At 56.2% G+C, this 109,426-nt stretch carries 121 protein-coding genes, 2 tRNA genes and 2 pseudogenes (2 of these 125 only partly in view); 62 read left to right on the top strand and 63 right to left on the bottom strand.

Features of this window, described 5'->3' with window-relative positions:
- The 3 genes from ACR0KG_RS06030 to ACR0KG_RS06020 all read left to right on the top strand — a co-directional run.
- Positions 1-189: the final stretch of a glutamine synthetase family protein gene (locus tag ACR0KG_RS06030; RefSeq protein ID WP_480546665.1), read on the top strand. It extends 1,170 nt beyond the left edge of the window; only the last 189 of its 1,359 coding nucleotides appear in the window; its start codon lies beyond the left edge, outside the window; its stop codon occupies positions 187-189.
- Between the two features lie 19 nt (positions 190-208).
- On the top strand, positions 209-1,513 hold the full coding sequence (locus ACR0KG_RS06025) for an NAD(P)/FAD-dependent oxidoreductase (protein ID WP_480826762.1): 1,305 nt from the start codon (positions 209-211) through the stop codon (positions 1,511-1,513).
- A gap of 117 nt (positions 1,514-1,630) precedes the next feature.
- A complete protein-coding gene (locus tag ACR0KG_RS06020) occupies positions 1,631-2,845 on the top strand; it encodes a DegT/DnrJ/EryC1/StrS family aminotransferase (protein ID WP_480826761.1) in 1,215 nt (404 codons plus the stop codon).
- Between the two features lie 48 nt (positions 2,846-2,893).
- Here ACR0KG_RS06020 and phaR read toward each other — a convergent pair whose 3' ends face one another.
- From phaR to ACR0KG_RS06005, 3 genes are all read right to left on the bottom strand, one after another.
- Positions 2,894-3,445, bottom strand: coding sequence for a polyhydroxyalkanoate synthesis repressor PhaR (gene phaR, locus ACR0KG_RS06015; RefSeq protein WP_170530730.1), 552 nt, complete (start codon positions 3,443-3,445; stop codon positions 2,894-2,896).
- Between the two features lie 136 nt (positions 3,446-3,581).
- Positions 3,582-4,028 (bottom strand): phasin family protein, encoded by a 447-nt coding sequence (locus ACR0KG_RS06010; RefSeq protein WP_170530732.1) that lies wholly within the window; start codon positions 4,026-4,028, stop codon positions 3,582-3,584.
- Positions 4,029-4,158: 130 nt separating this feature from the next.
- Complete coding sequence (locus ACR0KG_RS06005) at positions 4,159-5,961, bottom strand: PHA/PHB synthase family protein (protein WP_480826760.1); 1,803 nt, start codon at positions 5,959-5,961, stop codon at positions 4,159-4,161.
- 112 nt (positions 5,962-6,073) lie between these two features.
- Here ACR0KG_RS06005 and phaZ point away from each other — a divergent pair, with 112 nt between their 5' ends.
- Entirely contained in the window at positions 6,074-7,345 is a 1,272-nt protein-coding gene (gene phaZ, locus ACR0KG_RS06000) for a polyhydroxyalkanoate depolymerase (RefSeq protein WP_480542275.1), read from the top strand.
- Positions 7,290-7,934: a DUF6151 family protein gene (locus ACR0KG_RS05995; RefSeq protein ID WP_480542273.1), complete on the top strand. Its 645-nt coding sequence runs from the start codon at positions 7,290-7,292 to the stop codon at positions 7,932-7,934. The genes phaZ and ACR0KG_RS05995 overlap by 56 nt, the downstream gene beginning before the upstream one ends.
- On the opposite strand, the gene ACR0KG_RS05990 is transcribed toward ACR0KG_RS05995, so the two are convergent.
- The 5 genes from ACR0KG_RS05990 to ACR0KG_RS05970 all read right to left on the bottom strand — a co-directional run bounded on the left by ACR0KG_RS05990 (position 7,925) and on the right by ACR0KG_RS05970 (position 11,522).
- Complete coding sequence (locus ACR0KG_RS05990) at positions 7,925-8,641, bottom strand: alpha/beta fold hydrolase (RefSeq protein ID WP_480546657.1); 717 nt, start codon at positions 8,639-8,641, stop codon at positions 7,925-7,927. The genes ACR0KG_RS05995 and ACR0KG_RS05990 overlap by 10 nt on opposite strands.
- Before the next feature lie 85 nt (positions 8,642-8,726).
- Positions 8,727-9,341 (bottom strand): hypothetical protein, encoded by a 615-nt coding sequence (locus tag ACR0KG_RS05985; RefSeq protein ID WP_480542984.1) that lies wholly within the window; start codon positions 9,339-9,341, stop codon positions 8,727-8,729.
- A gap of 20 nt (positions 9,342-9,361) precedes the next feature.
- On the bottom strand, positions 9,362-9,787 hold the full coding sequence (locus ACR0KG_RS05980; RefSeq protein WP_480542269.1) for a VOC family protein: 426 nt from the start codon (positions 9,785-9,787) through the stop codon (positions 9,362-9,364).
- Positions 9,787-10,779 (bottom strand): alpha/beta hydrolase, encoded by a 993-nt coding sequence (locus tag ACR0KG_RS05975; RefSeq protein ID WP_480542267.1) that lies wholly within the window; start codon positions 10,777-10,779, stop codon positions 9,787-9,789. Before ACR0KG_RS05975 ends, ACR0KG_RS05980 begins: the two co-directional genes overlap by 1 nt.
- Positions 10,779-11,522: an alpha/beta hydrolase gene (locus tag ACR0KG_RS05970; protein ID WP_480826759.1), complete on the bottom strand. Its 744-nt coding sequence runs from the start codon at positions 11,520-11,522 to the stop codon at positions 10,779-10,781. Before ACR0KG_RS05970 ends, ACR0KG_RS05975 begins: the two co-directional genes overlap by 1 nt.
- Before the next feature lie 125 nt (positions 11,523-11,647).
- On the opposite strand from ACR0KG_RS05970, the gene ACR0KG_RS05965 reads away from it, so the two are divergent.
- From ACR0KG_RS05965 to ACR0KG_RS05935, 7 genes are all read left to right on the top strand, one after another.
- Positions 11,648-12,391, top strand: a complete 744-nt coding sequence (locus tag ACR0KG_RS05965; RefSeq protein ID WP_480826758.1) for an ArsR/SmtB family transcription factor — start codon at positions 11,648-11,650, stop codon at positions 12,389-12,391.
- Entirely contained in the window at positions 12,391-12,801 is a 411-nt protein-coding gene (locus ACR0KG_RS05960) for an MAPEG family protein (RefSeq protein ID WP_480546651.1), read from the top strand. The genes ACR0KG_RS05965 and ACR0KG_RS05960 overlap by 1 nt, the downstream gene beginning before the upstream one ends.
- A gap of 160 nt (positions 12,802-12,961) precedes the next feature.
- Positions 12,962-14,905 (top strand): threonine--tRNA ligase, encoded by a 1,944-nt coding sequence (gene thrS / locus ACR0KG_RS05955; protein WP_480826757.1) that lies wholly within the window; start codon positions 12,962-12,964, stop codon positions 14,903-14,905.
- 221 nt (positions 14,906-15,126) lie between these two features.
- A complete protein-coding gene (locus ACR0KG_RS05950) occupies positions 15,127-15,429 on the top strand; it encodes a BufA1 family periplasmic bufferin-type metallophore (protein ID WP_170530749.1) in 303 nt (100 codons plus the stop codon).
- Positions 15,430-15,500: 71 nt separating this feature from the next.
- On the top strand, positions 15,501-16,358 hold the full coding sequence (bufB, locus tag ACR0KG_RS05945) for an MNIO family bufferin maturase (protein WP_480826756.1): 858 nt from the start codon (positions 15,501-15,503) through the stop codon (positions 16,356-16,358).
- Positions 16,355-17,116: an HvfC/BufC family peptide modification chaperone gene (locus ACR0KG_RS05940; RefSeq protein WP_480542254.1), complete on the top strand. Its 762-nt coding sequence runs from the start codon at positions 16,355-16,357 to the stop codon at positions 17,114-17,116. Before bufB ends, ACR0KG_RS05940 begins: the two co-directional genes overlap by 4 nt.
- Complete coding sequence (locus ACR0KG_RS05935) at positions 17,113-17,631, top strand: DoxX family protein (protein ID WP_480542252.1); 519 nt, start codon at positions 17,113-17,115, stop codon at positions 17,629-17,631. The genes ACR0KG_RS05940 and ACR0KG_RS05935 overlap by 4 nt, the downstream gene beginning before the upstream one ends.
- A 1-nt stretch (position 17,632) precedes the next feature.
- Here the strand turns inward: ACR0KG_RS05935 and ACR0KG_RS05930 are convergent, their stop codons facing one another.
- Together ACR0KG_RS05930 and ACR0KG_RS05925 are read right to left on the bottom strand one after the other, a co-directional pair.
- Positions 17,633-18,001, bottom strand: coding sequence for a hypothetical protein (locus ACR0KG_RS05930; protein WP_480826755.1), 369 nt, complete (start codon positions 17,999-18,001; stop codon positions 17,633-17,635).
- A gap of 41 nt (positions 18,002-18,042) precedes the next feature.
- Positions 18,043-18,360, bottom strand: a complete 318-nt coding sequence (locus ACR0KG_RS05925) for an ArsC/Spx/MgsR family protein (RefSeq protein WP_480826754.1) — start codon at positions 18,358-18,360, stop codon at positions 18,043-18,045.
- 214 nt (positions 18,361-18,574) lie between these two features.
- On the opposite strand from ACR0KG_RS05925, the gene ACR0KG_RS05920 reads away from it, so the two are divergent.
- Positions 18,575-18,781, top strand: coding sequence for a cold-shock protein (locus tag ACR0KG_RS05920; protein ID WP_008758035.1), 207 nt, complete (start codon positions 18,575-18,577; stop codon positions 18,779-18,781).
- An 85-nt stretch (positions 18,782-18,866) separates the two neighbouring features.
- Here the strand turns inward: ACR0KG_RS05920 and ACR0KG_RS05915 are convergent, their stop codons facing one another.
- Entirely contained in the window at positions 18,867-19,175 is a 309-nt protein-coding gene (locus ACR0KG_RS05915; RefSeq protein ID WP_480546639.1) for a hypothetical protein, read from the bottom strand.
- A 56-nt stretch (positions 19,176-19,231) separates the two neighbouring features.
- Positions 19,232-20,143: an FAD-dependent thymidylate synthase gene (gene thyX / locus ACR0KG_RS05910; RefSeq protein WP_480546638.1), complete on the bottom strand. Its 912-nt coding sequence runs from the start codon at positions 20,141-20,143 to the stop codon at positions 19,232-19,234.
- A gap of 176 nt (positions 20,144-20,319) precedes the next feature.
- Between thyX and ACR0KG_RS05905 the strand changes: the two genes are divergently transcribed.
- Both ACR0KG_RS05905 and ACR0KG_RS05900 read left to right on the top strand, forming a co-directional pair.
- A complete protein-coding gene (locus tag ACR0KG_RS05905) occupies positions 20,320-20,748 on the top strand; it encodes a VOC family protein (RefSeq protein WP_480546636.1) in 429 nt (142 codons plus the stop codon).
- Complete coding sequence (locus ACR0KG_RS05900) at positions 20,745-21,548, top strand: DUF1194 domain-containing protein (RefSeq protein ID WP_480826753.1); 804 nt, start codon at positions 20,745-20,747, stop codon at positions 21,546-21,548. The genes ACR0KG_RS05905 and ACR0KG_RS05900 overlap by 4 nt, the downstream gene beginning before the upstream one ends.
- Here the strand turns inward: ACR0KG_RS05900 and ACR0KG_RS05895 are convergent.
- The 3 genes from ACR0KG_RS05895 to ACR0KG_RS05885 all read right to left on the bottom strand — a co-directional run bounded on the left by ACR0KG_RS05895 (position 21,487) and on the right by ACR0KG_RS05885 (position 22,709).
- A complete protein-coding gene (locus tag ACR0KG_RS05895; protein WP_480826752.1) occupies positions 21,487-21,984 on the bottom strand; it encodes a MarR family winged helix-turn-helix transcriptional regulator in 498 nt (165 codons plus the stop codon). The genes ACR0KG_RS05900 and ACR0KG_RS05895 overlap by 62 nt on opposite strands.
- Positions 21,985-22,062: 78 nt before the next feature.
- Entirely contained in the window at positions 22,063-22,320 is a 258-nt protein-coding gene (locus tag ACR0KG_RS05890) for a succinate dehydrogenase assembly factor 2 (protein ID WP_480826751.1), read from the bottom strand.
- Positions 22,317-22,709, bottom strand: a complete 393-nt coding sequence (locus ACR0KG_RS05885; protein WP_480826750.1) for a helix-turn-helix domain-containing protein — start codon at positions 22,707-22,709, stop codon at positions 22,317-22,319. The genes ACR0KG_RS05890 and ACR0KG_RS05885 overlap by 4 nt, the downstream gene beginning before the upstream one ends.
- 90 nt (positions 22,710-22,799) lie before the next feature.
- Between ACR0KG_RS05885 and ACR0KG_RS05880 the strand changes: the two genes are divergently transcribed.
- Positions 22,800-24,002 (top strand): pyridoxal phosphate-dependent aminotransferase, encoded by a 1,203-nt coding sequence (locus ACR0KG_RS05880; protein WP_480827333.1) that lies wholly within the window; start codon positions 22,800-22,802, stop codon positions 24,000-24,002.
- A gap of 12 nt (positions 24,003-24,014) precedes the next feature.
- Positions 24,015-24,416 carry a hypothetical protein gene (locus tag ACR0KG_RS05875; protein WP_480826749.1) on the top strand — a complete coding sequence of 134 codons (402 nt, stop codon included), beginning with the start codon at positions 24,015-24,017 and terminating at the stop codon, positions 24,414-24,416.
- Positions 24,417-24,419: 3 nt separating this feature from the next.
- On the opposite strand, the gene ACR0KG_RS05870 is transcribed toward ACR0KG_RS05875, so the two are convergent.
- On the bottom strand, positions 24,420-25,772 hold the full coding sequence (locus tag ACR0KG_RS05870) for an MATE family efflux transporter (RefSeq protein ID WP_480826748.1): 1,353 nt from the start codon (positions 25,770-25,772) through the stop codon (positions 24,420-24,422).
- Positions 25,773-25,906: 134 nt separating this feature from the next.
- Positions 25,907-26,827: a polyphosphate kinase 2 gene (gene ppk2 / locus ACR0KG_RS05865; protein ID WP_480826747.1), complete on the bottom strand. Its 921-nt coding sequence runs from the start codon at positions 26,825-26,827 to the stop codon at positions 25,907-25,909.
- A 123-nt stretch (positions 26,828-26,950) separates the two neighbouring features.
- Between ppk2 and ACR0KG_RS05860 the strand changes: the two genes are divergently transcribed.
- Positions 26,951-27,826, top strand: coding sequence for an alpha/beta fold hydrolase (locus ACR0KG_RS05860; protein WP_480826746.1), 876 nt, complete (start codon positions 26,951-26,953; stop codon positions 27,824-27,826).
- 4 nt (positions 27,827-27,830) lie between these two features.
- Here the strand turns inward: ACR0KG_RS05860 and ACR0KG_RS05855 are convergent, their stop codons facing one another.
- A complete protein-coding gene (locus ACR0KG_RS05855; RefSeq protein ID WP_480546622.1) occupies positions 27,831-28,439 on the bottom strand; it encodes a carboxymuconolactone decarboxylase family protein in 609 nt (202 codons plus the stop codon).
- Between the two features lie 168 nt (positions 28,440-28,607).
- On the opposite strand from ACR0KG_RS05855, the gene ACR0KG_RS05850 reads away from it, so the two are divergent.
- The 3 genes from ACR0KG_RS05850 (at position 28,608) to ACR0KG_RS05840 (ending at position 32,385) form a co-directional block, all read left to right on the top strand.
- A complete protein-coding gene (locus ACR0KG_RS05850; RefSeq protein ID WP_480826745.1) occupies positions 28,608-29,600 on the top strand; it encodes a Hint domain-containing protein in 993 nt (330 codons plus the stop codon).
- A gap of 161 nt (positions 29,601-29,761) precedes the next feature.
- The gene (gene parE / locus ACR0KG_RS05845) at positions 29,762-31,720 is read left to right on the top strand and encodes a DNA topoisomerase IV subunit B (protein WP_480546619.1); all 1,959 of its coding nucleotides are present in this window, start codon (positions 29,762-29,764) and stop codon (positions 31,718-31,720) included.
- A complete protein-coding gene (locus tag ACR0KG_RS05840) occupies positions 31,717-32,385 on the top strand; it encodes a hypothetical protein (RefSeq protein WP_480826744.1) in 669 nt (222 codons plus the stop codon). The genes parE and ACR0KG_RS05840 overlap by 4 nt, the downstream gene beginning before the upstream one ends.
- Before the next feature lie 236 nt (positions 32,386-32,621).
- On the opposite strand, the gene ACR0KG_RS05835 is transcribed toward ACR0KG_RS05840, so the two are convergent.
- Together ACR0KG_RS05835 and ACR0KG_RS05830 are read right to left on the bottom strand one after the other, a co-directional pair.
- The gene (locus tag ACR0KG_RS05835) at positions 32,622-33,461 is read right to left on the bottom strand and encodes an EamA family transporter (protein ID WP_480826743.1); all 840 of its coding nucleotides are present in this window, start codon (positions 33,459-33,461) and stop codon (positions 32,622-32,624) included.
- Between the two features lie 91 nt (positions 33,462-33,552).
- A complete protein-coding gene (locus ACR0KG_RS05830; protein ID WP_480546614.1) occupies positions 33,553-34,323 on the bottom strand; it encodes an alpha/beta hydrolase in 771 nt (256 codons plus the stop codon).
- 104 nt (positions 34,324-34,427) lie between these two features.
- Between ACR0KG_RS05830 and ACR0KG_RS05825 the strand changes: the two are divergent.
- Positions 34,428-35,174, top strand: a pseudogene (locus tag ACR0KG_RS05825) (hypothetical protein); the annotation flags it as partial.
- Positions 35,175-35,181: 7 nt separating this feature from the next.
- Here the strand turns inward: ACR0KG_RS05825 and ACR0KG_RS05820 are convergent.
- Positions 35,182-35,856, bottom strand: a complete 675-nt coding sequence (locus ACR0KG_RS05820) for a TIGR04283 family arsenosugar biosynthesis glycosyltransferase (RefSeq protein ID WP_480826742.1) — start codon at positions 35,854-35,856, stop codon at positions 35,182-35,184.
- 73 nt (positions 35,857-35,929) lie between these two features.
- Between ACR0KG_RS05820 and ygfZ the strand changes: the two genes are divergently transcribed.
- Both ygfZ and ACR0KG_RS05810 read left to right on the top strand, forming a co-directional pair.
- Complete coding sequence (ygfZ, locus tag ACR0KG_RS05815) at positions 35,930-36,667, top strand: CAF17-like 4Fe-4S cluster assembly/insertion protein YgfZ (RefSeq protein ID WP_480542213.1); 738 nt, start codon at positions 35,930-35,932, stop codon at positions 36,665-36,667.
- 111 nt (positions 36,668-36,778) lie between these two features.
- Positions 36,779-37,720, top strand: coding sequence for an ABC transporter transmembrane domain-containing protein (locus ACR0KG_RS05810; RefSeq protein ID WP_480826741.1), 942 nt, complete (start codon positions 36,779-36,781; stop codon positions 37,718-37,720).
- Positions 37,721-37,782: 62 nt separating this feature from the next.
- Here the strand turns inward: ACR0KG_RS05810 and efp are convergent, their stop codons facing one another.
- Complete coding sequence (gene efp, locus ACR0KG_RS05805; protein WP_480542209.1) at positions 37,783-38,346, bottom strand: elongation factor P; 564 nt, start codon at positions 38,344-38,346, stop codon at positions 37,783-37,785.
- Between the two features lie 218 nt (positions 38,347-38,564).
- Between efp and ACR0KG_RS05800 the strand changes: the two genes are divergently transcribed.
- On the top strand, positions 38,565-38,885 hold the full coding sequence (locus ACR0KG_RS05800; RefSeq protein ID WP_008757056.1) for a DUF6280 family protein: 321 nt from the start codon (positions 38,565-38,567) through the stop codon (positions 38,883-38,885).
- A 78-nt stretch (positions 38,886-38,963) separates the two neighbouring features.
- Here the strand turns inward: ACR0KG_RS05800 and ACR0KG_RS05795 are convergent, their stop codons facing one another.
- A complete protein-coding gene (locus ACR0KG_RS05795) occupies positions 38,964-39,533 on the bottom strand; it encodes a cobalamin biosynthesis protein CobQ (protein ID WP_480826740.1) in 570 nt (189 codons plus the stop codon).
- 59 nt (positions 39,534-39,592) lie between these two features.
- On the opposite strand from ACR0KG_RS05795, the gene ACR0KG_RS05790 reads away from it, so the two are divergent.
- The gene (locus ACR0KG_RS05790; protein WP_480826739.1) at positions 39,593-41,050 is read left to right on the top strand and encodes a cobyric acid synthase; all 1,458 of its coding nucleotides are present in this window, start codon (positions 39,593-39,595) and stop codon (positions 41,048-41,050) included.
- Positions 41,051-41,054: 4 nt separating this feature from the next.
- On the opposite strand, the gene ACR0KG_RS05785 is transcribed toward ACR0KG_RS05790, so the two are convergent.
- The 3 genes from ACR0KG_RS05785 to ACR0KG_RS05775 form a co-directional block, all read right to left on the bottom strand.
- Complete coding sequence (locus ACR0KG_RS05785) at positions 41,055-41,891, bottom strand: hypothetical protein (protein WP_480546602.1); 837 nt, start codon at positions 41,889-41,891, stop codon at positions 41,055-41,057.
- Between the two features lie 74 nt (positions 41,892-41,965).
- On the bottom strand, positions 41,966-43,384 hold the full coding sequence (locus ACR0KG_RS05780) for a TolC family outer membrane protein (protein WP_480542201.1): 1,419 nt from the start codon (positions 43,382-43,384) through the stop codon (positions 41,966-41,968).
- Positions 43,385-43,479: 95 nt separating this feature from the next.
- Positions 43,480-44,133 carry a protein-L-isoaspartate O-methyltransferase family protein gene (locus ACR0KG_RS05775; protein WP_480542199.1) on the bottom strand — a complete coding sequence of 218 codons (654 nt, stop codon included), beginning with the start codon at positions 44,131-44,133 and terminating at the stop codon, positions 43,480-43,482.
- Between the two features lie 228 nt (positions 44,134-44,361).
- Between ACR0KG_RS05775 and ACR0KG_RS05770 the strand changes: the two genes are divergently transcribed.
- Positions 44,362-44,435 (top strand) — tRNA-Cys (locus tag ACR0KG_RS05770).
- An 84-nt stretch (positions 44,436-44,519) separates the two neighbouring features.
- Positions 44,520-45,860, top strand: a complete 1,341-nt coding sequence (locus ACR0KG_RS05765; RefSeq protein ID WP_480826738.1) for a DUF6538 domain-containing protein — start codon at positions 44,520-44,522, stop codon at positions 45,858-45,860.
- A gap of 26 nt (positions 45,861-45,886) precedes the next feature.
- Here ACR0KG_RS05765 and ACR0KG_RS05760 read toward each other — a convergent pair whose 3' ends face one another.
- The 4 genes from ACR0KG_RS05760 to ACR0KG_RS05745 all read right to left on the bottom strand — a co-directional run bounded on the left by ACR0KG_RS05760 (position 45,887) and on the right by ACR0KG_RS05745 (position 49,418).
- Complete coding sequence (locus tag ACR0KG_RS05760) at positions 45,887-46,834, bottom strand: ABC transporter C-terminal domain-containing protein (protein WP_480826737.1); 948 nt, start codon at positions 46,832-46,834, stop codon at positions 45,887-45,889.
- Positions 46,827-47,414, bottom strand: a complete 588-nt coding sequence (locus tag ACR0KG_RS05755) for a DUF6932 family protein (protein WP_480826736.1) — start codon at positions 47,412-47,414, stop codon at positions 46,827-46,829. The genes ACR0KG_RS05760 and ACR0KG_RS05755 overlap by 8 nt, the downstream gene beginning before the upstream one ends.
- A 136-nt stretch (positions 47,415-47,550) precedes the next feature.
- Positions 47,551-48,183 carry a recombinase family protein gene (locus tag ACR0KG_RS05750; protein WP_480826735.1) on the bottom strand — a complete coding sequence of 211 codons (633 nt, stop codon included), beginning with the start codon at positions 48,181-48,183 and terminating at the stop codon, positions 47,551-47,553.
- A gap of 182 nt (positions 48,184-48,365) precedes the next feature.
- A complete protein-coding gene (locus ACR0KG_RS05745) occupies positions 48,366-49,418 on the bottom strand; it encodes a recombinase family protein (protein WP_480826734.1) in 1,053 nt (350 codons plus the stop codon).
- Positions 49,419-49,758: 340 nt separating this feature from the next.
- Between ACR0KG_RS05745 and ACR0KG_RS05740 the strand changes: the two genes are divergently transcribed.
- Complete coding sequence (locus tag ACR0KG_RS05740; RefSeq protein WP_480826733.1) at positions 49,759-49,917, top strand: ribbon-helix-helix domain-containing protein; 159 nt, start codon at positions 49,759-49,761, stop codon at positions 49,915-49,917.
- Here ACR0KG_RS05740 and ACR0KG_RS05735 read toward each other — a convergent pair whose 3' ends face one another.
- From ACR0KG_RS05735 to ACR0KG_RS05720, 4 genes are all read right to left on the bottom strand, one after another.
- On the bottom strand, positions 49,918-50,142 hold the full coding sequence (locus tag ACR0KG_RS05735; protein ID WP_480826732.1) for a hypothetical protein: 225 nt from the start codon (positions 50,140-50,142) through the stop codon (positions 49,918-49,920).
- Positions 50,143-50,275: 133 nt separating this feature from the next.
- A complete protein-coding gene (locus ACR0KG_RS05730) occupies positions 50,276-51,133 on the bottom strand; it encodes a heparin lyase I family protein (RefSeq protein WP_480826731.1) in 858 nt (285 codons plus the stop codon).
- Positions 51,130-51,447 carry a hypothetical protein gene (locus ACR0KG_RS05725; RefSeq protein ID WP_480826730.1) on the bottom strand — a complete coding sequence of 106 codons (318 nt, stop codon included), beginning with the start codon at positions 51,445-51,447 and terminating at the stop codon, positions 51,130-51,132. Before ACR0KG_RS05725 ends, ACR0KG_RS05730 begins: the two co-directional genes overlap by 4 nt.
- Entirely contained in the window at positions 51,428-51,706 is a 279-nt protein-coding gene (locus tag ACR0KG_RS05720) for a helix-turn-helix domain-containing protein (RefSeq protein WP_480826729.1), read from the bottom strand. The genes ACR0KG_RS05725 and ACR0KG_RS05720 overlap by 20 nt, the downstream gene beginning before the upstream one ends.
- A 99-nt stretch (positions 51,707-51,805) precedes the next feature.
- On the opposite strand from ACR0KG_RS05720, the gene ACR0KG_RS05715 reads away from it, so the two are divergent.
- The 5 genes from ACR0KG_RS05715 (at position 51,806) to ACR0KG_RS05695 (ending at position 59,657) form a co-directional block, all read left to right on the top strand.
- Positions 51,806-52,249 carry a helix-turn-helix domain-containing protein gene (locus tag ACR0KG_RS05715; RefSeq protein ID WP_480494610.1) on the top strand — a complete coding sequence of 148 codons (444 nt, stop codon included), beginning with the start codon at positions 51,806-51,808 and terminating at the stop codon, positions 52,247-52,249.
- A complete protein-coding gene (locus tag ACR0KG_RS05710; protein WP_480826728.1) occupies positions 52,246-55,035 on the top strand; it encodes a class I SAM-dependent DNA methyltransferase in 2,790 nt (929 codons plus the stop codon). The genes ACR0KG_RS05715 and ACR0KG_RS05710 overlap by 4 nt, the downstream gene beginning before the upstream one ends.
- 588 nt (positions 55,036-55,623) lie before the next feature.
- Positions 55,624-57,672, top strand: coding sequence for a DEAD/DEAH box helicase (locus tag ACR0KG_RS05705; RefSeq protein ID WP_480826727.1), 2,049 nt, complete (start codon positions 55,624-55,626; stop codon positions 57,670-57,672).
- A complete protein-coding gene (locus ACR0KG_RS05700; protein ID WP_480826726.1) occupies positions 57,665-58,837 on the top strand; it encodes a GIY-YIG nuclease family protein in 1,173 nt (390 codons plus the stop codon). The genes ACR0KG_RS05705 and ACR0KG_RS05700 overlap by 8 nt, the downstream gene beginning before the upstream one ends.
- 610 nt (positions 58,838-59,447) lie before the next feature.
- Positions 59,448-59,657 carry a hypothetical protein gene (locus tag ACR0KG_RS05695; protein ID WP_480542197.1) on the top strand — a complete coding sequence of 70 codons (210 nt, stop codon included), beginning with the start codon at positions 59,448-59,450 and terminating at the stop codon, positions 59,655-59,657.
- 169 nt (positions 59,658-59,826) lie between these two features.
- On the opposite strand, the gene ACR0KG_RS05690 is transcribed toward ACR0KG_RS05695, so the two are convergent.
- Positions 59,827-59,902, bottom strand: a tRNA-Thr gene (locus ACR0KG_RS05690).
- Between the two features lie 175 nt (positions 59,903-60,077).
- Here ACR0KG_RS05690 and ACR0KG_RS05685 point away from each other — a divergent pair.
- Positions 60,078-60,956: a hypothetical protein gene (locus ACR0KG_RS05685; protein WP_480546579.1), complete on the top strand. Its 879-nt coding sequence runs from the start codon at positions 60,078-60,080 to the stop codon at positions 60,954-60,956.
- A gap of 14 nt (positions 60,957-60,970) precedes the next feature.
- Here the strand turns inward: ACR0KG_RS05685 and ACR0KG_RS05680 are convergent, their stop codons facing one another.
- Positions 60,971-61,237 (bottom strand): DUF2312 domain-containing protein, encoded by a 267-nt coding sequence (locus tag ACR0KG_RS05680; RefSeq protein WP_170530827.1) that lies wholly within the window; start codon positions 61,235-61,237, stop codon positions 60,971-60,973.
- Positions 61,238-61,410: 173 nt separating this feature from the next.
- Between ACR0KG_RS05680 and ACR0KG_RS05675 the strand changes: the two genes are divergently transcribed.
- Positions 61,411-61,629 carry a hypothetical protein gene (locus tag ACR0KG_RS05675; protein ID WP_480546577.1) on the top strand — a complete coding sequence of 73 codons (219 nt, stop codon included), beginning with the start codon at positions 61,411-61,413 and terminating at the stop codon, positions 61,627-61,629.
- 10 nt (positions 61,630-61,639) lie between these two features.
- Here ACR0KG_RS05675 and ACR0KG_RS05670 read toward each other — a convergent pair whose 3' ends face one another.
- Entirely contained in the window at positions 61,640-61,855 is a 216-nt protein-coding gene (locus ACR0KG_RS05670; protein WP_480826725.1) for a hypothetical protein, read from the bottom strand.
- Between the two features lie 244 nt (positions 61,856-62,099).
- On the opposite strand from ACR0KG_RS05670, the gene ACR0KG_RS05665 reads away from it, so the two are divergent.
- From ACR0KG_RS05665 to ACR0KG_RS05650, 4 genes are read left to right on the top strand one after another with little or no spacing between them, the layout of a single operon-like run.
- Positions 62,100-62,963 (top strand): MBL fold metallo-hydrolase, encoded by an 864-nt coding sequence (locus ACR0KG_RS05665; protein ID WP_480542193.1) that lies wholly within the window; start codon positions 62,100-62,102, stop codon positions 62,961-62,963.
- A gap of 33 nt (positions 62,964-62,996) precedes the next feature.
- Positions 62,997-63,425 carry a YeeE/YedE family protein gene (locus ACR0KG_RS05660; RefSeq protein ID WP_480542191.1) on the top strand — a complete coding sequence of 143 codons (429 nt, stop codon included), beginning with the start codon at positions 62,997-62,999 and terminating at the stop codon, positions 63,423-63,425.
- Positions 63,425-63,856: a DUF6691 family protein gene (locus ACR0KG_RS05655; RefSeq protein WP_480826724.1), complete on the top strand. Its 432-nt coding sequence runs from the start codon at positions 63,425-63,427 to the stop codon at positions 63,854-63,856. The genes ACR0KG_RS05660 and ACR0KG_RS05655 overlap by 1 nt, the downstream gene beginning before the upstream one ends.
- A 9-nt stretch (positions 63,857-63,865) precedes the next feature.
- Positions 63,866-64,297, top strand: a complete 432-nt coding sequence (locus ACR0KG_RS05650) for a protein tyrosine phosphatase family protein (protein WP_480826723.1) — start codon at positions 63,866-63,868, stop codon at positions 64,295-64,297.
- A 20-nt stretch (positions 64,298-64,317) separates the two neighbouring features.
- On the opposite strand, the gene ACR0KG_RS05645 is transcribed toward ACR0KG_RS05650, so the two are convergent.
- From ACR0KG_RS05645 to ACR0KG_RS05625, 5 genes are all read right to left on the bottom strand, one after another.
- The gene (locus ACR0KG_RS05645) at positions 64,318-65,415 is read right to left on the bottom strand and encodes a FliM/FliN family flagellar motor C-terminal domain-containing protein (RefSeq protein WP_480826722.1); all 1,098 of its coding nucleotides are present in this window, start codon (positions 65,413-65,415) and stop codon (positions 64,318-64,320) included.
- A 79-nt stretch (positions 65,416-65,494) separates the two neighbouring features.
- On the bottom strand, positions 65,495-68,173 hold the full coding sequence (locus ACR0KG_RS05640; RefSeq protein ID WP_480826721.1) for an ATP-binding protein: 2,679 nt from the start codon (positions 68,171-68,173) through the stop codon (positions 65,495-65,497).
- The gene (locus tag ACR0KG_RS05635) at positions 68,173-68,481 is read right to left on the bottom strand and encodes a hypothetical protein (protein ID WP_480542182.1); all 309 of its coding nucleotides are present in this window, start codon (positions 68,479-68,481) and stop codon (positions 68,173-68,175) included. Before ACR0KG_RS05635 ends, ACR0KG_RS05640 begins: the two co-directional genes overlap by 1 nt.
- A complete protein-coding gene (locus ACR0KG_RS05630) occupies positions 68,478-68,858 on the bottom strand; it encodes a response regulator transcription factor (RefSeq protein WP_480546564.1) in 381 nt (126 codons plus the stop codon). Before ACR0KG_RS05630 ends, ACR0KG_RS05635 begins: the two co-directional genes overlap by 4 nt.
- 78 nt (positions 68,859-68,936) lie before the next feature.
- A complete protein-coding gene (locus ACR0KG_RS05625) occupies positions 68,937-70,226 on the bottom strand; it encodes a helix-turn-helix domain-containing protein (protein WP_480826720.1) in 1,290 nt (429 codons plus the stop codon).
- 198 nt (positions 70,227-70,424) lie between these two features.
- Here ACR0KG_RS05625 and ACR0KG_RS05620 point away from each other — a divergent pair, with 198 nt between their 5' ends.
- The 4 genes from ACR0KG_RS05620 (at position 70,425) to aat (ending at position 73,650) form a co-directional block, all read left to right on the top strand.
- Complete coding sequence (locus ACR0KG_RS05620) at positions 70,425-70,961, top strand: LuxR C-terminal-related transcriptional regulator (RefSeq protein ID WP_353006179.1); 537 nt, start codon at positions 70,425-70,427, stop codon at positions 70,959-70,961.
- Between the two features lie 142 nt (positions 70,962-71,103).
- Positions 71,104-71,607: an acetyl-CoA carboxylase biotin carboxyl carrier protein gene (accB, locus tag ACR0KG_RS05615; RefSeq protein ID WP_170530851.1), complete on the top strand. Its 504-nt coding sequence runs from the start codon at positions 71,104-71,106 to the stop codon at positions 71,605-71,607.
- A gap of 9 nt (positions 71,608-71,616) precedes the next feature.
- Positions 71,617-72,966 carry an acetyl-CoA carboxylase biotin carboxylase subunit gene (gene accC, locus ACR0KG_RS05610; RefSeq protein WP_170530853.1) on the top strand — a complete coding sequence of 450 codons (1,350 nt, stop codon included), beginning with the start codon at positions 71,617-71,619 and terminating at the stop codon, positions 72,964-72,966.
- A 51-nt stretch (positions 72,967-73,017) separates the two neighbouring features.
- Positions 73,018-73,650, top strand: a complete 633-nt coding sequence (aat, locus tag ACR0KG_RS05605; protein ID WP_480826719.1) for a leucyl/phenylalanyl-tRNA--protein transferase — start codon at positions 73,018-73,020, stop codon at positions 73,648-73,650.
- Here aat and ACR0KG_RS05600 read toward each other — a convergent pair.
- The 6 genes from ACR0KG_RS05600 to ACR0KG_RS05575 all read right to left on the bottom strand — a co-directional run bounded on the left by ACR0KG_RS05600 (position 73,605) and on the right by ACR0KG_RS05575 (position 77,368).
- Positions 73,605-73,973 (bottom strand): DUF2155 domain-containing protein, encoded by a 369-nt coding sequence (locus ACR0KG_RS05600; protein WP_480542174.1) that lies wholly within the window; start codon positions 73,971-73,973, stop codon positions 73,605-73,607. The two genes, aat and ACR0KG_RS05600, sit on opposite strands and share 46 nt — an antisense overlap.
- A complete protein-coding gene (mlaD, locus tag ACR0KG_RS05595; RefSeq protein WP_480542172.1) occupies positions 73,970-74,422 on the bottom strand; it encodes an outer membrane lipid asymmetry maintenance protein MlaD in 453 nt (150 codons plus the stop codon). The genes ACR0KG_RS05600 and mlaD overlap by 4 nt, the downstream gene beginning before the upstream one ends.
- 12 nt (positions 74,423-74,434) lie before the next feature.
- A complete protein-coding gene (locus ACR0KG_RS05590; RefSeq protein ID WP_480826718.1) occupies positions 74,435-74,818 on the bottom strand; it encodes an NADH:ubiquinone oxidoreductase subunit NDUFA12 in 384 nt (127 codons plus the stop codon).
- Between the two features lie 70 nt (positions 74,819-74,888).
- Positions 74,889-75,269 carry a RidA family protein gene (locus ACR0KG_RS05585; protein WP_170530862.1) on the bottom strand — a complete coding sequence of 127 codons (381 nt, stop codon included), beginning with the start codon at positions 75,267-75,269 and terminating at the stop codon, positions 74,889-74,891.
- Positions 75,270-75,335: 66 nt separating this feature from the next.
- Positions 75,336-76,601, bottom strand: coding sequence for an ATP-dependent Clp protease ATP-binding subunit ClpX (gene clpX / locus ACR0KG_RS05580; RefSeq protein WP_170530864.1), 1,266 nt, complete (start codon positions 76,599-76,601; stop codon positions 75,336-75,338).
- A 134-nt stretch (positions 76,602-76,735) separates the two neighbouring features.
- Positions 76,736-77,368, bottom strand: coding sequence for an ATP-dependent Clp protease proteolytic subunit (locus ACR0KG_RS05575; protein ID WP_480497281.1), 633 nt, complete (start codon positions 77,366-77,368; stop codon positions 76,736-76,738).
- Positions 77,369-77,622: 254 nt separating this feature from the next.
- On the opposite strand from ACR0KG_RS05575, the gene ACR0KG_RS05570 reads away from it, so the two are divergent.
- The 3 genes from ACR0KG_RS05570 to ACR0KG_RS05560 all read left to right on the top strand — a co-directional run bounded on the left by ACR0KG_RS05570 (position 77,623) and on the right by ACR0KG_RS05560 (position 80,136).
- A complete protein-coding gene (locus tag ACR0KG_RS05570; RefSeq protein WP_353006163.1) occupies positions 77,623-77,760 on the top strand; it encodes an entericidin A/B family lipoprotein in 138 nt (45 codons plus the stop codon).
- A gap of 1,515 nt (positions 77,761-79,275) precedes the next feature.
- Positions 79,276-79,455 (top strand): hypothetical protein, encoded by a 180-nt coding sequence (locus tag ACR0KG_RS05565; RefSeq protein ID WP_480826717.1) that lies wholly within the window; start codon positions 79,276-79,278, stop codon positions 79,453-79,455.
- 12 nt (positions 79,456-79,467) lie between these two features.
- Complete coding sequence (locus ACR0KG_RS05560) at positions 79,468-80,136, top strand: Fic family protein (RefSeq protein ID WP_480826716.1); 669 nt, start codon at positions 79,468-79,470, stop codon at positions 80,134-80,136.
- Positions 80,137-80,168: 32 nt separating this feature from the next.
- Here the strand turns inward: ACR0KG_RS05560 and lepA are convergent, their stop codons facing one another.
- Together lepA and ACR0KG_RS05550 are read right to left on the bottom strand one after the other, a co-directional pair.
- Positions 80,169-81,968: a translation elongation factor 4 gene (gene lepA, locus ACR0KG_RS05555; protein WP_480826715.1), complete on the bottom strand. Its 1,800-nt coding sequence runs from the start codon at positions 81,966-81,968 to the stop codon at positions 80,169-80,171.
- 87 nt (positions 81,969-82,055) lie between these two features.
- Positions 82,056-82,610 (bottom strand): annotated as a pseudogene (locus ACR0KG_RS05550) (RNA ligase family protein).
- A gap of 245 nt (positions 82,611-82,855) precedes the next feature.
- Between ACR0KG_RS05550 and ACR0KG_RS05545 the strand changes: the two are divergent.
- Both ACR0KG_RS05545 and ACR0KG_RS05540 read left to right on the top strand, forming a co-directional pair.
- Positions 82,856-83,164: a hypothetical protein gene (locus tag ACR0KG_RS05545; RefSeq protein ID WP_480826714.1), complete on the top strand. Its 309-nt coding sequence runs from the start codon at positions 82,856-82,858 to the stop codon at positions 83,162-83,164.
- A gap of 65 nt (positions 83,165-83,229) precedes the next feature.
- Positions 83,230-84,192 (top strand): LysR family transcriptional regulator, encoded by a 963-nt coding sequence (locus ACR0KG_RS05540; RefSeq protein WP_480827332.1) that lies wholly within the window; start codon positions 83,230-83,232, stop codon positions 84,190-84,192.
- On the opposite strand, the gene ACR0KG_RS05535 is transcribed toward ACR0KG_RS05540, so the two are convergent.
- Positions 84,159-84,620: a low molecular weight protein-tyrosine-phosphatase gene (locus ACR0KG_RS05535; RefSeq protein ID WP_480826713.1), complete on the bottom strand. Its 462-nt coding sequence runs from the start codon at positions 84,618-84,620 to the stop codon at positions 84,159-84,161. The genes ACR0KG_RS05540 and ACR0KG_RS05535 overlap by 34 nt on opposite strands.
- A 28-nt stretch (positions 84,621-84,648) precedes the next feature.
- Between ACR0KG_RS05535 and ACR0KG_RS05530 the strand changes: the two genes are divergently transcribed.
- Together ACR0KG_RS05530 and ACR0KG_RS05525 are read left to right on the top strand one after the other, a co-directional pair.
- Positions 84,649-85,341: an NAD-dependent deacylase gene (locus tag ACR0KG_RS05530; protein WP_480826712.1), complete on the top strand. Its 693-nt coding sequence runs from the start codon at positions 84,649-84,651 to the stop codon at positions 85,339-85,341.
- A gap of 62 nt (positions 85,342-85,403) precedes the next feature.
- A complete protein-coding gene (locus ACR0KG_RS05525) occupies positions 85,404-86,012 on the top strand; it encodes an HdeD family acid-resistance protein (protein WP_480826711.1) in 609 nt (202 codons plus the stop codon).
- Positions 86,013-86,106: 94 nt separating this feature from the next.
- Here the strand turns inward: ACR0KG_RS05525 and ACR0KG_RS05520 are convergent, their stop codons facing one another.
- From ACR0KG_RS05520 to meaB, 5 genes are all read right to left on the bottom strand, one after another.
- Positions 86,107-86,586 carry a copper chaperone PCu(A)C gene (locus tag ACR0KG_RS05520; protein WP_480826710.1) on the bottom strand — a complete coding sequence of 160 codons (480 nt, stop codon included), beginning with the start codon at positions 86,584-86,586 and terminating at the stop codon, positions 86,107-86,109.
- 47 nt (positions 86,587-86,633) lie between these two features.
- A complete protein-coding gene (locus tag ACR0KG_RS05515) occupies positions 86,634-86,984 on the bottom strand; it encodes a hypothetical protein (protein WP_480826709.1) in 351 nt (116 codons plus the stop codon).
- Between the two features lie 398 nt (positions 86,985-87,382).
- A complete protein-coding gene (gene rpmB / locus ACR0KG_RS05510; RefSeq protein WP_039532366.1) occupies positions 87,383-87,670 on the bottom strand; it encodes a 50S ribosomal protein L28 in 288 nt (95 codons plus the stop codon).
- A 119-nt stretch (positions 87,671-87,789) separates the two neighbouring features.
- A complete protein-coding gene (locus tag ACR0KG_RS05505; protein ID WP_480546529.1) occupies positions 87,790-88,980 on the bottom strand; it encodes a Hint domain-containing protein in 1,191 nt (396 codons plus the stop codon).
- Positions 88,981-89,124: 144 nt separating this feature from the next.
- Positions 89,125-90,102: a methylmalonyl Co-A mutase-associated GTPase MeaB gene (gene meaB, locus ACR0KG_RS05500; protein ID WP_480826708.1), complete on the bottom strand. Its 978-nt coding sequence runs from the start codon at positions 90,100-90,102 to the stop codon at positions 89,125-89,127.
- A 122-nt stretch (positions 90,103-90,224) separates the two neighbouring features.
- On the opposite strand from meaB, the gene hrpB reads away from it, so the two are divergent.
- Both hrpB and ACR0KG_RS05490 read left to right on the top strand, forming a co-directional pair.
- Positions 90,225-92,675 carry an ATP-dependent helicase HrpB gene (gene hrpB / locus ACR0KG_RS05495; RefSeq protein ID WP_480826707.1) on the top strand — a complete coding sequence of 817 codons (2,451 nt, stop codon included), beginning with the start codon at positions 90,225-90,227 and terminating at the stop codon, positions 92,673-92,675.
- Positions 92,676-92,836: 161 nt separating this feature from the next.
- Positions 92,837-93,298, top strand: a complete 462-nt coding sequence (locus tag ACR0KG_RS05490; protein WP_480542140.1) for an NUDIX hydrolase — start codon at positions 92,837-92,839, stop codon at positions 93,296-93,298.
- A 281-nt stretch (positions 93,299-93,579) separates the two neighbouring features.
- Here ACR0KG_RS05490 and ACR0KG_RS05485 read toward each other — a convergent pair whose 3' ends face one another.
- Together ACR0KG_RS05485 and ACR0KG_RS05480 are read right to left on the bottom strand one after the other, a co-directional pair.
- Positions 93,580-94,578, bottom strand: a complete 999-nt coding sequence (locus ACR0KG_RS05485) for a 2-dehydropantoate 2-reductase (RefSeq protein WP_480826706.1) — start codon at positions 94,576-94,578, stop codon at positions 93,580-93,582.
- A gap of 74 nt (positions 94,579-94,652) precedes the next feature.
- A complete protein-coding gene (locus tag ACR0KG_RS05480; RefSeq protein WP_480826705.1) occupies positions 94,653-95,615 on the bottom strand; it encodes a pirin family protein in 963 nt (320 codons plus the stop codon).
- Between the two features lie 271 nt (positions 95,616-95,886).
- On the opposite strand from ACR0KG_RS05480, the gene ACR0KG_RS05475 reads away from it, so the two are divergent.
- The gene (locus ACR0KG_RS05475; protein WP_480542134.1) at positions 95,887-96,363 is read left to right on the top strand and encodes a twin-arginine translocation pathway signal; all 477 of its coding nucleotides are present in this window, start codon (positions 95,887-95,889) and stop codon (positions 96,361-96,363) included.
- A gap of 62 nt (positions 96,364-96,425) precedes the next feature.
- On the top strand, positions 96,426-96,968 hold the full coding sequence (locus tag ACR0KG_RS05470; protein WP_480827331.1) for a ferric reductase-like transmembrane domain-containing protein: 543 nt from the start codon (positions 96,426-96,428) through the stop codon (positions 96,966-96,968).
- Here the strand turns inward: ACR0KG_RS05470 and argF are convergent.
- Both argF and ACR0KG_RS05460 read right to left on the bottom strand, forming a co-directional pair.
- Positions 96,965-97,891 (bottom strand): ornithine carbamoyltransferase, encoded by a 927-nt coding sequence (gene argF, locus ACR0KG_RS05465; protein WP_480826704.1) that lies wholly within the window; start codon positions 97,889-97,891, stop codon positions 96,965-96,967. The genes ACR0KG_RS05470 and argF overlap by 4 nt on opposite strands.
- A gap of 76 nt (positions 97,892-97,967) precedes the next feature.
- Entirely contained in the window at positions 97,968-99,155 is a 1,188-nt protein-coding gene (locus tag ACR0KG_RS05460) for an acetylornithine transaminase (RefSeq protein WP_480826702.1), read from the bottom strand.
- Positions 99,156-99,456: 301 nt separating this feature from the next.
- Here ACR0KG_RS05460 and ACR0KG_RS05455 point away from each other — a divergent pair, with 301 nt between their 5' ends.
- A complete protein-coding gene (locus ACR0KG_RS05455; RefSeq protein WP_480826701.1) occupies positions 99,457-100,350 on the top strand; it encodes a DMT family transporter in 894 nt (297 codons plus the stop codon).
- On the opposite strand, the gene ACR0KG_RS05450 is transcribed toward ACR0KG_RS05455, so the two are convergent.
- A complete protein-coding gene (locus ACR0KG_RS05450) occupies positions 100,332-101,135 on the bottom strand; it encodes an ABC transporter permease (RefSeq protein ID WP_480826700.1) in 804 nt (267 codons plus the stop codon). The two genes, ACR0KG_RS05455 and ACR0KG_RS05450, sit on opposite strands and share 19 nt — an antisense overlap.
- Before the next feature lie 125 nt (positions 101,136-101,260).
- On the opposite strand from ACR0KG_RS05450, the gene ACR0KG_RS05445 reads away from it, so the two are divergent.
- Positions 101,261-101,836 (top strand): GcrA family cell cycle regulator, encoded by a 576-nt coding sequence (locus tag ACR0KG_RS05445; RefSeq protein WP_170531686.1) that lies wholly within the window; start codon positions 101,261-101,263, stop codon positions 101,834-101,836.
- Between the two features lie 139 nt (positions 101,837-101,975).
- Entirely contained in the window at positions 101,976-102,719 is a 744-nt protein-coding gene (locus ACR0KG_RS05440; RefSeq protein WP_480826699.1) for a hypothetical protein, read from the top strand.
- A gap of 4 nt (positions 102,720-102,723) precedes the next feature.
- On the opposite strand, the gene ACR0KG_RS05435 is transcribed toward ACR0KG_RS05440, so the two are convergent.
- Complete coding sequence (locus tag ACR0KG_RS05435; RefSeq protein WP_480826698.1) at positions 102,724-103,800, bottom strand: DUF2235 domain-containing protein; 1,077 nt, start codon at positions 103,798-103,800, stop codon at positions 102,724-102,726.
- Between the two features lie 156 nt (positions 103,801-103,956).
- Here ACR0KG_RS05435 and ACR0KG_RS05430 point away from each other — a divergent pair, with 156 nt between their 5' ends.
- The 4 genes from ACR0KG_RS05430 (at position 103,957) to ACR0KG_RS05415 (ending at position 109,234) form a co-directional block, all read left to right on the top strand.
- Positions 103,957-104,106: a hypothetical protein gene (locus tag ACR0KG_RS05430; protein WP_480542120.1), complete on the top strand. Its 150-nt coding sequence runs from the start codon at positions 103,957-103,959 to the stop codon at positions 104,104-104,106.
- A gap of 290 nt (positions 104,107-104,396) precedes the next feature.
- Positions 104,397-107,558: a valine--tRNA ligase gene (locus ACR0KG_RS05425; RefSeq protein WP_480826697.1), complete on the top strand. Its 3,162-nt coding sequence runs from the start codon at positions 104,397-104,399 to the stop codon at positions 107,556-107,558.
- 140 nt (positions 107,559-107,698) lie between these two features.
- The gene (locus tag ACR0KG_RS05420) at positions 107,699-108,862 is read left to right on the top strand and encodes a benzoate/H(+) symporter BenE family transporter (protein ID WP_480826696.1); all 1,164 of its coding nucleotides are present in this window, start codon (positions 107,699-107,701) and stop codon (positions 108,860-108,862) included.
- Positions 108,863-108,901: 39 nt separating this feature from the next.
- Positions 108,902-109,234, top strand: a complete 333-nt coding sequence (locus ACR0KG_RS05415; RefSeq protein WP_480542114.1) for a DnaJ family domain-containing protein — start codon at positions 108,902-108,904, stop codon at positions 109,232-109,234.
- Here ACR0KG_RS05415 and ACR0KG_RS05410 read toward each other — a convergent pair.
- A protein-coding gene (locus tag ACR0KG_RS05410) for a VOC family protein (RefSeq protein ID WP_480826695.1) crosses the window boundary here: on the bottom strand, positions 109,231-109,426 show its 3' portion. It continues 176 nt past the right edge of the window; only the last 196 of its 372 coding nucleotides appear in the window; its start codon lies off the right edge, out of view — the gene reads right to left on this strand; the stop codon is at positions 109,231-109,233. The genes ACR0KG_RS05415 and ACR0KG_RS05410 overlap by 4 nt on opposite strands.

Below are 109,426 nucleotides of genomic sequence, written 5' to 3'. Positions count from 1 at the left end.
GAAGGCGATGGCGATATCCCCCAGGTCATGGGCAATGCGCTGGATCTGTTTGATGAAGCCACGGAGCTACACGAGGTTCTCGGCCCGGATTTCGCCCGCGTCTATGGCATCGTGAAGCGGGCTGAATACGAGGAGTTCCTGCAGGTGATCTCTCCTTGGGAGCGTGAGCATCTGTTGCTGAACGTCTGAACCAGCGGAGCCGTTCGCTATGAACCTTCTGTATTCCAACGACCGCAAGGCTGAATATCCGGCAAGCTGGTATGCTGCGACGGCCAATACTCTGGCCCCGTTCCCTGCGTTCGAAGGCGAAACCCGCGCCGACGTCTGTATTGTCGGCGGCGGCTATACTGGGTTGTCAGCCGCGCTGCACCTGGCCGAGGCCGGGCTGGATGTTGTGCTGCTTGAAGCGCACCGCGTCGGGTTTGGGGCTTCGGGTCGCAATGGTGGGCAGTTGGGCAGCGCCCAGCGCATGGATCAGGAAAGTCTGGAGCGATTGGTCGGACAGGATGATGCCACAAAGCTGTGGGATTTGGCCGAGGATGCAAAGGGTTTGGTCAAATCCCTGATCGCCAAACACCAGATCAATTGCGATTTGAAACCCGGTGTGGCTGACCTGGGGTTGTCGATCTCGGACCAGAAAGAGCTGCACGCCCATGCCGAGCATCTGTCGAACACATATGGCTACGATCAAATAGAGCTTCTGGATGAGGCGGCGGGACATGCGCTGTGCCCTTCGCCCACCTACAAGGGTGGATATCTGGACAAGGGTGCCGGGCATTTGCATCCGTTAAACTATGCGCTGGGGCTGGCGCGGTCGGCGCAAAACGCAGGTGCGCGCATTCACGAAAGAACCGAGGTTCTGGGGATCGAAGAGGGCGATCCAGTGGTCGTGCGCACCGAAAACGGGACGGTACGCGCCCAACATCTTATTCTGGCCTGCAACGGCTATCTTGGCGCGCTGAACCGGCAGGTGGCATCGCGGGTCATGCCGATCAACAACTTCATTGCAGCGACAGAACCACTTGGCGATGACGCCACCCGCGTTTTAACCCAGGATGTCGCCGTTGCAGATACTAAATTCGTGGTAAACTACTTCCGCCTGAGCGCTGATCGGCGGCTTTTATTTGGCGGCGGTGAAAGCTATAGCTATCGCTTCCCATCCGACATCGCCGCCAAAGTGCGCAAGCCGATGGTTGAGATTTTCCCACATCTGAAAGACGTGAAGATCGACTATGCATGGGGCGGCACGCTTGCGATTACGATGCGCCGGATGCCCTATCTTGCGCGACTTGCACCCAATATTCTGTCAGCCTCCGGCTATTCCGGCCACGGGGTCGGGACTGCGACGCATGCGGGGCAACTTATGGCTTTGGCCGTTCAAGGACAGGCCGAGGGGTTTAATACCATGTCCCGCGTCCCGGCCCTGCCCTTTCCGGGCGGCCCGGCCTTGCGTAGCCCGCTACTGGTACTGGCGATGACCTGGTTTGCGATGCGGGATCGCCTGGGCTTCTGAAACCCGTTTTTGATTGCGACAGTTTGGTGAAATTTTGCCGATCCATCGATTGGGGGCTTGGCACGACCCGCCTGCTTGATTTAAATAAACGAAAGTTAGAATTCGGGAATTCCAAATATGACGCTGCCCCCCAACGTCCATGACGCCGAACCAATCCCCGCCGCCGCACGAGATGCCATCGACGCCCTGATGCAATCGGGTGATCTGTTTCGGTACACCGCACCACAAGACGCGCCGGTTGCCCTGCTGGAGGCTGAGTTTGCGGCTCTGCTGGGCAGCAAATATGCGCTTGCAGTCTCCTCCTGCTCGGCTGCGTTGTTCCTGTCGTTGAAGGCGCTGGACCTGCCTCGGGATGCGCGGGTGCTGATTCCGGGCTTTACCTTTGCCGCTGTTCCATCCTCGGTCGTGCATGCAGACTGTATTCCGGTCCTGTGCGAGGTAGGCGAGAACTACCGCATCAATATGGATGATTTCGCGGCCAAACTGGAGGATGTACAAGCCGTTATCATCAGCCATATGCGCGGCCACACCTCGGATATGGACGCGATCATGGAGCTTTGTGATGCGCGCGACATCCCGGTGATCGAAGACGCGGCGCATTCACTGGGGACCACCTGGCATGGCCGGAACATTGGCACCATTGGCAAGATCGGATGCTTTTCGTTCCAGTCTTACAAAATGATCAACGCCGGCGAAGGTGGCATACTGATCACAGATGACGCCGATCTGGTCGCACGCGCTGTGATCATGTCGGGTGCTTACGAGCACAACTGGAAAAAACACAAAACCCCACGCGGTGACAACTCACCTGAGCTTGAGCAGGCCTTTGCCCGCTGGCAGAACCAACTACCGCTTTATAACCTACGGATGAGCAACCTGAGCGCTGCCGTAATTCGGCCGCAGATCCCCGAGCTGGCGCGCCGGGTTCAAGACGGGCTGACGAACCATGACTATGTGGCGGAACGCCTGAACAACTCACCCTATGTCGACGTCCCTGCTCCACTGTCGCCGGAACGCCGTGCGCCGGATTCGATCCAGTTCAATCTGGTCGGCATGGATGAGGCTGAAATCCGGGCCTTCGCGGCTGCGTCTGAGGCACGTGGTGTCAAGGTTCAGGTCTTTGGCCTGAGCGAAGATAACGCCCGCGCGTTCTGGAACTGGCAATTCCTGCCCGAAAAGTTCGACCTGCCGCAGACACGCGACATGTTGATGAAAGCCTGTGATGTGCGGCTGCCCGTACGCCTGACGCGCGATGAATTGGACGTGATCGCCGATATCCTGCTGGCTTCAGTCGGTGAAGTGACAGGTCCGGTTCCAGCATATGGAACCTGACATGAAAAAGGCCCGCGCAAAGCGGGCCATCTTTTCCATGGTTCAAGATCAGTTCAGTTTGGAAAGCTTGTTCTGTAACTCGGCCAGCTGCTTTTTTATGTCGTCCAGATCTTCGTTTGCTTCGGGCTTTTTCTCTTCCTGATCCGGCCCGGACCAGCCGCCGGATAAGCCACCTGTCATGGCCTTCAAAAACGCCTGTTGCTGCGCCTGCAATGCGTCGAACCCCGGTATCTGCGACATCGGGTTCATCGCGTTCATGTTTTCCATCATTTTGCTTTGGCTTTCGCGCAGCATCTCGAACGAGCTTTGCAGGAACTGAGGCATCATGCCCCCGCCTGGCACCATATAACTGCGCACAAGGTCATTCAGCACATTCACCGGCAGAACATTCTCACCCCGGCTTTCGTGTTCAGCAATGATCTGCAGAAGATACTGCCGCGTCAGGTCGTCGCCGGTTTTCAGGTCGATGATCTGAACTTCGCGCCCGTCCCGGATAAAACCTGCTATGTCTTCTAGCGTCACGTAGTCGCTGGTCTCGGTGTTATACAGCCTGCGGCTGGCGTAGCGCTTAATCAGCAGCGGTTTTTCGTTGTCCGACACCTAGTACCCTCCCCAAGGATGATGCGTTGCAGCACAGGTTATGCGAGTGCAGCACAAAAAGAAAGGGCAGGTCAATGGACCTGCCCAACGCGAAAGCACCTTTTGGGAGGAATAAGGTGCGTGTATCGCGAAGCTCTTACTTGGCGGCTGCGGCTTTCTTGGCGGCAGTCGTCACGTCGTTGGTTGCTTTCTTGACAGCAGCAGTTGCTTCTTCAGCAGCGTCTTTGCCAGCAGCCATCAGCAGCTCAACAGTTTCGGTCTGAACTTTTTTCGCGATTTCAGCGAAAGCGGCCAGGTTTTCAGCTGCAACTTCAGCCGACGCGCTTGCGAAATCGGTTGCCGCTTTGGCGTAATCAGCAGGCTCTGCCTTGGCTTTAGACATCTCGGTCATCTTGGCCAGGGTGTCCTTGGTCCATTTGTTCGAGATCTCAGCCGATTTTTCAGCCGCTTCCAAAGCAACGCCCGACAGCTTTTCGTTCAGCGAAGCGGTCGATTTGAATGCGCCTTCCAGCGCGGTGGTGTCCACAGGGAACGCGCCCATCATGTCTTTCATGATCGCGGAAAAGTCTTGAGTCTTTGCCATCGTTCTAATCCTTTTGCTGAGCCGGGCCCACCCCGGCTTTCGTCAGCTTGAGGACAATATGGTTTCTGCAATGCAGCATTGCAAGCTTTTTCTTGCTGCAACGCAGAAAATCTGTAGTTTCAAAATGAAATCAGACGTTTGGATTGGCGACTACATAGGTCCCGGGGGCCGGTGCAAGGCTTGGATGGGTCGAATCGCCTGTCTTCCGCGCTGGTATCTGTTTGCCCGATCGCCTCTTCAGCCAGGCCTCCCACATGGGCCACCAGGATCCTTCGTGGAAATCCGCCTCTTTCAACCAGATGTCTGCATCTGATTTCAGATCGGGGTTTGTGTAATGGCCATACTTCTTCTTGCTGGGCGGGTTCACGATCCCTGCTATATGACCGGACTCCGAGACAACAAAGGTCTTTGAGCGCGACCCCATCTTTTGCACACCGCGATAGCAGTCTTTCCAGGCGGCGATATGATCAGTTTCGCAGGTGATCGCCATCAAAGGGACATCCACATCGGCCAGCGTCAGCTTGTGCCCCAAAAGTTCGATCCCGTCCGAGGCAAATTCGTTGCGTTGGCAGAGGCCCCGCAGATAATCGACCGCCATCTTCGCAGGCAAGTTCGCGCCATCACCATTCCAAAACAACAAATCGAAGGCCGGAGGCACCTCACCCATCATATAGCTGCGGATGGCCGGGCCGTAGACCAGATCACGTGAGCGTAGGAATGACATCGTGCGCCCCATGATCCACGAGCGCAGCACGCCCTCTTTTGTTACCTCTTCTTCGATCCCGTCGATGAAGTCATTTTGCAGAAACGGTGTGAACTCTCCCTGTTCCGAGAAATCCGTCAGTGCGGTGAAAAGCGTTGCCGATTTTATCGACTTATCGCCTCGTTGTTTCATCAAGGCTAATGTCAGGCTGAGCGTCGTACCCGCAATGCAGTAGCCAATCGCGTTGACCTGCTTGACCTTGCAGATCTTCTTTGCGACCTCGATGGCAGCCAGGAAACCGTCCTGAATGTAATCCTCCATCCCAGTTTCGGCGTAGCTTGGATCCGGGTTGACCCAGCTGACAACAAATAGCGTATAACCCTGTTCCGTGATCCATTTGATCAGGCTGTTCTGGGCCTTCAGGTCAAGAATATAAAACTTGTTGATCCAGGGTGGGAACAACACAATTGGTGTTTCATGCACCGTTTCGGTCGCTGGCTTGTACTGGATCAACTCCATCATGCGATTGCGAAAGATCACGTCACCCGGGGTAGTCGCCAGATTACCGCCAACCTCAAACGCATTTTCATCGGCCAACTTGACCACCAGCTCACCATCGTTTGCTTCAAGGTCTGACACCAGGTTTTCCAACCCGTCGATGAGCGACTGGCCCTCGGTTTCCACCGCCTTTTGCAAGGCATCCGGGTTTGTAGCCAGAAAATTGGTCGGCGCCATCATGTCAATGATCTGTTGCGAAAAATAGCTAAGGCGCCGCTTGTCCTTGGCGTCCAGATCATCAACCGAAGCCACGGCCTGAGTGATGGCCTGTGCGTTGGTCTGGTACTGCTGGCGGATGAGGCGGAAATAGGGGTTGGTGTCCCACATCGGGTTGGAAAAGCGTTTGTCGGCGGGCACGTCATGTTCGTCATCCACCTCACCGGTGGTCAACGCTTGCTGCGCTTCGGCAAAGTTCAGAACCGATTTGCCCCAATACTCAATCTGCTGCTCCAGCAGCTTGGCGGGGTTTTGCCAAGCCTCTGCGAAATAGACAGTTGCTGCTCGTGCGAAAAGCTCTTGATTCGGACCGTCCAGCGCAGAGGTATGAGGCTTTTTCGACGCCATAACTTCGACAAGCCGCTTGGATAGGGTTTCGACCTTTTCCATATTTTCTTTAATTCGTTCAATATGTTCTTCTGTCACTTCGGGCATTTGGTCTTCACTTGTTGTCATTTTAACAATTCCCCCTTAACCTCGCTGCTATGCAGAATAACGTCGTGGGTGTCGGGGGACAAAGCGGCGAATGGTCCGAACCGAACAGCCTTAGACTCTGGAGGCCGCTTCCATGCGCTACATGATGACCTACGACTTGATGGAGACCATGCGCAACACGAACCAATGGCTTGGTTCGACTGCCAGCGCGATGGCGTCCTACCCGTTGTTTTCGATGGTTCCAAACCCGGCCTTCAGTTGGATGGCCGCCTGGGGTGAGGTGACCGAGCGCACCTTCCAGCGCATGGTTGTTAAACCCGACTGGGGCATTCGTACGTTTACCTGCGAAGACGGCAAAGATCATCTGGTTGATATTACCACGGTTCTGGAACGTCCTTTTGGCGATCTCATCCATTTCAAGGTAAATGGACGAGAAAAGCAACCGCGCAAGGTTTTGCTGGTTGCGCCGATGTCGGGGCACTATGCGACATTGCTGCGCTCGACCGTCAAAAGCCTGCTTGTTAATTGCGAAGTTTATATCACTGACTGGCATAACGCGCGCGATATTCCTGTGTCTGCAGGCAAGTTCGATGTCGAGGATTACACGCTTTATCTTGTCGATTTCATGAAAGAGCTGGGGCCAGACACCCATGTTGTTGCTGTTTGTCAGCCCGCACCGCTGACTCTGGCCGCAACCGCTTATCTGGCTGAGCTCGAACCTAAGGCGCAGCCCAGCACCCTGACACTGATCGGTGGCCCGGTTGACCCAGATGCGACACCGACTGATGTCACGGATTTCGGTCGCCGCGTGACAATGGGCCAGCTGGAAGAAACCATGATCCAACGGGTTGGTTTCAAATACAAAGGTGTAGGCCGCATGGTCTATCCCGGCCTACTGCAACTGGCCTCTTTCATGTCGATGAATGCCGAGCGGCACTCCAAGGCGTTTTCAGACCAGATCCAGCGCGTGATCCGGGATGAGGCGTCCGATCATGATGCACATAATCGCTTCTACGATGAATACCTGGCCGTCATGGACATGACCGCCGAGTTCTACCTATCCACAGTGGAACGTATCTTCAAAGGGCGTGAGATTGCGCGCAACGAATTTGTTGTAGCAGGTCACAAAGTCGACATTAGCAAGATCACCGATGTCGCGGTCAAAACCGTCGAAGGCGCGAATGATGATATCTCGGCCCCGGGCCAATGCATTGCCGCGCTTGATCTGTGCACCGGCCTGTCGGACAGCAAAAAGGCCAGCCATGTTGAGCCGAATGCAGGCCATTACGGCATTTTCGCCGGCCGCAGCTGGCGCGACAATATTCGTCCGCTTGTGATTGATTTCATGAATGAAAACAGCCGCAAGCCGCTGCGCCGGGCAGCGAACCGAAACAAAGTGGCCTGAGACGATGGGCGAGAGCGATCAATCCGGTCTCGCGTTCTCTTGCACCTGCGGTCAGACTACAGGGCGCATCAAGCCACAGGGTCTCAAACATGGCTCGCATGCCGTGTGCTTTTGCGCCGATTGCCGCGCAGGACAATTGTATTTTAAACAACCCGACCCAGCGCCCGGCCCTGTTGAAGTGTTTCAGATTGCCCCGCACGAGCTCATTTTTGAAACAGGTAGTGAGAATCTGGCCGCGATAAAGTTGAGCCCAAATGGCATGCTGCGTTGGTATGCGACATGCTGCAACGCGCCGCTTGCGGCAACGCCAAACACGCCGAAATTCCCATTTGTCGGTTTCATTGCGGCCCGTTTCAGCGACACTACGGCCCTGGGCCCCATCACAACACGGGCCTACATCCCCACATCGGGTGGCAAACACAAGCACGCAGGCATTCGCGCGGCAATTGTCGCAATGCTCAAGCGTGTTGCCAAATCGCGCCTGTCCGGCAAGTGGAAGCAAACACCATTCTTTGACGTCGCAACCGGTGAGCCGGTGGTCAGCCCCAAGCTGATCGACAAATCCGAACGCGATGCTCTTTACCCGTAGCTGGGTCTTGGGTTGAAGTTCAACCAGCCCTGCAAGGCTGCATTCAGCACATCCGGGTTTTCCAACGTCGGAAGGTGACCTGCACGTTCAATCATCTGCAATCGGGCTTCGGGGATCATCTCGGCCATAAACTCATGCTTACGCGCCGGGATAAGTGTATCATGTGTTCCGCCAAGGATCAGACCCGGAACTTTGACCCGGCAAAGGATGCTTTGTTGATCCGGTCGTCGTTGCAAGGCCCGCATTTGACGCACAAATACATCGGGGCCCAGATCGATAGCCATGGCAAAGAGTTGATTCAAAATCGGGATACGTTGTGGCCCTGGGGCCAGCGCATCCGACCCGATCACCTTGCGCATCACTTCTTCCAATCGCCCGGCTTGCGCACCAATGATCAACTCCTCGCGTGCGGCGGCCATCTGCGGCGTGTCGGCCTGCGCATCGGTCGAAATCAGGCAGAGGCGTGACACCCGATCCGCCGCGCGCCTTACGATCTCAAGCGCGACAACACCGCCCAGACCTACCCCCGCCAGGGCAAAACGATGCGGCAGCTGATCGAGCAGGCCAGATGCGATCTCTTCGATCCGTTCGCCTGATGAAATCGGCGCAAACATCACAGCCCGATCGCGCGACAGCGCGTCGATCTGAGGATGAAACAATCGGGCGTCACACATAAAACCGGGTAGCAATACCAGCGGCTCGATCACGCGGGGCCTCCATCAGTTCGGGCTTCCGAACCCCTTCTTTTTCTTCGCAGGATGAGAGTTTTGTCCGGCCCCGGCAAGCAGAAACTTACGGATAGCGGATACCGCGAAAAGCTGGGAAATCGGCGTATCGGGCCTGTCTGGCCGTTTGGCTTTCGCCCGGCTCGGCCCCGGGGCGTAACAAACACCCCCGAGGTGCGATGTAACTATCGATCCGGCCTACCGGTTCGGGCCGCCAAACTAGATTGAAGGCGCTGAGCTTGGGAAAGAACCAGATTTCGGAATAGTCCAGATGATCATGCATCCACCACGCAAGATCGCGCCAATCCCGGCCTTGCTCATATTGATCCGCGAACCACGGGATCACAATCGACGCCCCAGCGATGCGCGCGTCTCCAACGCCTCGATCCCAGATGTGACATTCCAATGGGTTATCGTTGCGCGCGCAATTCAGCCGGTTTTCGTTACCGAACTGGTTCAACGACGGCGAGCGATAGCCCGAGCGGACAGCAACGCGCCCAAATGTCTCCTCAAGCGGGTCCAGCAAAGTCTGGCAAAAGGCACGACCGGTCTCAATCGCAAGATCAGGGTTTTCAGGGATGTTCTGGTGTTGGTGGAAATTCCCGATCTCGGAATACAGAAAATCCCGCATGAAAAAGTGCCGTGACAGGCGCACGCGGCCAAGCGTTTCAAGGCTCCACATGCTGCCCGGTTTGCGCATCCTCAGTATCCTGTCCAGCGAAAGGCCCCGTCCGAGCGAAGCGTGGAAAAGGGGTTGAAAGCAACCTCCCAGATCGTTCCGTCCGGAGTGCGGAAATAGCCGTGATGCCCGCCCCAAAATACATCCGATGCGGGTTTCAGGACCGTAGCGCCTGCCGCCTCGGCATCGCGCAGAACCTGCGCCACCTCTTCTTTCTGTCGGCAATTATAGCTCAGCGTGATCGCACCGCGGTTCAAACTATCTTTGGCGACGCCGATCTCATCGGCTAATGCGGACAAAGGGTATAGACCAAGCGTTTGACTGATCAGATCAAAGGCGATCACACCATCCGGGCTGTCGACACGGTTCCAGCCCATCGCCTCATAAAATGTTGCCGCAGCTTCAGGGTCTTCGACCCCGACAGTGATTAGGCTGACTCGCTGTTCCATCACTCCACGCCCTGGGTTTTCAACCAGTCCAAAATGCCAGAAACTGCCGCGTCAGTCTGCCCGGGCGACATCAAACGCCCAGCGACCACATGAGACATCGGATCATCCCCCTCACCCATTGTGACCAGCTGCACCGTTGCATCAGCCCCCCAGCTCTGCGCCACTTTGTGTGTCCGATCCGGGCGGACGACTTGATCGTCATCTGAAAACCAGAACAAGGCCGGCACCTGTGCGCCTTCGAAATCCAGCGCGTAGATCGTATCCACCAGTACTGTCATGGGCACGACAGCGACCCACGGGTAAACCGAGGACCAGTATTTGTTTTTCTCGGGGTCCGGGCCCGACACGTCCCGTTCCTCTCCCATCAGCAGAGGCAACCAGGACCGGGCCCATGGCAGGCCAGGAATAAAGGCGACCGGTGTATTCACGCCAAAGTTTGGCGAGACGAAGACCATGCCAACCACGTCTGTGCTAAGGTCAGGGTCAAGGGCGGCTGCTGTGACCAGTGTCCCACCGGTTGAGGTAGACATGACCACAACCTTGTCGCCCACGGCCCGTGCGGCAGCCAACCCTTCGGCCAGATCCTGCATCCAACCCGAGGCTGTTGCCTCGCCCATCGCGGCACCATTGCGCCCGTGACCTTGCAGACGGGTATAAACCAGATTGGCGCTCAGCGCGTCCGCGACCCTATCGGGGACTGGTCTGATTTCTTCGGAACTGGCCGAAAAGCCATGCACATACAGAACCGAATAAGGCGTGCGTTGCTCTTTGTAGCCGTCCTGCCAGATCACACGCTTTTCAACACCGGGCACGATGTCATCAAAGGCGGATTCGGTGCTTTCGAAGTAATCCTGCACCCCTTCTCCGAATCTGGCGTTGTCGAAGCGCGGATGAAGATCGACCTCTTCACGCGGACCGAACCAATAGACCAGAGCACCAACTACGATCAGCGCCAGCAGAAAACGCCCGAGGTACAATCCAAACTTCCGCATCAGCCTTCTCCCATCACGTCCAGAATTGCACGCTCGATCAATGACAGGCACAGTTCATCGGAGAATCTGTGGTCGGCATCTTTAACCAACAACAGTCGCATATCAGGCCCTGAGGCATGATCCAGCAAGCGCACCGCCGTTTCAGTCGATACAGCGGTATCCGCAGTGCCCTGCAGAAAACGTGTTGGGAAAGGTAGATCCAGCGCTTCTCTCAGCACAAGATTCTGACGCCCATCGTCAATCAGGCGCTTTGTGATGATGTAAGGCTCCATATAGTCCGACGGCAACTCAACCTGGCCAACTGTTTCCAGCGCTGCCTTCTGCGCATCTGTAAACGACGCCCAATACCCATCTTCCGTAAAGTCCGGAGCGGCGGCGATTGTGACCATCCCCACGATGCGATCTGCGAGGGTTTTGGCGAGCAACAAGGCCTGCCAGCCCCCCATGGAAGAACCCACGATGATCAAAGGCCCCTGCGTCAGCGCGGACACTGCGGCAACTGTGTCTTCGTGCCAATCTCCGATGCTGCCTTCGGTAAACGCACCCGAACTTTCACCATGGCCGGAATAGTCAAACCGCAAGAATGCTTGCCCGCGCGTTTTGGCCCAAGCCTCTAGATGAATGGCTTTTGTGCCTTCTTTGTCTGATTTTAGACCTGACAAAAACACGATGGTCGGGCCTTGGCCTTCGCTCAGATCATAAGCGATCCGCCGCCCCTGATCGGTTATCAAAAAAGCGCTCATCTTGCCGCCCTTCATATTTTGATTTGTGACACCCTAGCCCGCGCGGGCTGGGAGTTTAAACCTGATTTCAGATTTTTTATGTTACCATATTGTCACGTGACTATCGAATCACGTATAAGATATTTATGGACATGCTATTCAAAGCTCTGAATGACCCCGCTCGCCGCGAGATTCTGGACCTGCTGCGACAGGAAGATGGTCAATCTCTGTCGCAGTTAGAGGCACATTTCGACATGACCCGCTTCGGCGTCATGAAGCATCTGAAACTACTGGAAGATGCTGGGCTGGTCCTGACCCGCAAACATGGACGGTTCAAATATCACTATCTTAACCCCTTGCCCTTGCAAGAGATGCTAGACCGTTGGGTCGCCCCTTTTCTTCAACCTCAAGCCAGCGCGGTCAATGCGCTGAAACTCAAATTGGAAACGGAGACTCGTATGGGAAAACCAGATTTTATGATGCAGACCTTTATCCGCTGCACACAGGACGCGCTGTGGGATGCATTAACCAAGCCAGATCAGATGGCAGCCTATCACTTCCTGTGCAACGAAGTACGCGGAGAGGTCTCGCCTGGTGCAACAGTGCATTTCATTACCCCTGACGGCAATGAGATGCTGCGGCAGATGACCCAAAAGCTGGACCCGAAAACCCGGATCGAGATGGGGTTCGAGCCTCTGTTCATGGGCCCCGACGCCCCGCAATCATCAATGGTTTATCTGATCGAACCGCAGGGCGATGTCTGTAAGCTAACGATCGAACACTATGACCTTGCAGTTGGTCAGGAAGGCTTTGCCGAAGGTTGGGCGCGCCTGGCAGCCTCACTCAAGAGCTGGCTGGAGACCGGTGACGCTCTGAAGGAGAGCGCATAATGGCTGAGTTTCCAACTGAACTGGGCGTACTGACATGCCTAATGCTGCTCGCTGTTTCCATGTGGATTCCATACGTGGTTGGCGTTTCGACCGACCCCTCGGGCGAGGAAGCCTTTGCCCGACCTGCACAGATTCCAAACCTGCGCCCCTGGGTGCAAAGGGCACATCGCGCGCAGTTGAATCTGCTCGAACAGGGTATGCCGTTTGCCGTTTTGGTTCTGATCGTCAACACGTTGGACGGCTTTACGGTGCTGACCTATTGGGCTGCCGTTGTGTTTTTCTGGGTGCGCGTCCTACACGCCATCGGTATGATCACGGGCATTGCGCGCATGCCTCTGCGGCCCATTCTGTTCACAGCTGGATGGGTGTGCTGCCTGATCATGGGCTACGCGGTTTTTGCCGCTGCCTGAACGCCCGACACCGTGCCACGCGATCCTCTGGTTGCGTGGTGCTTTTCGCATTTGCGCTCAAAGCGGTTGACTTCACGCCGCGCCAGTAGCACATAGCCAAAACACCATAACCCGCAACCGGGCGTTCAGTGGGCGCCAAACCGACGAGGAGAGCCAGACCATGGCCCTGGATTCAAAATCCGTCTCACTCACCTTCCCTGATGGCAATGCACGTTCCTATGACGCTGGTGTCACGCCTGCGCAGGTGGCTGCCGATATCTCGACTTCTTTGGCTAAGAAAGCGATCTCGGCCACCGTCGATGGTCAGCACTGGGACCTGCAATGGCCCATCGATGCCGATGCGCAGATCGCCATCCACACCATGAAGGATGAGGCGCAAGCCAATGAGCTGATCCGTCACGATCTGGCCCATATCATGGCGCGCGCGGTGCAGGAGATCTGGCCCGACACCAAGGTCACTATCGGCCCGGTGATCGATAACGGTTGGTATTACGACTTTGACCGATCCGAGCCGTTTACGCCCGAAGACCTCGGCCTGATCGAGAAAAAGATGAAGGAAATCATCAACAAGCGCGATCCCGTGACCACCGACGTCTGGGACCGTCAGCGCGCGATTGATTTCTATACCCAGAACAATGAGCCCTACAAAGTTGAGCTGATCGAATCCATTCCGGGCGACGAATCGCTGCGCATGTATTGGCATGGCGATTGGCAGGATCTGTGCCGTGGGCCGCATTTGCAGCACACCGGTCAGGTGCCGGGCGATGCGTTCAAGCTGATGTCGGTTGCGGGCGCATACTGGCGCGGCGACAGTGATCGCCCGATGCTACAACGTATCTATGGCGTGGCCTTCACCGGCAAGGAAAAGCTCAAGGCGCATCTGCATATGCTGGAGGAGGCCGCCAAACGCGACCACCGCAAGCTGGGCCGCGAGATGGACCTGTTCCATTTTGAAGAACATGCACCGGGGTCTGTCTTCTGGCACCCCGCCGGTTGGCGCGTATTCCAAAACCTGATCGCCTATATGCGTCGCCGCCAGGAAGCGGCTGGCTATGTCGAGGTGAACACCCCCGACATCATGGACCGGGCCTTGTGGGAAACCTCGGGCCACTGGTTCAACTACATGGAGAACATGTTCCTCGCCAAAACGCATGACGAACGGGACTATGCGCTCAAGCCGATGAACTGCCCGGGGCACATGATGATCTACAATCACAGCCTGCGCAGTTATCGCGAGCTGCCGATGAAGATCGCCGAGTTCGGCAAAGTGCATCGGTACGAGCCTTCGGGTGCGTTGCATGGCCTGTTGCGCGTGCGTAGCTTTACGCAAGACGATGCACATATCTACTGCACACCTGAGCAGCTGACTGACGAATGCCTGAAGGTCAACGACCTGATCCTGTCGATTTACAAGGACTTCGGCTTCGAAGACGTGCATGTTAAACTGTCTACCCGCCCTGAAAACCGGATCGGTAGCGACGAAAGTTGGGATCTGTCCGAGGGCGCGTTGAAGACCGCGCTGGATCGGGCCGAGATGAGCTACACAATCTTCGAGGGCGAAGGTGCGTTTTACGGGCCCAAGCTGGAATATGTTCTGCGCGATGCCATCGGCCGCGACTGGCAGTGCGGCACCCTGCAGGTTGACTACAACCTGCCGGAACGGTTTGGCTCGACCTATGTCAGCCAGTCCGGCGAGAAGCTGGCACCGGTCATGTTGCACCGTGCGCTCTTTGGCTCGCTGGAACGGTTCATCGGCATTCTGATCGAGAACTGGGAAGGCAAGCTGCCGTTCTGGTTGGCCCCACGCCAGGTTGTGGTCGCCTCGATCACCTCGGACGCTGACGCCTATGTACAAGAGGTTGTCCAAGCGCTCAAAGCAGCGGGCGTTCAAGCCGAAGCTGACATTCGCAACGAAAAGATCAATTACAAGGTCCGCGAACATTCGCTGGCCAAAGTCCCGGTGATCCTGGCCGTTGGTCATCGTGAGGTCGAAGACCGCACCGTCAGTGTTCGACGCCTTGGCGAAAAACAAACGCAGGTTCAGCCGCTTGAGGCTGTAACAAATGAGTTGTCGCAGGCCGCGACCCCACCCGACCTGTTGTAACATTCGGCACCATCTCGCCGGAAATCCGACCCCGGAACAGGGGTCGGATTGAAACACACTATCCTTTTCCCTTCAAAAACAGTAGATTACCTTACAAGGGCGCGCCCCGCGCCCTGACGCGCTTGTGAGACACGGGCTCGTGAATTTAACAATAGCCAACTTGCCCTTACCTTTGTCATTGTCACAAGCAGACATACCCAGTCATCAAGAGGATTTCCGAGATGTCGAACACAGCAAAGTCCCTGGTTATCGCAACCGCAGTCGCAGCCGCCGTATCGGGTGCAGCAACCACAGCAACCGCCCAAGCCAAAGAAAAATGCTATGGCGTTTCGCTGGCCGGTCAGAATGACTGCGCAGCAGGCCCCGGCACCACATGTGCGGGCACTTCAACCGTTGACTATCAGGGCAACGCCTGGACCCTGGTTGACGCAGGCACCTGCGGCGATATCGAACTGCCTGCAGAGGCAGACGGCACACCGCGCAAAGGTTCGCTGGAAGAGCTGAAGCGCGACCTGCCGGCATAAGCGTCGAGCAAACGACTTTAGGGGGCGGGCACCTTCGCCCGCCCTTTTCTTCGATCAGAAGGAGCGTGCAAATGCTGGATGATGCCCTCAGATCCAACCGTCTGCCCGCAGCGCCGGGTGTTGGATACAAACCACAGCATTTTTCGCAAATACTGGAGCACGCCCAACCCGTCGCCTGGCTTGAAGTTCATGCCGAAAACTACATGGGAGATGGCGGTCGCCCATTGGCTCAGCTGCGCCATCTTGCAGAACAATTTCCGATCTCCGTTCACGGCGTTGGCTTGTCCATCGGTGGCGAAGGCCCGCTAGACCCCGATCATCTGGCCCGGCTCAAACATCTTGTCGGCTGGCTGAGCCCAGCCAGCTTCTCAGAACATCTGGCCTGGTCGACCCATGACAGCCATTTCTTCAACGATCTGCTGCCCCTGCCCTACACCGATGCCACTTTGGCGCGGGTTTGTGCACAAATTGATCAGGTGCAAGAAACGGTGGGCCGTCAGATGCTGCTGGAGAATCCCTCCAGCTATCTGGCGTTCGAAGAAAGCACATGGTCGGAACCCGATTTCCTGCACGAGATCGCCAAGCGTACAGGCTGTGGCTTGTTGCTGGATGTGAACAACGTCTTTGTCTCGGCCACCAATCTGGATTTCTCACCCCAAGGTTACATCGATGCATATCCGCTGGATCAGGTAGGCGAGATTCACCTGGGTGGTCATGATGAGGACGAAGACGATCACGGCCATCCCCTGCTGATCGACAGCCACGGCCGCGAGGTTGTGGACCCGGTTTGGGCGCTGCTGGACTATGTGCTGGAACGGTCAGGCCCCAAACCTGTGTTGGTTGAGTGGGATACAGATGTCCCCGATTGGCCGGTGCTGCGCGCCGAAGCGGAACGCGCACAATCCGCATTGGAACGGGTTCCTGCATGAGCGTTTCGCAAACCGAATTTCACGCGGCCTTGCTGGATGCGAAAGCACCAGTTCCCGAGGGTTTGAAGGACGCAGACGATCAACCAGCGGGTCGCCGGTTCAGCGTCTATCGTAACAATGTCGCGGTATCGCTGACCGAGGCGATGCATCAGGCATTTCCTGTTATCACCAAGCTGCTGGGCACTCAGAATATGGACGGGTTGTCCGGCATTTTTCTGCGCCAGCACCCTCCGACCTCGCCGTTGATGATGTTTTATGGTGAGGCGTTTCCCGACTTTCTGGCCAACATGCCACAACTGTCTCATCTGGCCTACCTGCCCGATGTGGCCCGGTTGGAACTGGCCCTGCGCCAGTCCTACCACGCCGCAGACAGCCGACCTGCGCCCGCGGATGCACTGGCTGTCTCACCCGAAGAGATCATGCGCGCCCGGTTGGTATTCGCGCCTTCGATGCAGGTCATCCGGTCGGATTGGCCTATTCATGCGATCTGGCGCTTCAACACTGAGGCTGACGCGCCCAAGCCCTCAACCGGGGCCGAGGATGTGCTGATCACCCGCCCTGAATACGATCCTACCCCTCACTTGCTGCCACCGGGCGGCGCGGATTGGATTGCCTACATACAATCAGGGGACACCATCGGCGAAGCATTCGAAAAAGCCGCCGCTGAAACTCTGGGCTTTGATCTTGGACCCACGCTGGCATTGCTGTTGCAAGGCGGTGCCATAACTTCTGTGACTATCGAAAGGCTGGAAACATGACTGCCCTGATCTCAATCCACAACAACGTTCTGGGCAAGGCGGACCATGCGTCCGGCTGGCTGACACCCACGCTTGCGCGGCTGGTCTTTATCGCCGTGCTGCTGGTCTACTATTGGAACTCGGCCATGCTGAAGATCGATGGGTCGATCTTTTCACCATCTAGCGGAGCATTTGGACAGATATTCCCCAAAGCGGCCGAGGCTGTTTTGTGGGACGTCACGCAGATGACCTTGTACCAGCGCCTCGTGGTTTTCCTTGGCACCGTGGCCGAGTTTGTACTACCCGCCCTATTGCTGGTTGGCTTGTTCACACGTCTGGCTGCACTGGGCATGATTGGCTTTGTCTGGGTTCAGACGCTGGTTGATGTGACCGGCCATGGCGTGAAACTGGGCAGCCTTTTCAACGCAGCCCCGGACATTCTGGACCAGCGAGTTTTGTGGACCTTCCTGTTCCTCGTGATCGTGCTCAACGGCGCGGGCCCTCTGTCGCTGGATCGCCTGTTGAAGCTGAAATGAGCTAGAAATGCGCCTTGGGTTCGTCTGGTTTTCCAGCGGCGAGCCCAAGCACCCCGGCAACGCCGGCAAACGCAATCGGGAACATGGTGAAGACACCAAACCCAAACGCATAATACATCCCCGCAGCTGAAACCAACAGCAAGATGCCTGCGATCAGAGCACGCGCATGGGCCATCGCACCCCCTGCGATCGCCAGCAATGGCGCAACGATCGAGGCCGTTTGGATCAAACCGGGGTTATCGACCTGCTCGGCAATGCCTTCAATATCGCCGAAATGCTTGATCGCCTCGACATATCCGTATCCAAAGAACCCAACAATCATCCCGATCAAACCGGCGATGACACCTAAAATCATTGCGGCGTTTCGCATAAACCATCCTCGCAGTTGCGTCAGATCAGATAAGCATCCGATCAGGCGACGCCAAGCGTTGACCGCGTTTCAGCCGTCCAACCCAACGTCAACGAGCCATCTTTTTCAATCAGTGGACGTTTCATCAGCGTCGGATGTTCTTTCAACAACTCCATTGCGGGGCGAGACCGCTGCGCATCGTCCAAACCACGCCAGGTTGTCGAACGTGTGTTGAGCAAATCGTCGCCGAACGTGGCAAGAGCCTGCGACAGCAAATTTTCTGGAACGCCATCTGCGCGCACATCCACAAACTCAGCATTAGGAAGAGATTTCAAAGCCTTGCGGCACGTATCGCAAGTTTTAAGCCCATAAAGACGCATGTCTATCCTGCTCCGATGTTTGTTTCAATTTTAGGCGAACCAACTGGTTTCCAGCGGTTATTCTTGATTTTTTACTTCACCGTGCAATGTTGAAAAAGGTGAAACATGCAAAATCAGCTGTCGTCAGCATTGGAAACAGCCTGCTTTTGCGGTTCTGCCAACCACCGCCCCACCTATTTGTGGGACAATGCGAAAGTAGAAGGAGACACGGGAGATGCCAACTGGCACCGTGAAATGGTTCAATACCACCAAAGGCTATGGGTTTATTGCCCCCGACGAAGGGGGCAAAGATGTGTTTGTGCATATCTCGGCCGTAGAACGGTCCGGCCTGACCGGGCTCGCAGACAATCAGAAAGTCTCGTACGAGTTGCAGGACGGACGTGACGGCCGCCAGATGGCAGCTGATTTGAAACCGTTGTAACGACGCCCCCGCCCCGCGCAGGGTTTTCCAATTAAGGTTGGCGGCCAATTTCCGGCCGTCACCCGCCCCCTATCCGGCAAATGCCCTATCCTCGTGCTGGCTTATCCTCAGCATGCGAATACCAGTCTTGTCCCATCGCAACGATGCAGGATGTACCGGTGGCATAGGTCACAACCATGGTCCAGTCGCCCCGATCACTGCTCCAGACCTCCATGATCTGTTCAGGCCCGCGCATGCCCGTTGCAATACGGGCAGAGCGAAATTGAGCCTGCAACTTGTCATGCAATCTTTGCGTTGGTTCACACAGAACCTCGGCAATTGGGTTTTTGGCAACAGCCGGTCCGGCCAGCGCCGACACCAGACCAAGAACGGAAAAAAACGAAGCATAGGTCATGGAACCAAAGTAACAGTTTCATGACGGTTTGTATAGACAATCGCTATGCTTTTGAATCAGTTTTCCTTGATGATGGCCTCGAACTCACGCCATTCCCGCGCTGTCATGCCTGAACTTTCCTGAGTGACGCTTTCACCAGCCAGCATCCGGCGCAGGCTGTCGACCATCTGAGCGGAAAGGTTCACAGCGCCAAGGCGGTAATCTTCGAACGCGCGATAGGCAAAGGGCACCCAATCGGCCACGATCTTGCACATGGCATCGGCATAGACCCGGATCTCGTATTGCGCATGTGGATCGGCGCGCAGGCGCAGGAAATGGAACAGGTTGTGCAGATCAACCTTCCAATACCATTGCGTATAGATATTGGCTGGCAAGTTCATCCGTGCCAATTCACGCGCCAGCCCCTGCTGCCCGTCCTGGCTGATCATCGCCTCATAATTGTCGTAGCAGCGAGTGCTGTCCGCCTTGAGCATTTCCAGAACCCGCGCGGCCTCTTCCCCTTCCAGAGCTGATCCGCGGCCTTGATTGTTCACTTCTGACTGCGCGGCGACATGCTCGGGCGCGGGGATGTAAAACTCACGATCCAGAATGGAATAGCGCGCCGAGTATTCGTTCACATTTGCAGTCCGGTGGCGAATCCACTGGCGTGCAACAAAAACCGGAAGTTTAACGTGCAGCTTGACCTCGCACATCTCGAACGGGGTCGAATGCCAGTGCCGCATCAGATAGCGGATCAGCCCTTCGTCATTCTGAACCGACTTCGTGCCCTTGCCATAAGACACGCGTGCCGCCTGACAGATGGCCGCATCATCGCCCATATAGTCGATGACGCGGACAAAGCCATGGTCCAGCACCTGGTGCGCAGTATACAGGTGATCTTCCATCCCCGTTGCAACGACACGGCGTGTTTGATGCGACTGCGCGCGCTGCGCTTCGATCTCGGCCTGTTGGTCGGCAGACAGGGGCATGAAAACTTCCTTTCGATACTGAGTCGCCAGCCACTATATATCGTCAGATCATCCGCTGGAACCGCAGGATATGGCCTGATGCTCGGTTTTTCGGAATTGTGTTCCCTGCCCCCTCGACACGTCCCGGCAGCGCGCTAAGCTGAGGGCGAACTCATTCCAATAGAAGGATTGCCGAGATGGGGCTGACATATCTTCACACCATGGTACGCGTGAAGGATCTTGAGAAATCCATGGCGTTCTATGAACTGCTTGGCCTGAAGGAAACCCGCCGGTACGAAAGCGAACAGGGCCGGTTCACCCTCATTTTCATGGCACCGCCGGGGCAAGAAGATCGACCTATTGAGCTGACTTACAATTGGGATGGTGACGACGCATTGCCAAGTGACAGCCGCCACTTTGGCCACCTGGCTTACGGCGTCGACGACATCTATGCGACCTGCCAGCACCTTCAGGACAATGGGGTGGTCATTAACCGTCCGCCGCGTGACGGGCGCATGGCTTTTGTCCGCTCGCCCGACAATATCTCTGTTGAGTTGCTGCAAAACGGCGACGCGCTGGAACCAGCAGAGCCCTGGGCCAGCATGGAAAGTACCGGGCACTGGTGATCCGCTCCCTCATAGCACTAGGTCTGGCCGTCCTGGCCAGCCCCGCTCAGGCCGAGCCCTGCCGTCTGGCGCTGGCATTGGCGCTGGATATATCTGTTTCGGTGGACGAGGCAGAAGACGCTCTGCAACGGCAAGGTCTGGCGGCCGCCCTGCTCGCCCCCGAGGTTCATGACGCCTTCTTTTCGTCGCCAATGCCCGTCGCGCTTGCAGTCTATGAATGGAGTGGGCGGTCCGTCCAACATATCATCCTGGATTGGCGGATGATCGAAAACAGTGGCGATGTTCTGGCCGCCGCAACACAAATCAGCCAGTCCAAGCGGTCGGACACCCAATCCGCCACTGCGATGGGATACGCATTGGCCTTTGGCGCCGCCTTGTTGGAACGCGCCCCCCCTTGCCTATTCAAGACCATTGATCTGTCAGGGGACGGATCGAATAATGACGGCTATGGCCCACAAAACGCCTATCGGCACTTCCCGTTCAGTGATGTCGTGGTCAACGGACTGGTCATCAACGCAGCCGATTTCGAAGGCGAGCTGTTCCTGATCCCGTTCTTCGAAAACAATGTTTTGCACGGGCCGGGCGCGTTTCTGGAAGTAGCGCAGGGTTTCGAGGATTTTGAGCGCGCTATGCGCCGAAAGCTGGAACGCGAGCTCAGCGGTTTACAACTCGGAGATCTTCCTTCGACTAACCCGGCACATGTTCTGACGCACCCGCCAGAAAACAAATCGTCGCGTATCAGTAGATATAGCGAATCTGATCCGTCCAGTACCGCTCAACCCGGCGCAGTGATCCGGTGATATCTTCGATCCCCTCTTGCGCCAACACACCGCGGCTTTGCAACCCGTCTGCATGGCGCGCAAAAAGCTCAGATACGATATCCCGGATTTCCCGACCACGTGGTGTCAGCCGCACCCGGACAGATCGACGGTCAATTTCGCACCTCTGGTGGTGCATATACCCCATCTCAACCAGTTTCTTCAGGTTGTAGCTGACATTGCTACCCTGATAGTATCCACGGCTTTTCAGCTCGCCCGCCGTCACTTCATGATCGCCGATATTGAACAGGAGCAGCGCCTGAACGGCGTTGATTTCCAGCACACCGACCCGCTCAAACTCATCCTTGATCACATCCAAAAGCAGCCGGTGCAGCCGTTCGACAAGTGCCAACGCCTCAAGGTAGCTGTTCATGAACCCTTTGGCGCCCGGTGCCGAGACCTGCAATTCCATACTCATCCGACCCTCCGATTCAGTCGCGTTATTTCCGCCACGATGAACCGAAATCCCGAAAAATCAGTTAAGCTGGAATTATCCTTACTTTTGAAAGGTCTGAGCGATGTCGGCGATCAAGTCGGACAGCGCGTCGGGAGGGGGGATCTGCCCGGTCACCCATTGATACAGATCCTGATCGTTTTCGTTCAGCAAGGCGTCATACTGGTCCAGACCCGCCACATCCATCGTGTCCAGATTACGATCAGCATAGGCAGACAGGATCAGGTCCATCTCTTTGATACCCCGCCGCATCGACCGCATTTTCATACGTTTGATGCGGATATCGCGCGCCTCGGTCACTGGCCTGTTTCCAGCATCAGCCGCAACTTTTTTTCCAGCCGTGCGGCGCGTTCCGAACAGGCGCGCATCTCGCCGCGAATTGCGCGCAGCTCGGCGGCGGCTCCGGCAATATCCAGATTACTGCTATCTGCATCTACGGGCGCATCCATCCCTTCGCCTTCGCCGGTGAGCAACCATTTGATCGACACGTTGACCATGCCCGCCATCATCGAAAGCCGGTTCGCACGCGGTTCAGACAAGTCGTTTTCCCAATCGGCAATCGTCGATTTCTTGACACCCAGGCGACGGGCCAATTCTGCCTGGTTCATCCCTGCCGCCTCGCGCGCGCCTGCCAGCCGATCCCCAAATGTCGCCGCGTCTGGTCCAAACCAATCGTATTCGTCGCTCATTCAGGTCTCCGCTTTCCGATTTCATATCGCTTGATCGTCGTTCGGGCGCACCCTATGACAGTCAGGCTGAACATACAAACCGAGGCCGCCATGAGTTTCCTGTCTGCGACATTGTCCCGCGTCAAACCTTCCCCAACGATTGCGATGACAGCCAAGGCGGCCGAACTGAAAGCCGCCGGGCGTGACATCATCGGCCTGAGCGCTGGTGAGCCGGATTTCGACACGCCGCAAAACATCAAGGATGCTGCCGTTGCGGCCATTGCAGCGGGGAAAACGAAATACACCGCGCCTGACGGCATCCCCGAGTTAAAACAGGCCGTTTGCGCCAAGATGAAGCGCGATCATGGGCTCGACTACACTCCCGCACAGGTTTCGGTAGGTACGGGTGGCAAACAGACGTTATACAACGCGCTGATGGCAACCCTGAATGAGGGGGATGAGGTCGTCATTCCTGCCCCCTACTGGGTCAGCTATCCGGATATGGTTCTGCTGGCGGGCGGAACTCCGGTGATTGCAGAAACTTCGCTTCAGACGAATTTCAAGCTGACTGCCGATCAACTTGAGGCTGCGATTACACCCAAAACAAAATGGCTGATCTTCAACTCTCCGTCGAACCCGACTGGTGCGGGTTACAACCACGCGGAGCTGAAAGAGCTTACCGATGTTCTGTTGCGTCACCCCCATGTCTGGGTGATGACCGATGATATGTACGAACATCTGGCCTATGACGGGTTTGAATTCTGCACTCCTGCACAAGTCGAGCCCAAGCTTTATGACCGCACGCTTACCTGCAATGGCGTATCCAAGGCCTATGCCATGACAGGGTGGCGGATCGGCTATGCCGCCGGGCCTGAGGCCCTCATCGCGGCGATGCGCAAGGTACAGTCACAATCCACCTCGAACCCCTGTTCGATCAGCCAATGGGCCGCAGTCGAAGCTTTGAACGGTACACAGGATTTCCTAGCACCCAATAACGTGACCTTCAAACGCCGCCGCGATCTGGTTGTCGATATGCTGAACGCCATCGACGGCATTAGTTGCCCCACCCCGGAAGGTGCCTTTTATGTTTACCCGTCCATCGCGGGACTGATCGGCAAGACAACCCCTGCCGGGACGGTGATTGAAAACGACGAAGCCTTTGCAACAGCTCTGCTGGAAGACGCCGACGTCGCGGTGGTGTTTGGCGCGGCATTTGGCCTGTCACCCAATTTCCGGGTCAGCTACGCGACCTCAGATGAGGCCTTGAAAGAGGCCTGCACCCGCATTCAGCGCTTTTGCGCGGCTCTGACCTGAACGGAGACCTTCATGACGGCCGAACTGCCCGAATACTACTTTCGTGTCCGCGAGAATGGTGCGGCTGTGTTCAAGGTCGACACCGAAAACCGCCAGCGGCGGATCGAGATGGACCAGATTGCGGTGATCAACATCCGCAACGGCGAGGTCAAGCCACATGGTCAGCGTAGCCTGACAGATGCGGACAAGGCTGAGATCACACGATGGATGGAGGATCGCAAGGCCCTTCTGGCCCAGCGTGACATAGATGATATTCACCGGGCGGTTGATTATCTGAACGTGACAACTCAATGGGCACAATCCAAAGCCACCGACGAGCAATTGGACGACGTCACCGACCGGCTCTTGATGGCGATGCACGATCTGCGATCTGTGCTGGTTCGAAAAAAGGCGGATCGACTGGAAAAGGGCTAACAGTTACTCAGCCGGAACACCCACTTCACGCACGGATCGCATCCAGAACCGCGCCATCAGCAGTATGGCTGCACATGCGAGCCCCAGAACCAGGCCCATCCAAACGCCAATTCCATCCATGCCTCGGACAAAACCAAAGTAGTAGGAAGACGGCAGGCCAACGACCCAGTAGCTCAGCCCGGCCATGACCATAGGAATCTTGGCATCCTGCAAGCCACGCAGCAGGCCAAGCGCAATGACCTGAGCGCCATCGACCAGTTGAAACAGCGCTGCCATGGCGAGCAACCCAGTTCCGATGGCCAGGATCTGGCCACGCTGTGGGTCATCAGATTCCATAAACAGGGAAATCAAAGGCTCGGCACAGGTGAGGAACAGGATCACCGTCAAAACGGACATAACCAGTGACATGATGGTCACTGCGATGGCGCCTTTTTCAAGATGTGCACGATCTCGACGGCCCAAAGCATTTCCAGCCCGAATGGTCGCCGCGTTCGATAGACCCAAATGCACCATGAAAGTGGCCGATGCGAGGTTCAACGCAATCCCATGCGCCGCCAGAGGCACCTGACCTAGCCATCCCATCATGACCGCCGAAGTGGCGAACAGTGTGACCTCGGCCAGCGTTGTCAATCCGATCGGTACACCAAGGCGCAGAACGCTTCTAAACATCTCCCAATCCGGGCGCCAGAAACGCTGGAACAGGTTGTATTGCGGCAAAACGTAAACCGCATAGGCAACAACCGCGACCAGCGACACAATCTGAGTGACCACTGATGCAATGGCCGCGCCCATCACCCCAAGCTCTGGCGCGCCCCAGTTCCCGAAAATCAAGACGTAGTTGGTCACGCCATTCACAAGGGCAGCAACAACCGTGATCCACAGGACGATCTGGGTGCGTTCCAACGCCGCAAGGTAGGATTTGAGCACCATGACCAACAGCGCCGGGAACAGCCCCCAACCCGCGACGCGCAGGTATTGTGCTGCAGTTTCCGCCACTTGTGGCTCTTGCCTCAAGGCAATCAAGATCGGATATGACCACCACAGCAATGGCATAACGAGCGCTGCATAAAGCAGCGATAGCCACAGCCCCATGCGTGTCGAGCGACGGATACTGGTTTCATCCTCTTCGGCTGCCGCAGTGGCAACCATTGGCATCACAGCCCAACCAAACCCGGCCCCGAACAGGAACAGAACAAAGAAATAGCTGCTGGCCAGCGTCACCGCCGCTAGGGCCTCGACCCCGTACCAGCCCAGCATGACAGTATCGGTCAAACCGATCGCAAACTGCGCCAGATGCCCGCCGATCAACGGCAGGCCCAGCACAGCAATGGCCTTGAAATGGGCCGGATATGTCATCACCCTGTTCATCCGACCAGCCATATGCGCGGCCCGAAGTCGGGGCAAGAGCGGATCAGATAAATATCGTCATGAGACTTATGCGCTGACGCATGGTTGTGGGCTTCACAACCTCAAAACTTAATTCTGTAAGGTCACGTGTTGGGATGCAGCGAGGCGCCCAGAATATGTTCGGACTGGTGAATCACGTGATGGGCCTGCCCGACGATTAGCGGGTCAGGCTCACCAACGATCGCTTCGTTTTTCTCGGGGTAGTCAAGCGACGCCAGAAAGTGGCGCATGCAATTCAATCGCGCGCGTTTCTTGTCGTTCGATTTGACAATGGTCCAGGGCGCATCGGCAGTGTCGGTATAGAAGAACATCGCCTCTTTCGCCTCGGTATAATCGTCCCACTTGTTCAGGCTGGCCTTGTCGATGGGCGACAGTTTCCACTGTTTCAACGGATCGGTTTCACGGCTTTTGAACCGGCGTTGTTGTTCATCCTGCGTGACCGAGAACCAGTATTTGTACAGCTGAATACCCGACCGGACCAGCATCCGCTCCAGATCCGGTGTCTGGCGCATGAATTCCAGATATTCATTCGGCGAGCAGAACCCCATCACACGCTCGACCCCGGCCCGGTTGTACCAGGACCGATCATAGAACACCATTTCCCCGACCGTTGGCAACTCCTGGACATAGCGTTGATAGTACCACTGACCTTTTTCTTCCCAGGTGGGTTTGTTCAAAGCCACAACGCGCGCCTGCCGCGGGTTCAAATGCTCCATGAACCGCTTGATCGTACCGCCTTTGCCAGCCGCATCGCGCCCTTCGAATAGCAGCACGAACCGCTGCCCCGTTTCCTGGGCCCAAAGCTGTACTTTCAGAAGCTCCGCCTGCAACAAAGCCTTCTGCGCCTCGTAGTCCTTGCGCGCCATCTTTTGCCCATAAGGGTATCTGCCACTTTCAAACGCCTTGCGTATCTTCTCGTGACTGGGTTGAGCAGCCTCCTGCTCCGGCTTTGAGACAATTTTGACAGAAGATTGCTTTCCTTCGCGTGCTGCTACGGCGTCCATGCAGTGTTTCCTTTCCCTCGTTGTTCCCGCACGGCTAGCAGAAAACAAGGAATTGCGCTTTGATCGGCATCAAATAGATGTGAGGAAAACCCATCATATCGCAGTTCAACAATTGGGGTAGAAATGGATACGGAATTCGCGGACCTGAACGGCCACCCCTTCCTATTGCGTCAATGGGGTGAAAGCGACAAACCACCATTGCTGATGTTGCATGGGTTTCCGGAATACGGCGGGGCTTGGAGCGATCTGGCCCCGCACCTATCCCACCGCTTTCATTGCATCGCCCCAGACCAGCGCGGTTACGGGCAAAGCTGGTGCCCTGAGGGTGTTGGCAACTACACCTTGTCCCAGTTGGTGTCAGATATGGTGGCTTTGATCGAACAACTTGGCGGTCCTATATGTGTCATAGGCCACGATTGGGGCGCATCGGTTGCCTATGGGCTGGCAATGTTCCGCCCCGATCTGGTCAGCCGGCTGATTATCGCAAACGGCGTCCACCCCGTGCCGTTCCAACGCGCCATGGCGGCAGGTGGCGCGCAATCCAAAGCCTCAGCCTATATCAACGACCTACGTGCGCCCGACGCAACGCAGCGATTTTCCGCAAATCATTTCGCGCGCCTGGAACGTTTCTTTCGGTTCGGCATGGGGTTGGACTGGTTTTCTGATGCGCGGATGCAGGATTATCGCACTGAATGGGCGCGCCCAGGCCGACTTGAGGCGATGCTGAACTGGTATCGCGCCTCACCGCTTGTGGTCGCTAACCCAGGAGAACCGCGCGCTGACCTGCCCGAACTGCCCCTGGATCGCTTGCAGGTTCAATGTCCACATCTGTTGCTTTGGGGGTCGGATGACAAAGCGTTGTTACCCGAATCCACGGCCGGGCTTGAGGCCTTTGCCCCGGACCTGACCCGCATCGATATTCCTGACACAGATCACTGGCTGCATCACCAGCGGCCCGAGGTTGTCGCCCAAGCCATACTAGATTGGATCGCAGACTGAGCCCCTAGGTATGGCCCCAATCTTCGGGATCATCCGAGTTGTTTGGAGACAACCCGAGTACATCGCCATCGGTCGAGCAGCCCAGCCCCAAAACCGTCCGGTTAGCGTAGGAGAAATAGGCACAGACCTGATTGATCTCTAGTATTTCACCATCCTTCCACCCGGCATCGCGCAGGGCAATCACATCCGCTTCGACCATGTCCCCCGGCGCTTCGGTCAGTTTCCGGGCATAGTGCATCGCAGCAATCTGAGCCGGGTCCAAAGGCGCATCTTCGGCACGCCGCGCCTCAATCGCTGCACGAATAGCGTCCCCGCGCGGCGCATCGCGCAACAGTCGCTGCAAACCGCTGAAATGATGTTCAACGCAATAACCACAGCGATTGAGAGAACTGACCCAAACGCCCAAAACCTCAAGAAACCACTTTGGCACCGTGTTTCTGGAATGATGCAACACGGTCTTATAGATCGCCATATGGCCTTCCATCGAATGCGGGCGCAGGGAATGCACCATCATGATGTTATCCACGTTGTTGTTCGGTCCGGTCACCCGGTCATAGAGTTTTCGCAGCCGCCCTGTGGCCTGCTCAAACGGTACGGTTTTGATCCAGCTCATACGCAACCTGCCTAGTTGATCCCGCCTGCAGGTTACTCGTAAATCTCTGAGCTATCGAGAGAAACCGGAATTCGCTGCGCTTGTGTTGAACATCATTATGCTTTTGCACCTATTTCGTGTATGATGAATTTATACTTTCATTAAAGTTGTTTATCGCGAGTAAATCAGATGAAATTTGTCACGATACTCGAAATCAATGTCGACCCGCTGAGCTCGACCAATGTTACGGTTCTGAACGCGTTTCAAGTCGCGGTCATCGACAATGACGACACCTTGGAAGATCCCGATGCCGATGGTGGCCCGCAGCTGGATGTTTCAGGTGTCCCCGGCTTTATAGGCAACTCGACCAACTTTCAGACCTTCGAGACCTATAGTGGCACAGTCGGCGGTTCACCCGTCACGTTCACGCTGCTTCAGTTTTCGAACCCGCAATACATCATCGTCACCTCTGGTACGGCAAATGTTGGCGATACAATCGCAAACACCAACAACAGCATCGTCACCGCTCCGCCCGTCGACTACGACACACTGCCATCCTTTGTTTGCTTTACCGCCGGATCTTTGATCCTGACCCCATACGGCGAACGGCGCATTGAAACCCTCAGGCCCGGAGACCCCGTCATCGTCGCAGATGGCAGCAGCCGTCCTGTGCGCTGGATCGGTCGGCGGCGTCTCTCCTCGGCTGAGTTGAGGCAATCCCCAAGATTCTGCCCGATCCGCATAGGTAAAGACAGTTTATCGCCGGGATGCCCTGCGCGCGACCTGCTGGTTTCCCCGCAGCATCGGATCGTCGTATCCTCACACCAGATGCAACTGTATTTTGGAGATAGGGTGATGCTTGCGCCGGCCAAAGGGCTTGTTGACGGGCAATCCGTTACGCAGGATCCGCCAGATCAAGACATCGAGTATATCCATATCCTGTTTGACCAACATGAGCTGGTGCAGGTCGAAGGCCTTTGGTCTGAAACCTTTTTCCCCGGGGACACCAGCCTGGATGCGATGGCCCGCGAAACCAAGCGAGAGCTCTTTGAACTGTTTCCCGAACTGATGTCCCGCGATGGGCCATTCGGCGAAACGGTCCTTCCGGTTTTGAAACCGCGGGAAGTGCAGATGTTGCACACCACTCTTCGTGCCCCGACCGGAGTTCCCATCGCCTTTTAGCGGTTTAACTTGCTCGGTCCGCGAACGCGGCCCTGTTGCTGCAAAACGGCATGACAGGGCAATTGAAGCGTGCAAATTGCACACAACACCTCGTGGCCCTCTTCCCCCGAACCACATCCCCTGCCATAATGGGGGGAAACCCAAGAATAAGAGCAGCACCCATGCCCGACGATCTGTTGACGCCCGAAGCAACCACCACCTATGACGCCTCCTCGATCGAGGTGCTGGAAGGGCTGGAACCTGTTCGCAAACGCCCCGGTATGTATATCGGCGGGACCGATGAGCGTGCTTTGCACCATATGGTGGCCGAAATCCTGGACAACTCGATGGACGAAGCGGTCGCGGGCCACGCCAACCGGATCGAGGTTGAACTGCACGCCGATTACGCCCTGACCGTGCGCGACAACGGGCGCGGCATTCCGATCGATCCGCACCCCAAATTCCCCGACAAATCGGCGTTGGAGGTCATCCTGTGTACCCTGCATGCGGGCGGTAAGTTTTCGGGCAAGGCCTACCAGACTTCGGGCGGTCTGCACGGCGTGGGGGCTTCGGTGGTCAACGCGCTGTCGGATTCCATGGTCGTTCAGGTGGCCCGCGACAAGACGCTGTTTGAACAACGCTTTTCACGCGGCATTCCCCTTGGCCCCGTCGAAAAGGTCGGCGCGGCCCCCAACCGACGCGGCACAACTGTCACCTTCCACGCCGATGCCGAGATCTTCGGCCATCACAAGTTCAAACCGGCCCGGCTGTTCAAATCCATCCGCTCCAAGGCCTATCTGTTCTCGGGCGTGGAAATCCGCTGGAAATCTGCCATTGATGACGGCGAAACGCCGACCGAAGCCACGTTCCACTTCCCCGGCGGCCTGTCCGATTACCTCAAGGAAACGATGAACGGCTCGTCCACCTATGCCGAGCAGCCCTTTGCGGGCACCGTGGACTTTCAGGAAAAATTCGGCACCCCCGGCAAGGTCGAATGGGCGATCAACTGGACACCCTCGCGCGATGGGTTCATCCAGTCCTACTGTAACACCGTGCCAACGCCCGAGGGTGGCACACATGTTGCGGGGTTCTGGGCGGCGGTCCTCAAGGGGATCAAGGCTTACGGTGAGCTGATCAACAACAAGAAGGCCGGACAGATCACGCGCGACGATCTGGTCACCGGGGGCTGCGCACTGGTGTCCTGTTTTATATCAGAACCAGAATTTGTGGGTCAGACCAAAGATCGCCTTGCCACGGTCGAGGCACAGCGACTGGTCGAGAATTCTGTCCGCGACCATTTCGATAACTGGCTGGCCGCGGACACGAAATCCGCCGGCGCGATCCTGGATTTCCTCATCCTGAGGGCTGAGGAACGCCTGCGCCGACGGGCCGAGAAGGAAACACAACGCAAGTCCGCCACTAAGAAACTTCGTCTCCCCGGCAAGTTGGTGGACTGTAGTAGTTCAACACGCGACGGAACGGAATTATTCATCGTCGAGGGCGATTCTGCGGGCGGATCTGCAAAAATGGGTCGCGACCGAAAAACACAGGCCCTGCTGCCCCTGCGCGGCAAAATCCTGAACGTGCTGGGCGCGGCCAGTTCCAAGCTGGGCACCAATGCCGAGATCAACGATCTGACCCAAGCACTGGGTGTGGGCCTTGGCACCAAGTTCAATGTCGACGACCTGCGCTATGACAAGATCATCATCATGACCGACGCGGACGTGGACGGGGCGCATATCGCCTCGCTGCTGATGACGTTCTTCTTCACCCAGATGCGCCCCATGATCGACGCGGGCCACCTGTATCTGGCCTGCCCGCCTTTGTATCGCCTGACCCAGGGCGCCAAGCGCGTCTATTGCCTGGACGAGGCTGAACGGGATGAGTGGCTGGAAAAAGGTCTGGGCGGCAAGGGCAAGATCGACGTCTCACGCTTCAAAGGTCTGGGCGAAATGGACGCCAAGGACCTGAAAGAGACCACGATGGACCCGGCCTCGCGCAAACTTATCCGCGTCACGATTGATGAGGACGAACCCGGCGAGACCGGCGATCTGGTCGAGCGCCTGATGGGCAAGAAACCCGAACTGCGGTTCCAATACATTCAGGAGAACGCGCGGTTTGTGGAGGAGTTGGATGTTTGATTACATCTCGACCTGAAGCGCGTGTCTTTCAGTGGGATTTTATCGAAACGTTTGCAAACAACGACTTAAGCAAAATCGTTGGGATTATCCCTATTGCGGGTTACTTAATTCTCTTTAATGACGCACTGATTCAGTCGGTTTCCTTTGACGAACTTGCAGGAGTCTCAACGGAAGACTCATCTCCGTTTGTTTTACTCGGCGTGACAAAACTTCGACTCACTTTCTTTGGGAGCCTATTGGTACTACTGGCAAACGTAACTTTTAGGCTTTTTGCTCCAAAGGTATTAAGTAGTGCAAAATCTAGTATTATTTTTTCGGATCAAGTAGTTGCGAGTTATTCAGTTTCTGAGATTACCGAAATCGAGACAGATGTGATCCAAGAAGATTGGACACACAGAACGCCTTTGCTGTGCGAGGATGAACGATTTTTCTCGATTGTCGAAACAAGAGTTTCACGCGCGGCGGGGTTTCAACGAAAAGAGGACCTAGTTCATAGGTACAGAGAATATATTCGCGCAATGGCACGTGAATGGTGGGTAGGCCAAATGCACTCTCATTGGCTGGCTAGACATGTTTCAATGCTTGCGTGTCTCGTGGGGTATGCACTGTTAGCAATTCCGACCATGGACATTGCGCAAGCTGTATTGCGAGACTTGCTTCTATAGGGGCTAGAGACATTTCGTTCGATCGATCTAACTACTCAGCGAGCGCAGGATATTCGCTCGCACCGATCAAATTCCCGCATTGAGATGGGTATAAACATCCATCTTACTTGGTCACCACCCTCGCGTCGGGCCCCTAGGGCGAGTCGGGCGCGTGCTTGATTCGGAGCATCAAGCATTGACCGGATAAGACAGAGCATCTCTGCCGCCATAGGCCAGGCTTCAGCCCGGCACACCCCTCACACAGCCAACCCGATCAGCGCAACGCCTCCCGTCATCAGCACCGCCGCGCCCAAACGGCGCATCCAATTGCCCTCATGCAGGAACACAAACCCGATCAGCGCCGCGAAGATCACCGAGGTTTCGCGCAGGGCCGACACGGCCCCCAAAGGCGCAAAGTTCTTGGCATACAACACCAGACCATAGGCCGTCATCGACACCAGCCCGCCAAGGATGCCGATCATCCAGACCTTGGCGGGCAGCGCCGCCAGCGTGTCTCGCTTGCGCACCCCCACGAACCCCGCGATGAACAGGTGCAGGAACGCGCCCCAGGCCCAGTAGCTGAGCGTATTGCCCGACAGCCGCACACCGATCCCGTCGACCACCGAATAGATCGAGATGCAGAACCCCGTGCCCAGCGCAAAGCCCAGCGCGCTGCGCCCAACGCCGGATCGCAGGGCGCTCCAACTGCTCAGCTGGATGCCCAGCGCGATCAGGGCGATCCCGCCCCAGGCTTGCAGGGGCAAAACCTCACCCACCAGCAGCATGGCCCAGAGCGAAACCAGTGCAGGCACGATGCCGCGCGCGATTGGGTAAACGACGCTGAGGTCGCCGTGCTGATAGGCTTTGCCCAGCATGAAATAATAGCCGAAATGCACAACGGTCGAGAGAGCGATGTAGATGAAGCTCTCAGCGCTCGGTAGTGGCAGCAACAGGATCATCACCGAGGCTGGGATGACATGCCCAAACGCCACAAGACCCAACGTCGTCGTCCGGTCCGCAGCCGTTTTGACAATGGCATTCCAGACCGCGTGCAGCAAAGCCGCCGTAAGAATGATGAGGATGACAAACAGGGTCACGCTTGTGCCTTCCGCGCTGAATATTCGCCCTGATAGGGTCAGCACCGCAGGTTGCACAGTGTTCAGGCGATCTCAATACGGGATGTGTGGCTTAACCCAGCTTTTCCTGAAGCCAATCGGCAATTTGGGTGGCTGGCCCCTCCCACCCAGGCTCCATGAACAGGAAGTGCGCGTGGTTTTCGACCGGCAGGAAGGTCGCGCGATCCCCGTAAAGTTTCGCCAGCGCGCGGCAGGTGTTGGGGTTCACGGCCCGGTCCTCGGTGCCGGAAACGATCAGCACCGGGCAGTCAACCTTGTCGATATCCACCTTCATCGCGTGGTGATCATCGAACATCCAAAAGAACATCTCGAACATTACGCGACCGCTTTCCGCGCCCAATCGGTCGAACACCTCATGCTGCTGCGCCTCGGGCATCTTGTTCAGTGCAAAGGGGGCCATCAGGTCGAACTCGACCCGCATGGGCTGTTTCCAGAACGCCCCGCCCTCCATCAAAGCGCGTGGCACGGCGCGTTCGTCATCGGTTTCAGGCAACGTCCCCCACGCCGCGTTCGGGTTGATCAATATAATTGCGCTGGCCAACCCACGTGCTGCGACCTGCTGCGCCACAACACCTGCAATGGCGTGCCCTAGAAGGACAGGTTTGCTGTCCAAACCTTCGACAAATGCTGCGATGTCATCTGTGTAGTCCGCGACGCTGGTGTCGATCAGTCCCGGATCCGGCTCGTCCTGTGGATTGCCGCCGTGATACCGCAGAGCCGGAGTATGGACCGTCCAACCGCGCGCACGGAAGAAATCGGCGTAATCCTTCATGCACCACGGACCCGCAAACGCGCCATGTATCAGAACAATGTCGTTGGTCACGAATACCTCCTGACTGCTTAGGTCCAGTATGAGCATCCTGTAAGACGAAACAACTGCATGTGATCCCGGTTGCGCAGCGCATTGCAGCGCCTAAACTTGGTATCATGACATTTGTGACCGAAAACCAGTTGCCCCTGCTTATCCTGTTCTTTGTGCTGGGACTGGTCGGAACCGGCTTTCTGTTCCGCAAACCCGCAGGTCACCGGGCGTGGAAACTGGCTGATCTGGTCTGGGTCGTGCTGGGCGGTATCGGTGCTTTGGTCGCTGTTCTGGCGGGTCTTTATACGGCCGATAGCTCTCGTCTGGATCGGCAGATTGATGTGGCCTATGCAGCCTCATCCGCCTTTGATCGCGATGCGGCGCGCTTCAGGTTGCGGTTCTGCGATCCCGCTTATGACCCCGACACGGGCGTTCTGTGCGAAAAGGTCGAGTTTCTGTCGGCCTCCACCGCCAGCAATGCCGATCTACCCCTTTTCATCGAGGTCACAAATGAGGTCGCTCCGCTGCAAGGGCTGCATTTCCTGTTTGGGCGGCAAGAGAAGGATGAGATGGAGCAGATGTCAGCAAAGGCGGATGCGTTCGACATCGATCAGTTCCTGGTTTTCACATCATTGGACGACGACACACAGACCGCGATTGACAACATGCGCCGCAAAGTGCCCGCGATTGCAGGGGACTACCTGATTTTGGCCCAAAGCTATGACGAATTGATCGAGCAGGTCAGCAAGTTGAAGGACGAATGGGAATACCTGCAGGCCAACGCGCATATTCTGGTTCTGCAGATCGTTGCGTTGTGTCTGGTCAGCTTTGCCGCGCCCTTCAGGCTGGGCAAATCTATTGTCGAACTGCGCACTTCCTTTAGCGCCGATACATCTGAGCAAGATGTTCCGGATCAGCCCCAAGAAGATAGCGCACCAGGGTCCACAGATTCCGAGCGCCCCGCCGCAGCCAACCCGACCGCTCATAACGCTCCGCACTCGTGACGGCGCGCGCCTCCAGCAGCGCGATCCGAGGCAGTGCGCGCGCGAGGGCCACGTCCTCCATCAATGGCTGGTCCATATAGCCTCCGGCACGCAGATAGACATCGCGCGGAACCAACAAACCCTGATCGCCATAAGGCAAGCTGAACAAGCCGCTGCGCAGGTTGGCCCAACCGGCGACCCAGCGCGGGGCCAATCCCTTGGCGCGAAATGACAACCGAAACGCCGCAGGGGATTGCAAAGCCAGATGGTCCGCCACGGGTTTTGCCCAACCTGGTTCCAGCACAGCATCGGCGTGTAAGATCAGCACCCAATCACCCTTGGCCAGGGCACAGCCACGCCGTAACTGTCCCCCGCGCGAGGCGGGTCCGTCGACCAGCTCTGCCCCGGCTTCTTCAGCGATCTCCGGTGTTAGATCGGTCGAGCCACCATCGCTTATGATCAACTCGCGGATCAGGCCCGCATGCAGCCCCTCCATCAGGGCCTGCAAACAAGCGGGCAGCGTTGGTTCTGCATTCAATGTTGGGATCACGATGCTGATCGGCGCGGGCACAGCTGATAACCTCTGGTCTTGGCAGTAGAACTTCCTATATCACGAGGCCAGAGCAAATGACGAGGACCCTGCCATGCCCAATCGCCGCATCCTGCGCCTGACCGGCTCGGATACCGAGAGTTTTTTGCAGGATCTGATCACCAACGATATTGGTGGACTGGAGGCCGGGCTGGTCTATGCGGCGCTGCTGAACCCTCAGGGCAAGTATCTGGCTGATTTCTTTCTCAAGCGAGACGGTGACGCCGTACTGCTGGACGTTGCGGAAGAATTGGGCGACGGGCTGGCAAAACGGCTGGGCATGTACAAGCTGCGGGCAGATGTGGCGATTGAGCCCGCGGGCTTGAACCTCCAGCGTGGCACGGGGCCTGCGCCCGAAGGCGCCCTGCCCGATCCGCGCGATGCGGACATGGGCTGGCGCGTTTACACCGATGGGCCCGAAGGTGATGACGGGACCGATTGGGATGCCATCCGTGTGCGACATTGTATTCCCGAAAGCGGGATAGAACTGCATCCGGACAGCTACATCCTTGAGTCGCGTTTCGAAGACCTGAACGGCGTGGATTTCAAAAAAGGCTGCTATGTCGGGCAAGAGGTTACCGCCCGGATGAAACACAAGACCGAGCTACGCAAAGGACTGTGCCGGGTTCGGGTTGAAGGTAGCGCGCCAGCAGGAACCGAGATCAAAGCTGACGGGAAACCGGCGGGGACTCTGTTCACACAATCCGGGGCGCATGGGATCGCACATCTGCGCTTCGATCGTGCCAAAGGCGAAATGCGTGCCGAGGGTGCAGTGATCACACGCGCCGACTAGACCCGCGCTGTTGCCGATGCGTTACGCTTGAACGCGGCTCAGCCGCGGACAGGTTTGATCTGCTGTCCCGCACTGCCAAACTGAGGGCGTCGAAACCATCCGGGTGCCGTCATGCTAAAGCTCTACACCGCAATCTGGCGCGCCAGCGCAGGGCGGCAGATTATTCTGATCCTGCTCTCACTGGCCGTTGCTGCACTGGCTGCGGTTCCACTGGAGTTTCAGCGTGACATCATCAACCACCTGACCTCGACCGATGTGGGGATCGAGCGGCTGGTTCTGTTGGGCCTTGGCATGATGGGTGTCATTCTTCTAAGCCTCGCGCTGAAATGGGTCTTGGGGTACCGTGCCGGAACCCTGGGCGAGGACCTGATCCGCCTGATCCGCCAGCGCCTTTTGTGGCGTTCGACTGATTTGAACTCATCAGGTGAAACCGTCCGCAAGGGCGCAATGAGCACCGCGATATCGGCCGAGGCCGAGGAGCTCGGGAAATTTGCAGGTGGTGCGTTCTCGGATCCTGTGGTGCAGATCGGCACCCTGATCAGCGTGATCGGCTATATCTCCTCTACCCAACCGGGGCTTGGAATGATTGCGTTTTCGATGATCGTGCCACAAATCGTTATCGTCTTGATGTCGCAACGAAAAGTGAACATCTTTGTCGCTGAACGTGTCCGTGTTCTGCGACAGGCCACTGACACTCTGACCACTGATGATTTGAAAGCGGCCGAACACGATATCAACGCGATGTTTGACGACATATATGAAACGCGGCGGCGAATGTTTCTGTGGAAACTATCAGCCAAATTTCTCCTGAGCGTCATCAACGGTGCTGGTACTGTCGGCGTTCTGATGCTGGGCGGCTGGTTGGTGCTTCAGGGCCGAACCGATGTGGGCACCGTGGTGGCGGCCACAAGCGGGCTCAGCCGCATTCAGGGGCCAACGGCATTCCTGATCGCCTTCTACAGGCAAGTTAGTGCAAATCGTATCAAATATGAACTGATGCTAGAGTTATTCGGCCCCGACCCGTCACACTATCGGCAGACACGCAAGCCATAAGAAAAGACCGCGCAGCGGATGCCGACGCGGTCTATCAGATTTCCGGAACGCTTGATGCAGTGTTACGCGCGTTCGGAGTATTCCATTGTCTCGGTGTTCACGATGATCATCTCATCCTGCCCAACAAAGGGCGGCACCATGACCTTGACGCCATTGTCCAGGATCGCCGGTTTGAATGAGTTCGCAGCGGTCTGACCTTTGACGACCGGCTCGGTCTCGACAATCTTGCAGGTCACCTTTTGCGGCAGCGTCGCGTTCAACGCCTCGCTTTCATAAAATTCTACAACGATTGTCATGCCGTCCTGCAGAAACGGGCGCCGTTCGCCCAGCAGGTCAGCTGGCAGTTCGATCTGTTCATAGGTCTCGGCATCCATGAACACCAGCATGCCATCGGACTCGTACAGGAACTGCTGATCCTTCTGCTCAAGGCGCACGCGTTCGACCTTATCCGCAGAACGGAACCGTTCGTTCAGCTTGGACCCATTGCGCAAGTTGCGCAGCTCGACCTGAGCAAAAGCGCCGCCTTTACCGGGCTTTACGTGGTCCACCTTTACAGCTGCCCACAGCCCGTCGTTATGCTCAAGCACATTGCCGGGGCGAATTTCGTTCCCATTTATCTTGGGCATTACATATTTCCTTCACAAACGGTTGATGCGTCAGTTGCCGTCCCTATATCTGGCAGGACCAACCCTGACAAGACAACGACACTTAGTGCTGCACCCGCAGCAAGCTATGCACATGACGCAACGCAACTATGCATTTTAGGTGTATCCGAATCGCACCTAATAGGTCATAAGGACCGTCACGCCGAAAATGCAAGAGCAAGAACAACAAGGAAGACGAGATGAGAGATTTCGTTGACGGCACTGCCTTTAACAATGAGCAAGGCAATCGTGCTCGCAAACTTTTTGCAGCCGTTGTGTTGGCTGCGCTTGATGATGCTATCGCCGATGACAAGAAATACGGCAATGGCCCCGAACAGATCGCCCGCTGGGCCCGTTCGCGTGATGGGCGCGAAGTTTTATCCTGTGCCGGTATCGACCCCAACGAGCGGGTTGTCGGTGGCTTGATGGAGTTCGTCGGTCGCGGTGTGCGCACCTCTGTAGCGCTGTCCCGCGAAGAAAGTGAGCGTCGCAACGCCGCTCAGCAGGCCGAAGCAGCCTGAGCCTGCTAACAGCAGGTTTGAAAAAACGCGCCCCTGTCACCGGGGCGCGTTTTTCTTTGTGTGGTCAGAAGATTGTGGTCAGAAAAACCGCAACCATTGCCAAGCGGTCCAGAATTCAGCGCCCAGCAACACAGTAAAAAATATCTTGGCCGTGATCGAAAGGCCCCGGCGCCACAAAACCGCATAGGCGGCTGCGCAAATCAGAGTCGAGATCGGCACAACCCAGAATGCGTGATGCGTACTGTCCCAATAACTGACTGGGCTGTGAAAGACCCAATCGCTGAGCGGCCAGAACTGGGGACGCCCATCGCCTGCATGCAACAGGAAGTCGGTTGCCAGATGCAGTAATCCTGCAGAGGCGACCACGGTGAGGAACTGCCATCCTCGCCACATCCCAAGCGCCAAAGCCAACCCCCACAGAAGGAATGAGTTATCGATGGCAAAGATCGTCTGCCATGCAGGCGAGAAATAAAGCTCATCGAAGACAACGTTCGGCGGAATACCCAGAACATAGAGTGATGTACCCGCCATCAGATAAAGCGACAGGTCTGGCAACAGCGACCCCAGCAGCGCGGCCCCCAGGATACGCCCGTGCGCAGGCCGTGCAAAAACGGCGGCGCCGATCAAAAGATGCGCGGGCGTGTTCATCCAGGGCTTTCCCTTCGGCGTCAAATCAGGTCATCTGCACGCCAGCATAGGAGACGACTATGGTTCGTGCCATCATGATTCAGGGTACCGGCAGCAATGTCGGGAAATCGGTGCTCGTGGCCGGGCTGGCGCGCGCTTATACGCGGCGTGGGTTGAGAATTGCTCCGTTCAAACCGCAGAACATGTCGAATAATGCTGCGGTGACCGAAAACGGTGGTGAGATCGGTCGGGCGCAGGCACTGCAAGCGCGGGCTGCAAAACGTGCCACGCATACGGATATGAACCCGATCTTGCTGAAACCCGAAACCGACACCGGTGCTCAGATCATCGTGCAGGGGCAGCGCGCTGGGACCATGAAGGCCGGAGACTACCGCAAGGACAAATCCAAACTTTTGGACGCTGCTTTGGAAAGCTTCGACCGGCTTTGCAGTGATGCCGATCTGGTCCTGATCGAAGGGGCCGGCAGCCCCGCCGAGACCAACCTGCGCACGGGCGACATCGCCAATATGGGCTTTGCCTGTGCAGCGGGTGTTCCTGTGGTTCTGGTCGGTGACATCCACCGGGGTGGCGTGATCGCGCAGATCGTTGGTACCCAAGCCGTACTGGATGACGGCGATCTGGCGATGATCAAGGGATTTGCCGTGAACCGGTTCAAGGGCGATGTGTCCCTTTTCGATGAAGGGCGCGATGACATTGCGGAACGCACCGGTTGGCCATGCTTGGGCGTTGTTCCCTGGTTTCACGATGCGTGGAAACTGCCCGCCGAAGACATGATGGACATTCGATCCCATACCGGCGGCGCCTGTAAGGTTGTGGTTCCTCAACTTGAGAGGATGGCCAATTTCGACGATCTGGACCCGTTATCCGCAGAACCCGGCGTGAGCGTCGAGATCATACCCGCAGGCCGCCCCTTGCCCGGCGATGCCGACCTTGTGTTACTGCCCGGCAGCAAATCCACCATCGGCGACCTGACCTATTTCAGGGCTCAGGGATGGGATATCGACCTGCTGGCGCATGTCCGTCGTGGCGGACATGTTCTGGGCCTGTGTGGCGGCTATCAGATGCTGGGCAAAACCATCGCTGATCCGGATGGCGTGGATGGTCGTCCAGGCACGATTGACGGGCTCGGCCTCCTAGATGTCGACACAGTCATGGCAGGCAAGAAACATGTGACGCTGACCGAAGCCATTGCCCTGCCCAACCGCGCGCCTGTCAGCGGGTATGAAATTCATATGGGCCGGACCGAAGGCCCGGATTGCGCACGTGCTTGGCTGGAGGTCGATGGTCGCCCCGAAGGGGCTGCAAGCGCAAACAACCGTATTCTGGGCAGCTACCTGCACGGCATATTCTCATCCGATGTGTTCCGCGCCCAATATCTGGCAACATTGGGTGTGAAATCTGAGAATGCGTATGAAGACGGGGTTGAGCAAACGCTTGATGCGCTGGCCGATCACCTGGAACAGACCATGGATTTAGACCTGTTGCTGGAACTGGCGCAGGCACCCAAGCGCGCCTGAGCGGCTATTCCAATTCCTGCGCAGCCAATGCACGATAAATCTCGCGCCGCACCATTTTGCGGACATTGCGCGTGATCCGTTCGCCCAACGCGCCTTTCAGCTCTTCCCGGACGACCTCGGCGATCATTGAACGCAGCGCTTCTTCGTCGACTGACAATTCCCGAAGCTGCGCAGCCTCCTGTTCCGCAGCCTCGGTCACGGGCACAGCCTCGGCAGAGCGGATAAATGTGGCGGGCTGCGCCTCATCACTTTCTAACTCTTCTTGTTGAGGCGTTTCGATGACTGGTTCTTCGACGTCGGAAGCAACCTGATCGCTCTGGGGCAGTTCATCTTCTGGCTGTTCATCCAGAGAGGTTTGCCCATCACCTTCAGCAAATGCCGTACCCGTATCCCAGGACAGGCTTTGATTCGGTGTACCTGAATAGGCATCATCGCTGTCACCGTCAGGCTCCCACTGATCTTCAGTACGGGCAATGGCAGCTTCCAGCGCTTCAATCTTTGCGCTCAGGCTGAGTGTCGGGTCGTCCGAATGCTCATCCATCGCCACTTCGCTGGGGGTTTCCTGATCGGCGCCCGCATCATCTCGCACGATATCGCAGGCGCGCAGCAGCATTGGTTTTGCCGAAACTTCGGCACTGTATTCAGGTTCCAGTTTCAACGGGGCAGTTTCAGCCGCAGCGGGTTTTGAGATGCGCAGCGCATCCGTTAGCACCAAACGACCGGGTTTGCGCGCTTTGGCGCTTTGATCAGCCCCCTTGCCCGTTTTACCTTCTTCACTGACAAGACGTTTGACCGAAGACAAAACGTCTTCGATCCCGGCTTTTACGACATTATCCGCCATTTTTCTCTACCGCTCTATCCTCAGGGTAGAGTGTAGCCAATCCTGTCAAAGCGAACAACAGGTAGTATTGCCCGTCAGTCCCGGCGCAACGCTTTTAGCACGCGATCCAGATCCTTGCTCTGTTTGCTGACCTGCGCTGGTGCATTTTTGACCAGATTGTAGTACAGCGTCGGGTCGTAAATCTGCACAGCCAGTCCCAAACGTTCGGCCGTCAGAAGGCCCTGAGCCTGAAGCAGCTGATACGCGGCCAGCGAACGCTCGGTCCGCGATGCGATCTCAGCCAGTTGCGCATCCAGCAAATCCTGCTGGGCCGTCAACACATCCAATGTGGTTCGTGCACCAAGTGTGGCCTCTTCGCGGATACCGTCGAACGCCACCTGCGACGCGCGAACGCGCTCGGTCGATGCCGTCAGACTGGCTGTTGCAGTTTCAAACCGGACATAGGCATCGGTCACGCCCTGCGTGATATCTTTTTGCACATTCAACAGGTTCGCCCGCGACGCATCTCGGGTGGCCATGGCACGGCGGACAACCGCTGCCAATCGGCCACCAGCATAGATCGGCTGGCGGAAGATCAGCGAGACAGATGCGTTTTCGTTGTTGTCGTCATTGTCGTAGCTCTCAGTCAGACCGGCATCTGCACTCAAACTGACATTTGGACCAAGTCCGGCACGCTGCTGCTGAACGGTCAAATCCAAAGCGCGCACCTGATGCTGGGCCGACAAGATCGACGGATGATTGCGAAGCGCCAGATTGATCGCCTCGGACTGCGAGCGCGGTAAGTTTGGCAGGCTGGGCTGCCCCGTTGTGCGGCCCGGCAGTTTGCCGACGGCATTGACATACTCCGCTTGTGCCGTGCTCAGATCACCACGCGCATCGGCAAGATCCGCGCGCGAGCTTGCCAGCTGTGACTGCGACAAGGCCACGTCAGTCCGGGTCACTTCACCCACTTCGAAACGGTCATTCGATGCCCGCAGTTCTTCACTGGACAGATCGACGTTGTTTTGACGAATTTGAACTGTCTCTTCCTGCAAAAGCACATTCAGATAGGCGGTCGCCGCGCGGAATAGAACCTGTTGCTCGATATTGATCAGCGATTGACGTGTCGCCAGAACAGTTTCCTGCGCGGATTGCTTGCCAAGAACGGATGCGCCACCGTCATAGACCAACTGGCTCAGCGTCAGACCCGTGAAAAAATCTGTGGGCTCATTGCTTGATACAACGCCGCTGGTTCTGCTTCGGTTGTAAGTTTGCGTGACACGCACGGTCCAGTCGATGATGGGGCGCAGAGCAGCCAGCGCAATCGCCACGTCTTCATCTGCAGCCCGCAGCAGCGCGCGATTTTGCTCCAACAACCCGCTGGTGTTGTAGGCCCCGATAAACGCATCTGTAAGGTTATCAGCCCATGCCTGACGCAGCGGCATAACGCTTAAGGCCAGTCCTGCGGTCAATGCACACGCTCTGACCAGTTTGCCAGTCGCCGTCCTACGCATCACCAAATCCTCTCAACTCAAAAAATTTCTGCCCTGTCGGCAATTTGCGCCGTCATTTTCAACTAATCAAGGTGGCAGAACAAACTACCTCTGGACTATAGCGAAAATGCACTCTGATGGGAAAAGCTATCCAGCACTGGCGCGCTGGCATTGAAAACGTCACGCCAGCTGACACGCCCACCCGTCTTGCGCCCGATACGAACAACACCCAAGCCGTCCTCGACAAACAAGCAGGCGATGCGGCCATTGTCTTTCAATTGATCCAACAGAGCGCCCGGCACTTGTTGCACCCCTCCCTGGATCATGATCGCATCGTAGGGCCCATGCTCTTCCGCACCCTGTTCTAAAGGACCAACGTGCACCACGGCATTGTCAGCAGCAACTTCGGTGAGCGCATTTTGCGCCTCCGATGCCAATGCTTCGTCGCTTTCCACTGCAACAACCAATTCTGCCATACGCGCGGCTACCGCGGTCGAATACCCCAGAGCCGGCGCGATATCGAGCACGACCTCGTCATTGCAAATATTCAACGCATCCAACATCTTGGCCAGGGTTCGCGGCTCCAACAAACTACGCCCATTCCCCAGATCGATTACATCTTCGACATAGGCGGCTTCGCGCTGCGAATCCGGCACAAAGTCTTCGCGCGGCACCGAGAGCATGGCATCAATGATCGGGAACTTCGTCACATCCGAAGGTCGCACCTGAGTATCAACCATTATGCGGCGTCGCGTTGCGAAATCTGTCATGTGATCTCTCGTCTGAAGTCTCAAGCCTGTTCGGCTTTTGCCACATCCCTTGGTCACCGGCAACGCCTCTATTGCCGCAATCCGCCATCATCAATGATTGGGCTGAGTATGAAATCACGGTATTTCGCACTTTGGTCCTGAAATTTCATGGCTGTCCTCTGGACGCCCTGCCGCAAAGCTGCTAAAACGCCAACCACACCACGGCAAGTATTTGATTTTACTTGAAAAGGCGAGTTGGCGGAGTGGTGACGCAGCGGATTGCAAATCCGTGTACACCGGTTCGATTCCGGTACTCGCCTCCATACAGTCCATTTTGGATTTAACCCCCTGAAAGCATTGAAATTCAAGCAGTTCCACCTACATTGGACCGTATGATGGACTGTAACTTGGACTATATCGGGCTGGTAAATCGACCCGATTATCACCCCCCGACCCTTGTGCCGCTTTCCGCTAAAGGTGGAAAATACTACGTTTGCGTAACGATGCCTGACGCCCTGAGGAAAGGTTCTCAGAAGCAGATGATGCGTTCGACAGGTACAACGGACGAAAAGATCGCAAAAACCAAGCTCGTTGCTTTGGCCAACGAAATCTACGCAGAGTTTGATCGGAAGCTGACGGGTCTGCATGGCCAGTACGTCGCCGACACTGAAGAGGCCGCGTACACGTCTACGATTGGCGACTTCTCAAAGGTCTTCACTACCAACCCACTGCTCATCCAGAAGCACGGCCTAGACAAGGACCCCGCCCTCAAGATCACAAGGCTGTTGCCAAAGTGGATCGAGGACATGGAAGAAAGAAACAAGAGTAACCACAAGGAACGCACCTCTCGACGCAATAAGCTGAACGAGTTCGTCAAGGTCGTCGGCGACTTGCATGTAAAGGACATCACCAAAGTCCATGGCTACCAATATGCAAAGTGGAACCATAAGCAGGGCCGAGCCAACAAAACCATTCGTTCGTTGAACACCAAAGTCGTTGCGTTTCTGAACTGGTGCGAACGGGAAGGTCATATTGACGACAACCCATTGGCCAACTTGAAGCTTGCTGACTTCGGCAAGGAATCTCTGCCGTACCTGCCATTTGATCCTGATGAATTAGACGATCTGTTTGCTCAAGAAATGGAACCTCAGGATCGGCTCTGTCTGACGCTTCTGGCCATCACAGGTGCCCGACTGGACGAGATTGCCCTTCTAACTTGGGAGCAGGTGAAAACAGACTTCGGTGGGCTGATGTATATCGATCTGCGGCCAGATGAGACCAAAGTCAAAACGGACGGATCACATCGTGTGGTGCCGATCCACTCCAAAGCAGAGTGTTTGCTTACGGGCGGAACGGGTCGGATTTTCAACTACAAGCTGGATGCCGATGGCAAAGCTCAGAATGCTGCAAGCAAGCAACTGATGCCTTATGTTCGCAACGTGACGCGGCATGAACGCAAAGTCGTTCACTCTTTACGAGGCACATTCAAGCAGATGCTTGAAAATGCAGGTGTCACCGCTGAGATGGTCGGTCAACTCGAATCTGGTGAAATCACTCTGGCGGATATCGAGCGTTCAATGAAAGACAACATGGTTGAGAAGCGGGTAAACGATAAGATCACAGGGCATTCGGCGAGAGATACATCTGGAAAGTACGGCTTCGGCCCGCTGCTGATCCCAAGAGCGATTGCGGTTGAAAGGATCGATCTTGGTTTCTTGAACCTGGGCGAACAAAACGTAACATCATGATAAGCTTAGAGCCCTGAGGCTCTATCTCATTCATCTATGTCTACAAGATCAATGACTGTGTAATTGAGGCTGATCGTTCCATCTGGCTTGCGAAGTGTGCCTTTCTCGATGGTTGCCCTGAACGTGTCACCGAGTGTGACACCATCACTGCCTTCAATTCGTTCAAGGTAGTCCTGACTGATCTGATGGCTGAACTTGCCAGAAACGATGGCTTCCTCTCCACGCTTACGAAAGTCAAATGTCCTCTTGATGGGTGAAAGACCGACCAAGGTGCCAACCCATACCTCTTTGACGATGTTAACCTTGCTGTCCGAGATTCGTTTGTATGCGCGACTGATAGCAGCCCTGTCGAAGGCATATGACTTGTCAGGGAAGTTTGCCTTCAGTGTGGCTTCGTTCTTTTCCAAATGGCTGAAAAACTTTGCCAATTCATTGAACACACGTGGGTTGATGTCATCGACATCAACCAGAAACTCGTCATCATCGACCTGTGAAAATTCTTCAAACAGGTCGGCGGCTTCTTCCATCGCTTCGCGCAACGGGGTTTTGATTACGCTGGCCTGCCGTGCCTCTTTCTCTTCGAGAACAAAGCCGAATGATCCTGTTGCAAGCCCCCGCAGGTTCAGTTGCGCCAAATCTGCCCCTTTAATCTTCCCCTTACTGCTAAGCTGTCCTTTGAGGCTGGCAGCAAACAACCGTGTTACGATCCCTTGGAAGTGCAACAGCGCCTGAGCGGCGAAGCCTGCGTCTATCGCAGAAGTTCCTACCACTGGGCGTCCATCGAACAGTACCGAAACTTCGGCTGTTTGAGCGTCTTGACGTTCAGCCTCTTCAAGCTCTTCGCAAATGACATCAAATCTGGACTGGTAGTTCATCATAGCAACGATGTCAGAAGCGCCTGATGCTGCGGAAATCCTGGCCTCTAGCTCCGACTTCTGACGGCGAAGGTCGGCAATTTCTTGTACATTAGACATCAAATTTACCTCCTATCGCGTTGCTGATGGCGGAAAACTCCATCGGATCATTTGCCAATGGTATCCGCACAATACCCTTCTTCTCGGTTGACCCTTTAATATCCGTGAACAAGCCTCCCCAATACATGGTGTGGTCCACGACGCCTGCTTGGTCGGCGTCTAGGTCAATCGAATATGTGTCGCAATAGTAACGCGGCTTCATGTGATGTGTCGAAAAATACTCTTCATGAAGCGTAGACTGATAATCTGCATCCCACAGATCACCAGAAACCTGGTACTTGATAGGTCGATGGAACAGCGTCACGACATCGATGTCAGATGGTGGCCGACCCCTTGTGGTTTCAACGTCTTCGACGAAGCTACCGTCTACCCATTGATAGCCAGAAGCAAAGCCACCCTTGGACAGGTGCTTGCGATACGAGTTCAATCCCAACAGCAGCTTGGCTCTGTGCGCAGAGGTACAAAACCGTTCGACCAACTGAAACATGTCGGTCGTGTAAGGGGACCGCTTGGCGGGTATAGTGGGACTTGCATCAATGAATGGCGGCAATACGCCTGAAGCCGAAAATGGTGGGATCATCACAATCAATTCTCAAAACAAATCTGGTTAACCATGCTCATTACCGTCATGGTTGTAAATCGCTGACATCTGAAACAACTGAAGAAACACCAGACTTATTCAATAGAACCTGCAAATGCCCAACCTCATCAAAAAGCTAAAGTCCCCAGCGTTCCAATGCTGCCAAAGCCAAGTTTGGGTGATCGCGGATTCTTATGACTGCTTGACGTGACAAGCCAGCTTCTTTTGCTATCACACTCGGTCCGTGGCCTAATCCAATCAGACTCACCGCCAAATCAAAGGTCTTCCTATCATATGAGGGCTTACGCCCACGAAATCGATCACCTTTTTCCTTGGCCAGTTCAATACCAGCCATTTGCGCGATCTTGGTGGCTTCCGCTTGGGCCTGTGCCGTCGCTGCCAGAAACGCGATCATTGCATCCCGTACTGCTTGTTGAACTGGATCAGTGGTGGAACCGTCGAATGTCATGTCATTGATGACGGTTCGGATGATGACCCCTTGTCGGATGAAGTGACGAACTGCGTCGGTGACATCTTCGTAGTTACGTCCGAGCCTATCCAGCCAACGCAGCACAAGAACGTCACCTGCACGGAGCTTGTCAAAAAGCCTGCGACCCTCTGACCTATCTTGCAGTCTCTGCTGCACCCCAGACACTCCATGATCAGCGATCACTTCATCGACCTTGAAACCTGCTGCCTCTGCTTGGGTGATCTGATGTTCGAGTGTCTGGTCCCTTGTGGAAACACGAGCGTAGAGAATGGTTTTCAAATCGCCTCCGAAAATGTCCGTATGATTCCTGTCCGTTTATATCGGTGTCCGTAAGTTGTTGGGAGGTCTAACGGACATGTTTTCGGGAGGTTGTGTGATGTCCGCTACAGCATACCTTTGCGGACATATGTATCTGTTTGCTCAAGTGCCATGTTATCCACTGTGTTGGGTGACGGCAGGGGTTAACCTGAAAAAACACTTGGTGGCCCTCGGCATCCATCTCTACCTTTGCCTTTGCTCCACTCACTGATGATTGACAGGGTTGAGTGATTCAAAGTGTTCGGGCCTTGATCGACAAGAACCCGCCACAAAACGTCATTGGTTAGAAAGGCGATAAGCCTCTTGATGAAAATCCGCCGCTCACGTTTGCGGTTTAGTTCAATCTGACAGTTGGTGATGAGTCTGACGATGCGGCGGACCTTGTTCTTACGTCGTATCTCAATCTGCCATTCTGCAACTATCTCACGGATGCGGCGTCGTGGACGATGCCAGCTATCCATGGCGTAGTCCCATTCAGTCACCATGCCCTTCTTGAGTTGTTGCAACTTGGGGACAGTAAAGAAGTATCCTTGGCCAGTGCGGATTTCGCTATCACGAAGCACATCGCAGATTTCACCGTGTGACGGTTGCTGTCCTCTGTTGGCGCAGGTCATACGAGAGATGACCTTACAGATACCTGCCTTCCTCTCTTTGGCCAGTTCAGATTTCTTCTGTGCACCCGACTTAGAGTGGTGCTTGATGTCAGGTGAGCCGATGGTGCCACCGTTGACACGGTACCGTTGCTGCCCCAGACGGCAGGCTTCTTTGTATTCCTGTGTCTGCCGTTCGATCCTTTTGTGATGTCCCAAGGCAACGATTTCATCGAGACTCAGGCCCGATGAGGCGGCATAGATGCGGTGACCTAAGCCTTGTTTCTGGATCAACTCAAAGACATCCTGACGACGTGAAATGCGATCTGCGTCTGATACCAAGATGATGGAATGAGGGTGTCGTTTCAGCTTGCCGATGGCAGTGCCAATCTTGGATGCCGAACGCTTGCCCATGTCTTCCAAGCCAGACATGACTTCTTTGTAGTCATAGACCGTAGAGCGGGTGATGCTGAATGTTGAATATTTAGATTTGATCACCTCTAGCTGATGACGATAGCCGTCGTCCTCTTGGTCTTTTGTGCTGACCCTTCTGTAAAGAATGACATCTCCAGATATGATCCTTTGGCTAACCGTCTTTGAAATCATGAACTTTTAACATGTAAAACCTTAACTAGTACCACACCACTCATCGGGGAGATCGGGGAAGTTCCGACAGTCGTAGACGCATCTGTCGGCCTCAATCTGAAACTCGGTTGGACATCGAGTTTTTTCAAGGGCGGGGTCAATTTTGGTTCTGATGCGCCTCCGATTCCATCGTTCGTCACTTTAGGCCGTGCAAATGCATTGCAACGCTGACGAGGTATTTGGGCGTTTGTGACGAATAATGTGTGCAGTTCTGTTGAAGGCAGCGACTTGCGGGATGCGGACATTGCAATCGCACTTCATCTGCATCTCCAGCCCTAAATACATGCAGGAGGATTACATCATGTCAGATCGCAAACAGGTCACTATCCGCGCTGTGAAAACGGCCACCTATAATCGTCTGAAAGAGGTCAAGGAACAGACACGCATCCCCTTGGGGGTTTTGCTGGATGAAGCAGTGGAACAGTGGTGGGACAGCCTCCCAGAGGCGGAGGAAGCGTGATCAGGACAAGGGTTCGACATACTGGTGGATCAGCTTGAGGATGTCAGGAACGCCGTCACGTGGGTTTGCATGACCTGTGTCCTGTTCACATTGAGCCACACACTGGTGATAGGTTTTCACGCCTAGTAGGAGGCAACCGCTGAAGCTGTCAGGCCAATCCAAGCCGCTGAACGCAGCATCGACATAGGGCTGCATGATCTCATCGTATTTGGCTTCAGCAATCATCCGTTTCTTCCTTTCGTAGATTACAGGAATATTTATTGGACGAACACCGATCTCACGCCTGATCGCATTGCGAACCAGCAACCGTTCGAAGATGGTCTGCTTCTGTTTGGACCCGACCAAGCCACGATTGGCGTCAATCAACAGGTGGCAACCCAGCAGCTTCGCGCATCCTGACATCCACATCTTCACGCCGCGATCCAACCAACATCTCGTCATAGAATATGACGTGGGTCGGTAGGCGGTCGTTGGTACGCAGGTAGCGGCTTACGAAGGAGTTGTAGATGCCGTATTTGAAGCCGATCTGTTGATCACGGCCCCACAGCGATGGGTGCATCAGCGGACGGTTGCGTTCACAGAGCAAGACGCCATTGCGGTAAAGCTGGAAATACACGTCCTCGCCGCCTTCGCCGTAGTGGGCATAGACCGTCACATCATTCCATCCGCCCCGCCACATCGCCACGGAGCCAAGGCCGCAATAAGTGTCATCAGAATACAGAATGTACGGGTTGTCGTTGAAAGTGAGTTGCCAAAGCGGCATCCCTTCACCTTGGACCTTTGCCTGTGAGAGATGCGTGTTGGCCCGTCTGAGACTTTCAAAGTCAGCAGGTATGTAGATCGAGTAGCCGTACCAAATGCCCTCACCAGGCTCCGAGAATACGTTCTTAGGGCGCTCCTTGCGTTCTACCCTGCCACGGTCGTTGGAACAGTCATCCCAGCCCTGTGTGCCGCCGCAATCGCCATGCCTGATCTCAAACCGCTGCGCTACCTCACCACGCCTTGTAAACCCGCTGACCATCGCAAACTGGTACGGCTGCCCGTGGGACAGTCCTGCTTCGATGCGGGTGTTGTCGAGTATACTGAAAGTCCTCTGATCAGCGGTTGTGGGTGTTGAGCAGCCTGACGCAATGGTCACCACTAAAAACAGAAGCTTGCCGTTTCGCATTTTCTCTGCTGCCCATTCTGTAACTGAAGTCATGGCTACCAACATCATCGCCCACACATGATACGGCTGGTGCGACCGTCGATCTGATATGACAACGTAACCAACGTGCTGCCGCCAAAGTCGCGATGGCTTTCGTCAATAACGGTTACGGTTTCGGCAGCATCCAAGTCACGCAGCTTATCACGCAGTTCGCCATAGCCCACTTGCCCACGGGATGACTCCAACATGGATGAGATGCACGAGCGAACCTGCTTCCTGTCATTCGGGAACGCGGTCGCATAGCCGAAGTACCCCCCGATAGCGACGAAGGCTAAGGTGATCAGAATGTTCTTGGCGTTCATTTCATTGGTCTGGGCTGGCAATGAAGCGGTCCTTTTCTGATTGTTCGGTTTCATGGTCGTCACTCACGCAGATGCATTGCCCAACGGCGTAATGAAGCCCGTAGAGATCATTGGGCGTGACTTGCCCGCCTGTCGCATCCCACAATGCACGGGCCACACGTTTGGACGGTGCAACTTCACCGTCCTTGATGCGGAGAATCGTGCTGGCACTGGTGCCGCAGGTCTTTGCGAACCCATTCAAGGTTAAACCATTCTCTCTCAGGTATTGAGCAAGCTTCATATGTTCCGTATTCCGTAAAATGGAACGATTCGCAAGGTTGCGGAGGCCAAAATTTGCATTCAGCTTCCCTTGCGTTCCGCAACATGGAATAAAAGGAGCATGAAAAATGCATCCACAGCGTCGTTTGGCAAAATTCTACAGAAGGCCCGTTCATCGAAGGGCCTATCCCTTGATCAAGGGGCCGAACTGCTCGGCGTCCCAAAGACCACGCTGTGGCGTTGGGAAAGCGGTGAGACCAAAGTACACGCCCACAGGTTGGTGGACATCGCCGCCGCATATAGCCTGTCCGTCTCAGCCCTATTTGAGGGTGAGACAGTGACCGCACCAACGCACACAGACTTCGAACGCCTCGGCATCGTTGTCGAGCACATTGAACGGATCATTCAACAGTTGGGCAACCGCCCCGAACCCAAAGCGGTACGCACGGCTGTCGTGGAAGTGCTGCGGCTGGAAACCACACGTGTTTTTGAGACCACCGACAGCGAGTTTGACCCATCGCGGTACAACGGCCTCGTGGAAGGCATTCTAGGCAAGCCGTCATGAATGCAGTTGAGATCGAACAGGCCATCACCGAACTTGCTGAATTCCCCTTTGATGGGGTCGAGTTTCCGTTCGCCTTCCTAGAAGCCTTTGGCAACAAGGCCACCACGATCAAGAAGCTCCGCAGCGGGGCGTCCAACAAGTCTGATATCGATGGGGTCCTGCAATCAGGCCATATCCACTTGAAGACCTGTGACGTGGGCCAAGTGCCGCAAACGCTAACCGAACTCAAAGACAGCAAGGCCACCCAAACCAAACGCAACAAGGTGCGGTTCTTGTTGGCCACCGATGGTCAGACCTTCGAAGCAGAAGACTTGCTGACGGGGGATACCGTCTCCTGCACCTATGACGATTTCCCGAACCACTTCGTGTTCTTCTGGCCCCTTGCTGGTCTTAGCAAGACCAAGCAACTCAGTGAGTCTGAGTTCGACGTTCGGGCCACCCTGCGTCTGAACAAGCTCTACACCACCCTCAGGGCCGACAACCCCGACTGGGAAGGCCGCAGCCACGACATGAACCACTTCATGGCACGGCTGATCTTTCTGTTCTTTGCCGAAGACACCGACATCCTGAACGGCGAAGAGCTATTCACCGACACCATCGAACGCATGGCCAATGCGGACGGCTCCAACACACATGAGGTGGTCAGCGAACTCTTCCGTGCCATGAACACGGACTACCCTGATCGCGATGCGGCAGACCTGCCACGTTGGGCCACACCGTTTCCCTATGTGAATGGTGGCCTGTTCTCTGGCAGCACAGATGTGCCAAAGTTCAGCCGCATCGCCCAACGCTACCTCACCCATATCGGCCATCTAGACTGGACCAAGATCAATCCCGACATCTTCGGGTCGATGATTCAAGCCGTGGCGGATGAGGAAGAACGCTCCACCTTGGGGATGCACTACACCTCAGTGCCGAACATCCTGAAGGTGCTGAACCCGCTGTTTCTGGATGACCTGCGGGATCATCTGGACCGTGCAGGGGACAGCCCGCAGAAGCTGCTGAACCTGCGCAAACGCATGTCCAATATCCGCGTCTTTGACCCCGCTTGTGGGTCGGGCAACTTCCTTGTGATCGCCTACAAGCAGATGCGTGAGATTGAGTTTGAGATCAACAAACGCCGTGGGGAAGCCGCCAATCGGTCAGAGATCAGGATTCAGAACTTCCGTGGCATCGAACTGCGGGATTTCTCTGCCGAGATTGCCCGTCTGGCCCTGATCATCGCAGAGTACCAGTGTGACGTGACCTATCGCGGTCAGAAGGATGCACTGGCCGAGTTCCTGCCGTTGGATAAACGGAACTGGATTGTCTGCGATAACGCTTTGCGGATCGACTGGTTGTCTGTGTGCCCACCCAGTGGACGAAAGGTGAAGCTGCGGTCTGACGATCTGTTCCAGACGCCATTGGAGCAAGCCGAAATCGACTTTGAGAACGAGGGCGGTGAAACCTACATCTGTGGCAACCCGCCATACTTGGGGTCCACATGGCAATCCACTGAACAGAAAGAAGACCTTGGCCGTATTTTCGATGGCCGCGTCAATAGCTGGAAATCACTGGACTACGTTGCTGGCTGGTTCATGAAGGCGGCAGATTATGCCCTGCATACGCCGACTGTGAGTGCCTTCGTGACAACCAACTCAATCTGTCAGGGGCAGCAGGTGCCAATACTCTGGCCCGCCTTGTTCAAAGAAGGTCATGAGATCACCTTTGCACACACGTCATTCAAGTGGGCCAATCTTGCCAGTCACAACGCTGGTGTCACCGTCGCCATAGTTGCAATCACGAATATCGCAGGTCGGGAAAAGCGGCTGTATGCTAAAGAAGAAGTCACATTTGATGGAACCTATGACTTTGATGGATCAGTCAGCTTTGATGGAACGGTCAGCAAAGTGGTTCAGAACATCAACGCTTATCTTGTTGGTGGTCGAAACGTCGTCGTGACCAAAAGCAGTAAGCCGTTATGTCCAATCGCTGAGATGAAGTTTGGCAACAAACCCGTTGATGGCGGCAATCTCCTAATGACTGGACATGAAGTCGATGAGCTACGGCTTACTGATAAACAGCGGTCCCAGTTCATACGAAAGATTTACGGGTCGGCAGAATTTATCCGTGGCCTATCACGCTATGTGCTGTGGGTCGAAGATAACCACTTGGAAGAGGCGAAGCAGATTCCATCCATTGCGGCACGTATCGATGGTGTGCGTCAGATGCGGCTGGATAGTCGTGACAAGAGTGCCAATGAAATGGCCAAACGAGCGCACCAGATGCGTGAGATGAATATCGGCTACAACTGGACCCTGACGGTTCCAAGAACGTCCTCTGAGAGCAGACCATATTTACCATCAGGAATGATCGACGCGGGTTCAACAGTCACCAGTGAAACCTTTGCACTTTTCGATGCCCCCCTTTGGAACATGGCACTGATCGCCTCCCGCATCCACTTGATCTGGATCGCGACAGTGTGCGGCAAGATGAAAACGGACTTCCGCTACTCCAACACCCTCGGCTGGAACACCTTCCCTGTGCCCAAACTGACCGAAAAGAACAAAGCCGATCTGACCCGCTGTGCCGAAGACATCCTCTTGGCCCGTGAGGCGCATTTCCCTGCCACCATCGCAGACCTCTACAAACCCGACGCAATGCCCCAAAACCTCCGCGACGCCCACGAGGCCAATGACGCAGTGCTAGAACGCATCTACATCGGCAGACGCTTCAAGAACGACACTGAACGTCTGGAAAAGCTGTTCGACATGTACACCAAAATGACCACGCAGGTGCCTGCATGAAGTGTTGGTCGTGCCAAACTGATCTGAGAGAAGGTCAAAAGCTCTGCGGTGAGTGTGGAAGCTGGCAAAACTGGAGGCGTCATTTCACGTTTTCGGCATCAGCGGTCGCAGTTGTCGGGGGTCTCATTTCCATTGCTGTAGTCGCATTTCCAGTCGTCTCTGACCTATTCAAGGGTAACAACGAGATGACTGTTGAGATTGCTGGCTACCATAGCCCAAACTGGGACAACCTGTTTTTGAACGTGAGGAATACGTCAGATGAACCTTTGACGTTTGCAACCTTAGTTCGGTGCTTTGAAAACAACCCACCTGATGAACGGGCCACAACGGCTTATACCTACCAAGCAACTAGCCAGCCTTATTTGAACGCAGGTTCCGAGGCCGACATAACGTTTGCGTTTGCAAGTTCGTTCCATACTCAAGAACGCGACACAGTAGAGTTGGCTCCATCCGCGTCTGTACGCTGCGAAGGCTCATTTCGAGATTTTCCAAACCACAAATCGATAATCCAGTTCAGGCAAGGTACTCTGTTTACCTTTTGGCTCGAACGGGATTTCGAACGATATTATCCTTGAGAGTTGTAGTTTCATGCCAAAATCTATCCCCTCAGTCTCTGTCACATATGCCCAGAACGGCTCTTCCACGACCTCCAATGAGTTGGGTATGCGGGCCATGCAGGAACGTGCCTATGAGCGGCGGGGAGAGCAGTACCTGCTGATCAAATCGCCACCCGCGTCAGGCAAGTCACGGGCCTTGATGTTTATTGCCTTGGACAAACTGCATAATCAGGGCCTCAAGCAAGCCATCGTCGTCGTGCCTGAGAAATCCATCGGGTCCAGCTTCGCTGACGAACCACTCATGAAGTATGGGTTCTGGGCGGATTGGGCCGTTGTGCCGAAGTGGAACCTTTGCAATGCACCTGGCGGTGACAGCGGGAAGGTTGGTGCCGTCGGCAACTTCCTTGAAAGCGACGATCAGGTGCTGGTTTGCACCCATGCCACCTTCCGTTTCGCCGTCGATAAGTTCGGGATTGAAGTCTTCGATGATCGTCTGATTGCCGTGGACGAGTTTCATCATGTCAGTGCCAACCCTGACAACAAGCTGGGGGCGCATCTGGGGCAGTTAATTGCCCGTGACAAAGTGCACGTGGTCGCCATGACAGGCAGTTACTTCCGTGGTGATGCAGAGGCGGTGCTGGCCCCTGAGGATGAAGCCAAGTTCGATACGGTGACCTACACCTACTACGAACAACTTAACGGATATGAACACCTCAAAACGCTGGACATCGGGTATTTCTTCTACACGGGCAGCTATGCCGAAGACCTGTTGGCAGTGCTGAACCCTGAAGAGAAAACCATCCTGCACATCCCCAATGTGAATGCCCGTGAAAGCACAGGCGACAAGCACAAAGAGGTTGACGAAATCCAACATGCTTTGGGTGAATGGCAGGGAACAGACCCTGAAACAGGTTTTCACCTGATCAAGACCAAGGGTGGTAAAGTCATCAAGGTGGCTGATTTGGTCGAGGATGATCCTGCCAAGCGGGACAAGGTATCAGCAGCACTGAAGGACCCCAAACAGAAAAACAACCGTAATCACGTGGACCTGATCATCGCATTGGGTATGGCCAAGGAAGGCTTTGACTGGATTTGGTGCGAACACGCTTTGACCGTCGGGTATCGTGCCAGTCTGACCGAGATTGTGCAGATCATCGGTCGTGCCACGCGAGATGCCAAAGGCAAAACCCATGCCCGCTTCACAAACCTGATTGCCGAACCAGACGCCTCAGAGGGAGCCGTGACCGAGGCAGTCAACGACACACTCAAAGCCATTGCAGCCAGCTTATTGATGGAGCAGGTACTGGTTCCGCGCTTTAACTTCACGCCCAAAGTCACAACGGTCACAGAGCAAGAAGGGTTTGACTACGGAGTGGGCGGATACAATCCCGACAAATGCAATGTCGGGTTCAACGAAGAGAGCGGCCATTTCCATGTAGAGATCAAAGGACTGGTGGAACCTAAGTCCAAAGAAGCAGAACGGATTTGCGAAGAAGACATCAACGAAGTCATTACCGCCTTTGTCCAGAACAAGCCTGTGATTGAACGAGGGTTGTTCGACAAGGAAATGATCCCAGAGGAAAACACAGTCATTCGCATGGGGAAGATCATCAAGGATCGATATCCTGCACTAGAAGATGATGATGTTGAGGCGGTGCGGCAACGTGCAATTGCTGCATTGAATCTGACTCAACAGGCAAAGACCGAAGTCTTTGGCGGTGACCGAGATGACAGAGAGCCAAAAGCAAACACCGCACTGATTGATGGTGTTCGCAAATACGTGTCTGTACGCGATTTGGACATCGACCTGATCGACTCAATCAACCCTTTCGGTGAAGCCTATTCAATCCTGGCGAAATCGATGGACCACGACAGGTTAAAGCAGGTCGAGACCGTCATAGCGGCAAAGAGGAACCCTGTTACACCAGAAGAAGCGATCACATGGGCCAAACGGGCATCCCGTTTCAAAAAGGACCACAACAGATCACCTTCGATCACGGCCTCCGACCCGTATGAGCGTTTAATGGCAGAAGGTGCCACTGCCTTTATGCGTTTCCGCAAAGAGGGCCGCTATGAGTGATGATCTGGACGCGCTGGCCGATGACCTTGCGGAGTTCGAAGTTGAAGACAAACCCGTCAAACGATCTCCCATTGAAGAGCGGGTCATTGCGGGCTTTGAGGACATCCAACGCTTCGTAGAGACTACGGGCCATGCACCACGTACAGGCTCAGATCATGATTTCTTTGAGCGCCTGTATGCTGTCCGTCTGGAGCAACTGATGGCCAACAATGAATACCACGCCCTTCTGTCACCTTTGGATCATCAGGGCTTGCTAACCGCAACGTCGGCCACTTACGAAGCTGATGATTTAGACATAGACGCATTGGCCTCCGATCTGGAAGACCTTGATGGCCTAGCCCCCGACATCACGGAAGTCCGTCATGTGCGGCCTGTTGCTGAGCGTAAGGCTGCGGAAGAGATGGCGAACCGCGAAAAGTGTGAGGACTTCCAGAAGTTCAAACCACTATTTGAAAAGGTCCAAGCCGATCTGGATGCAGGCTTGCGAACAACCCGCCCTCCTGAAACCAGTGCGGAAATCGAAGCTGGTCGTTTCTATATCATCTCAGGACAAAAGGCTTACGTCGCTGAAAAGGGTGAAACCTTCAAACAAGAGTACGGCGACTGGGATGCGCGTCTGCGGGTCATCTTTGACAATGGGACTGAAAGTAATCTGCTGATGCGTTCTTTGCATCGGGCCATGAGTCCTGACAAAGACCCGACCAGCAGAACGATTAGTGACCCTAGTGCTGGCCCTCTGTTTGCGGATGCCACCGTAGATGGAGACGAAGCCAGTGGGCTGATCTACGTTCTGCGTTCAAAGTCCGATCTACCTGTCGTGACGCAGAACCGTGACCTGCTGCACAAAATCGGTGTGACTGGTGGCACGGTAGAGAAGCGGATCGCCAATGCCAAACTCGATCCCACATTCCTGATGGCCGACGTGGAAGTAGTGACCACCTACGAGTTGTTCAACATCAACCGAGTGAAGCTGGAGAACTTGTTGCACCGCATTTTCGAAGCCGCGCGGCTGGATGTGGAGATCAAGGATCGCTTTGGCCATCCCGTTACCCCACGGGAATGGTTTCTTGTACCGTTGTTCGCCATTGATGAGGCTGTAGAACGGATCAGGGATGGTTCCATCAAGGGGATGGCCTACGATCCAGAGACCGCGACGTTGCGGTAACAACCGAGCACAAACGCCAAGTACCTGTTGGACTATATATTGGACAATACGCTTTCAAATTTATCGTTTAAAAACAGCATTGTATAATGCATGTAGGCTAATCCGGTACTCGCCTCCAATTGTTTCCAAATCATTGACTTAGCCCTGTGGTGCTCGGGTGGGCCACACCTACAATGATACAATCATCCTGCCTAAGCCTTTAAAGACACGGTGTTTATTGCTCCCGTTGGCTTATCACTCCTTCTATTGAGGGAAGACGGACATCTATAAGAATATCGCTGCGCACGCACTGCCCGCATCGAGCTGGTGATCTGGCCCGCTGTCCACGACTGGAGCGCGCACTTGAATAAACACTAAAGTCCAATGTCTCATGGGCGTGCAGGTTACCCGGGAAAGCGGATCTAGCGTTGGTAATTTGGGGGAGGCTTCCAACATGACGCACTCATTTTCACCCCCGCGAACCGGTTCATCTTTCGCAACGACCGAACGGCTACCGAGTATTTTGTTCATGCCTACCGGCTAACCAGTAAGTTCAGTGGGGCGGTGCATGCCAACCCCCGGTAAATAGTGACGATCTACGCCCCCGGAAATCGAGCAGGAGAATACCCGAATGAAACTATTTTTCGCTGAAAAAGTTGACGGCACCGCGCGCGTTTTCAACACTCGCTATCTGGTCGGCATCAGTGGCTATTCTGTCGGTGGCGTAAAGCAAAAAGGAAAGTGTTGTTTTCACACCGACCCGAGTTCTGATGGCGTCGGACGGCACTATATCAAGGGCAGCCTCAAGAGCTGGATCAAGCGCTTGGGCGTGATGGAATGAGCGTCCAAATCAGTTTTTTGCGGTGCATTGATCACTTGATCGGTGAGATCAATGAACTCAAAGACCACCCAATCGCACTGCACCAAGGCCAACAAACACGGCTAGATTCGGACGGTCGGACCGACGGGGAATCTAGAACGAGGTAACTGTTTGTTTTGCTCTTATTTAGTGGTGCCCCCACACGGACTCGAACCGCGGACCTACTGATTACAAATCAGTTGCTCTACCAGCTGAGCTATAGGGGCGCTGACCGTCGATTACTTTCTCCAGAGAAAGACTGCAAGCCGGAAATTTAGCATAGAGTTAGGGATTGTCGATTTTCCTTAGAAAGTGTGAAATCACTCGCAACGAAATGCCCAGTCTTGATAACAGTGAAGCAAAGCTGAAAACGGCTCTGTAGGACAGTCGGGCGCAAGGAACATGATGCATGTAGTCATTCACGCCGGGGTCCCCTACACGGATGCGGGACAATTGCTGGCAAATCTCGCAGCCCACAAAGGCGCGTTGTACAAGGCTGGGACCTTACCACTAGGACCACGCCGGTGTAGGCAATTCGTCAAGGTCATGTCCGACGCCATGGCGAGCGGTCTGCCTCTGGCAGAGGCGCGCGAGCAGATGAATGCCGTGCTGCCTGATGCTGCTGATATTCAGCGTGTCGTTGTTTCCAGCGAAAAGTTCTTTGGGCCGATGCGCGCAGCCTTGCAACATGGGCAGATCTATCCCTTTGCGGGGAAGCGGGCTGCGTATACGCAGGACCTGCTGAATGGCGCGCAGATCGAAATTTTTGCCGGGCTGATGAACCCCGGCCTTTTCATCCCAAGGGTTTTGACGGCACTGGACCCGGCGCGCACCAGATCAATACTGGACACGACAGACCTGAGTTGTCTCAGCTGGGTCACCATGATCGAAGACCTGGGCGATCTGGTTCCAGATGTCAAAATCACCCTTTGGGAGAACGAGGACTCACCACTGATCTGGGGAGACATCCTGCGCGCTATGGCCGGTTTGCCCGACAGCATTGCCATCCCTGGGGAACATACCTTGCTCGCTTCTTTACTGACCGAACAGGGTAAACATCAGCTTTTGCCGTTGATCCAGCAGGAACAATCCGGCGCACGGCTTGCATCAGGCGCTGAACTGGCTGGGCTACTTGAGGCCCATGCTCAACCCGATCGGGTTGAGGAGGAGTTAGACCTGCCCGGCTGGAGCACTGAAATCGTCAGTGCGTTTTCCGAGCTTTATGCACAAGACATGGCAAAAATCCGAACGATGCCGAATGTACGAATATTAGAGGTCTGAACCAGTCAGACGCTCTACATTCCCAATGCTTCTTTGTACATTTCCAGCACCGCTTCTTCTTCGGCGATGTCGTCCTTGTCGCGCTTGCGCAAGGCGATGACCTTCCGCATGACCTTGGTGTCGTAGCCCCGGGCCTTGGCCTCGGCCATGACTTCTTTTTGCTGTTCAGCCAGATCCTTTTTCTCAGCATCCAGCCGCTCAAACCGCTCGATGAACTGACGCAGCTCTCCCGCTGTGACGCGGTAGTTGGCGGTGGCCTGATCTTCGGTCATGTCTTCCATAGGCGTCTCTCCCCAAGGCTAGAATCTGATGCTGTGACATCGGCAAGATGCCGGATACAGTGCGACCGCCCGGGTCGCAAGCACGCAATCCCGAACCGGGCCCAAAGCACGCTTGTGCGAATTGCCCCGATCCTTTAATCGCGGGTGCGGATCAGGCAGCTTTGCGGGGAACCATGTTTGAATTCATCACTTGGGGCGGGGCCGCCCTGTCCGTTGCCGGGCTTACCGGGTTGGTCTGGTGCATTCTTCGCGTGATAAAAGCGCGCAAGGCCGGACTGTCTGATGATGAACTGCGTACGGTTGTTCAGGGCGTTCTGCCCTGGAACCTCGGATCACTTTTTCTGTCGGTGATTGGCTTGATGCTGGTCATCCTCGGGATTTCCTTTGGATGACCTTGCGGAGTTAGACAGGCATATTGTCAAACTGCGCTTCCATTGCATCTTCGCACAACGCCGAGTCCAGTCGACGCAAACGAGATGGGACATGCATGCCCTGACGGCGCATGCGATCAACGATCTTGCTCACATTCGGTTGCAGGGCCAGGCGCGTATCGAGACAGGCATTCTCGAGCTTTTGTTCAATCTCTTTGAATTCGGAAAACAGGGTATTCTGTTTCATATCGCTCCTCCCAAGTGGTGCCAGTATCCCCGATATAGGTAACGGGATTAAGACCAGAACAATCTAACCTCAGGTTGTGCGGAATCTTGCCGGGTAATTCGGTAGATTCGGCAGTCTTTCCCGGTTCGACTAAAGTTTAATCCAATATTGGTGTGGCTGCCTTGACAGACATCAATTGCCAAATCGGCAGTTGAAACACATTCCACATCCAATACATGTTATATAGACCGGGACGGAGGATGATATGACCCCTAAAGTGCAGGCTTTTTTTGATGATCAAACCTTCACGGTTTCCTATGTCGTGCACGAACCCGAAGGCCGGGCCTGCGCCATCGTCGACAGCGTTCTGGATTTCGATCATGCATCAGGACGCACCGGGACGAAGGCCGCGGACGTCATCGTTAACTATATCCAGTCAAACGATCTGAAGGTCGAGTGGATCCTCGAAAGCCATGTCCACGCCGATCACCTGTCGGCCGCGCCTTATCTTCAGGAAAAGCTGGGTGGCAAAATCGGGATCGGCGATCAGATCGTGACCGTGCAGGACACCTTTGGCAAAGTATTCAACGAAGGCACTGAATTCCAGCGCGATGGCAGTCAATTCGATGCCCTGTTCAAGCAAGGCGACAGCTTTCATATCGGTCAGATGCGTGGGGATGTGTTGCACACGCCCGGTCATACCCCAGCCTGCCTGACCTATGTGATCGGCGACGCGGCCTTTGTTGGCGATACATTGTTCATGCCTGATTTTGGCACCGCCCGTTGCGACTTTCCGGGCGGGTCGTCCTCTACGCTGTATGAATCGATCCAGAAAATCCTCGCCCTGCCTGATGAAACGCGGGTCTATGTGGGACATGACTACAAGGCCCCAGGCCGGGATCAATACGCCTGGGAAACCACTGTGGGTGAGCAAAAAGCGCTCAACATTCATATCGGACAGGGGCGCAGCGTCGAAGAGTTCGTGGAAATGCGCGATGCACGGGATGCAACGCTGGCAATGCCACGCCTGATCCTGCCGTCTCTGCAGGTCAATATGCGTGCGGGTCAGATGCCCCCGGCGGATGAGCAGGGCGATGTGATGCTCAAGCTGCCGATCAACAAGCTCTGACTCTGCGACAACAACATTAAGGACGAACCGGATATGGACGCATCTTGGGTGATGGGCCTTTTGGGCGGATTGCTGATTGGTCTTGGCGGTGCGGTGTATCTGCTCGGCAATGGCCGCGTCATGGGGGCCAGCGGTATACTGGGCGGACTGGTCGACGGCAGCGCGCGCAACGAGATCGCCGAGCGTCTGGCATTTATTGTCGGCTTAATCGGTATGCCCCTGCTGTTACGCCCATTGATCGCGCCACATTCTGAAACACATCTGACCGGAAATCTGCTGCTGGTCGTGATCGCCGGGCTGCTGGTGGGTGTCGGGACCCGCATCGCAAATGGTTGCACCTCTGGCCACGGTGTGTGCGGCATCTCTCGGTTCTCACCGCGCGGGATTGTGGCAACACTGATTTACATCGCAGCTGGTGCGCTGACCGTTTTGGCCCTGCGGCACATGCTGGAGGTCATTTGATGCGCATCCTGATCGCTTTGATCGCAGGGGCCTTGTTCGGCACCGGCCTGCTGGTTTCGGGCATGACCGACACGACCAAGGTTCAAGGTTGGCTGGACCTGTTCGGCGCCTGGGATCCAACACTTGCCTTTGTCATGGGTGGGGCCATCCTGCCTATGTTGATCGCCTGGCGGATGACCAACGGACGGAAACCCATCGCTGGCGGCCAATTTCCGGCACCTCCACGCCCCGAACTGGACCATCGCTTGATCATCGGCTCTGTGCTGTTTGGCATGGGCTGGGGGCTTGTTGGGCTGTGCCCCGGGCCTGCAATGGCTTCGCTAAGTTATGGGGGCCTCGGCGGATTGCTGTTTATGCTGGCGATGATCACAGGAATGTTCATCGCACCTGGCCTTGGCGCACAGCTAGACAGAGCTGCAAACCCAACCTAAGGATTTGGCATGGAGATTCGCCCAATTACCCCCCGCTACGCCGTCTCACCGCAGATCACGGTTGAGGATGTGCCCGCCATCGCCCAAGCCGGGTTCGTCAAGGTAATTTGCAACAGACCCAACACCGAGGTTCCCTCAGACATGCAATCCGACGCCATCGGCGAGGCCGTGCGCGCAGCCGGGTTGGAGTATGAGGTTCTGGAACTGACCCATCAGACCATGACGCCCGAAAATGTGGCACGGCAAAGGGATATGGCCGAAGCTTGTGGTGGACCGGTATTGGCCTATTGCGCATCTGGCACGCGGTGTTCGGTCGTATGGGCCTTGGGCCAATGCGACCGAATGAGCACCGACGACATTCTAAATGCCACAACACGCGCAGGCTACCAGTTGGAAAACCTGCGTCCGGCATTGGATCATATGCGCAAGGCTGTGGACTAAGGTTCGGGTATATCCAACTGCTAACTCACATCATCGGGGCCGCTTAGCCCCGCCAGCTGCGAAATCTCAGCCACCATTTGTTCCGAGTTCTCAAAACTCAGATCACCCTCGTGGGCTTCCAGAGTGTCCGGACCAGCGCGATAGTCTGTGACGTCGACGGCTTGGGCGCCCAATGGCATATCAGGTGCGTTTTGACTGGCCGAAGCTGCCCGGCTTTCGATAAATTCCTGCGTTTCAATATCGGATACCGCAGCCAAAGGAGCCTGTTCGTTAATCCGCACCGCACGCAAGCCACCACATTGACCAAGCCGTCCAACCGCAGTCCGCGACCGATCGATGGCCAGAATTTCTGTCCGGTCGATGCGCGCATGTTGCAGCGGCAGAATATCCCCAGCGCTAAGCCCCGAAAGCTCAGACAGTGGCACATTCATGCGACACAAAACGGCGTTCAATTCGGCCCGGATAACGCCCGAAGATTGCTCCAGGCTGGGCCCCTCATCCGCTTCAGGGATCAGGCAATCCTCTACCGGGGATGACTGTTGTGGCAACAAAACACAGATATGACCTTGCCGTATGCCACCTGCCAGGTCGACCGTCAGTTCAAAACCGCAATACATATCTTCAACCAGTGTCAGGCAGACAGATCGCAAATCTTGCGCACGAGACATGTATTCATAGCCGATCAAGCCCACATCATCCGATGCATTTTCGGCCAGCTCAGCCGCCTTGGACAGCGCAGCTTCCAGCAGCGGTGCCGTCATCGCCCCATCAGTATTTGTGAACGTGCGCGCCTCTGGCGCAGTTTCGGTGACCTGACCAATGGTCTGGGTCTGCAAAATGGCCGACACTGCATTTGGATCAAGGCAGGCGGCTGCAACTCCATCTGGCCCTTTCAGGAACAACAGCAGCCAATCATCGCCAACCGCATCGACCAGATCATTGGCAGGCTGCAGCGATTGCTTTGCGCCAATCACCGCAAGGGGCAGGTTCAGCCGATCTGCTGCGGCCCGCGCGAATCCCAGACGCAGCGCGCGCAGCACTGAACGCGGCCGGTTCTTCAAATCCTCGCGCCCCGCTGACAGCTTGCGCAACAGCGCGGTGTTCCCTGCCTCTGACATGACCAAAACTCACCAAATTGCTCGAGCCTCTGACCCTTGATGTAACCCGGTGAGTGTTACGAAGTTCTTTATCCGTCCCTCATTGCGCCGCTTGCTGATAGGCCAACGGCAGGCTGACCCGGAACGCAGCCCCGCCCTGCCCCGGCAGATAGCTGATCTCGCCCCCAAGCCGCTGCATGATCTCACGGCAGATCGCCAGCCCCAGACCCGCGCCGCCGGCCTTATCGATCCCGATCCGCGCAAATTTCTCGAATACCAACGATTGGGCCTCGACTGGAATGCCGTTGCCGTTATCAACGAAATCGATCACCACGCGTCCCCCGATATCATGCGCCGAAATCGTCAGAACGGGCTCATCCGCGTCGCAGTATTTCTGTGCATTGGAAATCAAGTTGATGACAACCTGCCCGAAACGGTCGAGGTCAGTGTGTAGCGGAATACGTTCCGAAGCGCGTGTTCGGCGGATTGTCAGAGGTTTCGATGCTCCGGCCAGCGCGGTTGAAACCGCACGATCCAGCACCGAACGCAGGCTACCATCGCTCATGTTCAGGCTGACCTGACCATTTTCAAGTACGCTCAGATCCAACAGATCATCCAGCAAACGGGTTAGGCGTAAGGCTTCATCATGAATGGTTGCAGCAAATTTAGTCTGTTCCTCGTCGCTCAGCCCTTCGGTGTCGCGCAGGATTTCGGAAAACGCGCGGATCGAGGTCATCGGGGTGCGCAGCTCATGGCTAACTTGGCTCAGGAAGCTGTCTTTTTGTTCCGACATTAGGGTCAGTTTGGTATTGGCTTCGCGCAGCTGCCGCGCGGTCCGGCTTAGTTCTGCCGACTTGACCTCCAGCTGGCTGGAGTATTCCAACAACTGAGCAGATTCGTCCGCCACAGCCAACAAATCCTCGACCGAGATTGAGGCGCCTCCAACGATCTGACCAATCATGGCATGGGCCGTGGCCGCACCAACCGAACCGCTGAGTTCACGTTCAAGCCGGTTCAGGAAGCCCGGCGTGGGCTCGGGCAGGTGTGACCTCCCACCCTGATGCTCGGCTTCGGCCTGAAAGAATGCCTGCGCGGGGCCAGTACCCAGAATGCGCTGGGTCATGATCATCAAATCTTCGCTTTGCGCCACCGACCCCGACCAGCCGCGCGGTGCAACGGAATGGTCGAAGACATTCACAAACTGCGCCCCCTGCAAACGCTCCAGCGGGCTGGGGAAGCTAATAAGCGACGCGACGCAAAAGGCGATTGTGTTCAAAGAGATCGACCACATCACGGTGTGGACCATCGGGTCCATTCCCTCGATCCCAAACAAGGCATGAGGGCGCAACCACCCTATCCCAAACGGGCCCTGTTCGATCACTATTTGAGACATCCAAAGCCCACCCATACCAGGCAAGAGCAGCGTGTAGCACCAGAGCGTAAATCCCACAGTCAGCCCGGCCAAAGCGCCGATGCGCGTCGCCCCTCGCCAGAACAATCCGCCCACAAGGGCGGGCAGGATTTGCGAGACCCCGGCAAAGGCAATCAAGCCGATCGAAGCCAGCGCCGCGCCATCGCCGATCAGGCTATAGTAGAAATATCCCAGCGCCATGACCGCAGCGATCGAAACCCGACGCGCCATCAAAACAATGGTCCGTACATCACCAGGGACAGATCCCACCCGCTCATGGGTATTCAGCCAGATCGGCATGACAATCTGGTTCGATACCATAGTGGACAGCGCCATCGCCGTGATGATCACCATCGAAGTGGCCGACGAAAAACCACCGATGAATGACAGCATGGCAAGCCAATCATTGCCCTGTGACAGTGGCACCGTCAGCACAAAAAGATCAGGGTTAGAACCAGGCGGTAAAAGGTCCAACCCGACGACCGCAATGGGCACAACAAACAGGCTCATCAGCAGCAGGTACAAGGGAAACGCCCAAGCTGCTGTCCTCAGATGGCCTTCATCGTCATTTTCAACGACCATGACCTGAAACATGCGCGGCAGACAGACAAAGGCAGCTGCGGACAGGAAGATGAACGCAGTCCAGCGGCCGGCGTCGATGTTCCATTGGCCAATTTCCGAGGCATCAATCCGATCCATCATTGGGCTAATCCCACCGGCAATACCCCATACGACAAACACACCAACGGCGATCAGGGCAAACAATTTGACCACCGATTCCACCGCAATCGCTGTGACAACGCCATGATGACGCTCGTTCACGTCCAGATTCCGTGTGCCGAATAGAATAGCAAAGACAGCCAAACCGGCCGCAACCCAGAATACGTTTGATCCGCTAGGGTATAGGCCAGATGGATCAGCCTCGACAAAAATCGAAAACGACAGGGTGATCGACTGAAGTTGCAGGGCAATATAGGGCGTTCCGGCAAGAACCGCCAAAATGGTAACGCATACGGCCAGCGTGTTGGATTTACCATAACGAGACGACAATAGGTCCGCGATCGAGGTCACCCTTTGGCTACGCGCAACCCGAACCAGTTTGCGCAAGCCCCACCACCAGCTGACCATCACCAACGTCGGCCCCAGATAGATCGTCACGTATTCCAGCCCGGACCGCGCGGCATTGCCAACCGCGCCATAAAAGGTCCAGGCGGTACAATAGATCGACAAGGAAAGCGTGTAGATCAGGGGCGAGCGTAGCCATTTCCCTCGCCCTGCCTCGGCCATTCTTTCAGCTGCGAAGGCCACACCAAATAGTAGTACCACGTAGCCCAAGCTTACCAATATCAGAATATTCGGCGTCGCCATCACTCAGTGTCCGCGCCGATATCGTCGCGAACGCCCAGACTTCTGGCAGTCAGGCCAAAGATCAGGCCAATCGCAATCAGCACGCCCCAGCATACAAATATGTACAGCATAGCCGATGAAAGCGGTACAGCGTCGTCGCCCGCGCTCTGATCCGGCCAAAGCAGCGGTAGTGCGAGAAGTGCCGCGCCTAAAAATGGCAATAGCCGGGCAGCATCGGCCAGTCTGCGACGGCGATAGCTTTGCCGCCCAAGGAATAGCGAGGACCGTTTGCCAGTAGGCATCTGGTCTATGTCACTATCAGAGGTCATGCCCGTGAGGCCTGCGCGTGAAGATCACGCACCGCAGTCAGCACCTCGGCATTTGAAAACGGTTTTGTCATGAACCGGCTAACACCCGCATTCTCGGCCATTTCCCGATCGCGGGATTGCCCGCGTGCCGTTAGCATCAAGACCGGCAAGCGTTGCATATCATCCAACTCGCGCAGGTCTCGCAGAATATCCATGCCGTTCTTTCCCGGTAGCATGACATCAAGGATGACAAGATCCGGGGCTGCAGACTGAATCACCTGAATCGCATCAGACCCTTCTGAATGCGTTTCAACATGCCAGCCTTCGCGTGTCAGCAAAAAGCGGATGGCCTCAGCGATGTTCGGCTCATCCTCGATCAACAGAACCTTACGGCTCATATTTTCAGTTCCTCCCCATGGCAGATCGCGCTCTTGGCACGCTGCCACCGCCAGATTAAGCGGTCAGTCATCGACCTGTCAAAAACCTTCGCTCAGAATCGAAGGCTCACGCCGCGATGTGCAATCCCGGCTGGGGCACACCCGGCAATTGGCCCCGACATGGGTCAAAGCCGATGCCCCCTCCTCCCCGACCGGTCGCACCAGCATGATCGACCGATAAGCCGGATCCTGATCATATCCGGGCACCGCATGAGGCCAAGCGTAAGCATGGCACTCGAACTCAGCCGCACTGCGCCCCAACTGAGCGATTTGTTTGCGAACCGGCACCAGAGGACGACTTAGCGCGGTGAACAAGGGCCACAACGGACAAGCCTCGCCATGGCGCGGCATAACGAAACCGGGAAGCGGTTTGAGGAACAGGACGCTGCCCGATGCATCGCACAAGGCCAGCCCTGCAGGGCGCGGCAAATACTCCTCTGGCACAAAGGCCAAACGTCGCAGAACTGTAGGGATATCGACCGCGAAACGTTGCGCCAACGTGATAGGGTCCGGTTCGCCCTTAGCGAGAATTTGCTTCAAATCGGCAAGCGGCATCGCAACCGCGTCCTCTGCGCACCAGCGCAGAATCTCTTGGGCGACAGAACGGGCGGTGGCGGTGTTCAATCCGTCTAGGGCAATACTCTCAGCCCCTGCCCTCGCTTCGAGTTCGGGAAAACTGTAGTTTCGAGCTGCAAAAAAGCTCTCAACCTCTTCCAGAGGGACACTACGAGGGGTCTTGGCCGCATCGCTTTCATCCAGATAAGACACCAGCGCCTTAGAGCTTTCGGCCAGTCGTTCAGCATCCTGATGCAGGTTCTTGTGAAACCGGTCCTGCCATTCGATTTCGATATCCTGCGTATCGGCCAGAATGGATGCGGTAGATCGAATGGCGGCAGCGGTTGTCAGAACCTCATGCATCGACGCGGCCAGATGCGGGTCATGTGTCAATCGGTCCGATAGCGTTTCGACCGTGCGTTCCAGTGACACGACGCGCTGATGCAATTGCGCCAGAACGCCGGCCCAGCCAGCAAAGCGGCTGGCAAATTCCTCCACCCCGTCAACCTCAGCCTGCTGTCCAACTGCATCTGCCGCCGCCTCTCGCAGTGCAGAAATCAGCGCCGCCTCGATCCCCTGGGTCAGTAGCGAGGGCTCTATATCCAAGGCTTCGGCAATATCGACTAAAAGCTTTCCACCGATTCTGCGGCGGTTATGTTCAATCAAGTTCAGATATGACGGCGAAATTCCAACGCGCTTTGCAAGCTCGGATTGCTTGAGCCCAGAGATCTGACGGCGTTCGCGGATCCGGCTACCGGTAAGCGTATCGCGCATCAAAGGCTCCTCCCTCACCAAGCTTTCAATCACAATCGAGCATTTTCAAGATATCTTATTTAGGCAATGTAGTTAAGGCAGCATTTTCAGATAGAATTTACAAGATTAACAAAAGCAACGGTAAATCACCCACTTCAAATCCACAGCAAATTCTCATGACCTCTTCTATTTCCGACCAATTCCCGGCACGATATGACGATGAGTGACCCCGCCTTCGAATATGCCCCAATTGGGCTGGTTGAACTGGAAAACCGGATCATCCGGCGCTGCAATCTGCAGTTTGCCCGGACGTTCGGAGGGGGTGAGAGCGACTATCGCAACATGCCTCTGCTTCACCTTTACCCCTCCGTCGCAGATTGGGAAAGGATCGGCGCGCGTAGTTTGCAGGTGATGCGGGACACCGGGTATTACACCGATGAACGGGTTATGCGACGACGCAATGGCGATTTATTCTGGTGTCGCGCACGCGGCAGGTCGCTGACACCGGATGATCCATTCCGTCATGGTATTTGGAGCTTTTCAGACATCTCGGAAGAACGCCCCCTGGTCGAACTGACCGTGCGGGAACGCGAAGTGGCGATCCTGTCCTGCCGCGGCCTCTCGGCCAAGGAAATCGGTGTCGAACTCGGCCTCAGCTATCGCACGATCGAAGCCTACCGCGCGCGCCTATTGGAAAAGTTCGGCGCGCGTAAGTTATCAGAGCTCGTGGCGAAACTTTCGGGCATGCCGCTCTGACCGCTCAGAGCGCGCACAAATTCCTTGAATCCTCGCTTCAGACTGCGCTTTTCATGGCCCCAAGCTTAGCTTATAACGCTGCGTAATTAGACCAAAGCCCGCAGGTTTAGATGGGCCACTAGGGGAACCGTCGAGGACACTCATGACAGATACCAAACACGACGCAGATGTAGCATTCATCAAGGCACTGGCCGAGTTGCTGCGCGAAAACGACCTGACTGAATTGCAGGTGAAACGCGAGTATGGCGAAGAAGACAGCCTGAATGTGCGCGTCAGCCGCATGACGCAGGCAGTCGCTGCGCCGGTTCAGGTCGCCGTACCTGCCGCCGCCCCGGCAGCCCCAGCCGCCGCACCCGCCCCTGCTGCAGCTGCCGCCGAAGCCCCTGCTGCACAGGAAGACCCGGCCAGCCACCCCGGCGCTGTCACCTCTCCCATGGTGGGCACGGTTTACATGCAGGCCGAACCCGGCGCGCCGTCGTTCATTTCCGTCGGCGGAGCGGTGTCCGAAGGTGACACGCTGCTGATCGTCGAAGCGATGAAGACCATGAACCACATCCACGCGCCCAAATCGGGTACCGTCAAACGCATCTTGGTTGGCGACGGCGACGCTGTGGAATTCGGTACTCCTCTGGTCATCATCGAGTAAGGCGGGCCCATGTTCGACAAGATCCTGATTGCCAACCGAGGCGAGATCGCCCTGCGCGTCATCCGCGCCGCGCGCGAGATGGGGATTAAGACGGTCGCCGTCCACTCCACCGCCGACAGCGACGCGATGCATGTGCGCATGGCAGACGAATCTGTCTGTATCGGCCCTCCGCCCAGCCCGCAAAGTTACCTGTCTATGCCAGCGATCATCTCGGCCTGTGAGATCACCGGCGCACAGGCGATTCACCCTGGCTATGGCTTCCTGTCGGAGAATGCCGAGTTCGTGCAGATCGTCGAAGATCATGACATCACGTTTATCGGCCCGAACGCCGAGCACATTCGTGTCATGGGTGACAAGATCACCGCCAAGGACACAATGAAAGAACTGGGCGTTCCTTGTGTACCCGGTTCCGATGGCGGTGTTCCTACGCTGGAAGACGCAAAGCGAATTGGTGAGGAGTTCGGCTATCCCGTCATTATCAAAGCCACCGCTGGTGGCGGTGGACGTGGAATGAAAGTTGCCCAAAACGCTGATGAAATGGAAAGCGCCTTCATGACCGCACGCGCCGAAGGCAAGGCCGCCTTTGGCAATGACGAGGTTTATATCGAGAAATACCTTACCACGCCGCGCCATATCGAGATTCAGGTCTTTGGCGACGGCAAGGGCAACGCGGTCCATCTGGGCGAGCGCGATTGCTCGTTGCAGCGCCGCCATCAGAAAGTGTTTGAGGAGGCCCCCGGCCCCAGCATCACCCCTGAAGAACGCGCCAGGATCGGTAAGATCTGCGCCGATGCTGTGGCGAAGATCAACTATATCGGTGCAGGCACCATCGAGTTCCTGTACGAAAACGGTGAGTTCTATTTCATCGAGATGAACACCCGCTTGCAGGTGGAACACCCGGTAACCGAAGGCATTTTCGGCGTCGATCTTGTGCGCGAGCAGATCCGCGTCGCCTCAGGCCTACCGATGTCGTTCACTCAGGACGACCTGGAAATCGAAGGCCACGCCATCGAGGTTCGGATCAATGCAGAGAAACTACCCAATTTCTCACCCTGCCCCGGTAAGATAACGGCGTATCATGCGCCGGGCGGTCTGGGCGTGCGGATGGATTCGGCGTTGTATGACGGGTATTCGATCCCGCCCTACTACGACTCGCTAATCGCAAAGCTGATCGTACAGGGGCGCGACCGGGCCGAGGCGCTGGCGCGCCTTGAACGCGCATTGGGAGAGTTGATCGTTGACGGTATCGACACCACCGTACCGCTGTTCCACGCGCTGCTGCAGGAACCTGATCTACATAGCGGCGAATACAACATCCACTGGCTGGAGCACTGGCTTGCGGAGAATATGGCAGACTAACCTGTCTGGAAGGCCGGATGGAACCAATCCTCCGGCCTTCGGGTTTTTCTAATGAGCTTGACTGCGGAACTTTTGCTGCATGGCTACTCCATCGGCATTTTTCCCATGGCAGAACATCGGGATGACCCAGAGCTGTTCTGGGTCGACCCAAAATACAGGGGCGTGTTCCCTCTGGACGGGTTTCATATTTCGCGCAGTCTGGCCCGGAGCCTGCGTAGATCCGGCTTTGACATCTCAATCGATCAGGATTTCAACGGCGTCGTCGATGGCTGCTCAGACCGGGTGGATACCTGGATCAACGGCGAGTTGCGACAGCTTTACGATCAATTACACATGGCAGGTCACGCCCATTCACTTGAGGTATGGGATAACGACAAGCTGGTTGGCGGCGTCTATGGCGTCGTGTTGGGGGCGGCTTTTTTTGGCGAAAGCATGTTTTCGAGGCGTACTGATGCCTCAAAAATCGCCCTGGCCTATCTGGTCGACCGGCTTAGACAAACGGGTTTCAAACTATTTGATACGCAGTTCTTGACAACTCACCTTGCCTCGCTTGGCGCCATCGAAATTCCACGCGGTACATATCGTGAAGCACTTGAAGAAGCGATCAACGCAAGCGCTGATTTTTCCGCTGATATTCCTCAATCAGCGGATGGTGTGATACAGCGGATCACCCAGACGTCATAGCGCGCATGATCCAAAGCATTAAGCGCCGGTGACGTCGCAATCATCCAACCGTCAAACAGCTGATCTGCTTTGCCTTTTTCCCAGATCGTCAGATAGGCAAACGCATCGCCTGTGGGATTGTCCGCCGGGTACCGACAATCCCCCAAGGCTACATCCAATCCAAACACAGGCTGGGTGTCGCCGTTTTGCATTTCGATATCGATGGTCTGGCCGTTTACTTTGTCCAAGCCGCGCAACATGGCACCAGGGCCAGATTCTACCTTCTGCTGCGCAGATGCAGCCGTTGCGCAGAACGCGATTGCCATCAGCACCGAATGCTTCATTCGCCGCCGTCTCCGGCCACGAATTTGACGAGCAGTGAAATCAGGCTGACCGCGCCTTGGGTATCTTCGATCTCGTCCCCCGGCTCGAAAAAGAACGGTGAGCCGCCCGGCATGACCTCAACAAAATTTCCACCCAGAAGACCTTCGGACGAGATAACGATCGCGCTGTCATCCGGAACAAGGATCCCATCCGCAATCGTAAAAGTCGTATCGGCGCGATAGGTATCTGGGTTCAGATCGACGTCGGTTACGGTGCCGATCTTGACCCCGGCCAAACGCACATCAGTCCCCACACCGACCCCTTCAAGCGACCGGAAGGAGGCCCCCAGCTCATAACCCGCGCTGCTTTGCGACAGGCCCGTCGACTGGCTGGCATAAACGCCAAATGACACGGCAACCGCCAGAACGGCACCACCGACAATGACTTCGGTCCAATTATGGGTCGACATTGCTCGCCTCTGTTATTCGGGGCTCCAGGCCTCATAGTCTTTGCGCTCGACCGGATCAGGTCTGCGCAGCGATCCTGCCGGGGTGTAAGCCAGAGCAGTGCCCGTCAGGTTTTCCTGATGCGGTTTTTCCCAAGATTTATGAGGCAGCGGCTTATCGGTCGGCGGTTCATCCCAAGTGCGGTGCAACCAGCCATGCCATTCTGGATCAACGCGGCTGGCTTCGGCCTCGCCATTGAAAATTACCCAGCGTTTGCTGTCATCCGCATTGCGATAGAAGACGTTGCCTTCGTTGTCTTCGCCAACTTTCACACCTTTTCGCGCGGTATAAATCTGGGTGTTCAGGGTTGCCCCGTTCCACCAGGTCACGGCCCGCAGAAGAGTGTTCAGAATGCCCATCAGGTGCCTCCGGCAAAGTGCTCGGGAATGGTATGGACCAAAGGCGCGCCAAGGTCCAGTGCCACAGAAATCATCCGCGTTTTTCCGACAACGCGGCCGTTACTTCTATCTCGATACGATCCTCTGGCGTAATCAGATTACACTCAATGACTGTCGCTGCTGGAGGGTTGAGGCCAAAGGCCTCTTTTAGCAGAGGCCAGCATTGTTCAAATTCTGACATATCGGGCAGGTAATAGTTTACGCGCACGACGTCTTCAAAACCTGCGCCCGCCTCAGCCAGCGCTTTTTCGATAGCGTGCAACGACGATTTGCATTGAGAAATTACATCCTTCGGGATGTTTTCGCCTTGGGCACATGTTCCTGCCACAAATACGAAGCCATTCGCTACCACCGCTCTGCAGTAACCAACCTTCTCTTCATACTCTCCGCCAGAATGAATTCTTCTAATCATTTAACCCTCCTGTACAGAAAAACGGCACGGGTTTACCGCGCCGTTTCATCAATTCGGTCGAACTGCTTAGCCGGCTGACGCAGATTCAGCCGCCTCGGCATAGATGATTAAAGGTTGGGCGACAGAGGTCACGGCCTCTTCGTTCACGACCACCTCGGTCACGTTCTTCATGCCCGGCAGCTCGAACATCGTGTCCAGCAAGATATCTTCGAGGATCGATCGCAACCCGCGCGCGCCGGTCTTGCGTTCGATCGCCTTTTTGGCAATCGCTTTCAACGCATCATCCGTAAAGGCCAACTCGGCGTCTTCGAGTTCGAAGAGACGTTGATATTGCTTGACCAACGCGTTTTTGGGTTTGGTCAGAATGGTGACAAGTGCGTCTTCGTCCAAATCTTCCAAAGTCGCCAGAACCGGCAAGCGGCCAACAAATTCCGGGATCAGACCGAATTTCAGAAGGTCTTCGGGTTCCAGGTCCTTGAATATCTCACCCACGCCGCGATCATCATTCTCACGCACATCAGCACCAAAACCCATGGCAGAGCCTTTGCCACGCTGTGCAATAATCTTGTCCAGCCCTGCAAAAGCACCGCCGCAGATAAACAGGATGTTGGTCGTGTCCACCTGCAGGAATTCCTGCTGCGGGTGCTTGCGGCCGCCCTGAGGCGGTACACTGGCAACGGTGCCTTCCATCAGCTTCAGCAGCGCTTGCTGCACCCCTTCGCCCGAGACATCGCGCGTGATCGATGGGTTTTCTGATTTGCGCGTGATCTTGTCGACCTCGTCAATATAGACGATCCCGCGCTGCGCGCGTTCGACATTGTACTCGCTGGCCTGCAGCAGTTTGAGGATGATGTTCTCGACATCTTCACCCACATAGCCCGCCTCGGTCAGAGTGGTTGCATCTGCCATAGTGAACGGGACATCCAGAATGCGCGCCAGCGTCTGGGCCAGCAACGTCTTGCCGCAACCCGTTGGGCCGATCAACAGAATGTTGGATTTCGCCAGCTCAATATCACCGCCGGCCTTTTGCGCGTGGTTCAGACGTTTGTAGTGATTGTGGACCGCCACCGAGAGAACACGCTTTGCCGTGGCCTGACCGATGACATAGTCGTCCAGCACCTCACAAATGTCCTTGGGCGTTGGTACCCCATCAGAAGATTTCAGCCCGCTGGCTTTGGTCTCTTCCCGAATGATGTCCATGCAAAGCTCGACACACTCATCGCAGATGAAAACGGTCGGACCCGCGATCAGCTTGCGCACCTCATGCTGGCTTTTTCCACAAAAGCTACAGTAGAGCGTGTTTTTGCTGTCACCGCCTGAATTCGTCGCCATGATCTACCTTTCGGGCTTCGTCCACTGCCCCTTATTCGGGGCCGCGCTTGCGCATGTTCATGCAGCTTAGGCCAGCACTGTGGCGGCTACAATCTCAAAAATGCGCCCGACGCCGATGGCGCCAGGCATGTTTCTTAGGCTTCTTCCGTGTCCATCTTGGCGCGGTTCTCGACAATCTCGTCGATATGGCCCCAGTCCTTGGCCTCTTCCGGGCTCATGAAATTGTCACGATCCAGCGCTTTTTCAACCGCCTTTTTTGTCTGCCCTGTATGGCGCACATAGATGTCATACAGGCGATCTTTCAGTTTCTGCGTCTCGGCCGCGTGGATCATGATGTCGCTCGCCTGACCCTGATAGCCACCGCTGGGCTGGTGCACCATGATGCGGCTGTTGGGCAGCGAAAAGCGCATACCCTTCTCGCCACCGGCGAGCAGGACCGACCCCATCGAGGCCGCCTGACCGATCACCAATGTCGAACATTTCGGCTTGATGTACTGCATTGTGTCGTAGATCGACAAACCACTGGTCACTACGCCGCCGGGCGAATTGATGTAAATCGAGATTTCTTTGTTTGGGTTTTCCGCCTCAAGATGCAGCAGCTGCGCCACCACCAGATGGCTCATCCCATCATGGATCGGGCCGTTGATGAAAATGATCCGCTCTTTCAGCAGACGCGAGAAGATGTCATAGGCGCGCTCACCCCGGCTGGTCTGCTCGACAACCATGGGGACAAGCGTATTCATGTAGGTTTCTACGGGATCGAACATTCTTAACCTGCCTGCTTTGCGATGGATCGGGAGAGTATCCCAACAAGTGTTACCCGAGTCTTAGTGTTGCCTTTGGGGGGCTGCAAGGGGTGCACCTCACTTCGCAGGCCGATTGTGAGATTGTTGATCGCTGGTGCTAACTCAGGCCATATTCACCCGGGCTTGCCGCTTTTGTCACGAACAGCGCCCCTGATGCTGGTCCCGCTTGTGAAAAGGTGCTACCGAAATCATGATCGACCACCAAGGAGACGAGTATGATCCGAGCAATCCTGATTGGCCTGAGCCTGTTTGCCCTGACCGCCTGCGAAACCGCCAAAGGCGCGGGCAAAGATATCGAAAACGCCGGGGATGCAATCCAGAACGCGGCCACTGAGGTTCAAGAGAACATCTGACCGGCCCAGTATATTGCGGAGCCGCGCCAAAATTCATCAACATATTGTTGATCTCCTGATCCAAAACCACTAGTCTTGCGCTACAGGTGCATAGACGCGGCATTGCATTATCTGACGCAAAGACGGGGTTCTTTCGTTCGCACGAAGGAACCCCGTTTCCATTCGAAGGGGTCTTGAATGATGCCTGTATGGAACCAGAATAGGAAAAGGCGTCAGGTGCGCAGACGCGGTCTTTGCATGTATCCTTGCGGACACTCCTGACGCCTTGCCGGGTCAGCACACCCCGAGGGGCACCCTGATCCAGTTGCCTCAGCCCCTTTCGAAGCTGCGACTGCCGTTTCGACCCGAAGGCCGTCACAGCGCACAAGATCCATTTTGAGAAGCTGATCTATCAACCCGGGATCTGACACCCAACTCGACTGTCCAGCAACCGGTAAGCCCCTGCAAATCCGCGTAAATCCTAAAATCCACCCGATCCTGCGTTGGCCCCTGGCCCTTGCGCCCCGCTGCCTGTTCCGAGGAAGTGCTGCGGTAACCTTACTGTTACATTGGCGCCCAATACCGGCAAGAAAATAGCACTGCAGCATGAAAATTAGACGGGGATAACCTGTTGATATCCGCCGGGAGGGCGATGTGGATAAATCGAGAAGTTTTGCAAACTGGCCTGCTTGCGCGTGGAAAACTCCGAACAGATCGAAAACGCGCAAATTTCAGGCAATGCTGCACCTGCGAAGGCCATGTTCAATCGCAAACCGACGAATCCCGCTTTGGTTGAGCCCGAATCGAAAAGCGCCCAGCCCTGCGGATTGGCGCTCTGAGAAGCGTCCCGACCTGATCATAAATACCTACTAAACGCTGCCCGCTTAGGCAGCTTGTACCCCCTACTCTCGATCAGGCCGGAGACGCTCCGGTTCGCCTGTCAGGCCAGAACAGTGCTGTAGGTCGTTCTGATCCGCAGGCTACGGCGTAAATCCCCTCTGTCCTGTTAGACAGATTGGAAGGGCGCGTGCCGGTTACAACTTTTCTAAGGAAAGCTTCATCTGCGCTTCAGCGCGGCTTTAGTCGCTGACAGCGGTCGATCAACAGAACTGAGGGCCGCGCCGGCCTGAGGGGGTGAGCGGCGTCTCGGAATTCGTCCAGTGGACGAATTCAGCCGCGAACGGGCGGAGCCCCCGGGGGCGCAAACGCGCCGCCCGTTTTGCCGGAGGCAAACCTTTGGTTTGACGGGCGCGGGTCGGCGCGGCCCGGCGGTGCCGTCGGGCGGGTGGGTTGGTTGAAATTCGCTCGTAACACCTATGCCTAGAATCTTGAATTCTCACGCTGCAACCCCAGTTATTTTTTACCTCTTGATCGGAGAGCAGAGACCGACTAGGTAAGCGCTCCGATGTGGCATGGGTGACTCACTACACCTAAATGTTGGCACAAATCAGGAAGTTTAAACTACTTTTAGTTATGCGCTGGGAAAAACCTGAGATAACCTCGGAATCAAAGCAAACTAAAATTGGGAGATTGAGCATGACAGAAAAGCAACTCAATGACTTGGATTATCTCATTGAGAAATCGAAGGAAGTAGAGATGACTGCTGATGAAGTCGTCGCTCAGCGCCGCAGTTTTGCATATGGCAACTCCGCGTTCGAAAACTCTAAAATCACAAAAGAGATGGTTGAAGAACAAGCGCGCCAACTTGGACTGTGAGAGAACCATACAATGAGTGATGACAGCAGAGTGCGGCACAGTCAGGCCGAAAACGCTGCAATCGTTGAAGACGATCTGGAAAAAGCAAAACTTGAAGCATCAAATGCCCTCCAGCAAACAGAGCTTGTTCGGCAATTGGTATTGGAAATAGTAGACGGGCGGCCATTTCGGCTCCGCCCATCTACTTTATTGGCTTTGAATCGCACGGCGATCGAAGGTTTGGATGCCTACGCGGGAAACTGGCGACCTGCTGGAATTGAAATTGGAGAAAGTAAGCACTCACCGCCGGATGGATTTCTAGTTCCAGAACTGATTGAAGAACTTTGCGATTACGTCAATGATAACTTCGGAGAACGAAGCGCGATCCATTTAGCAGCATTCGTAATGTGGCGACTTAACTGGATTCATCCGTTCACGGACGGAAACGGCAGAACATCGCGTGCCGCTTCATATTTGGTGTTATGCGCAAAATCAGGAGCTTTGTTCCCTGGCGTTGACACTATCCCAGAGCAAATTGTTGCCAACAGGCATCCTTACTATGATGCCCTTGAAGCGGCCGACGCAATGTTCAAAGAAGAACAAGCTTTTACTGAAAATACAGTAAAAGCGATGGAGGATCTGCTTGGCTCCATGCTTGCAACTCAGTTGCGCAGCGCATTCGACAATGCGGTCGCAAAATAAGCAACACATAGAGAATCTGGAAATGGACAGTCTTAGCTGTCCATCTTCAACGCGCTAATAAACGCCTCCTGTGGGATATCCACCTTCCCGAACTGCCGCATCTTCTTTTTCCCCGCCTTCTGCTTGTCCAGCAGTTTGCGTTTTCGCGTGGCGTCGCCTCCGTAACACTTTGCGGTCACGTCCTTACGCAGGGCCGAGAGGGTCTCGCGGGCGATGACCTTGCCTCCGATGGCGGCCTGGATCGGGATTTTGAACATGTGGCGCGGGATCAGGTCCTTGAGCTTTTCGCACATCGCCCGGCCTCGCATCTCGGCCCGGTCGCGGTGAACCATGGTCGAGAGCGCATCAACGGGTTCGTCATTCACCAGCACCGACATCTTGACCAGCGCGTCCTCGGTATAGCCGGTCATCTGGTAGTCGAAGCTGGCATAGCCCTTGGTCACCGATTTCAGGCGGTCGTAGAAGTCAAAGACAACCTCGTTCAGCGGCAGGTCATAGACGACCATGGCGCGGCTGCCCGCATAGGTCAGGTCCAACTGGATGCCGCGGCGGTCCTGGCAGAGTTTCAGCACGTCGCCGAGGTATTCATCCGGAACCAAGATGGTCGCCTTGATGCGCGGCTCCTCGATATGGTCGACCTTTGAAGGATCAGGCATATCGGCGGGGTTGTGCAGCTCGATCATTTCGCCGTCTTTCATGTAGACGTGATAGATCACCGAGGGTGCGGTGGTGATGAGCTCGATATCATATTCGCGTTCGATGCGGTCGCGGATGACCTCAAGGTGCAGAAGGCCGAGGAAGCCGCAGCGGAAGCCAAAGCCAAGTGCGGCTGAGGTTTCCATTTCAAAGCTGAAGCTGGCGTCGTTCAGCGCCAGTTTGTCAATTGCATCGCGCAGGTCTTCGAATTCGGCTGAATCCACGGGGAAGAGACCGCAGAACACCACCGGCTGCGCGGGTTTGAACCCGTCCAGCGCAATTTCAGTCCCGTTGCGGTCATTGGTGATCGTGTCACCGACACGGGTGTCGCGGACCTGTTTGATCGAGGCGGTGAGAAAGCCGATCTCACCCGGGCCGAGGCTGTCAACCATCTCCATCTCGGGGCGGAAAACGCCGACGCGGTCGACATGATGCAGGGTGCCGTTCGACATGAACTTGACCCGCATGCCCTTTTTCAGCGTGCCGTCCATAATGCGGACCAGAACGATCACGCCGAGATAGGCGTCGTACCACGAATCCACCAGCATCGCCTTGAGCGGCGCGTCGAGATTGCCCTGCGGTGCGGGCAGTTGCTGGACGATGGCCTCAAGCGTTTCGTGGATGCCCTGCCCTGTCTTGGCGCTGACCTGAATGGCGTCGGTGGCGTCGATGCCGATCACATCCTCGATTTGTTCGGCCACGCGGTCACAATCGGACGCGGGCAGGTCGATCTTGTTCAGCACCGGCACGATCTCATGATCGGCGTCGATGGCCTGATACACATTCGCCAGCGTCTGCGCCTCAACCCCTTGGGTCGAGTCAACGACCAGCAGCGAGCCCTCGACCGCACGCATGGACCGACTGACCTCATAGGCAAAGTCCACGTGGCCGGGGGTGTCGATCAGGTTCAGCACATATGCCTCGCCATTGTCGGCGGTATAGTCGATGCGGACCGTGTTGGCCTTGATGGTGATGCCACGCTCGCGCTCGATATCCATGCTGTCGAGCAGCTGTTCCTTCATGTCGCGATCCTTGACCGTTCCGGTCTCTTGGATGAGCCGGTCAGCAAGGGTGGATTTGCCATGGTCGATATGCGCGACGATGGAGAAATTGCGGATATGAGCGAGGTCTGTCATGGGTTGGGGATATGCGTCGGAAATGGGCTGTGGTCAAGGTGGGACGAGTCCCCAGCGAAACCCTTTGATTGCGAGGCCTCAGACCGTTCAGAGCAACCTGTTTTTGACCAACTCCGCGTTCATCCAATGCGTCTCGCTTTGAACGTGGCCCTCGCGCACATATTTCGCGAGGTGAGTGGGCATGTCTTCCTCGTTAAACGCAGCCGTTGTGCGAACGACAAACCCCTCCTGCGTATCCAGATTCAAGTCTGCTATCACATCCGCCACGACCTTAGCAGAGAACCGCCCGCGATAGAGTTCGGGCACAGCGGTGATCCCAAGCTCGACGAAGCGTGAACGCGTCGCGTCCCAAGACTGTACCATGTCCCGCTTCACCCACGCGAACCCAAGGAAATAGGTCGGCAATGCCGAATACGCTATGGAGTGGCACGCAAACAGTTATTCACCAACAATGCGCTCGTCTTCGGCAAGCTGCGGCGAAATTCCGGCTGCGAAGGCCTTCATCCAATCTCGAGACGGGTGGTATCGTGCGTCAATACTGCGGGGGTGACAGCCGTGGCTGTGAATAGTCGTGTTCTCGCCATCCATCTTTTCAGTAAAAACCACCTCGTCAGCCGACACCAACGCGTCAACGCTGGACATGATCTTGTCATCGCTGGTGGCACCGGGAGATTGCGGCAAATGAAATGTACGCCCGTATTTCTTAAGCATATTCGTCTCGCGAATGAATTCTAAGCAAACTCGGGCCAGAAAACGCGACATCAACCATGTGTGCAATCACTTTTTCGAAGCACCCGATTGATCCCGAATCCACTTTGATTCATACTCCGCCGCAGACTGAGAGGGGCACAAGACCCCTCCGGGCAGGCAAAGAACGAGGCTCTAGCATGAAACAGTTCCTCCTCATCGCATTTTGTACGGCATCGCTGACGGCGATTGCTCCGGTTGCAGACGCGTCTCAGATCAAGCGGGCGTGTCTGGCATCAGATCGTCAGGCGGCGACGCGGGATCGGTGCAGTTGCATTCAGCGCGTGGCGGATCAGGCGTTGACGCGCAGTGATCAAAAGACCGTCTCGAAATGGTTCGAGGACCCACATCAGGCGCAGGAGTTGAAGATGTCGCAGACCGCGCGCGATGATGCGCTTTGGGATCGATATCAGAACTTTGGCCAGATGGCGCAGGCGATCTGCAGCTAACCCCTGTCAGTCCTTGACCTGATGCACGCTGCGCCCCAGAAATGGCGCAGCGAAAGGTATGTGCGATGGTGATGAAAGGGCTGACCCTGCGGGGCCTAGAGGTGTTTGAGGCTCTTGCACGGACCGGATCGGTGGCGCAGGCGGCCGAGATCACGGGGCTCAGCCAGCCTTCGGTTTCCCAGCAATTGCGCAATCTGGAAAAGGCACTGGGCACCGATCTGGTCGATCACGGGCGGCGGCCAATGCGGCTGACCCAGGCCGGGCGCAGCTTTCTGACCCGCGCGCAGGCTGTTCTGGCCGAGCTACAATTGGCCCAAAGCGAATTGACCGTGATGGATCTGGGGCATCTCACCACCTTGTCCATCGGCCTGATCGACGATTTCGACAATGACCTGACACCTCGGCTCGCGACACTGCTGGCTGACAGCCTGACCCGATCAAAATTCAAGCTGATCACCCTACCCAGTCTGGACCTGTTTGCCGAGTTGGACGCCCAGCGCTTGCATCTGGCCGTTTCCGCCCATAGCGGCGAAGTGCTGGAAGGTGTCATTGAATATCCGTTGGTGCAGGATCCATTTATACTGGTCGCCCCGGCGGGCGCGGGTGATGCGCAGACCGTCGTGCAGGACCTGCCTTTTCTGCGCTACGCGCGTGAACAACTGATCAGCCGCCAGATCGAAGGCCACCTGGCACGCCAGCAAGTTGAATACGAAGAACGGTTCGAGATCGGATCACACCTGGCGATGATGGCGATGGTTGCGCGCGGTCTGGGCTGGGCGATCACAACGCCGCTGGGCTATATGCGCGCGGCGCGGTTTCACGACGAGATGCAGGCTCATCCCTGTCCGTTTGGCGCATTTGCCCGGACCATTTCATTGTTCACCCGCACGGACTGGTCAGATCAGGTGCCGCAAGAGGTTGCGGGCATGATGCGGCGGCTGATGCAAAGCCAGATCATTGACCCGGCGACGGCGAAACTGCCCTGGCTCAGTGATCAATTGAAGGTGCTGGACGATCCATCCAGGTGATCGACCAACCCTGCGACGGCGATCTCAATCAAGTCCAACGCCCCGTCAAAATCCCGCGTATAGTATGGGTCTGGCACATGATCTGCACCGGCCTGAGGTGCGAACTCTGTCAGCAGCCGAACGGGCGTGTTGTTTCCATCCGGCCTAAGGGCCTCGATATTCGCGATATTGTCGGCATCCATTCCTATGATCAGATCGAACTGATTAAAATCCTTAGCCACAAACTGCCTTGCGCGAAGATCACCCAGTTCGACATCGCGGGCGCGTGCCGCAGATAGCATGGGACCATAGGGCGGGCCGCCAATATGCCAGCCCGCGGTTCCGGCACTGTCGGTTGTATGATGTGGGGCGCTGGCGCGAAACACACCCTCGGCTGCAGGCGAGCGGCAGATATTGCCCAAACACACAAAGAGGATACGCTGTGTCATAAGCAATCTTCTACCGCGCAGAGGGCACATGGAAAAGATCGTCATTCTCACCGGAGCAGGTATTTCCGCCGAAAGCGGGCTCAGCACCTTTCGGGATGAAGACGGGCTATGGGCACAACTCAGGATCGAAGACGTCGCGACGCCCGAGGCGTTTACCCGGAATCCGGCTTTGGTTCAGAGGTTCTACAATGCCCGCAGGGTTCAGGCTGCTCAGGTCCACCCCAATGCCGCGCATAAGGCCCTTGCCCGGTTGCAACAGGATTGGCCCGGCGATGTGGTCATCGTCACACAAAACGTCGACAGTCTTCACGAGGCTGGCGGCGCTTCCGGGGTGATCCACATGCATGGTATCCTGTCTGGTGCATTGTGTGGGGATTGTGGCCATCGGTGGACAGCACCGCCAGAAATGGCCCCTGACGAGCCCTGCCCGGCCTGCGACGCACCGTCCGGACGGCCTGATATCGTCTGGTTCGGCGAGATGCCCTATCATATGGACAAGATTTTCGATCATCTCGCCACCGCTTCGATCTTTGCCGCAATCGGCACGTCTGGACAGGTCTACCCCGCCGCTGCCTTTGTGCACGAAGCGCAGGCAGCAGGGGCGCACACCATTGAAATCAATCTGGAGCCGACAGGTGGTGGTTTCGATGAACGGTTGCTGGGCAAAGCAACCGAAACTGTACCCAGATGGGTTGATCGGTTGCTGATGGCTAAGACTTAAGACAACATGAGCAGCAAAATTGTAAGACCAAACGCATCACCTCCTTCAGGAGAAGCCGCACCATGACAGATCAAGACCCAAAAACTGGTGAAATTCTCGAAGACGGCAGCATGGCCGACCGCGACCAGCTTAGCGCTCAGTTGTCCAGTCTTTGGTGGACCTTCTTAATTCGCGGCATTTTGGCCGGTGCTGTTGGTATTGCCGCGCTTTTCTGGCCCTCTGGCAGCATTGCCTTGCTGCTGCGTCTGGTTGGGGCCCTGCTGGTCATTGATGGCGGGTTAACGCTGCTTGGGGTCGGACGCCGGGGCCTGTTGGGTGGCGCAGCCATCGGTGCAGTACTGATCGGACTGATCTTGCTGATCTGGCCTGAGGGCACCGTGAAGTTGGCCTTTTTCCTGTTGGGGGCCTGGGCGCTGATTATTGGTATCGGCTCGCTGGCTGCGTCGCAGCAGATGAATGAGCGTGATCCGCAACGCGGTTCGATGCGCGGTTCGGGGATTGCGGCACTGATCGTGGGTCTGGTGTTGATGATCTGGCCCGCCATTGCACTGGTCGCGCTGGGATGGGCGATTGCCTTCTCGGCGCTTGCCATTGCGGTTGTCATGTTCTGGCTGGCAAACCGCCTGCGCAGCGCCAACAACCGGATCGGCATGAAGACCATTCATCACTAGGGACTAACACTTGCGACTATGCAAACAGGCCGGGCATTGCCCAGCCTGACGCATGGATGACGGCCGCAAAGCGGCCCGAAGACAGGCGTTGCTGCTAGTTCGAATGGGATCCGTGGTCGTGACCATGCTTGTCCTGGCGCTCCAGATCCACTGGGATGTTCAGAACAACCTCTCCGGCCTGCTCAAACACCAATGTAACAGGAACCGTGGCACCATGCTCGAATGGAGCCCTCAACCCCATCAGCATCACATGCGCACCACCGCGTTTGAGCATATAGGTCTCGCCTGCAGGGATGGTAAAGCCTTCCTCGACATGGACCATCTGAGCCACGCCGTCATCGTTGATCTTATGCGTGTGCAACTCTACCCGGGCTGCGGCATCTGATGTTGCACTGATCAAGCGGTCATCCGTCTCGCCCTGGTTCTCGATCATCATGAACGCGGCCCCTGCCTTGGCGGCTTTGCCGGATGAACGGGCGTAGGCATCGTCAATAACGATCTGGCTGTCAGCAAAGGCCGGAACGGCCAGAAGGACGGTTGAAAAAGTAGCGAACAGGGTTGTTTTGAGGGACATTGTGCCTCTCCTTATGTGTCTAGCGGTCTGAAAATCTGTAGGTCGGGTCAGACCAAGACAGGAGGTGCACGTGCGGGTGTGTCCGGGACGGGGGCTGCGACAAGGTTGTCCGTCTCACGAATTGGCGTGGGAAGCCGAAGAACCGGGGCCTCAGGCTGCGCGGGTTGCACATCCGCAACCGCCCCCAACAGGGTCAGCGCATAGTCGGGGCAATAATGTGGTGGGGCTGTTGGCTGTCCATTTGCGTCAACATGGACAACAACAGGACCGTTTCCCGTACACAGGACCATCTGGCCCGTCGCCATATCCACGCCACGCGACACAGCAATGCTCTGCCCGGTCAGGACCAGCAGCAGAGACAAAATTACCGGCAAAAACTTATGAAACGCAGATCTCATCCTGACCTGCATATAGGCCAGACAGATGAAACGCTTCAAGCGCCAAACAGTCGCGCTTGAAGCGTTTCTTAGTAATCCAGCCCAGGCCGTTTAACGACCCCTTTAGTCAGGCTGGTATGGGAGCGATTCACCTGACGCTGAATACGCGTGCAGGCTAAAATTGCTTTTTTGATAACGGTCGAAAGCAACAGAAAAATATAGAAACTCTTTAACGACATCACTCGGCCCCCAACCCAAAGAATGTAGTCAACATACGCCCTACATCTGCGCTCGTATGTGAACTGTTTCACGGTCGTTACAATTTTTTTGAACTTTTTTGGGGCCCGAGCTGCATCGCAAAACGAAAAAACCCCGCACAAATCGGGTACGGGGTCATTCAAACGGAATGTCAAAGAGGGTTACGCCGACGCTTGTGCCTTGGCGATTTCCTTTTTCACTTTCAATGCGTTCGCAGACAGCTCTTCGTCCTTGGCCTTCGCCAGGAACGCGTCCAGACCACCGCGGTGGTCGACAGAACGTAGCGCAGCCGCCGAAATACGCAGCTTAACACCACGGCCCAGGGTTTCGGATTGCAGGGTGACATCGTTCAGATTCGGCAGAAAACGACGACGAGTTCTGTTTTTAGCGTGGCTGACATTGTTGCCAGTCATCGGGCCTTTTCCGGTCAGTTCGCAACGGCGCGACATGGTTTCTTCCTTTGTTTCTGGAGGCCGGGCAAAACGCCTGCGGCCAAATCACAAGGGGCGCAACCCGAAGTCGCGCCCGAAAACTGGTTGGATGCGTGTAGTGGGAATCGCAGGAAGGGTCAAGACGGGTTACGCGGAATATTTGCGCCCTCTGTACCTTCCCTGAATGCCGGCGCGACCGGCGCATGCAACAGGGGTTTATTGTTTTTTAAATGACGCGAAACCAGCCGGGTCTGTAACTTGCCACGTGGGATCAGCCGCGCCGGGTCGGGGCTGTGATCGTGATCCGCCAGCTCCGGGAATATCTTGAATATCTCACGCCGCGCAGAGATGCTGAGCGATTTCAACGCCTCGGGCCCGGAATACAAGCTCTCAGTTGGGGCGCCTTCAGCATAGATCACCTCATGCCGGTCAAACAGCAAGTGGAAATACTCGACCGATTGCACCTCTTGATCCACATAGATACCCGGCACTGAGGTCAGCTTGATCGCCGGGATAAGAACTTCAGCTGCTCCAAACATGCGCTGCGCGATTTTGGATTGAACCAGCATCCTGTGCTGGCGCGAGACCAGCAAATCGCGGTTAGGCATCCCTTGCCCCAAGGCGCCTGCCACGATGCGTACCGGGCGCAGTTTGGGGTCCTGTTCAAGGTCACGGGTTGTGAACGCCCGCCGTCCCGTCCAACGCACTGTTTGGGGTCCCAAGCCAACCGTCTGGACCCTGTCCCCGGCCATGATGTTCTGGATCGGGCGAAACCCACAATTCGTCGCGATCAGAGTATCGCGGGTAAAGCACGGAAACCCGGCACCATTTTCGAAACCTGTATACGTAACAGTTGTTCCCGACGGCAGGGTAAACGACCCGCTGGAAAGCGAATAGCTCGTGCCTGCCACGACTGTGATTGTGCCGAACGTACTGTCAGTGATCACGGTACCTTCGGGTAGGTTCAGCGTATCGGTACCACCGCCGCCTTCGACCGTACCTGACACACTGGTGCTTTGGAAATCCAGCGTATCGTTGCCATTCCCCAATGCAATGCTGCTTATGTCGGACCCACGGACAACGACGGTATCCGCGCCCCCTCCGGCATTCAGCGTTCCAACTGTGCTGCCGGTGATGGTAATATCGTCACCACCCCCGTTGCCACGTACAACTCCGATAACCGTGCTGTTCGTAACCGTGATCTGGTCGCTGCCTCCACGGCCGCGAATATTGTCAATCGGAGTACCCTGAGGCGTACCATTCAACGTACCGTTGTCATCGGTAACGTCGATTATGTCGTTGCCATTGGTACCCCTTATATTGGGCATCGTCCTCTATTCCCAAGCAACAGTCAGGTCTAAGATAGCAACCAATTACGCGACCAGATCGGCATGATCCGATACAATACGCAACCATAGTGCGATGAGACGCCGCGCGCATCAAGGCCCGGGCCAAAACACCCGAAGACTGAATCAGGTGGCAGAGAGTTTTGACAACATATGCCGCGCAGCGGTCGTGGGGCTGATCGTACCTTGACCCACCTCAGTGCTCAGCTCATCCATTTCCCGGCGCGCCTCGGGTGTGTCGAGACGGGCCAGCAGAGCATGCCGAACCTCTTGATCGAACCAGTAGCGGGCCTGTGCAGCTCGGTTTGTTGTCCAAAACCCGTTGTCCCGCCGCCATTGGCTGAGCGACTGTATTTCTGTCCAGGCTTGGTCGAGGCCATGTTCTTCAATGGCTGAGACTGTCATCGCTTTGGGAAACCCCTCCGGGTCCTGCGGGCGTTTGCGTAACAGGCGCAGGGCACCGGCATAATCCGCGCAGGTGCGTGTCGCCGTCGCCTTCAGGTCGCCATCGGCCTTATTGATCAGGATGATATCTGCCATCTCCATTATACCGCGTTTGACGCCCTGCAACTCATCCCCGCCCGCCGGAGCAAGCAGCAGCAGGAACAGATCGGAGAGCTCGGACACCACGGTTTCCGACTGACCAACGCCCACGGTTTCGATCAGAACGACATCATTTCCTGCCGCCTCGCACAGCGCGATGGCTTCGCGCGTGCGACGGGCAACACCCCCGAGCTGGCTTTGGCTGGGTGAAGGTCGGATAAAGGCGTTTGGATCGCGGCTCAGACGTTCCATCCGGGTCTTGTCACCCAGGATCGATCCGCCCGACCGGGCCGAGCTTGGATCAACGGCAAGAACAGCAACGCGCAGGCCTTGCCTAGTCAACATCATGCCAAAGCTTTCTATGAAGGTGGATTTACCCACGCCCGGTGTGCCCGACAGGCCAATCCGCAGAGATTGCCTGCCAGATTGCGCCAGATAACTCAGAAGTTCCGAGGCCTGCTCCCGATGATCTGCACGGATGCTTTCGACCAGCGTGATTGCGCGCGCCAGGGCCCGGCGCTCACCTTGCATGATCCGTTCACCCAATTCAGCAATGTCCATCCGCCCGGCCTTTTTTGGTGATTTGCCCTAAATGACGGTGCCGCGCCGCAATTGTCCAGAGCGCATCCAGTGTTTTGGCGGGGCCTTCTGGACGTTGACCAGCGCTTTGGCGATAAGGCGGTATGACACGACTGCCAATAGACGACGCGCTGCCCGAACTGATTTCTGCCCTGAGGGACCATGGGCGCGCCGTTCTGCAAGCCCCGCCGGGCGCGGGTAAGACAACCCGCGTTCCTCTGGCAATGCTTAAGGCCGGTCTTTGTACCGGTAAGATCGTGATGCTGGAGCCGCGCCGTCTGGCCGCACGCGCTGCGGCTGAACGCATGGCCGAAACACTGGGTGAGCGCGCGGGGCAAACCGTCGGCTACAGGGTCCGTGGTGAGGCCAAAACCTCGAACGCCACACGGATTGAGGTTGTGACCGAAGGCATCCTGACCCGAATGCTGCAATCTGACCCTGATTTACCCGGGGTCGGGGCTGTGATCTTTGATGAGTTTCACGAACGATCCCTGAACGCCGATCTGGGTCTGGCGCTGTGCCTTGAGGTGGCCGGGGCGCTGCGCGATGACCTTATCCTTGTAGCGATGTCGGCCACGCTGGACGCTGAGCCGGTCGGGCGGTTAATGGAAGCCCCTCTCGTGACCTCGGAAGGGCGCAGCTATCCGGTTGAAACCCGCTGGCTGGACCGTCCGTTGGGCCCACAGGCCAGACGGTTGGATGCGCTGATTGATCTGGTTGAAACGGCAGTGTCCGAGACGCCGGCGATTGGCGGCGGCATTCTGGTTTTCCTACCCGGCGAAGGTGAAATCCGACGGGCCGAAGCAGCGCTGAACAAGCGCCTGCCAAAGACCTGCACGTTACGCCCTTTGTTCGGTGCCCTGCCTTTTACTGCCCAGAGCGCGGCCATCGCACCGGTTGAGGCCGGACGCAAAGTGGTGCTGGCAACATCAATCGCGGAAACCTCGCTGACCATTCCCGACATCCGCGTGGTCGTGGATATGGGTCAGGCGCGACGGTCGCGGTTCGATCCGGGCTCGGGCATGTCGCGGCTGGTGACCGAACGCGTCACACGAGCCGAAGCCACCCAGCGAACTGGCCGCGCGGGCCGCGTGGCCGAAGGGGTCTGTTATCGGTTGTGGTCAAAGGGCGAGGAAGGTGCCTTGCATGCCTATCCGCCCGCAGAAATTGAGGCCGCTGACCTGGCCGGACTGGCTTTAGAGCTTGCCTTATGGGGTGCGGAAGCTGGTGATCTAGCGTTTCTGACCCCTCCACCCGATGGCACATTGGCCGAGGCACGATCCCTGTTACGAATGCTTGGCGCGCTGGATGGCAAAGGGCGGATCACAGATCACGGGCGGCGTTTGGCATCCCTGCCGCTACACCCGCGTTTGGGCCATATGCTGGTTCGCGCCGGAACACAGGCAGCCCCGCTGGCCGCGTTACTGGCTGAACGAGATCCCCTTAAGGGCGCTCCGGTCGATCTGACCCTCAGGATGGCTGCGATACGCGATACACGCGCTTTTCAAAGGGAAAAGCCCTGGCAGGTCAATCCAAGCGTCGTGGATCGGATCAAAGGCGAAACGAAACGTCTGCGCGCGATGATCAAACCTCAGGACGAAACCCTCAGCGCCGCAGCGATGGCGGCACTCGCCTATCCCGATCGGATCGGACAAAGGCGAAATGGGGATACACCAAGCTATGTCCTGTCGGGCGGCAAAGGCGTGGTGCTGGAAAACGACGATACCCTGGCCACTGCGCCCTATCTTGTCGTGCTCGACACCGATGGGAACCCGCGCGAAGCCCGCGTGCGGATGGCGGTGCCAATATCCGAACGCGACATCCGCGATCAGTTCGCTGACCAACTGTGTTGGGTCGATACCTGCACCTGGTCCAAGCGCGAACGGCGCGTAATCGCGCGACAGCAGGAACGGCTTGGCGCAATCACCCTGAGCGACCGCCTGTGGAAAGACGCTCCCGATGACACCGTGGTACAAGCTATGCTGGACGGTGTGCGCGATCTGGGGCTGCGCCTGGAAGGCGCCGCCGCGCGTTTTGCCGCGCGGGTCGAACTGGTACGCGCCGATGGGATTGATCTGCCGGATTTTTCAATCGAAGGGCTGATGTCTTCAATCGAAGATTGGCTATTGCCCATGCTGTCTGGCGTGCGCAGCGCCGAAGACTGGAAACGCTTTGACCTACTACCCGCGCTCCGGGCGCGGCTGGATTGGGAACAGATGCAAGAGTTGGACAAGCGTGCGCCGGGGTCTTTCAGCACGCCATTGGGGCGCAAAGTGCCGATTGACTATGGAGGCGACGTACCTGAAATCGCAGTTCGCCTACAGGAGCTTTTCGGGGTTGCGCAACATCCCGTTGTCGCAGGCGCGCCGCTTAAGATCACCCTGCTGTCCCCTGCGCAGCGCCCTATTCAGATCACGCGGGATTTGCCCGGGTTCTGGTCCGGGTCCTATGCGGATGTCCGCAAAGATATGCGAGCGCAGTATCCCAAACACCCGTGGCCCGAAGATCCGACGCAAGCAGACCCTACCCTGCGCGCCAAACGCCGCAGAAGCTGAGGTAAATCGGGGGGATCAACCGCCAAAGCCCACAAAAAGACACATATTTCCTTAAAAATGGGTAAAACATTAATCTTTTGGTCACGGATTTGTTGAAATATCATGACTCAATGGTTACCTGATCGGCCGAAGAATCGAGAAAAGCACCTGATATTTTGACTATGTCACATTGGTTTCGCAACATATGGGAAGAGGTCGCAAAACCCCTGTTTCTGCGCCCGCGTCGGGTGCAATTTGCAGCCCTGTGCACGCGACAAACCGATGCTGGCCCCGAAGTTCTGCTGATTACCAGCCGCGATACCGGACGTTGGATAATTCCAAAAGGTTGGCCGATTGACGGACTGGATGGCGCAGAAACCGCCGCGCAAGAAGCTTGGGAAGAGGCCGGCGTTGAAGCTGACATGGTTGAAAAGAACCCGTTCGGCCACTTCACCTACGACAAAATACTAAAAGACGGTTCAGCACAGCCGGTTCTGACAAGCGTTTATCGTGTTGCGGTACGCGCGCTGGCCGATGAATTCCCCGAAATTGGCCAACGTAAGCGCAACTGGGTGACCCCCAAAACGGCGGCCACTTTGGTCAGAGAGCCAGAATTGCAGGCCTTGCTACTTAAGGTCGAGTAGCACGTGTCGAAGCCAGCCAGAACTCGCTGCCCCGTTACTGGGAAACCACTGGCACTTTAACACCGCGAGCTCTCGTGTCGCCCGGCCGCACATGGTGCTCATTTGAAGGTCTTGATGGGGCTGATTGAAATAGTCGGTTCGGCAATCCATAGGGAGCATCGATCGTTCATGCTGCCGCGGAGATGGTCTAGCAACATAGATCGACGTTGGAAAACACCCGCTGTCAGCGCCCCGGGCAAATCCGCCAGGAACATCAAAGGCACGGTCTTATCCAGACTGATCTACCTGCTTCCGACCACCTTTGCCCCGGGCCGTATCTCCTGTGGGCGCATGGGTGGCGTGGGTCGCTGTTGGATCAAATCAGAAACTCGAGTACAAATTGGTGCCTTCATGCCCATTTGTTCTGCCAGACGCATAACCTCACCTTGAAGGCTATCGATTTCCGTTTTGCGACCCTGCATCAAATCATAGGCCATCGAAGTGCGTGCGGTTGGGTCAATCGTCAGCATCTTCGACGCAACACGCATTAAGATCGGCGTTGGCAGACGCAGAATGAAAGGTGTCAGGCCGGCGGGTAACGGCGTAGTCGACGCGACCGGCTTGCTCGCAGCTTTCAGCACATTCAATGCCTCAGCCATTTGATCGGCCATCAAGCGGCGCCACTGGCGATCCATCAACTGATCGACAAGTGTTAGTCCGGACAAGGCGTTCAGCGCGTTGTTCAGATTGATGACCAGTTTGCCCCACTGGACCGCTTCGATTTGATCGCTTGCCGAAATTGGCAGATTAGGGCTGTTCAGGCGTTCAGCCAAGTTTCCGGGGCCGGTCTGAACTACGATGTCACCGGATGTCGCACAGTGGTAAGTTGCGGGTTCAGTCGGCACCACGTTAAACGGCACCATACCCGCGCGCACGTCGTAGCCGGGCAATGCGTCGCGCAGGGTTTGGACATTCTGAATCCCATTTTGCCAAGATAGAACGGGCACCCCTTGTGTCGCATGAATAGCAATCAGACCCGCCATTTCAGACGTGGCCCCAGATTTTACCGTCACGATGATCGTTTCGGCACTACCGAGGCACTCGGGATTGTCGCTTAGAGTCAGCTTCTGCGCGGGCAGATGGCGGCGCAGCCCCGCATAGTTTGTGACCGTCAGGCCTTGCTCTCGGATCGGATCCAATACCCGGGGCCGTCCAAGCAAAGTGACTTCGTGACCGGCATCAGCCAGCAGCGCACCGCAATAGCATCCGATACTGCCAGCCCCAGCGATGACAATCTTCATGGCGATCCCTCCGCTTAACAAAGGATCACCGGGTTCTCAGCCCGGGACAAGCCCATGGCTCAATGACGTCGCGTTCACCGTGCCAGACGGGGCTTGGTGCGTTCCAATTCCTCTGAAATTGGAATGAACTCCTGATCATCCCCGGGCGGCAGGTGGAATGCGCCATTGGCCCAATCTGCGGTTTTCCACTCGCGGGTTGCGGTTTCGATCTTTTCTTTCGACGAGGATACAAAGTTCCACCAGATATACCGGTCCTCGTTCAACGTCGCCCCGCCCAACAGCATGAGCCGCGCGCCAAGAGGCCCTGCCGTAACCGAAAGTTTGTCTCCCGGACGGAAAAGCATCATGCGCCCCGCGTCAAATCTGTCTCCGGCGATCTCAACTTGACCTTCGGTGACATAAACGCCCCGATCTTCATGATCGTCGGGCAGCGGGAAGGATGCACCAGGGTCGAGCTGCACATCCAGATAGAAGGTTTCAGACAGCATGGTCACCGGGCTTGTTTCGCCATAGGCTGTACCCAAGATCAGCCGCGCGCTGGCACCCGCATCCTGAACATGCGGCAATGCAGCCTGTTTGTGATGCTCGAAATCAGGGGCCATGTCTTCATGTTGTTCTGGCAGTGCGATCCAGGTCTGGATACCGAACAGACTGTTTCGCTTGCCTCGGGTCTCATCGCTCGTACGTTCTGAATGGGTTACGCCGCGTCCGGCAACCATCCAGTTGACCTCACCCGGATAGATCATCTGGTGGGTTCCCAGGCTGTCGCGGTGCTCGAACTCACCCTGATAAAGATAAGTCACGGTACCCAGCCCGATATGGGGGTGAGGGCGCACGTCGATTCCGCCTTCGGTGATGAATTCCGCCGGGCCCATCTGGTCGAAAAAAATGAAAGGTCCCACAAGCTGCCGCTGAACCGAAGGCAGTGCTCGGCGCACCTCGAACCCGCCAAGGTCACGCGCGCGCGGGATGATCAAAGTGTCCAATGCCGGGTTTTCGGATAGGCATTCGGGGTTGTGGGTCGGATTCCAACTCATTCCTGCTCTCCCAGTCGGGCGGCCCGAGGGGCCATATTGCGTTCACAAATGTGAATATAGGGCGAAACGTGTGCGGTAAAAGCGCATCAACGCACAGTTTGCGTGCAGGGAGATATCAGTGTTGGCAACAGGCACCAAACCTCACAGAGGCGTGAGGGCGAAACCTTGCGATTCCATTCGACGCGACCTCGGAATCGTCCGCGCATGTGCTATCTTTGGATATAGAGGCCATTGAACGAAGGGCTGCATTAGGTTCGACAGGAGAGTATCCATGACCCGCCTACTAATCACGCGCCGGAACCTGATCGCTACCGGAACAGCCGCACTAGCAGGCGGATTTACACCGGCACTGGCGGCTGGCGTTGCTCCTACTCCATCGATGCGAGGTGGGTCGAACAATTATCGCCCGGGCGCTCCGATCGTTGAACGGATCGGTGGCGGCGGCTTTTGGATGACAGGCTCGGTGCGCCGCGCGGGCGATGGGGCTCCCTTGCCGGGTCAACGCATCCAGATCTGGGCCCATACCACCGAAGGGCACGAGCGCGATCCGCAAAGCCATGGCGCGACACTAACGGATGCAAATGGTGAATTCCGGCTGGAAATGCCACAAATCGTTCCAGCCTTTGGTCAACCACATGGTCACCTGGCCTATGACAGTGGCACATATGAGACTGTGTTCCTGCGCCCTGTGATGTCCAGCTCTAAAGATAAAACGCTGGCTGCGCATTTCGTGTTGCAACCGACCTGACCCGCGTGATCCACAAAATCGTACTCTGGGCGAGCCTGTTGGCCGCACTGTTCATTCCTTTGATGGCCGCAGGCTTCAGCTCATTGCTGGCATGGCGCGACCCTGTCTACATTGCGGCCGGTTTTTCGGGGATCATCGGCCTAGGTCTTCTTTTGGTTCAGCCCCTGCTCGCGGCCAGAGACCTGCCTGGCCTGACACCAATGACCAGCAGAAACCTGCATCGCTTGTTGGGCGTCACGCTGATCATCGCCATTTTATTGCATGTCGGAGGTTTGTGGATCACCAGCCCGCCTGACGTTGTTGATGCGCTGCTATTTGTATCACCGACACCATTTTCCGCCTGGGGTGTTGTAGCGATGTGGGCCGCCTTTGGCGCCGCTGTGCTGGCCCTTTACCGAACGCGCCTACGCCTTCGGTTTCGCATCTGGCGGCTGGGTCATGCGGGGCTCGCAACTATCACCATTCTAGGCAGCGTGATCCATGCGATGCTGATCGAAGGCACGATGGAAGTCATAAGCAAGACTGCACTCTGTGTGCTGGTTGTTTTGGCGACCGCGCAGGCGCTCGCCAAATTGCGTGTATGGGATGTGAAGCGAAGGGCTTAGACGCCCAGACACCAGCGCATTACCGCCTTTTGCGCATGCAGGCGGTTTTCGGCCTCATCAAAAATGACCGAGTTCGGGCCGTCCATAACCTCGGATGTTGCTTCTTCTTCACGGTGAGCCGGCAGGCAATGCATGAACAGCGCATCAGGTTTCGCATAGGACATCAGTTCGGCATTGACCTGATAAGGGCGAAGCAGGTTATGGCGACGCTCTTTCGCGGACTGAGAATCATGCATGGACACCCAGGTATCCGCAACAATTAGGTCAGCCCCTTCAACTGCTTTATGTGGGTCGCGTTCGACGACGACCTTTGAGCCCCGCTGGCGGGCAAAGCCCATGAACTCTTCCTCGGGGTCGAACTGAGCCGGGCCAGTAAAGGTGAAGTCAAATCCGAACTGTCCGGCAGCATGCAGGAACGAGGCGCAGACATTGTTGCCGTCCCCTGTCCAGACAACCTTTTTGCCTTTGATCGGTCCGCGATGTTCTTCGAAGGTTAGGACATCGGCCATGATCTGGCAGGGATGAGTTCGGTCGGTAAGCCCGTTGATCACCGGCACGTCCGAATACTCGGCCATTTCGGTCAGAATGGTTTCGTCAAAGGTCCGGATCATGATCATATCGACATAGCGCGACAGAACGCGGGCGGTGTCGGCGATGGTTTCGCCATGGCCCAGCTGCATGTCCTTCCCTGACAGAACCATAGTCTGCCCGCCCATCTGGCGGACGCCCACATCAAAGGAAACACGCGTCCGGGTTGATGGTTTTTCAAAGATCAGCGCAACCATGCAGCCCTTGAGGGGCTGTTCATCATCCGGCGCGGCTTTGCGGAGACCCAAACGGGCCTGTTTCATTGCGCTGGCCTGATCGATCATCGCTCTAAGGGATGCGGTATCGGTTTTGTGGATATCAAGGAAATGGTTCATGGCGTATCGCTTTTGGTTGTCGACGGACGGGGGCTCTGCCCCCGAACCCCCGAGGTATTTTTGAACAGAAGAAGGGTCATGCGGTGGCAAGTTGGCCTTCAACCTGTGCGGCAGCCTTGTCGAGGCGGATCAGAGCTTCGGCGATGTCATCCTCGCTGAGGGTCAGGGGCGGCAGCAAGCGGATCACGTTGTCGGCGGCAGGCACAGTAATGACCTGGTTGTCATAACCTGCGTTGACGACGTCGATATTGGTCACCTTGCATTTCAGGCCCAACATCAGGCCGGATCCGCGCACCTCTTCAAAGACATCTGGATGTGCGGCAACCAGACCTTCGAGTTTCTGACGCATCAAGCCCGCTTTTCGGTTAACGCTTTCAAGAAATGCGGGCGTGGCAACCTGATCAATCACGGCGCAGCCAACGGCGCAACCCAGCGGGTTACCTCCGTAGGTGGAGCCATGAGTGCCTGCGGTCATACCGCTGGCAGCCTCTTCTGTGGCTAGCACTGCGCCCAAAGGGAAGCCTCCGCCAATGCCTTTGGCGACCATCATGATATCCGGGGTGATGCCCGCCCATTCATGCGCGAAGAGTTTGCCAGTGCGGCCCACGCCGCATTGCACCTCGTCCAGGATCAGCAACAGACCGTGTTCGTTGCATATTTGACGCAAAGCTTTGAGTTCAGCGTCGGGAACGGGACGGATGCCGCCTTCACCCTGCACTGGCTCAATCATGATCGCCACTGTTTTTTCGGTGATGGCGTTGGTGACGCCGTCGAGATCTCCGAAGGTGAGATGCACAAAGCCTGGCAGAAGGGGGCCGAAGCCCTTGGTCATCTTCTCGGACCCGGCGGCGGCGATACCAGCCGAGGAGCGGCCGTGGAACGAGCCATCAAAGGTGATGATCTCGACCTTCTCGGGCTGGCCTTTGTCATAGAAATATTTGCGGGCCATTTTTACGGCCAGTTCACAGGACTCGGTGCCCGAGTTGGTGAAGAACACCGTGTCGGCGAAGGTATGCTCGACCAGCTTATCGGCCAGCGCCTGCTGCTGCGGAATGTGGTAGAGGTTCGAGACATGCCAGAGCGCATGCGCCTGTTCTGTCAGCGCATTGACTAGCGCCGGATGCGCATGGCCAAGCGCATTTACCGCGATACCGGCGCCGAGGTCCAGAAAACGTCGGCCATCCGCCTCGATCAGCCAGGCGCCTTCGCCTTTCACGAAAGTCAGGGGCGCACGGTTATAGGTCGGCAGAACGGACGGGATCATCGGATCATCCTTTTAAGATAGCTTAAGCCCTGTGAGTGATACACCGGGGCCATGGTCGTCAACTGATTTGGTGGGGTTTGCGGCGCTTTGTACGGCGCAATGAGATCAAACTGAGCGGTTACGCAGAAATGCGTCGGCGTCGGAGGCGCAGGATATGTGCGGTTTTGATCATGCGGGCCGTATAGCGACCCGTAGCGGTTCTGGAAACCCATAATTTGCATCGCGCGAAAAATATTGCTCAGCATCGCTGCGCTTGCAGTTACGTCTTGCCATTCTGGACGCGCTGCCCCACCGGTAGACCATGTTCGAACCCAAGGATCAGAATCCGCCGCTGGCCGCCCTGCTGATTTTCGCCGCCAGTGCCTTTATTGCTGCAACAACCTTGTTGGCCAAGGCGTTGGGAACAGAAACGCTCGGCCCGCCGCTTCACCCAATGCAAATCAGCCATGGGCGATTTCTGTTTGCGTTTGTGGTGATAGTCAGCGCAGTAGGGATTCTGCGGCCGCAGTTGCGGCGCCCCCATTGGGGGCTTCATATTGGTCGAACAAGCTTTGGCTGGCTTGGCATCACGCTGATGTTTGCCTCGGTCGCGTTCATTCCAATCGCAGATGCAACGGCAATTTCCTTCTTGAACCCGGTCTTTGCGATGGTGCTTGCAATTCCTTTGCTGAAAGAGGGTGTTGGGCCATGGCGCTGGCTGGCTGCTGCTGTATCGCTGGCAGGTGCGTTGATCCTGCTCCGCCCAACCCCTGATAGCTTTCAGCCCGCAGCATTGTTAGCCCTGGCGGCTGCCGCCGTAATCGGGATGGAGCTGATTTTCATCAAAAAGCTCTCAGGCAAGGAAATTCCTATCCAAATCCTACTGGTGAACAACTCGATGGGATTGGCCATTGCATCCGTTGCTGTCGTCTTCGTCTGGCAAATGCCCAACCCAGCACAATGGGCTGCGCTAATTGGAATCGGTGTCTTGATGGCCTGTGCCCAGGCCTGTTTCGTGAATGGTATGGCGCGTGCGGATGCCTCATTCGTGGCACCGATCAGCTATGCAACACTGATCTTTGCTGCGATCTATGATTTCGCCGTGTTTCGAGTCGTGCCGGATCCGGTCAGCATCATCGGCTCGTCCATCATCATTGCCGGAGCGTTGATCCTGGTCTGGCGTGAAGCGCGGCAGCGTCAGGCCTTGAGCCGGTAACCCTTGCGCAACATCCACCATGTCATCGTACAGACCAGCAGAGTTGCCAGGCTGCACACAATGGCCCCCAAAACGGGAGAGCTGTCAGACACACCGATCATGCCATATCGCAACCCGTCGATCAGATAGAAAACCGGGTTTACATGGCTGATCGCGTTCAGAACCGGAGGCAGGGCGTCGACGGAATAGAATGTGCCCGACAAAAACGCCAAAGGTGTAACGATGAAATTGGTGATCGCAGCCATCTGATCAAACTTGTTGGCAAAGATACCGGCGAACAGGCCCAACGCGCCCATGAAAGCGCCTCCGAGAAGCACAAAGACCAGTGTGATCAAGGGATTCTGCGGAGCGATAGACAAGAACACCCAAAAGGCCAGGGCCACAACGCAGGCGATCAACGCGCCCCGGGCGATCCCACCTGCCAGATAACCCAGCAAAATCTCAAGCGGTGACAGGGGCGGCATCAACGTATCAACGATATTGCCTTGCACTTTGGCGATCACCATCGAGGACGAGGTATTGGCAAAGGCGTTTTGAATCACCGTCATCATCATGATGCCCGGCGCAAGGAAGGTCAGGAATGGCACACCCATCACATCCGGCCTACTGGGGCCGATAGCGATTGTAAAAATTAGCAGAAACAAACCAGCCGTCACCAAAGGGGCCAGCAGAGTTTGTGTCCAGACCGCCAGAAAGCGCAGAGTTTCGCGTTGCGCCAGCGTATAAAGCCCCATCCAATTCACCGCGCCGAACCGGCGCGTGCCCTGATCCACAAGATTCTGCATGTCTGCCCCATAACTGATTCGAAGACCGCTTGTAACTCGGCCCGCAGTGATTAGAATAGGGCGCTGAAACGAATTCCCAAGGCGGCCCGAATCCGGGGCCGCTTTCCGCTTTTGAAAGGCAAATGATGTCCTGGACTGACGAGCGTGTAGAGCTGCTGAAGAAGATGTGGGGCGAGGGCCAGTCGGCCAGCCAGATCGCAAAAGAACTAGGCGGCGTGACCCGCAACGCCGTGATCGGCAAGGTACACCGTCTGGGCCTATCAAACCGCGCAACTGGTGCGACTCCGGCGAAATCCGAGCCTAAGGAAAAGCCTGCCCCCTCACCAAAGGTCGAGGCCAAGCCCAAAGCTGCACCCAAGACTGAACCCGCTCGCCCCGCGCCAGCGCCTGCGGCCGAGTCAAAACCTGCGGTTCCTGCCCGCCGGCAGATCATCCCGGCCGGTCAGCCGTTGCCGCCGCAGCCTTCAGCCAATGAAATCAGCCCCGAGGCATTGGCCAAGGTCAACGAGGTTGAGAAGAAGGCCAAGAAGCTGACGCTGATGGAACTGACCGAAAAAACCTGCAAATGGCCCGTGGGTGACCCGGCAACCGATGATTTCTGGTTCTGCGGTCTGCCGGTTGAGCCCGGAAAACCCTATTGCGAGGCCCATGTAGGTGTGGCGTTCCAGCCCATGAGCTCACGCCGCGACCGGCGGCGGTAACGGCACATCGGGTGCAATTCAATTGTCTTGGTTTTGCACCTTTCGAACAAACACTGTCTTTGGCAAGCCGTTACCTTGAAAGAGGTTGGCTTGTCCTAAATATTTCAGTCTTCGCCGGGTATTTCGCTTTGAGGCCAGTTTGAAACACAAAGTTTTATTCTTTGCCTATGCCGCAATAATTTTTCTGGCTTACCTACAACCATTCAACAACACGGTGTTCACCCCTTCCGCGTCTGGCAAAGGCCAACCCTTTTGGGTGCAAACTTTATACCTTTCAACTTGGATAGCCCCAATCCTACCTCTGGCAATCGCAGGATTTGTATCAATGGGGGTGCACTACATACCAGCCACTCTTGCCAAGCTTTGTGCTGCAATATCGGCTGTTGCAGGTATCTTTCTGACGCTGGCATCAGGAGTTTTTTCTCTGTTTTCAGAAACCCAGGTAGTTCATGGAATCAGTCTGACGATTGCCGTCTCATCCAGCTTTCTTGTTTGGTCGGGGAGTGACGGAAATCCAAAACCCTCATGGTTAGCCAAAATCGGGGTTTCGATTGGAACAGTGGCAGCACTTTGGTCTCTTGTGACAGTTCCTATGATCCAAGTTCAAGCTCACATCATCGCTAAAGGGTCACCTTTCTGCATTGCGCATCACTCACCGCGATCCAAAGTCGACAAACTTTATGAACTACGCGGGTTTTCTTTTTACACCGAAGCGACGGGCTACAAATCCACTTCCGATTGGTTCTTTCACGGCCTGATGATCGTGGATCATCCAGACGCACAACGCATTTACAACTGGTCCCCACGGCGATGGCGGTTCGATCTGGTTGAGCGCCCAGACGCATTTGTCGCGACTGTAAGGAATGTTTGCATTCCAACCTGAACCCTCATCGCGCCGGATAGGACGCTTCGTCTGACATCGGCACCCAACCCGGCAGATCCTGAGGCGAAACCGAGACGTGCAGTTGCTCGGACCGATCCTGTCCGACCCTGCGATGCTTGCGTAGCAAGAAAATCTTGCCCCACCCCCGCCACGTGCCCACCGAAGGCGCGCTGGCATCTGTCGGGAACCGGTCCCTCCACCCGTCTGGCAAAGGCAGCCCATGTCGCTCGGCCTTATCCAGCATCCAGATCATCGAGATATTGCTAAGCGGTCGGGCCTGTTCGAACCCGTTCAACTGACCACCTACATCTCCATGGCTGCCGCGGAACCAGACCTGTTCAACATGGCCTTTAAAGTCGGGTTTGCACTGCCAGAGAACGGGCTCATAGACTTCACGCGTCTCATCCAGGGCCATGGCGTGATAGCCATGGCGCGTTGCTTGCCCCAGATGATGGTTGTGAAAAGCGTGCCTGTCTTCTGCCCAGCGCCACAACAATGGCAGACGCAGCCCAAGCGCCTTTACGGTATCCCAGACGCCAATCATCTCGATGGCAAGGTCGTCATGGCAGAACTTGCCCCGGAAATCCCGCGCCGCCGCGCCCGAAGGGTTGCACTCATAGTGGCGGTAGGCCTGTTTGATATTGCGCTCGGTTGCGTGCTCGGCCTTAAGCAGGCCGATCATATCGATCACCCCGGCCAGGCTGCGCACGCCATAGGCACCGCGTGAGTAACCCATGAAATAAATACGATCCCCCGGTTTGTACCGCGATGCCAGATATCCATAAGCGCGCCTGATTTGCCGGTTGATCCCACGCCCCATCATCACATCCAGCGAGGATTTCCAGCTGTCCCACTGTACGCCAGCTTCATAGAAAACGGATACTTGGCTGCCCATCTCCTTGCACAGTCGGTAAGTCTGACCCGCGTGGGTTTCGAATCCCGGTTCGAGCGTCGACATGGTCCCGTCCAGAATGATGACATGGCTGATCGGCTCGCGATGCCGCACTTCGGCAGAATGCTCGGACCGCAATGGCCGCCCAAGCCATCCCAGTACCTTTCTGCTTAGCCGCGACCAAACCATATCTCAACCACTCCTGTACTCTGCAAGGTTGCGCGCGCGTCTCAGCATCGCACCTCCTCTGACCCTGGTCGCATGCGCACCAATAGCCTCTGCATCCGCCTCTCACCCCCGCAACACCAACGAGCGTCCAGCTTAAGGCGCGCTGATAAACGCGGCATGGAGATAAACTTAAGGATGGGCATCCTGCCCCTGCCGGACAAGGCACCCAACGAAACCGTGAGCCTCTGCACCATCATCTCGATCCTAGTCAGCCATTTGGGCAGCATCATGGCCAAGTCCGTCACCTGCTTCAGCGTCTTCAATTGAACCATCATATGCCTGAATATATTACGAAAGTTCAAAAGCGGTGCAAATCTCCAGAAACCGTCCGTCGCCGGGTCACGAAACTGACAGCAAAGCTACATCTTGCCCCGCCGCGCGGCCCTGTGACCACACTGTAAGAGTGTGATCGACCCGACCATCCGTTGTCTGTGGCGTGGTTCACGGTCGCGATGAACTTCACCGCTGAGGGGAATTGGCGGCAAAGCCTTCCACTTTCGCAAACCTTTCGCTATTGCAGGCGCTGACCCTCAATTCGATGACGCAGGACGCAGCCCATGGCGATGGAAAAGACATTCAACGCGGCCGAAGCCGAGGCCCGCATCTACGAGGCCTGGGAACAGGCCGGAGCCTTCAAGGCAGGCGCGAACAAAACGCGTGACGAAAGCTTTACCATCATGATCCCGCCGCCCAACGTGACGGGTGCTTTGCATGTGGGCCATGCGTTCAACAACACGCTACAGGACATCCTGATCCGCTGGCACCGCATGCGTGGGTTCGACACGCTGTGGCAACCCGGTCAGGACCATGCGGGCATCGCGACCCAAATGCAGGTCGAGAAGATGCTGGCCAACACCCAGCAGCCCGGTCGGCGAGAGTTGGGTCGCGAGAAGTTCCTTGAGAAAGTCTGGGAGTGGAAGGGCGAATACGGCGGCACGATCATCGAGCAGCTTAAGCGCCTCGGCTCCTCCTGTGACTGGTCGCGCAACGCCTTCACCATGGCAGGTGCATCAGGCGACCCGCGCACGGGGCACGAGAACTCGGCCAATTTCCACGATGCGGTGATCAAGGTTTTCGTCGACATGTACGAAAAGGGCCTGATCTATCGCGGCAAGCGTCTGGTCAACTGGGACCCGCATTTCGAAACTGCGATCTCGGATCTCGAAGTCGAGAATATCGAAGTCGCGGGCCACATGTGGCACTTCAAATACCCGCTGGCGGGTGGTGAAACCTATACCTACGTCGAAAAGGACGAGGACGGGAACATCGTGCTTGAGGAAGAGCGCGACTATATCTCGATCGCCACAACCCGCCCCGAGACCATGCTGGGCGACGGCGCGGTTGCGGTTCACCCCTCGGATGAGCGGTACGCGCCCATCGTTGGCAAGCTCTGCGAAATCCCGGTTGGCCCGAAAGAGCATCGCCGTCAGATTCCAATCATCACCGATGACTATCCCGACCCCGATTTCGGCTCGGGCGCGGTGAAGATCACTGGCGCGCATGACTTCAACGACAACATGGTCGCCAAGCGCGGCGGCATCCCGATGTACCGCCTGATGGACACCAAAGGCGCGATGCGGGCCGATGGTGCGCCGTACGCGAAAGAAGCGGACAAGGCGCAGGAATACGCGCGCGGACGTGAGTTCACCGAGAACGAAATCGACGCGATCAACCTGATCCCCGACCACCTGCGCGGCCTCGACCGGTTCACAGCGCGCGCGAAGGTTGTCGAAGAGATCACCGCCGACGGTCTGGCCGTCATGACCCGCGCGGATGATCCCCGCTTGGGTTCGACCGCCTTGAAACCTGATCATGAAGGTGCAGACAAGCTGGTCCCGCTGGTCGAGAGCAAACCGATCATGCAGCCCTTCGGAGACCGCTCCAAGGTGGTCATCGAGCCGATGTTCACCGACCAGTGGTTCGTTGATGCCGAAAAGGTCGTCGGTCCCGCGCTGGATGCGGTCAAGGACGGCACGGTCAAGATCATCCCCGAGTCGGGCGAGAAGACCTATTACCACTGGCTGGAAAACATCGAGCCCTGGTGCATCTCACGCCAGCTGTGGTGGGGCCATCAGATTCCGGTTTGGTATGGCCTCGATCTTTCGGCTGAGAACTTCAAGGACGATGAAAACGACGGTGACCTTGATCTGGTCGAATTGGGCCGTTTGCTGAACGAAGGCGGCATGTTGCAACGTGGCAATGTCATGGAATGCGCTGCGAGCCTTGAAGCCGTTACAGAGAAATTCCTCGATGACAACGCAAACATCCCCAGCCCGCTGAGCCATGCGACGGTTGTCGAAGTCGCCGACAAGCAGGAAGCGATCCATCAGTTCGCTGAAAGCCTTGCTCAATACGCGGTCGAACAAGATCCGACCAAGCTGGTATACCCGGTTTGGCGCGACCCGGACGTGCTCGACACATGGTTCTCCTCCGGCCTCTGGCCCATCGGTACGCTAGGCTGGCCCGAACAGACCGAGGAACTGGAGCGCTATTTCCCCACGGATGTTCTGGTTACCGGTTTCGACATCCTTTTCTTCTGGGTCGCCCGGATGATGATGATGCAACTGGCCGTGGTCGATCAGATCCCATTCCACACCGTCTACCTGCACCAGCTCGTCCGGGACGAGAAGGGTAAGAAGATGTCAAAGACCACCGGAAACGTTATCGACCCGCTGGAGATCGTGGACGAATTCGGTGCGGATGCGCTGCGCTTTACCAACGCATCGATGGCGGCGATTGGCGGTGTGCTGAAACTGTCCCGCGAGCGCATCACCGGCTACCGGAACTTCGGCACCAAACTGTGGAACGCCGTCCGCTTTGCCGAGATGAACGAGGTCTTCACCGACGCCGTCCCACAACTGGATGTAGCCAACCTAAAACCCAAAGCCGCCGTGAACCGCTGGATCATCGGCGAAACCGCCCGCGTGCGCGAAGAGGTCGATGCTGCGCTGGAAAGCTATCGCTTCAACGATGCCGCCAACGGGCTTTATGCCTTTGTCTGGGGCAAGGTCTGCGACTGGTACGTGGAACTCTCCAAGCCTCTGCTGCAAGGCGATGACGCCGAGGCACAGGCCGAGACCCGCGCCACCATGCGCTGGGTGCTGGATCAGTGCATGGTCCTGCTGCATCCGATCATGCCCTTCATCACCGAAGAGCTGTGGGGCCTGACCGGCGCGCGCGCCAAGATGGTCGTCCACGCCGACTGGCCGACCTATGCGGCCGCCGACCTGATCGACGCCGATGCGGATCGTGAGATGAACTGGGTGATCTCGGTGATCGAAAACACTCGCTCAGCCCGTGCGCAGATGCGCGTCCCAGCCGGCCTCTATGTGCCTATGCTGGTGACGGAAATCGACGACCACGGCCAAGCCGCATGGGACCGCAACCAAGCGCTGATCAAACGCCTCGCGCGGATCGACAGCCTGACCAAGACGGATGAGCTACCCAAAGGCACCATCTCGATCGCCGCCCCCGGCGCGTCCTTCGGCCTGCCGCTGGCCGATATCATCGACATCGGCGCGGAAAAGGAACGGTTGGAAAAGGCCAAGGGCAAGCTGGCCAAAGAACTCGGCGGTTTGCGTGGGCGTTTGAACAACCCCAAATTCGTGGCCTCGGCCCCGGAAGAGGTGGTTGAAGAAGCCAAAGCCAACCTTGCCGCCCGCGAGGAAGAAGAGGCGAAACTGAACGAGGCGCTTGCGCGTCTGGCCGAAATCGCCTGATCTTCATCTTTCCACAATCGCACAACTCAAAAACCCCGTCACACGTTATGGCGGGGTTTTCCTTTTCTCTGACGCTTTTGACCTTGTTCCCTGCAGGCTGCGGTTGTTAGCAAATGCAAGTGGCAACCCCTGAGGACGCAATGACACAGCGCTTTCCCCCGATGCAGACCGTTTCAACCGGGTTGGTGGTTGCAATCGTTGGGTTCTTTAGCTCATTCCCGATTGTCTTGCAGGGGTTGGCCGCCATGGGTGCCTCGCCCGCTCAGGCCGCATCCGGCCTGATGTGCGCGGCCATCGCAATGGGATTGGCCGCCATCATTCTCAGCACAGTCTACAAGCAGCCAATCAGCGTCGCGTGGTCCACGCCGGGGGCTGCGCTGCTGGCTGTTTCGGCCACGCCGGTGGAGGGCTACTCCGGCGCTATCGGAGCGTTCTTATGCGCCGGCGCTCTGACGGTTCTGGCCGGGCTCTGGAAACCGCTGGGACGCCTGGCGGCGGCGATCCCGACTACGCTGGCTCAGGCGATGCTCGCTGGCGTGCTTTTGCCACTTTGTCTGGTGCCTTTCAAAGCAGCGGTAGAGATACCTTGGCAGGCCCTGCCGGTAATCCTGACCTGGTTCATCGCAGGTCGTTTCAATCGACTATTCGCCGTCCCCGCCGCTGTGATCGCGGCGGCCATTGTGGTGACGTTGAATGCCGGGGACGTCCAGTTGCGGCCCGATCAACTGGTAGCCGCCCCGGTCTGGATCATGCCTACGTTTTCAGTCGCGTCCGCAATAGGGATAGGCGTGCCGCTTTTCATCGTGACAATGGCAACGCAGAACATCCCCGGCGTCGCAGTGATGCGCAGCTTTGGCTACAAGCCAGACGCAGGTCGGTTGTTCTCGGCCGTTGGGGGCGCAAGTCTGCTGTCGGCACCTTTTGGCGCACCCGCAACCTGCCTGGCCGCGATCACCGCCGCGATGTGCTCGAACGAAGACAGCCATCCCGACCCTGCTCTGCGCTATTGGTCCGCGATCATGGGCGGCGTGTTCTACTGCCTGTTCGGCGTCTTTGCGGTGGCGATCACCAGTTTCGCCACACATGCAGATCCGTTGCTTATGGGTACTCTGGCCGGTGTAGCTCTGATAGGTGTAATGGCCAACTCAATGCACGCAGCATTGGACGTGCCTGCCGAGCGAGAGGCCGCCATTCTAACCCTGGCTATCACTGCCTCGGGCATCACCGTGTACGGGTTGGGGGCTGCGGTCTGGGGGCTGCTGGCAGGTGGAATCGCGTATCTTGTGTCAATCCGCGTGCGCTAGCGACTTTTACCAGCGCTTTATCGCATGTAGACTGCAAACATGTTTGGATCATTGGCAAAACTGGTAGAACACCAGATCAAGAAGGCGCAGACTGAAGGCCAGATGCAAGACCTGGAAGGCGAAGGGGCGCCTTTGCCAGATCGGTCAGGCGAGGCCCAAGGCGATCCCGCCATTGCAATCGGGCATCGGATCATGGCACAGGCCAGGGTACTGCCAGAAGAGTTCAACATCAAGAAGGAACTGGACGCGGCACGCAAATCCTATGCTGATCTCATGGATCCGTTTGAGCGCAAATCTGCAATGGCAAAAATTGCCGACCTCGAGATGCGTTACCACATGGCACGTGACGCACGACGCGCCTTTATGCGCTAGATTTGGTCAGAAAACGCCCGACTAGATACAGAAATCGAATTTTTTGAAGGGTCTTTTGCGTTGGCAAAATCATACCCGTCCGCATGATGTATAGCGCCGAATTCCAAACCATTCTGTTTGGCACGTGCACAGAAGTCCGCGACGTCATCCACATCGAACACCAATTTGATCGCGACCTGTCCTTCGCGCGCA

The organism is Ruegeria sp. H4 (assembly GCF_056533065.1).
The sequence above is the reverse complement of the archived record's forward strand: the minus strand, read 5'-3'. Positions and strand labels throughout refer to the sequence as shown.

What these genes read in the sequence shown, in the direction of transcription:
- ACR0KG_RS06025 (WP_480826762.1), top strand. Translation starts at nt 209, where the DNA reads ATGAACCTTCTGTATTCCAACGACCGCAAGGCTGAATATCCGGCAAGC.
- ACR0KG_RS06020 (WP_480826761.1), top strand. Translation starts at nt 1,631, where the DNA reads ATGACGCTGCCCCCCAACGTCCATGACGCCGAACCAATCCCCGCCGCC.
- ACR0KG_RS06010 (WP_170530732.1), bottom strand. Translation starts at nt 4,028, where the DNA reads ATGGCAAAGACTCAAGACTTTTCCGCGATCATGAAAGACATGATGGGC.
- ACR0KG_RS06005 (WP_480826760.1), bottom strand. Translation starts at nt 5,961, where the DNA reads ATGACAACAAGTGAAGACCAAATGCCCGAAGTGACAGAAGAACATATT.
- phaZ (WP_480542275.1), top strand. Translation starts at nt 6,074, where the DNA reads ATGCGCTACATGATGACCTACGACTTGATGGAGACCATGCGCAACACG.
- ACR0KG_RS05995 (WP_480542273.1), top strand. Translation starts at nt 7,290, where the DNA reads ATGAAAACAGCCGCAAGCCGCTGCGCCGGGCAGCGAACCGAAACAAAG.
- ACR0KG_RS05985 (WP_480542984.1), bottom strand. Translation starts at nt 9,341, where the DNA reads ATGTGGAGCCTTGAAACGCTTGGCCGCGTGCGCCTGTCACGGCACTTT.
- ACR0KG_RS05980 (WP_480542269.1), bottom strand. Translation starts at nt 9,787, where the DNA reads ATGGAACAGCGAGTCAGCCTAATCACTGTCGGGGTCGAAGACCCTGAA.
- ACR0KG_RS05975 (WP_480542267.1), bottom strand. Translation starts at nt 10,779, where the DNA reads ATGCGGAAGTTTGGATTGTACCTCGGGCGTTTTCTGCTGGCGCTGATC.
- ACR0KG_RS05970 (WP_480826759.1), bottom strand. Translation starts at nt 11,522, where the DNA reads ATGAGCGCTTTTTTGATAACCGATCAGGGGCGGCGGATCGCTTATGAT.
- ACR0KG_RS05965 (WP_480826758.1), top strand. Translation starts at nt 11,648, where the DNA reads ATGGACATGCTATTCAAAGCTCTGAATGACCCCGCTCGCCGCGAGATT.
- ACR0KG_RS05960 (WP_480546651.1), top strand. Translation starts at nt 12,391, where the DNA reads ATGGCTGAGTTTCCAACTGAACTGGGCGTACTGACATGCCTAATGCTG.
- thrS (WP_480826757.1), top strand. Translation starts at nt 12,962, where the DNA reads ATGGCCCTGGATTCAAAATCCGTCTCACTCACCTTCCCTGATGGCAAT.
- ACR0KG_RS05950 (WP_170530749.1), top strand. Translation starts at nt 15,127, where the DNA reads ATGTCGAACACAGCAAAGTCCCTGGTTATCGCAACCGCAGTCGCAGCC.
- bufB (WP_480826756.1), top strand. Translation starts at nt 15,501, where the DNA reads ATGCTGGATGATGCCCTCAGATCCAACCGTCTGCCCGCAGCGCCGGGT.
- ACR0KG_RS05940 (WP_480542254.1), top strand. Translation starts at nt 16,355, where the DNA reads ATGAGCGTTTCGCAAACCGAATTTCACGCGGCCTTGCTGGATGCGAAA.
- ACR0KG_RS05935 (WP_480542252.1), top strand. Translation starts at nt 17,113, where the DNA reads ATGACTGCCCTGATCTCAATCCACAACAACGTTCTGGGCAAGGCGGAC.
- ACR0KG_RS05930 (WP_480826755.1), bottom strand. Translation starts at nt 18,001, where the DNA reads ATGCGAAACGCCGCAATGATTTTAGGTGTCATCGCCGGTTTGATCGGG.
- ACR0KG_RS05925 (WP_480826754.1), bottom strand. Translation starts at nt 18,360, where the DNA reads ATGCGTCTTTATGGGCTTAAAACTTGCGATACGTGCCGCAAGGCTTTG.
- ACR0KG_RS05920 (WP_008758035.1), top strand. Translation starts at nt 18,575, where the DNA reads ATGCCAACTGGCACCGTGAAATGGTTCAATACCACCAAAGGCTATGGG.
- ACR0KG_RS05915 (WP_480546639.1), bottom strand. Translation starts at nt 19,175, where the DNA reads ATGACCTATGCTTCGTTTTTTTCCGTTCTTGGTCTGGTGTCGGCGCTG.
- thyX (WP_480546638.1), bottom strand. Translation starts at nt 20,143, where the DNA reads ATGCCCCTGTCTGCCGACCAACAGGCCGAGATCGAAGCGCAGCGCGCG.
- ACR0KG_RS05905 (WP_480546636.1), top strand. Translation starts at nt 20,320, where the DNA reads ATGGGGCTGACATATCTTCACACCATGGTACGCGTGAAGGATCTTGAG.
- ACR0KG_RS05895 (WP_480826752.1), bottom strand. Translation starts at nt 21,984, where the DNA reads ATGAGTATGGAATTGCAGGTCTCGGCACCGGGCGCCAAAGGGTTCATG.
- ACR0KG_RS05885 (WP_480826750.1), bottom strand. Translation starts at nt 22,709, where the DNA reads ATGAGCGACGAATACGATTGGTTTGGACCAGACGCGGCGACATTTGGG.
- ACR0KG_RS05880 (WP_480827333.1), top strand. Translation starts at nt 22,800, where the DNA reads ATGAGTTTCCTGTCTGCGACATTGTCCCGCGTCAAACCTTCCCCAACG.
- ACR0KG_RS05875 (WP_480826749.1), top strand. Translation starts at nt 24,015, where the DNA reads ATGACGGCCGAACTGCCCGAATACTACTTTCGTGTCCGCGAGAATGGT.
- ACR0KG_RS05870 (WP_480826748.1), bottom strand. Translation starts at nt 25,772, where the DNA reads ATGACATATCCGGCCCATTTCAAGGCCATTGCTGTGCTGGGCCTGCCG.
- ppk2 (WP_480826747.1), bottom strand. Translation starts at nt 26,827, where the DNA reads ATGGACGCCGTAGCAGCACGCGAAGGAAAGCAATCTTCTGTCAAAATT.
- ACR0KG_RS05860 (WP_480826746.1), top strand. Translation starts at nt 26,951, where the DNA reads ATGGATACGGAATTCGCGGACCTGAACGGCCACCCCTTCCTATTGCGT.
- ACR0KG_RS05855 (WP_480546622.1), bottom strand. Translation starts at nt 28,439, where the DNA reads ATGAGCTGGATCAAAACCGTACCGTTTGAGCAGGCCACAGGGCGGCTG.
- ACR0KG_RS05850 (WP_480826745.1), top strand. Translation starts at nt 28,608, where the DNA reads ATGAAATTTGTCACGATACTCGAAATCAATGTCGACCCGCTGAGCTCG.
- parE (WP_480546619.1), top strand. Translation starts at nt 29,762, where the DNA reads ATGCCCGACGATCTGTTGACGCCCGAAGCAACCACCACCTATGACGCC.
- ygfZ (WP_480542213.1), top strand. Translation starts at nt 35,930, where the DNA reads ATGCCCAATCGCCGCATCCTGCGCCTGACCGGCTCGGATACCGAGAGT.
- ACR0KG_RS05810 (WP_480826741.1), top strand. Translation starts at nt 36,779, where the DNA reads ATGCTAAAGCTCTACACCGCAATCTGGCGCGCCAGCGCAGGGCGGCAG.
- efp (WP_480542209.1), bottom strand. Translation starts at nt 38,346, where the DNA reads ATGCCCAAGATAAATGGGAACGAAATTCGCCCCGGCAATGTGCTTGAG.
- ACR0KG_RS05800 (WP_008757056.1), top strand. Translation starts at nt 38,565, where the DNA reads ATGAGAGATTTCGTTGACGGCACTGCCTTTAACAATGAGCAAGGCAAT.
- ACR0KG_RS05795 (WP_480826740.1), bottom strand. Translation starts at nt 39,533, where the DNA reads ATGAACACGCCCGCGCATCTTTTGATCGGCGCCGCCGTTTTTGCACGG.
- ACR0KG_RS05790 (WP_480826739.1), top strand. Translation starts at nt 39,593, where the DNA reads ATGGTTCGTGCCATCATGATTCAGGGTACCGGCAGCAATGTCGGGAAA.
- ACR0KG_RS05785 (WP_480546602.1), bottom strand. Translation starts at nt 41,891, where the DNA reads ATGGCGGATAATGTCGTAAAAGCCGGGATCGAAGACGTTTTGTCTTCG.
- ACR0KG_RS05780 (WP_480542201.1), bottom strand. Translation starts at nt 43,384, where the DNA reads ATGCGTAGGACGGCGACTGGCAAACTGGTCAGAGCGTGTGCATTGACC.
- ACR0KG_RS05775 (WP_480542199.1), bottom strand. Translation starts at nt 44,133, where the DNA reads ATGACAGATTTCGCAACGCGACGCCGCATAATGGTTGATACTCAGGTG.
- ACR0KG_RS05760 (WP_480826737.1), bottom strand. Translation starts at nt 46,834, where the DNA reads ATGTCTAATGTACAAGAAATTGCCGACCTTCGCCGTCAGAAGTCGGAG.
- ACR0KG_RS05755 (WP_480826736.1), bottom strand. Translation starts at nt 47,414, where the DNA reads ATGATCCCACCATTTTCGGCTTCAGGCGTATTGCCGCCATTCATTGAT.
- ACR0KG_RS05745 (WP_480826734.1), bottom strand. Translation starts at nt 49,418, where the DNA reads ATGATTTCAAAGACGGTTAGCCAAAGGATCATATCTGGAGATGTCATT.
- ACR0KG_RS05740 (WP_480826733.1), top strand. Translation starts at nt 49,759, where the DNA reads ATGTCAGATCGCAAACAGGTCACTATCCGCGCTGTGAAAACGGCCACC.
- ACR0KG_RS05735 (WP_480826732.1), bottom strand. Translation starts at nt 50,142, where the DNA reads ATGATTGCTGAAGCCAAATACGATGAGATCATGCAGCCCTATGTCGAT.
- ACR0KG_RS05730 (WP_480826731.1), bottom strand. Translation starts at nt 51,133, where the DNA reads ATGATGTTGGTAGCCATGACTTCAGTTACAGAATGGGCAGCAGAGAAA.
- ACR0KG_RS05720 (WP_480826729.1), bottom strand. Translation starts at nt 51,706, where the DNA reads ATGAAGCTTGCTCAATACCTGAGAGAGAATGGTTTAACCTTGAATGGG.
- ACR0KG_RS05715 (WP_480494610.1), top strand. Translation starts at nt 51,806, where the DNA reads ATGAAAAATGCATCCACAGCGTCGTTTGGCAAAATTCTACAGAAGGCC.
- ACR0KG_RS05710 (WP_480826728.1), top strand. Translation starts at nt 52,246, where the DNA reads ATGAATGCAGTTGAGATCGAACAGGCCATCACCGAACTTGCTGAATTC.
- ACR0KG_RS05705 (WP_480826727.1), top strand. Translation starts at nt 55,624, where the DNA reads ATGCCAAAATCTATCCCCTCAGTCTCTGTCACATATGCCCAGAACGGC.
- ACR0KG_RS05700 (WP_480826726.1), top strand. Translation starts at nt 57,665, where the DNA reads ATGAGTGATGATCTGGACGCGCTGGCCGATGACCTTGCGGAGTTCGAA.
- ACR0KG_RS05695 (WP_480542197.1), top strand. Translation starts at nt 59,448, where the DNA reads ATGAAACTATTTTTCGCTGAAAAAGTTGACGGCACCGCGCGCGTTTTC.
- ACR0KG_RS05685 (WP_480546579.1), top strand. Translation starts at nt 60,078, where the DNA reads ATGATGCATGTAGTCATTCACGCCGGGGTCCCCTACACGGATGCGGGA.
- ACR0KG_RS05680 (WP_170530827.1), bottom strand. Translation starts at nt 61,237, where the DNA reads ATGGAAGACATGACCGAAGATCAGGCCACCGCCAACTACCGCGTCACA.
- ACR0KG_RS05675 (WP_480546577.1), top strand. Translation starts at nt 61,411, where the DNA reads ATGTTTGAATTCATCACTTGGGGCGGGGCCGCCCTGTCCGTTGCCGGG.
- ACR0KG_RS05670 (WP_480826725.1), bottom strand. Translation starts at nt 61,855, where the DNA reads ATGAAACAGAATACCCTGTTTTCCGAATTCAAAGAGATTGAACAAAAG.
- ACR0KG_RS05665 (WP_480542193.1), top strand. Translation starts at nt 62,100, where the DNA reads ATGACCCCTAAAGTGCAGGCTTTTTTTGATGATCAAACCTTCACGGTT.
- ACR0KG_RS05660 (WP_480542191.1), top strand. Translation starts at nt 62,997, where the DNA reads ATGGACGCATCTTGGGTGATGGGCCTTTTGGGCGGATTGCTGATTGGT.
- ACR0KG_RS05655 (WP_480826724.1), top strand. Translation starts at nt 63,425, where the DNA reads ATGCGCATCCTGATCGCTTTGATCGCAGGGGCCTTGTTCGGCACCGGC.
- ACR0KG_RS05650 (WP_480826723.1), top strand. Translation starts at nt 63,866, where the DNA reads ATGGAGATTCGCCCAATTACCCCCCGCTACGCCGTCTCACCGCAGATC.
- ACR0KG_RS05645 (WP_480826722.1), bottom strand. Translation starts at nt 65,415, where the DNA reads ATGTCAGAGGCAGGGAACACCGCGCTGTTGCGCAAGCTGTCAGCGGGG.
- ACR0KG_RS05640 (WP_480826721.1), bottom strand. Translation starts at nt 68,173, where the DNA reads ATGGCGACGCCGAATATTCTGATATTGGTAAGCTTGGGCTACGTGGTA.
- ACR0KG_RS05635 (WP_480542182.1), bottom strand. Translation starts at nt 68,481, where the DNA reads ATGACCTCTGATAGTGACATAGACCAGATGCCTACTGGCAAACGGTCC.
- ACR0KG_RS05630 (WP_480546564.1), bottom strand. Translation starts at nt 68,858, where the DNA reads ATGAGCCGTAAGGTTCTGTTGATCGAGGATGAGCCGAACATCGCTGAG.
- ACR0KG_RS05625 (WP_480826720.1), bottom strand. Translation starts at nt 70,226, where the DNA reads ATGCGCGATACGCTTACCGGTAGCCGGATCCGCGAACGCCGTCAGATC.
- ACR0KG_RS05620 (WP_353006179.1), top strand. Translation starts at nt 70,425, where the DNA reads ATGAGTGACCCCGCCTTCGAATATGCCCCAATTGGGCTGGTTGAACTG.
- accB (WP_170530851.1), top strand. Translation starts at nt 71,104, where the DNA reads ATGACAGATACCAAACACGACGCAGATGTAGCATTCATCAAGGCACTG.
- accC (WP_170530853.1), top strand. Translation starts at nt 71,617, where the DNA reads ATGTTCGACAAGATCCTGATTGCCAACCGAGGCGAGATCGCCCTGCGC.
- aat (WP_480826719.1), top strand. Translation starts at nt 73,018, where the DNA reads ATGAGCTTGACTGCGGAACTTTTGCTGCATGGCTACTCCATCGGCATT.
- ACR0KG_RS05600 (WP_480542174.1), bottom strand. Translation starts at nt 73,973, where the DNA reads ATGAAGCATTCGGTGCTGATGGCAATCGCGTTCTGCGCAACGGCTGCA.
- mlaD (WP_480542172.1), bottom strand. Translation starts at nt 74,422, where the DNA reads ATGTCGACCCATAATTGGACCGAAGTCATTGTCGGTGGTGCCGTTCTG.
- ACR0KG_RS05590 (WP_480826718.1), bottom strand. Translation starts at nt 74,818, where the DNA reads ATGGGCATTCTGAACACTCTTCTGCGGGCCGTGACCTGGTGGAACGGG.
- ACR0KG_RS05585 (WP_170530862.1), bottom strand. Translation starts at nt 75,269, where the DNA reads ATGATTAGAAGAATTCATTCTGGCGGAGAGTATGAAGAGAAGGTTGGT.
- clpX (WP_170530864.1), bottom strand. Translation starts at nt 76,601, where the DNA reads ATGGCGACGAATTCAGGCGGTGACAGCAAAAACACGCTCTACTGTAGC.
- ACR0KG_RS05575 (WP_480497281.1), bottom strand. Translation starts at nt 77,368, where the DNA reads ATGTTCGATCCCGTAGAAACCTACATGAATACGCTTGTCCCCATGGTT.
- ACR0KG_RS05570 (WP_353006163.1), top strand. Translation starts at nt 77,623, where the DNA reads ATGATCCGAGCAATCCTGATTGGCCTGAGCCTGTTTGCCCTGACCGCC.
- ACR0KG_RS05565 (WP_480826717.1), top strand. Translation starts at nt 79,276, where the DNA reads ATGACAGAAAAGCAACTCAATGACTTGGATTATCTCATTGAGAAATCG.
- ACR0KG_RS05560 (WP_480826716.1), top strand. Translation starts at nt 79,468, where the DNA reads ATGAGTGATGACAGCAGAGTGCGGCACAGTCAGGCCGAAAACGCTGCA.
- lepA (WP_480826715.1), bottom strand. Translation starts at nt 81,968, where the DNA reads ATGACAGACCTCGCTCATATCCGCAATTTCTCCATCGTCGCGCATATC.
- ACR0KG_RS05545 (WP_480826714.1), top strand. Translation starts at nt 82,856, where the DNA reads ATGAAACAGTTCCTCCTCATCGCATTTTGTACGGCATCGCTGACGGCG.
- ACR0KG_RS05540 (WP_480827332.1), top strand. Translation starts at nt 83,230, where the DNA reads ATGGTGATGAAAGGGCTGACCCTGCGGGGCCTAGAGGTGTTTGAGGCT.
- ACR0KG_RS05535 (WP_480826713.1), bottom strand. Translation starts at nt 84,620, where the DNA reads ATGACACAGCGTATCCTCTTTGTGTGTTTGGGCAATATCTGCCGCTCG.
- ACR0KG_RS05530 (WP_480826712.1), top strand. Translation starts at nt 84,649, where the DNA reads ATGGAAAAGATCGTCATTCTCACCGGAGCAGGTATTTCCGCCGAAAGC.
- ACR0KG_RS05525 (WP_480826711.1), top strand. Translation starts at nt 85,404, where the DNA reads ATGACAGATCAAGACCCAAAAACTGGTGAAATTCTCGAAGACGGCAGC.
- ACR0KG_RS05520 (WP_480826710.1), bottom strand. Translation starts at nt 86,586, where the DNA reads ATGTCCCTCAAAACAACCCTGTTCGCTACTTTTTCAACCGTCCTTCTG.
- ACR0KG_RS05515 (WP_480826709.1), bottom strand. Translation starts at nt 86,984, where the DNA reads ATGAGATCTGCGTTTCATAAGTTTTTGCCGGTAATTTTGTCTCTGCTG.
- rpmB (WP_039532366.1), bottom strand. Translation starts at nt 87,670, where the DNA reads ATGTCGCGCCGTTGCGAACTGACCGGAAAAGGCCCGATGACTGGCAAC.
- ACR0KG_RS05505 (WP_480546529.1), bottom strand. Translation starts at nt 88,980, where the DNA reads ATGCCCAATATAAGGGGTACCAATGGCAACGACATAATCGACGTTACC.
- meaB (WP_480826708.1), bottom strand. Translation starts at nt 90,102, where the DNA reads ATGGACATTGCTGAATTGGGTGAACGGATCATGCAAGGTGAGCGCCGG.
- hrpB (WP_480826707.1), top strand. Translation starts at nt 90,225, where the DNA reads ATGACACGACTGCCAATAGACGACGCGCTGCCCGAACTGATTTCTGCC.
- ACR0KG_RS05490 (WP_480542140.1), top strand. Translation starts at nt 92,837, where the DNA reads ATGTCACATTGGTTTCGCAACATATGGGAAGAGGTCGCAAAACCCCTG.
- ACR0KG_RS05485 (WP_480826706.1), bottom strand. Translation starts at nt 94,578, where the DNA reads ATGAAGATTGTCATCGCTGGGGCTGGCAGTATCGGATGCTATTGCGGT.
- ACR0KG_RS05480 (WP_480826705.1), bottom strand. Translation starts at nt 95,615, where the DNA reads ATGAGTTGGAATCCGACCCACAACCCCGAATGCCTATCCGAAAACCCG.
- ACR0KG_RS05475 (WP_480542134.1), top strand. Translation starts at nt 95,887, where the DNA reads ATGACCCGCCTACTAATCACGCGCCGGAACCTGATCGCTACCGGAACA.
- ACR0KG_RS05470 (WP_480827331.1), top strand. Translation starts at nt 96,426, where the DNA reads ATGGCCGCAGGCTTCAGCTCATTGCTGGCATGGCGCGACCCTGTCTAC.
- argF (WP_480826704.1), bottom strand. Translation starts at nt 97,891, where the DNA reads ATGAACCATTTCCTTGATATCCACAAAACCGATACCGCATCCCTTAGA.
- ACR0KG_RS05460 (WP_480826702.1), bottom strand. Translation starts at nt 99,155, where the DNA reads ATGATCCCGTCCGTTCTGCCGACCTATAACCGTGCGCCCCTGACTTTC.
- ACR0KG_RS05455 (WP_480826701.1), top strand. Translation starts at nt 99,457, where the DNA reads ATGTTCGAACCCAAGGATCAGAATCCGCCGCTGGCCGCCCTGCTGATT.
- ACR0KG_RS05450 (WP_480826700.1), bottom strand. Translation starts at nt 101,135, where the DNA reads ATGCAGAATCTTGTGGATCAGGGCACGCGCCGGTTCGGCGCGGTGAAT.
- ACR0KG_RS05445 (WP_170531686.1), top strand. Translation starts at nt 101,261, where the DNA reads ATGTCCTGGACTGACGAGCGTGTAGAGCTGCTGAAGAAGATGTGGGGC.
- ACR0KG_RS05435 (WP_480826698.1), bottom strand. Translation starts at nt 103,800, where the DNA reads ATGGTTTGGTCGCGGCTAAGCAGAAAGGTACTGGGATGGCTTGGGCGG.
- ACR0KG_RS05430 (WP_480542120.1), top strand. Translation starts at nt 103,957, where the DNA reads ATGGAGATAAACTTAAGGATGGGCATCCTGCCCCTGCCGGACAAGGCA.
- ACR0KG_RS05425 (WP_480826697.1), top strand. Translation starts at nt 104,397, where the DNA reads ATGGCGATGGAAAAGACATTCAACGCGGCCGAAGCCGAGGCCCGCATC.
- ACR0KG_RS05420 (WP_480826696.1), top strand. Translation starts at nt 107,699, where the DNA reads ATGACACAGCGCTTTCCCCCGATGCAGACCGTTTCAACCGGGTTGGTG.
- ACR0KG_RS05415 (WP_480542114.1), top strand. Translation starts at nt 108,902, where the DNA reads ATGTTTGGATCATTGGCAAAACTGGTAGAACACCAGATCAAGAAGGCG.